Source organism: Sunxiuqinia sp. sy24 (genome assembly GCF_052677165.1).
Map to the genome: position 1 here is coordinate 1 of NZ_JBQYLH010000020.1, position 105,135 is coordinate 105,135.

Sequence of the window (105,135 nt, forward strand, 5' to 3'; positions counted from 1 at the left end):
TGAAATGCGATGTAGCAGCTCAATTCATCACCGGAAAAAGTAGCAGGCACCGTGACTACCTGACTTCCGCTAGTGCGAGTATTACCACCATTAATAGTTACGGCTTGGTTTTTAGCACTGTTGTAAATAACCAACATTGCCTTGTCTGTTGCCAGTGCTGTTCCTGTGCCGGAATTATCTACCCAAGAGAAATCGATTTGCCCGGGGATAGTTGCCTGAATAGACGGATTGAGTGCTCCTGTTAAACTGCCTCTGGAGACTAATGCGTCCGCGTAAGCAATTCCATACTCTGGATAAGTACCACTAACGGCATTTTGAATGGTGTAGGACATTGCTGCATTAAATGCGCTCATTTTAACGGCATAGTCTTTAAACCCGGTTCGAAGAAACGAAGTGAGCGGTTGTAAAAAGTTTAATACCGTTACGAACTTGGTTCGCTGATCTACCTGAGCAGGAGTTCTGGGATTTGCCACACTTACAGGCTTGCTACGCATGTAGTCGATACCTTTCCAACTGCCACCAATGACTGTTCCGACCTTACCGGAGAAGCCACCTAAGATACCTTGATTAATTACTGCCATAAGAATACTGTTTAAATTGGTTTACAAATTGTTTTCATGGACTTGGTAATGAGATGGTACGGCTTAATACTTTTCTCAAATCCACTAATACAAAATTAATCATAAAAAATAACTTTGATTCCTGCCCTGCTTTGCTACAAACTGAGGATGAAAGTGTTTGGTCTTGTATTGCCTGAGTCGGCTTAATTGAACGCTTAGGCACCAGAATTTTGAGGGGATGAAATGGACAAAAGGAATCGAAATAAATGGGTTTAGCGTGGGGATGTGGGTTTATGTCGAAGTCTTTTGGGTGATTTCAGACCCGAGGCATAGCTTTCCTAAGCGGGCCATTAAGCCAAGGTGAAAGACGTCGGGGGTTCTTAGACGGGGTGGACAATAGGCAGGGCAAACCGCTGCTTGGGTTTGGGAAGGCAAGGTTGGAGCCGGAACGCAGTGGAGGCTTCAATCTTGTGTGGGATGCTGAGGTGGCTGAGCTGAGAGCAAGGTAGTGGCACGAAGGTGAGTTATACGTTAGTGTGGTGCCGCAGTAGCCCGAAGTGGAGGGAAGCGAAGCTACCGCAGGCATAGGCCGATAAACAATGATGCCCTGCACCGCTTCACCCTGTGAAATAAGATTTGAGCCTACTCCGGATAAACATTTTCCCATAATGGGTTTTGAAATACTTCTCTCGCTTCAGTGCGTCTGCCTGACTTAGACAGGCTTCAAAATAGATCAATTTCAGTGGTCGGCGATTTTTGGTGGATTCGACTTGCCCCTTGCAGTGGGCTTCAAATCTTTCCTCCAAATTTTGGGTATAGCCAGCATAGAACTGGCCATCTAATTCGCTTTGTAAAATATAGGTATAATACATATTGGTAAGTTACAGAATTTGGAGGAATTTCAGAGGGTAAAAGGGAGGTGGGGTCAATGAGGTCTTCAGGACGTGACGGATAGCGGATAAGCAAGCTGGTTGGGTGTGCGGGGTGAGGCAATTTTTACATAATTGACTTATGGGACGGCTTTGGTCTGGCAGGGGTTTGTGCGGCTGTTCCTATAAGAAGCCATTATGTAACTATTGCTTTGGGTTGTTTGTTTTTGGCGCAAGGGCACTTGGGCGCATTGGCCCCGATGGAATACCTCCGGTATTTGTTTGAAATAATTCCATGGGGTAAAGAGACCGTCTTTTTGTTTTGTGTGCAGGGAATAGCTTTTGGGCTTTGAGGGACGAAAAGACCAAGTGCTGTTGGTGGGTTGGCCTTACAAAAAGTGTGACGAAAACAAACAACAGAAGGGCTGGGAAGCGCAAGGAAGTTGTCAGTTATCAGTCCTATGAAATACTCACTCCGTGAATTTCACAGGATAAATTGTCGGTTAACGGTTATCAGTTTGGGAAGGGTGTTCTATGGAAACTTGCTGTAAATTGTAACCCAATTATCCTCAATGTTTCCCTGTAAATATAGGATGGCATCGATATCCTTATTGGGTCTTAGCTTCATGATGATTGGAGCAAACCAAGCTCCTCCTTCCAGCAGTTTATCTGAGCAGATCACATCAACACAATAGTCATGGGGTTCGGGAACTTCTTTAAGTTCTATCTTGTTTTCGAACCAATACCAGTCGTTTGGGGTTTGCCTATTGTTCCAGTAAAGTGGTTTTAGCTGTAGAGCGACCCTTCGACGATTTGAAATGTTTGGAATCTTCTCCTTATACTTGATTCGATAGGTGTGCATGGAAAATAGTTTTTCAGATCAAAGGTAAAAATGTTCAGGAATAATCAGGAACATTAGTTTGTTCATGTCGGGTATGATTTACACTGGCTTTTGAGCCTCCCCATTTGAGAAATTAAGCATTTTCTTTATTGACAGGTTGTATTTGCCTGACCAAGTGTTAAACATTCCTATTTCGGTTAATGGGGGCTTAAAACAGGGGCTTTGGGAAAGTTAGGGTGTAAGAAAATTCGTAGGGAAGGCTGACTGCAACGTGTTGTCAGGTGGAGTGATAGAGCGCTTGTTTTATTCTAGTGGATGAGATGGTCGCCTAGAGGGAGATCGTTGATTTACGGGAGGCTAAGGGGGCTTATTTAACGGAAATTATATTTGTTATTTGCAGAAGAATCCATAAATTTATATCACACTAAAATGAATCTTTCTGCTGGATGCAAAATGGATGTTGCTTGACCCAAAGTACCATAAAGGGTTTGACCAAATCCAAAATCCTTTGGATAAACTTGACTTTTGAAACAAAAAATTCCTATTTTTAAACAAGCTAATCAAACAATTTGTAAACCTAAAAAAACCAATGACAGTATCATCCTACACGCATCAACCACCCCTAAGCAGCATTTCAACCAACAAAAACACATCCATCTAAAGCGAATATATCCACAAGACTGTGGATATACAAGTGTTAGCTTTCATGTTAGAAAAAAAACTACAATGATGATAATTGAGAACTTTATAAAGAATCCAGACTTAGCAGCAAGTATTACAGAGTGTGAAAAACAAATCACACCGGTTTTACAAAAATATATTTCTCATTTTCCTGATTATACTGACCATTCAATAAATCATTCAAAAATTGTATTGAATTATGCTATAGAAATACTTGATGATTCCATTAAGCATTTAAATGAAGATGAACTTTATATTTTAATTATGTCTGCCTACTTGCATGATATTGGGATGAGTCCTTCTATTCAAATGCAAGAAGAGCTTAAACTGCAGAATGATGATTTAGCAGAGGAAATACGAAAAGTTCATCATGAATTAAGTTTTAAGTATATTCTTGAAAATTGGAAAATCTTAAAGATTCCAAACAAAAAATACGCTACTGCTATTGGTTTAGTTTGCATGGGACATAGAAAAGTTAATCTTTTTGATACAGAAGTTTACAAGCACGAATACATTGTTAAAGGAGGAAAAGAATTTGTTTGCCTTCCTTTTCTCGCTGGTTTGTTGAGATTAGCAGATGAACTTGATATTACAAATGATAGAACCCCTGAGTTATTGTTTAACAACTACTACCCAACTGAGAAAACAAGTATTGAAGAATGGGAGAAACATAAATCAAATTACTTCATTAGCTATAATGATAATAAAATAATTATAACTGCTGAATGTTCTTTACGTAACGTATACTACGGTCTACTTGAACAAAAAATAAAGATTCAAAATGTATTAAATGAATTTCATAAGTTAATTCACTTATTTCCCAAAAATAAAAACCATTTAAATATTAGGTACACTCAAATAGTGCAAGAAATTGAAACTATTGGATTCCTTCCAAAGGAAATAGGGTTTAGTTTTGATTTTCAAAATACTTTTAATGCTTTTATCGGTAAAAATTTATATGATGATAATTTTGTTGCAATTAGAGAAGTAATTCAGAATTCAATAGATACATGCCTGTATAAAACGAGTATTTCAAAAAACTACAATCCATCAATTTCTATAAAGCTAGTTGATTCCAAGCTTATTATTGAAGATAACGGTATGGGAATGGATTTCTTCATAATTGAAACTTATTTTGCCAAACTAAACAGTAGTTTTTATTTACAAGAGAATATATCTAAGAATTATGAATCTATCAGTCAATTTGGTGTTGGTGTTTTCTCATATTTTCTTTTATGCGACAGCTTTGATGTTGAAACAAAATCAGAAAATAGTGAAGCAATAAAATATAGAGTCACAAGGAATGCAGAAAGCTCATTTTACTTTTTTGATAATGCATCAAAAGATACTACAGGCACAAAAATAACAATCTACTTAAATCAAAAATTAGACTTCAGTTATTTAGTTGAAAAAATCGAACACTATTTTAGGTTCATAGATTTAAACCTAATACTAAAAGATGATTCGGATGGCGTTTATGAAATTTCAAATAAAGGTTTTGCAATTGACAAAACAAAGCTAATATCTGAAAATGTAAAAATATTATCACAAGACAAAATATCTGAATTAGATATTATTGAATCTTACTTGAATACAGAATATTATGAAGGACAAATTAATTTATTTGTAATTAAAAAAGAGCAAATAATTGACCCTATAAGTCTCTATGATATTTTAGGTAATTCTTATCACACTAGTTATAAATTATATCAAAAGGGAATTTACGTTACTTCAATTGGCAACTCTATACTTCGAAATACAATTGGAGAAATAAATACCAAGTCAAAACTAAACCTGAATATTTCTAGAAATAGATTTAATAATTCAGAAACCCTCAAAGCAATTGTTGCAAATTTTGAAAACAACCTAATTGATAAAGTATTTAGTAGCTGGAAAAATCTTCCAAAAGAGGTAAAGTATTTGAAATCGAATATGTTTATTTCAAATTATTTAAGCCTTTATAATATAGATGAAAAGACTATTGAACTATTAAAAAATAATTGGTTCTTAAAAACATATAGCTCTAGTGGTGAAGATATTTCTAGCTTTTCTGAAATCCTTAATTTAGAAAATTTCTAATTCTAAATAACTATAAAGCTATTGACAGGCATGAAAATCCGGAGCACAATCAAGAAAAAACCAAATTACTATATGAACAGTTAAACATCCCTATAATATTAGCTTTTGATGAAGATATTTCAAAAAGTATTTTAAAATTGGCAGAACTTCTCAAGTTGAAAGTTGAATTATTAACTACAGATGATAATGATTACTTTTTTATTGATACGACAAATATCAAATTAAATCAGAAAAATAAAGTACTTAGAAAAGAATGCTATCCATGTTCTTCGCATGAAACTATTATTGTCTACCCAAATATTGGAATTGAAAGATATTTAAACTCAAAACATAAAATTATCAAATATATAATAGAGAATGAAATGCACATTGAACGAAATTCTCAACACAAAGATTTATGGGAATCATTCATTGAACTACTTCGTGAATTCATTTTTTATTATAGGATACATGGTGAATATTCGAAATATAAGTTTGTTGAAACAATGTCAAGGCTTAATGCTATATTGATAAAAATTAATGAAACTTTAGAAACAGAATTTGAAATTAAAAATACTGACTTTCCAAAATGGATGTTAGAAATTAAAGAAAAAGAAACACGAAAGCTAACAATTAAGTGTTCGGCCAGTGCGCAGCACAGTGGCTGAACGCGGTGTTGACGTAAACCGGGATTGATAGCCGAAACAAGTCTTATGGGTTTTCCAATCGGATATAAGCTATTTTGCCTGACCACGATGGTCGGGCTTTTTATTTTTGGCGGTTTTTTCTCCTTGTTTTTATGGCTTAAACGAAGAAGTTACTTCCCGTTTTTGTGTTCGGGAAACTTGCTAACGGTTCGAGGCGTTACCCCCGCCCGTAAGGGACTTACTCCCTATGGAATGAAAACTCAGATTCCACAGGGTAAACCCTATGGAATGAAAACTCAGATTCCACAAGGTAAACCCTATGGAATGAAAACGTAGATTCCACAGGGTAAACCCTATGGAATAATTTCATGCATCACACTACGATTTAATACTAAAAATTTGTATTTTAAACATTTTTCCAGAGCTTTCGTGTAATTTGACAGGAAAGTGCCACGCAGTCGGCTACTATTCTTATACTCACCTTTGTGAGGCAGCTGAAAAAAGACAACTAAAGAGCATTAGAAGAAATAAAATGAAATCAGAAAACAAACTAGCAGGACTTGGGCTTTTGACAGCCATTTCGGCTTCCCTGTGTTGTATTACACCTGTTTTGGCTATGCTTTCTGGGACAAGAGGACTTGCTTCGACTTTTTCTTGGCTTGACCCTTTGCGACCGTATTTAATCGGGCTGACAGTTTTGGTGCTTGGATTTGCTTGGTATCAAAAGCTGAAACCGAAAAAACAAATGGACTGCGACTGCGATACGACTGAAAAAAAACCTTTCACTCAGACAAAGAACTTTTTGGCTATCGCGACAGTTTTTTCAGGACTAATGCTTGTAATTCCAACTTATGCTCACGATTTCTTTTCAAAGTCAGAAAATAAAACAGTCGTCACCGACCAGTCCAAAATTCAGACAGCAGAGTTCAAAATAGGCGGAATGACTTGTTCTGGTTGTGAAGAACAGGTAAAACAGGAAGTAAATAAACTGACAGGAATAAACGAGAGGACTGTATCTTACGAAATCGGAGACGCAATCATTGAAATTGCCCAAGCCCAAGCAGCCATTGAAGAAATTGAAAAAGCCATTGAAAAGACAGGCTACTCAGTAACAGACAAAAAATAAAATGAATATAGAATTCCAATCAATAATTACTTGCACACACTGCGGACATCAAAAGGAAGAAACTATGCCGACAGACGCTTGCCAATACTTTTACGAGTGTGAAAACTGCAAGAAAGTATTAAAGCCAAAACAAGGTGACTGTTGCGTTTATTGTAGTTACGGGACAGTAAAATGTCCGCCAGTACAACAAGGGACTAGTTGCTGTTAAAGGATGAAATTCAAAAAATAAAAAAGCCGACCGCACAACGATGGCTATCCGTAATGCGGGGTTTGGTGCTACTTTTTGAAAGTAAAAACGTAAAATAAGCTTTTCGGTAAACGGACTGTGAAGTTCCTTGAGATCCTGCACTACGCATAGCCGAGCCGTTCTCTGCAAGCTAAATAGACGACTGTGCCAAAAATGAAATATTAGGAGAAAAATATGACAACACTCTTTATTAAAAATATGGTTTGCAATCGCTGTATTATGGTAGTGCAAAACGAATTGGATAAATTAGGTTTGAATGTAAAGAACATAAAACTAGGGGAGGTTGTGTTAAATAATGGGCTCACGGATAAAGAAAAGAATAAATTACATGAAGTACTGATGCCGTTGGGTTTTGAACTTATTGACGACAAAAAAAGCCGTATCATTGAAAAAATGAAGAATATAATTATAGACCTTGTGCATTATCAGGACAATGAAATAAGAACCAACCTTTCAGATGTATTAAGCAGCAAACTGCATCACGATTATAATTATTTGTCCAACCTGTTTTCAGAGGTAGAGGGTACTACTATTGAAAAATACTTTATTGCTCAAAAAATAGAAAAGGTAAAAGAATTGTTGGTATATGATGAGCTGTCTTTGAGCGAAATTGCATTTCGTCTGAACTATTCGAGTGTAGGCTATTTAAGCAACCAATTCAAAAAAGTAACAGGACTTTCCCCCAGCCATTTTAAAAAGATACGTAAAGAGAGAAGAAAACCTTTGGACGAGGTATAAGTAAATCTTACAAACCATTTCCAAAATTCCACAATAACAGCCTCTCATATTATTGCCAATTTTGTATTGTAATCAAAAAACAACGAGATATGGCAACAAGAGATAAAAATAGAATTACCCAGACTTTCCCTGTATTAGGAATGACTTGCGCATCGTGTGCAAGCAGTGCCGAAAGCATTGTGCAACATCAGGAGGGCGTAGTTAATGCTTCCGTCAACTTCGCAACGGGAAATCTTAGTGTTGAGTACTTGCCCAATATGATCGATGCTCCCAAACTACAAAAAGCAGTACAAGGTATTGGTTATGACTTATTGATTGAAGATGAAACCAAACAGCAGGATACTTTAGAAGCTATCCACGAAAAGAAATTTAATCAACTAAAAGCCAGAACCATCTTGGCAGTTGTTCTGTCTTTGCCTGTTGTAGTTATAGGAATGTTTTTTATGAATATGCCTTATGCCAACCCGATTATGTGGGCATTCTCTACCCCTGTTGTATTATGGTTGGGCAGGGATTTCTTTGTAAATGCGTGGAAACAGGCCAAACACGGTTCTGCCAATATGGATACGCTTGTAGCATTGAGTACGGGAATTGCCTACATGTTTAGTGTATTCAATATGCTTTTTGCCGAGTTTTGGCATCAGAGAGGTTTACACGCTCACGTTTACTTTGAAGCAGCATCAGTCATTATCGCATTCATTCTGTTAGGTAAATTATTGGAGGAGAAAGCAAAAGGCAATACATCTTCTGCTATAAAAAAACTAATGGGCTTACAACCTAAAACCATTATCGTAATACAAAATGACGGAACGGAGAAACAAACGGCAATTGAAGACGTAATAGCGGGCGATATTATCCTTGTAAAGCCGGGCGAAAAGATTGCGGTGGATGGTTTGGTTACTTTGGGCAGTTCCTACGTAGACGAAAGTATGTTAAGTGGAGAGCCTGTACCTGTTTTGAAAAAGGAAAACGAAAAGGTTTTTGCAGGGACGATTAACCAAAAAGGAAGTTTCCAATTCAAAGCGGTAAAAGTTGGTAAGGAAACAATGCTTGCCCAAATCATCAAAATGGTACAGGACGCACAGGGAAGCAAAGCACCTGTACAAAAGTTGGTAGATAAGATTGCAGGTATTTTTGTTCCCATAGTGATAGTTATTGCTATTCTCACATTTATTTTATGGTTCATTTTGGGTGGCGACACTGGCGTAGTACAGGGATTATTGGCTGCCATTACCGTATTGATTATTGCCTGTCCTTGTGCTTTGGGTTTGGCTACACCTACGGCAATTATGGTGGGCGTAGGTAAAGGTGCAGAACAAGGTATTTTGATTAAAGACGCAGAAAGTTTAGAGTTGACTAAAAAAGTCAATGCCATCATATTTGACAAAACAGGAACGATTACAGAGGGCAGACCACAGGTAACAGGTATTCAATGGCACCATAATGATGATGTAACCAAAGCCATTCTATTAAGTATAGAAAATCAGTCCGAGCACCCGTTGGCAGAAGCAGTTGTAAAACACTTGGACGGAGTTGCAACCAAATCTTTGTCTAATTTCGACAGTATTACAGGTAAAGGAGCAAAAGCCGACTACAATAATGAAACCTATTTTGTGGGTAACAAGACACTATTGGCAGAAAACAATATCAGTATTCCTGAGCCATTACAAGAGCAAGCTGATGAATGGAGTAAATTATCCAAAACCGTTATTTGGTTTTCGGACAGTAAACAAGCCCTTTCCGTAGTTGCTATTTCCGACAAAATAAAAGAAACATCAGTAGATGCAATCAAAGAAATGCAGGAAATGGGAATTGATTTGTATATGCTTACAGGCGATAACGAAGTAACTGCCAAAGCCATTGCAGAGCAGACAGGAATTAAGCATTATAAAGCAGAAGTGTTGCCACAAAACAAAGCTGATTTTGTTAAAGAACTGCAACAGCAAGGAAAAGTAGTCGCTATGGTAGGCGATGGTATTAACGACAGTGCGGCTTTAGCAACAGCCAATGTAAGCATAGCAATGGGCAAAGGTTCAGACATTGCAATGGACGTTGCAAAAATGACAATCATTTCATCAGATCTTTCCAAAATACCACAGGCAATTAGACTTTCAAGACATACCGTAGCCACCATTAAGCAAAATCTATTTTGGTCATTTATTTATAACCTTATCGGTATTCCGATTGCAGCAGGCATTCTTTACCCGATTAACGGTTTCTTGCTTAACCCAATGATTGCCGGTGCAGCTATGGCATTAAGTAGTGTAAGCGTGGTCAGTAATAGTTTGCGATTGAAATGGAAAAAGTAAAACAGCAGATATCAGAAATCAAGCTATAGATTGTAGACAATTCAGAGCGTTATTATATCAAATAATAATTAAATTTTTAAACAATGGAAAATAAAGAATTTCAGTTCAAAACAAACCTTAATTGCGGAGGTTGTGTATCAAAAGTTCAGTCTGACTTAGATAACGTAGAGGGAATCTGCCACTGGAACGTGGATACGGACCATGTGGACAAAATCCTTACAGTAAAATCGGACGGTATTACCGAAAAAGAAGTAGTTGCTATAGTTAAAAGTAAAGGCTTCAAAGCTGAGATTTTAAAGGGATAAATCGTTTTTTTAATCATTACAAATTAAAGATTGTGGATTAAGAAAGCCAGCAGAGAGTCGAGTAGCCCGCCCCACTAGCCAAGGCTAGCAGGGAGAGGCTTTCACACCACCTAGCGTACGCGAGCTCGGCTCCTCTCTTTCGTTTTAAATGTCCACCGGGCATTTAAATCTCAGGCATATATAGGGCGGCTCGTTAAGTCATCGAAAACAAAACCGTACTTGGTTTAATTTGATTGTAGCGTTCCTGTAAGGGAATGTAAGTACGCTTTTCAATCGATCAATTTCCTTTTCATATACCAGACTTACTGTATTGCGACCTTAGAGGCGTTATTATGCTTGAGTGGGCATCTATATCACCTGTCGGAAGATCGTCGGTCTGGGGCGAGCTACACGTGTTATTTGGGGAGGAATTGAGTGGCTTTTGTGATTGGCTTAAAGTAAGCTGCGATGATTGACATTTAACTCAGGATCGCTGACTTTTGAAATCACTTCCGGTACATTTCCTACAGCTTTTTTCCTTGTCAAAGTGGCAACTAGATATTCCGGGCAAAGTGAACACCTGATTTATCTCTGGTAGCATAGGGATTCTACAGGTTTGCTAAACTATCTTCCATCATTCCTTAAATAATCGATAAATACACTGGATGCAAAAATATTCATTCATTCAAGGTATATGATATTTTGAATGAATATTATAATTATTCCTTTACAGGAATTTTAATGTATATAAAAAGAAAAAGTGTAACGGTAAGTTACACTTTAGTTTCTTTATATAATACTTTTTTCCTGTAGAAGTAAGTATTATTCATTATTCAGATATACGGTAATGCATGCATGAATAAACAGACACCACCCTCACGGGAGAGGTGCCTGTTTGTTATTAAGCGTGCGAGACACCGAGCTTTGTGAGATGTTTAGCTTTGTTGCAATTTGCGATTGCGTGAAGCCTTGGGCAGATAAGCTAAATATTTGTTCGTTATTGTGTTTTTTGCCTTCCTCGAGTGCCAAATTTTCGATTAAATCTCTGTCGCCGGAGAAGGAGAAAAGCATGTTTTCATCGAATTGCAAGGTAAAGGATTCATTCTTAAAAGAATCCTTCATGTAGTTTCCCTTGACAAAGCAGAGGTGTCTTAGGTTAGGAGTTTTCTTGTCTTTTAGGAGAATAGCTACAGTGCGCATTTTAGCTTCAATTCCTTGACTCCCTAAAAGGTTATTTTTATTAGGCATCTTAAATTCGGAACTTTTGCCCGTATGGTGAACGAAAGCAATAAGACAGTCGTGTTTTTCGGCAAGTTGGCTATATTCGTTGAGAAAGCCGCGAACTTGATTCGATTGATTCATGTCTTTTCCGTATATATCGGCTAACGCGTCTACAACTATTAGCGAGTTTTTCGACTTGGCAAGTAATTTCCCTAACTCGGTGGTTAAGTCTTCAAAACTGAATATGTATTTGATATTTTTGAACACTTCTTCGTCTAATCTCAGTTTTTTGTTTTGCCTGTTTAACTGTGACGATACTGCAAACTTGCCATCTTCGGTTGAAACATAGATTGTGTTGCGAATGCTCGAATTTAGCTTGAAGCCCAAGAACTCGCTCTCCCCATTAGAGATTGCAATACATAGTTGGCGCATTAGGGTAGATTTCCCGGTGTCGGAGCTACCTGCGATTGCAACCAAGCCTGTTTTTGGAAATACTGGCTCCAGTAACCACGGTATGTCTTCGGTTGCTAACTGGAGTAGTTCTTTGCCTGTGTATGTTGTAGGACTATTATTAATTGTTGTCATAGTTTACTGATTTTTGAGATTAACTGAGCTATTTCTTGCCGACCGCTATCGGTGAAAATGTTGAAGTGAAATGTTAGAAGATAAAGTACAGCCAAGCAGATGATAATCTTTAAAATAAATATTGCTTTGCCTTTGCATGTACGTTCCCGATACTTTCTAATTATACTATTGTTCTTTCTCATCTTTTAAAGTATTATGTAGTGATACAAATCGTTGCCTAGCGTTCCTGATATCCCTATAGGTCCACGCCCATATACCAAAGGCTTTGGATGTAGGGTAACTGACTCTCCCGAAACGGGTGTTTTCGCGTTTTTTGAATACTTCGTAGTGTAACTTACCCATTGACTCTACTTGGTACAAATAAGCCATACCGGTAGCCTTCAATTGGGTGAATGCAAACCCCTTGACTTCACCACGCCCGATGAATTGTTTTGGTAGTGGTGTCATGCTCTGTAGGATTTAGAGGTGATGAAATCGGTTATCTTTGCATCTAGTTCATCGTTAGAGGACTGTTTGTTTGAGAAAATCCATTCCTCCAATTCGGATCTTTTGAAATAGACTTTGCCCATCGGTTTGTAGAAGCTGATCCGGTGTTCACTTGTCAGCTTATACAATGTGGGTTTGGATATACCGAGGTATTTCGCTGCTTCGGAAAGCGTTAATACTTCCTTCTGGAGAAGGTTTTGCTGTAATATCAGGTTTTTGAGTTCCTGCAACTGAGTTTCAATATTCCCCATTTTTTATCTTTTTTGAGGTTGAAAAATGGGTAGGTGCACCTACCGTTTTGTAAATCTACATGAGCAAAACTAGCTAATAGATAGATGCCAAAACAGTTGCAGGGGGTTGTGCAATCCTAGCTGAATGTGCAGTATATCAGTTGTTTACTTGGATGTTTTTTCTTTGTATTTGGTTAGGTGCGTTTGTATTGGCTGCTTTTTTTCTAGCCAAAATTCGATTGCACTGGGAGTAGGTGCGTCGAAATGGTTTTTGAGGGTGTTAGGTGATATGATTTCAGCTTTCTTCGTAGAAAATAAGTTTGATATAGCTCTTGTCAGATTTTTGACCTCTGTGTTCTTGGCTATTATGTTCTCGTCTTTAAGGATGCGGAATAGGAGGGCCAATTGCTCGACAGATATATTTGTTTGGATTTTTTTAAAATTATTGTCAATATTTAGAGTTGAACTATTTTGCTGATTTGTAATTGCAGTTTTGAAAGTCTGGAGATACTCAATAGCCCTTGATGGTAAGGTGTTGGTTTCTATTGTTGGGTCAAAGGTTGTTATAATCAATTCTTTGCAGGTGGACATTTCCCTTGAAATGAAATTGATTTTGCTGTTGGGATTATTTTGATCTTCTAGTTGAGTAGAGATCTGTTTCTGATAATTCGCAAAACAATTATCAATGAAACCAATGTTATTTAGCATGCTTTCCTGTGGGGGATTTTCTACAAGATTATGGTGCTGTATGAATAGCAGGTTTTCAAGCTTCTGTGCTATGGATTTGTAGAGTATTTCTTGGGTATTAACAGAGCCATCAACTGGTGAAGAATCAATGGTTTGTTTCAATGAAACAAGATATTGAGTGGTTTGGTAAGGATTTAGTTTCGATTGAGAGGTGACAAGCTCTTGAAATTCTTCAAGGCAATTTGATAGAGGTACAATTATCATTTTAATTTGAAGATGAAAATGATTGATAAGTGCATCGTAGTCGATTCCTTTAATTTGATAGGGTATTCTGTTGTGTATTTCGTATGCTTTTCTCAACAATGACTTGAAGAATGTTTCATCCTCGACTTTTTCTGATTTGAGGATTAATTTTTCGAGGCCTGCCTGTGAGAGAATTACTTTGTCTATGAGAACATTTTCTAAATCATTCAAAGCAGAAAACTCAGTGATCTTGAGGTGGATGAATTTTTTGATACAATCATTGTAGGATTCAAGTGATGAAAAGGTCTTAATCACATCCTCCGGGCGTAATATATGAAAGTTTAAAACAAAGAGTAGGTCTTCGAGTGTTTTTATCCACTGTAGTTGTTCCTCGCTTGGGAAGCTGCTTGAAAAGTTTGTGTCGAGCTTAGTGAATTCATCATTCAGTAGCTCTTTTACCTGATATATATCGAGGATTATTTCACCGCTTTCGTGTTGTTTAATCAGGTCTTGGAGGTCGGGATGTACAGGGATTGAGGTCATTGCTTTAGTTTTTCTTAAAACTAAAACTTTGTCAAGTTTTTTGCAATTTCTTTTTGTTGTTCTTTTTCGAAGCTGGCCAAATAGTTTTCGGTAGTGGCAATATTGGAATGTCCCAGAGCTTGAGAAATGAAGGCAATACTTGTTCCCGATCGCATTAAAATAGTGGCGTAACTGTGACGAGCTACATAGGTAGTCACATTGGCCTGAATGCCCACCAGTTTTGCAATGCGTTTAATGTACTTGTTGATTTGTTTGATCAGTTGTTTGGTGGTTTTCTGTTGTTGTTCAGCATTCATTCCTTTTGAAAGGACTGGAAAGATATAGGCACTGGGCTTAGCTGGCTTATTACCCCATGTTTTGATGATTTTCTGCGCTTCGGGTAATATTGGGATAGAGATAGGAGGGGAGTTTCTTTTTGTATTAGCTGTTTTTGCACGGTCGTATTCAATGGTGTCGCCTTTAATGTTGCTGTATTTAAGCAGGCAGAGGTCTTTGACGTTAATTCCGTTGCAGAGATACAGGAATAGCCATAAATCGCGGTAATAGTGTTCGGGTGTGCCTTTTAAAGGTTTGTAGTTGAATAGTTTTGCAATGTCTTGAATGGTTAGTGCTTTCTTGATATTTCTGGGTGCCGGGATTATGTATTTGTCTTTACCAAAAGGATATGCTGCACTGCTTATGCTTCCAGTTCTGATTTGGTCGTTGAAAGCTTTCCTGATACATCGCATGTACATAGAAATGGTTGTTTTGGAATATTCCTTTTCAAGCATCCAGTTTTCACAATTGCGGAGAAAGTCAGGGGTTAGTTGGTTGAATGGAAGCTTTTGTTTTTTTGTGTACTTTTTCAGGAGGTTGGCTGTAAGTCGGTACACGTCAGCAGTTCCAAGCTGATTGTTTTTCTTGAGTTGGTCTGTTAGATCTTCAAGGGAAGAAAGGATGTCGTTTCGTTCTGTGGACCTGCGGAGGAAGTGTTTTTTGAATAACTCGAAAGAGAATTCATCCATGTGGCAAATAGTATCATTGGCCTTTTTAAGTAACTGGTGGATAATACGCTTCTTTTCCAATAAGTCGCCACGTACACCATTGGCTGCAATTTTGAGGTATTGGTCTGTGCTCAAATTGATATTGGTAGAATAGTATTTCGGAATACGATCGAAAACCAACTGAAGACGCACGGTGAAGGTATTGTCTTTGCGTGGTCGGACTGTGTCGAGAAAAGCAACTAACGATACTCCTTTGCTTTTTAATGTATCGAAGTTTTGTTCTGGGTGGGTGATACGTGGCAAACTGGACTTTTCCATGTTGTTAGTATTTCTATTTACTAACAAATTTACTAACAATTAAGCAGATAAATGCAATTATTGAGGGTTTATTTTATAATAGGTGTGTCGCTAAGGTGTTCATTGATAGATAAATATAAAAATCAACTAACTATAGATAGAAGATGAGTTACGCCTTCTAAGCAGTAGGTCATGGGTTCGAATCCCGTCCGGGGTACAGATTGATAGAGAAGGAGTTAGATTTATTTCTAGCTCCTTTTTTTTATTGTTGCTAATTTGTTGTGCCTGGTAATGTCGGAAAGCATTATTCTGCATGTTTGCAATATAAGTTGATGTAGTGGCTTCAGTAGGATCTCTCTAGTTTCTTTGAAAGGCATATGATTTGATATTTATTGGCTTAATTTGTACAACGTCTCAAATAAGAACTACTTCAATGTCCTTCCCGTTATCTTGCAGAAAGGCGGTTTTTATTTAATACTAGTAGTTTGCTATGAAAAAACTAGCCATTATAGAAATCACTTGAATTCGATAATGAGAACATTTCCTCTTGTTGCAAATCTTGAGATAGATAAATAACTTTAAAGCGGTTTGTATATATTCTGAAAAGTTGTAAGTCATGAATTTTAGCTTCTCCTATAGTCTGAAAGTGTTCAGTGTAATTATGGTCCTGTTTTCTTCTTTAAGTCCTGTAAAGCCTGTCTTTTCGCAAGCGATTAAGTCGGAAGACCAAAAGCAGAGTGAAAAACTGTTTTCATTCGGACTAATTGCAGATCCGCAGTATGCTGATGCGGAGGCAGCGGGAAGCAGGCATTACCGCCACTCATTGAAGAAGATGGAAAGCTGTGTAAGCGAATTAAATCGCTATGATCTTTCGTTTTCCGTGACGTTGGGCGACATGATTGACCACGATTATACAAGTTTTGACAATATTTTACCTATTCTAGAGAAATCTAAAGCACCGGTTTATAAGGTTATTGGAAACCATGATTTTGATGTTGAAGAGAAGTACAAGACAAAAGTAAGGTCGCGTTTGAATAATAAGAAGGGGTATTTCGCTTACCAGCAAGGTGACTTTATGTTTATTGTTTTAGATGGGACAGATCTGAGTACTTTTGGAACGATTAAGGGGAAGAAAGACCATAAGCTGGCAATAGAAAAACTGAATGGGCTAAAAGAAAGTGGTGAGAACAACGCCTACAATTGGAATGGAGGCCTCGGCTCCAGGCAATTTCAATGGTTAGCAACAAGGCTAAAAAAAGCCAGTCGTTCCAACAAGAAGGTTGTTCTTTTTTGTCATTGGCCCTTATTGCCCGAAAACGGAACCCAGCTATGGGATAACAAAAAAGTATTGGAGCTCATAAGCAAGTATGAGAATGTTGTTGCCTGGATTTCCGGTCACCATCATGCTGGCGGATATCATAAAATTGGAGGGATACACCATTTAACGATGAAAGGGATGGTGGAATCAGAATTGAATAATTCGTATGGGATTGTAGAGGTGTATGACAATAAGTTAGTGCTGATGGGGTTTGGCCAACAATCCGGGCAGCTAATGGACTTTACAGTGTCTGGTCAGTGAAATTAAGCTGCTATTGAGTTGGCCTATTCTCTTCGAAAATACATGTGTTGCGGAAGCTGCACGGCTGTGACAAAAGTCTGTTTTTCTTTCGTTTCGACTCAATAGAATTAAAACTTTAGTCATCCGAATTTCTCAGATCTAATCCTTCTGTTCTTCCAGTTCTTTTTGATATTGTTGAGGTGTTTTTCCCATAAACTTTTTGAAGGCTCTAAAGAAAGTCGACTCTGAATAAAAGCCGCATTGGTAGGCCAGAGCGCTGTTTTTTATGTGTTTAAGATTGCTGTTCTTTAGTTGCTTTATAAATTCGCTTACTCTAAATTCATTTATAAAATCGTTAAAATTAAGTTCATAGTAGTCTTTTAAAATTCGCGAAATATGATAATGAGGAATATCAATCTTTTCGGCCAGTGATTTTAGGTTGAACTTGGGATCGAGGTATAGTTCTTCATTGAGCACAGTTTCTTTTATTAAGCTTGCTTTTTTTGCCAGCTCATCAGGGCTAATCCAATCCTGGTTGGTTTCCTTTGTTGGTAGTTGTTCCTTCTTTATTTTATCTAACGCCTTGTATGAAATAAATCGGTACCTTTTTATTCCAATATACAGCAGTATAAGTAGACCCGCCAACAGAATAATCTGGATGTATATCTGCTGAAAGAACATTGGTTTTATTTCCATGCGTAGGTTTGTTGTTAACGGGGTATTGTTTATGGTTGAACCCCATTTTACATGAATTGCATATTTCCCGGGCTTCAGGTTAAACAAAGATAATTCAGAATTTTGCTTAAATTCTGTCTCGTAAGATTTTGATGGGCCAATAATGATAATTTTCCCCGAATTAATATTTTCCGGTATTTGGTTAGATAACTTCAGTTCAAATTGAATATCCTTTGTCCGGCTTGGGAATCCGATAAAGTCAGATGTTAAGATGTTGTAATCCATAAGCTTGTGCTGTGTATTGTTCTTGTTGTCTTCGGCTATGGATTTTATCATTACGGAAAGAGCGGTTTCAAATTCTGTAATCTCTTGTTTATCAGAATAGGCCGTGTATCCAAACTCTTGGCAGTATCCTTTAATGCGTACGTAAATTTTGCTGCCGCCCAGTAAGTTGTCAATCGTGTATTGTTTATTCGATGACCTTACGGATTTTAGGATGCGATCGAAGCTTTCTGTGTTTGATAATTCAACAATGTAATGGTCGAATGTAAATGTACTCTCAGCAATTTCCCATTCAGTAGTGAACGATGAAGGCGAATTAATTTCAATTGTCTTGATTTTGGGAGCAATCATTGATGCGGATGGGATAAAGCAATGCTCTTTGGTTGGGATATTCAGTTTCCCATTTAAGCTATTCGGAGAATGATCTTTAATGAAGGTATTGTTGTCTGTATCAAAATTGTAATAAGCAATCAAACCTTCTTCTTTCCCGTTTAGGTGCTGATTTCTAAACTCGTTAATTTCGCTTGATGATCGGGCTGTATTCCATATCCGGACTTCGTCAATCTCTCCATCAAAAACAAATCGCTCATTAAAATCTTTAAAGGCACCAATATGCAAACTCGATGGCTTAAAGGTCCAATCAATCTTTCCGGAGGTTGTTTTACTTTCAATTAGTTCACCATTTTTATAAATCTTAATCGATTCTCCGTCATAGGTTCCGGCTATGTGAACCCATTGATCGGCTTCAATCTTTACCCCAGGGTTGTAGTTCCATTCATCGCCTCTCATGTTCACTGTTTTGAGCATGAAATGCAGCTTCCCATCTTTGAGTGTTAGGCCAAATCCCGATTCATCGTGATAATTATCAGTTAAGTAACTGACAGGTGCAGCCCAGTTTTCAAAGCTCTTTGCTTTAATCCAGCATTCGGTGGTTATTTGAGAAGCCGGAGGCGTGAAATTCTGGGTATTTACCCGAATGTAATTGGGAGAAGCCTTAAAACATTTGTTTTCTGCCATTAGCCATGAAGACTGTAACAATAGTGGAATGATCAATGCGATTAATTTAACAGCGACTCTTTTTACGTTTACTTTCACAATTAACGAACGGATTAAGTTTAAAAATTTAAATATAATCATTATTGGTAGATAATAGTTTTTGGGAATAGCTCTTTCAAAGAATCGGGGGACATGTCCAATGATTTGCATGGATGCTTTATTTTTATGTTAGGAATAGAGAAGAGTACTCTCAAATAAATATTTGACAAGGATGGAGAGTCTGCTTCATGCGTGTTTAAGTTGCGTATAATCAAATGGAAAGGAGTGTCAAATAAATAGAATCTTGGTCTGTGTTTTATTGAGTTGACTAAATTGTTGAGCAATTCAATAATTAGGACATGAGTCTTATTTTTGTGAATAAGAGCCTTGATTTGGCAAGGAATATTGGAGTAAGTGCAAATGTACATTACGGTGATAGGCATCATGAAGAAGAAGAGATAAACACATTTCCAAGATCAACTCTAAAAGAGTAGAAGGTTCTTAAAAGTGATCGTGCTTCAGTTGAACTAACATCATTTTATTGACAAAGAATTTGACTAAACTAATTTATATGATGGAGTATTACTTAAAACGTTTAATTGTTTTTTTTATTGCGAGTTTTCCGGCTGTTATGCTGGCTCAGTCAGTTTCAGGGATTGTTATTAGCGAAGATGAGGGAAAGGTGATTGGAGAGGCCAATGTAGTTGTTAGTCCGGGGAATTATGGAACGGCTACCAATGCCAATGGCGAGTTTAAGTTTAATACTCTTTCAAACGGGAACTACAAGTTAACTGTTTCGATGGTTGGTTTTATTAGCGAATCAGTTAATCTTCAAATTAAAGAAAACAAAAACACGGAGCTTACCATCCGTTTACAACCCGATAATAGAAAGATTGATGAGGTTACCATTCGTGGGAATTATAGCCAAACAGAACTTATCGAAAACCCGGGACGTGAACTAACTTCACTCATGCCAGCCGTTTCAAAAGTAACGGCAACTGAAATCGAGCAGCAGGGAGCAGTAAGCTTAATTGATGCGCTAAAGTTTGTGCCAGGCGGTTGGACTGAAACTCGTGGGCGTAAGGTGAAGCAGTTTTTTTCTGTCAGGGGCCAGAAATATCCTTACCCTTCCTATTCAATCAATGGAATATGGCAGAACGAATTTCACGAAATGCCTTACTTTTTTAATAGTTCTAATATCAGCGAGATTAAAATAATCCGTTCGAGCTCGGCCTTGTTAAAAGGTTTGTCGGCGCTAACTGGGGTAATTGATGTAAAAACGAAACAACCCAGGAAGAATGAAGTGGATTTGTATGCAAAATATGGTTCGCTGAATACCTATAATACAGGAGCTTCTTATGGGAATTCTACCGATAAGCTCTCCTATCGGATAGGGATGAATGGCTCCGGGACAGAAGGTCCCGACAATAGAAATGGTAAAGAAAATATTTACAATGCGCATGGTTTTTTCGAGTGGAAAATGAACGATAAGCTCAGTTGGTCTTCCAATATTTTTTATCTCGATGGCATGAGGCAGTTGACACAACCGATTGAACCTGCAGCTGACAAATTCAGAACCAGAAAAGAATCATACGAGCCCTTAAAGTCGTTCCTGGTATCATCAAAATTGCAATACCGGGCTAGTGCTAATTTTAGCAGCGAGTTATATGTAAATTACGCACATCGAAAACCGAAATATCACAATGAAAACCTGGCAACGGGGAAGCTCACCGAATACAATGAAAAGGATTGGGAAGTAACCATTAATCAGATTAATGCAATGGCATTAAGTGAACAGAACACCTTGCGTTTTGGTGCTTTGTACAATTACTGGATTGCTCCCGAAGGTAAACGGTATTATTACGGGAAGAAGGCTGGAGTTCAAACTGTTTCGGGAGTTGTGACCGACCAGCACAATTTCGGACGCCTGGTAATTGATGCCGGGTTTCGCTTAACCCAAGAGTATTATGCCGAGTGGGGAGGTTTTAGTATTGAAGGAAGTGGAGGAAAGTTTTCGAAGGTTGAACCGATTGTTGACCAGTGGCAATCTCCGGTTTGGCAGGCTACTTCAGGCTTGTCCTATTCATTGCCTGCTAATGCTTCGCTTCATTTTTCATTTGCTGGCGGAAGTGTGAATCCGAGAAAAGGGGCTTTGAATGAAATGGGTGAAACTCCGGATAATGAAACTCGAACGAATTATGATTTGGGCTACGTGAAAAATTTTCAGAATTCAGGAAGATTTTCGGCTACCGCTTTTTTCGTAAACCGTAAAAAGGCCATTGAATACAGTGGAGGAACAGTTGATATTGGAGACAATGAAATCATGGAATTGTACCGAAATACGGATAAACGTAATTACGGATTTGAGCTGGAAATAAAATCGTTGGTTGTTGCAGAAAACATATCTTTATTTTCGAATATCACTTTAATGAGGGGCGAAGTTGAAGATGATGGTGATTGGGCGAAAGATGATGAAATGCCCGATTTTATAGCAAATGCAGGGATTAACTTCCAGAAAAAAAGAATGGATATCAATGGATTCCTGAACTATACCGGAAAATATAAAAACGACCGATTTGTTGAAAAAGCTTATCTTGAAGAGTTTGGTAAAGCGGCCCTTGGCGATTTTATTGCGGTTGACCTCACAGCGGGGTATCGACTAGGGGAAAATCAACGGATACGAGTTTTTGCAGATGGCAAAAATCTGCTGGATACAAAGTATCAGACAGTGCCTGGATACCCGGATTACGGACGGATTATTTCCCTAGGATTTCAAGTAAAACTGTAAATCAAAAAAATGCTTTTTCTACAAGAAATTAAATACAGAAGAACAAACTTCTTGCTAGGCTTAGTTGGTATGGTTGCAGCAGTAACTATCGTTGTTCTATTTTTTATGATGACGGCTGCCTCGCAAAACGAAACCAGGCGTCTTACACGCGATATGGGCTTTAACCTGAAAATTATTCCGGATAATACCAATATGAATGATTTCTGGGTCGCAGGTTATTCTAATCAAACAATGCCTGAGGAGTTTGTCGATAAGCTGGTTGATGCAAAATCGTTCTACTATGCGCACTTAACGGCCACTTTACACAGGAAAATTGAGTGGAGAAATACCGAGGTGGTGTTAACAGGGATTTCGCCTGATGAATTGGAACCCAATGGTAGCACTAAATCGAAAATGATTTTTGCTGTAGAGCCCGATAAAATTTATGTTGGTTACGAAATCGCAGACAAGCACAATATCGAGGAAGGTGATCTTCTTACGGTTTTAGGAAACGAATACGAAGTAGAACGGACATTGGCAGAAACCGGTTCGGAAGATGATATCCGTGTTTATTTTGATTTGAAAGAGTTGCAGAGCTTGTTGAGAATGGAAGGACGCATTAATGAGATTATGGCTCTGAACTGTCTTTGTTCAACCGAAGGAGACGACCCACTGGAACAACTTCGAATACAGCTAGGACAGGTTTTGCCCAATACAAAAGTTATCATGAACCGGACAGTGGCTGTAGCCCGCGAACGCCAGCGCAAAATGATGGATAACTACTTTGCCGTTTTGTTACCGATCATTTTAATCGCTTGTATTTTATGGGTAGGTACTTTTTCAATGCTAAATGTATTTCAGCGTAAAACAGAAATTGGAATTATGCGTGCTACCGGGTTTGGTAACTGGAAAATAGCTCGTTTGTTCTTTGCCCGTGCGTTGTTAACCGGCTTGGGAGGGGCTTTTATTGGCTTTTTTCTGGCTACATGGCTGGGAATGAAATATGGCCCGGAAATATTTAAAGTAACAGCACATGCCGTATCGCCTGTTTATGCTCTGCTATATAAAGCGTTGATTTTTGCGCCAATATTTGCAGCTCTTGCAGCATTTATTCCTGTTGTGTTTGCTATAAAACAAGACCCGGCAGAGGTCTTAAAAGAGGCTTGATTAAGATTTTAAGGAAATAGTATGATTAACATTCAAGATGTAACAAAAATATTCAGTTCGAAAATGGGAGATGTTGTAGCTCTCCATGAGCTGAACATGCAGATTCCGGATAATAAGTTTGTGTTGATTAAAGGCCCAAGTGGCTGCGGAAAATCAACCCTGCTGTTTACCCTTGGAGGATTGCTGAAACCTTCTTCGGGTCAGGTTAAGGTATTGGGAAAAGAACCGTTCAACATGGAGGAAAAGGAACGCACAGCGTTTCTTTCATCTCAAGTCGGTTTTGTATTTCAATCCTATCATTTAATTCCTTATCTAACGGTTCTTGAGAACATCCTCTTCTCAAAAAATGCAGGGAACAAAGACGTTTCCGAGGAACAGGCACAAACATTGGCCGAGGAGTTAAATATTACCGATCGATTGAAACACTATCCGTCAGAACTTTCGATTGGCGAAAAGCAGCGGGTTGCTTTAGCGCGGGCGTTAATTGTAAAACCAGAACTTATATTAGCGGATGAACCTACCGGAAACCTCGATCCTGAAAATACACAAGTGGTATTAGATCACCTTCGTAAATTTCAACAGTCGGGTGGCTCCGTTGTCATGGTTTCGCATGGAAATGAAGCCGATCATCTTGCCGATTGTATAATCTCAATGAAAAAAGGAAAAATCACCAATATCAGAACCAACTAGCTATGACAAACCAACTAGCAAAAAAACGGACAAGCTTGAGAAACCTTATTGTAATTTTGGCTTCAGTCATGCTTTTTCAGGCATGTGAGTTAAAAGCACCCGAGCTTACTGAAAACGATTGGCCACAATTCAAAAAAGATAATTATAGAAGTGCCAATTCGCCGCTTGAGTTGGACCTAAAAACACAAGGCGAGGCCTGGGTTTACCAAGCATCGCAAAAACCTGTTCCAGCGTGGTATGGCCCTGCAAAAGAAGATGCATACGCTGTTAGTGGCCCACTTCCGTCAATGCGCGATTATGATTTGTCGTATTACCCGATAATTGTTGGCTCAAAGTTATATTACGGCTCTTCATCCGATGATGCGGTGCATTGCATAAACGCGGATACGGGTAAAGAAAAATGGCATTTTACTACTGACGGTCCCATTCGCATTGCGCCGACTTACGACAATGGAAATCTCTATTTTGGATCGGATGATGGTTATGTTTATTGTGTTGATGCGCGAAAAGGAAAATTAATTTGGAAGTATTCTCCATCGCCAGCAAATCATCAGAAAGTTTTGAACAACGGACGTTTAATCTCGTTTTGGCCTATCCGCACAGGCGTATTGATTGAAGGAGGAATTGCCTATTTTGGTGCATCGATGTTACCCTGGAAGAAATCGTTTGTGTGTGCCGTAAATGTTGAAACGGGACAACCCGACATTGCGGGCACCTATGTGAAAGAACACAACGATATGAACATGACTTTGGAAGGAGCAATGGCTTCAACCGGATCGATGCTTATTCAACCACAAGGCAGAATATCTCCGGCATTTTTGAATAAAACAACCGGTGAAAAGAAAGGCCAGCTAGCTGGAACCGGCGGATGTTTTGTGTTGGTTACCCCCGATCAAAATGTCGTACACGGCCACTCTTCAAGGTTCAAAAGTATTGTAGAATCACCCATTGAAAAGAACCCTGAATTTATGACGTTTAAAGAGGGTAAAGAAATGGTTGTAAAGGGCGATACCAGCTATGTTTTAAATGAGAGTAGTATTGCTGCTTACCATCGCGAAACAAAGAAGATGTTGTGGCTCAGAAGAAATTATCAGGCACACCGGATTATTATCGCCGGCGATGTGTTATTTGCCGGTGGTACGGATAAAGTATACGGAATAAGCACTAAAAATGGACTACCGGTTTGGGAGGCCGATGTGGAAGGGACAGTGTATGCGCTTTCGGTGGCCAATAAGGGGCTTTATGCTTCGACGAATACAGGACGTATTTATTGTTTCAAAAAAGGGTTTGGAGAAAATTCGCTATTTGACACCAATTCAGAAAAAGAAGCCGGAATTGATGAATCCATTAAGAAGGAGGAAACAGCTCCCGATTATGAAATTCTGCAGTTAAAAGCAGGTCCGTTTGTTCATGCACTTTCTACTGATTCTATTTTGCTTCAGTTTGAAACCTTCGAACCTTCGAAGATTAATGTGGAGTGGAAAACGGAGGGAAGTAAGCTGACGATCACCAGCGATGTCTCAATACGAAAATATCAGCTTTCACTGCCAGTGCGCCAGGGTTTTACGTATTCGTACGAATTAGTTTCTGAAACTGGCGAAAAGGCCGAATTTGAGTACGATAATTTTTTCAATTTTGCACCAGAAGTGTTAAGTGCCGGAGATCTGCCTCGCGCCACGAAATCACATCAACAACAAATTGCCACTTTTCTGAAATCGTATCCACGAGGTAAAGGTTTTGGTCTTGTATTAGGAGAAGAATCAGCTCAGTCAGCCATAGAACTTGCTGCACAATCAGAATTGAATGTGGTAAATATTGAAGATTCTTCTGATGAAATTGAGGCCTTTCGAAAGAAGCTCCAGAAGGAGGGCGTGTATGGAAGGAAAATTTCAGCACTGAAAGTTGAACGTTTAGCAAACCTACCCATTATTTCTGAAGTGGCAGATCTGGTTTGGGTGAATAAAGGTTCTGTCATTAGTCCGGATGAAGTTATTCGATTGATTGCTCCAAATCAGTATGCTGTGGTGAATGGAGTTAAGGATATTGATGAATGGCTTGACGAGTCCATGCTGAGTTGGCAGGTTGAAGTGAAAAAATACAAGGAGGATGCCTTCTTATTGATTAAGAATCCGATTGAAGATACAGGCTCGTGGACGCATCAATATGGCAAAGCAGATAACAGTTCTTTTGGCGGAGAGAGTTTGTGGGGAGCATCATCAACCAACGATTTCGAAGTACAATGGATGGGGCGCCCCGGCCCACGTTTTCAGACGGACAGAAGCGGCAGAAAGCCCTCTCCTTTAGCCGTTAATGGCAAACTATTTGTACAGGGGAATGAGCGCATCATAGCTGTAAATGTGTACAACGGGACGGTGTATTGGGCGAAAGATTTTCCGGGATTAAAGCGTATGAATGTTTTACGCGACTGTTCTAACTGGGCGGCCGACAACGAATATTTGTACCTGGCAATCGACGATCAGTTGCATCAGGTCAATCAGCAAAATGGAGAAGTCTTAGCCGTATTGCCCATTTCAAAATACCACGATGGGACTTCCAACTGGAGTTATATTGGTTTGGTTGAAGATCAGCTGATTGGGAGCGCGTCAAAAGAAGATGCAAACTTCTCTCGTTACCATGGTGGACGTGGATGGTACGATGCAAAAGATGGCATGATGTCGTTTAAAGTGTTAAGCAATAGGCTATTTTCTCTTTCAAAAAATGGATTTCAAAAGAACTGGGAATACCAACCCCAGGGAGCCGTGATCAATCCTACCATCCTTATTTCGAATGGCAAAATTAGTTTTGTTGAAACACGCTCGCCCAACGAAGAAAGTATGCTTAGCGGCAGGGGGGGAGACGAGATTTATAAAAATGCCTGGCTCGTTTCGTTGGACGTAACCAACGGCGAGAAAATATGGGAACGACGTGTGAAAACCATAGCAGGAAAAACAAGCTATTTTATGGTTGCCGGGAATCAAAAATATGTAATTGCTTCATCGCAAGACGGGAAATATGATGTGCAGGTTTACGATGAAAAGGATGGTTCTCTGCGTTGGAAAAAAATTCAAAAGTGGTTTCATGGTGATCATGGAGCGCATATGTCGAAACCGGCAATTGTGGGAACCCGGCTGATGATAAAACCCGTACTTTATAATTTGGAAAGTGGAGAAGAAATCAATTACAATGTACCGAAAGTAGGGCACGGTTGTGCACACTATGCTTTAACCGAGCAATCGGTGTTTTACCGGGGCGGCAGTGTTACGCAGTTTAATTTCGACAACCGTAATTTCTCAAAGTGGGAACGACTACGTCCTGATTGCTGGTTGAGTACAATTCCTGCCGAAGGAATGATTCTGTCGCCCGAAGCAGGTGGCGGTTGCAGTTGTGGTAACTGGTTGGAAACATCGATGGTGATGGCGCCCATTTCAAGAGCTCCAATAACGATCAAGAGTCTGGGCGAAACTTCAACAAGAGATTATAAAGATGAAAGTTGGGGCGATTATATTCATACCTGTGCCTTTAACGAATTCGTCAACTCAGTAGAAATCGAGCTGCTTGTAAAACCGGGAGTAGAGGGTAACCTATACTACACAACCGACGGAAGCGAGCCAAACAAGAATTCAACAAAATATACCGAACCTTTTTCGATTGATCATTCGCTTGAAGTGAGAGCGGCCATATTTTTGGTTAAAGGAGGTAAAGAACGAAAATTTGTTCGAGGTCAGCAGTTTGTAAAGGTTAAGCCTTCTGACCTCGTTGCGGATAACAAGTAAAAAAATGAAAGCATTCGGAATATTCATCCTTCTTTTTATGGTCTCTGTCTTTCAGGTAGATGCTTGCCGTTTTACCGTTCGCGAAATTGGTTTTTCCATTTTGTCGCAGGACATTTACACTATAGCCGTAATTGACGAAAATGCGAATGCCGGAAAGGCTTTGTGGAAGACGTTTCATGAAAAAAACAGGGATTGCAATTTACGTTTAGAGGTTTTAAGTCCCCGTTCCGATTTACAGCATCCAATAGTGAAAAGTGTCCAGCAAAAAGGAATTAAGTTTCCTTGTACTGTTTTAGTTGCTCCCGATGGTAGAATATTTCAGTTCGATGAAAAGGATATCTCAACGGTGTATGATGAAGTTCTGGAATCTGCTTTGGGGCAAAAATTAAGGAGGGATTTTCCTGATGTTTTTGCTGTTGTAGTTTGGATTGAGGGTGAAAATGAAGCAGAAAATCGGGTAATCGCCGACCAAGTTCAGCACGAATGTGAAGCCATTGAAAACATCATGCCAGGCATGCCCAAAATTGTTGAAAAAGGACCTTTGACAATTGCAGTTACTAAGGATGATTTTCAGAATGAAAGCGTTTTGCTTTGGAGCCTGGGCCTTGAAACGATTCCGGTAAGCCCTGTGGCTTTCGTTCTTTATGGACGTGGTCGAATGATCGGAAAGGCTCTCGACTTCAAAGAAATTCAAGAGGGAGTCTTGTATAACCATATGTCGATGATTGGAGCCGATTGCGAATGTGGATTGGATAAAAAGTGGATGCTGGGAAATCAGGTGCCGCTTTTATGGGACCAGGGTTCCAGACAATACCTGGCAAAGCTTGTTGGCTTCGATGTAGACAACCCCATGATTCTGGCCGAGATGAGTCGAATTTTGGCTAAAGAGACTTTATCGGACGAAACCGGAAGTGTGGCTTTTGCTCCTGAAACCATCAACTTGGATGAGGTTTTTGGTGCTGAAGACAAATCCGTCGATCAAATTCAGGAAGAACAAATTCCTGTTGAAAATTCGAAAAAAGTACTGTTGGTCACCATTGTTTCTATTCTTTTGGGAGTGCTTATCGTTGCCGGATTTCTTTACTATAAAAAATAACTTCTAATCAAATATCTAACACATGAAAACAGTAATACGTTATACTTTAATGCTGGCAGGAATACTTCTGATCAGATGCTCCAGTAATAATACTGTGCAATTTGAAGTTGTCGATGCCCTCCAAAAAGTATTTCCCGAAAGCAACTATTTTGCACCTTTCGATGCGCATATTGACGTTGCACGCGGAGAACATGCTTCACTTCAATTTGTGGTTCGTGCAAATTCCGATATTCAAAACTTAAAGATCAAGATTGATTCTCCCGAAAGCGGAGATTCTGAATTAGCAGATATTAAAACGGGTTTTGTGGGATTCGTAAAAGTTGGAAGGGCAAATCCGGAGCCTTCAAAAGATTCATACAAACCCATGTCTGGCTATTTCCCTGATCCGATTACTTATGAAGACAGCCGTGATGTCCCATTCGGAACAACACAGCCAATATGGGTGTCGGTTAAAATACCAAAGGACTGCCCAACCGGATTATATACTGGAACAGCTGAGATAACATGTCAGGTAGCCGGGGAAACTATTTCAAAAACAAAATCGTTCGAAATAGAAGTGTTTAAACCGGTGATTGAAAGCACATCACTTTGGGTGACAAACTGGTTCTTTCTCGACAGACTGCACTATTTGAACAATAATCAACCAGTGGAGAAACATGGCGATTTATATTGGGAACTTTCACGGGTAATGGCAAAAACACTGGCGGATTACAGACAGAATGTAGCTATGATTTCTCTCTTCGACCACACTGATTTTTCGTTTGAAAATGATAAGTGGGATTTTGATTTCAGTAATTTCAATAAAATGGTAGATCTTTTTGCAGAAGAAGGAGTAATTGGACGATTGGAAGGAGGACATTTGGGAAGTCGAATTGATGGTGGCTGGTCTAGTCCGTTTGGATTATATGTTCCCGTGTTTGAAAACGATAGTATTGATAAAGAATTATTACCTCTGAATAGCCAAAAAGCAAAAGATTTTTACGCAGCTTTTTTACCGGCTTTTGTTGAAAATATTAAGGCAAATGGCTGGGATGGGCAATACATTCAACACATTGCCGATGAGCCAATTGAAGATAATGTGGAATCGTATATCGAAATTTCAAAGTTCTTAAAAACATTGGTCCCCGACTTAAAGGTGATTGAGGCTTGCCATACTCACCAGCTGGAAAATATGGTAGATATTTGGGTTCCTCAGATGAATTTCCTGAAAAGTGGCATGGATTTTTACAACGAGCGTCAGGCTAAAGGAGATGAAGCCTGGTATTACACCTGTTTGTCTCCCAAAGGCGAATGGGCTAACCGTTTTGTAGAACAGCCTCTGATCAAAACCAGGTTGTTACATTGGGTGAATTTTAAATACAATATTCCGGGGTATTTACATTGGGGATTTAACTTCTGGGGCTCAAACTCAGGAATTGTAACTGCCGAAAATCCGTTTGATGATGTTTCAGGGATGATTGTTTCATCTGGAAATATTCTTCCAGGGGGAGACTGTTGGATTTCATATCCGGGCTATAAAACCATTTATCCGTCTATTCGACTGGAGGCTATGCGTGATGGAATTGTGGATTACGAACTATTAAAAATGCTCAGAGATAAATTCCCGAAGAAAGCAGATGAATTAGTTGGAACTACAGTTTATGGGTTTGAGCATTACGATATTAATATTGGTGAATTCAGAAAAAAGCGAAGAGAGATTCTAATGAAACTTTCTGAATAAATTATAATTACCTAGACTTTAAATTTTTGAAATGAATATTATCAATAAACTCATAGGCTTTGCGCTCTTCTTGTTTACTTTCAATCAATCAATAGCAAGTTCAAGTTATAACAAATTGATCTACATTGGGATGCCAGTTGGAGGAATTGGTTCTGGGCAGGTTTATTTGGGGGGTGATGGACAGCTATGGTATTGGGATGTTTTTAATATACAGCGAATTAACCCAGGAGGGCCCGGTGATAAATTTTATATCAATCCAATGGTTCAGGACAGACAATTCGATCAGGGATTTGCCATTCGTATTAAAAATCAAATTACACCTTTTGTAAAACCATTGCGAATTGGAGGATTTTCTGATATTCAATTTGACGGGCAATATCCAATCGGAAATGTTTCGTTTCGCGAAGATGGATTCCCCCTTGATGTTCATTTAGAGGCTTTTACTCCATTTATTCCAACAAACAGCGAGGAGTCGGGTTTCCCGGCGGTAACTATGGAGTATACGGTTAAAAACACGAGTAAGAAGGAAGTAGAAGTTGAGCTTTTTGGATGGCTGCAAAATACAGCAAATCTTTTTACTGCAAATAGAAATACGGGGCAACATATTAATTTAATAGAAAAGAAAAGTGGTACTCTCCAGTTGATTTGTAAATCTGAAGGAGAAAATATTGAAGGCATGCCTGATTATGGGAATATGACACTAAGCTTGCTCGATGATGAAAATAGCTGGTCAACACCCCTGACTTCAACAAATATTGATTACAATCTACCTGAAGTTACCGCTTCCGAGATAACAGTAGCCAAAAGCACTTTGGGTGAAAATCTAACCGGAGCTTTGGGTAAAACCCTTATGTTGGCGCCAGACGAAAAAAAAATAGTCCGATTTATTCTTTCGTGGTATTTCCCAAATGTACATCGAGAAGAAAGTGGTTTTCATAACCTGAAAAACAGGGAGAATCTGAGATATTATTATAGTGATAGATTTGAATCATCAGCCGATGTTGCAAATTATATTTCTAAAAACAGGGATGTGTTAATTGGAAGTACAAAATCCTGGGTCGAAACTTGGTATAACTCAAGCCTCCCAAAATGGTTTCTCGACCGGACTTTTGTAAACACAAGTACACTTGCGACAACTTCATGTTATCGTCTTGATGATTTAACGGACGATCCTGATAATGAAGGACGTTTTTATACACAGGAGGGTGTTTATCTCGGCCATGGAACTTGTACGCATGTTTTTCATTACGAACAGGCACTGGGGCGTGTATTCCCACGTTTAGCAAAACAATTAAGAGAACAGGTTGATTATGGCTTGGCATTTCACGATGATGGATTGATTGGTTACAGAGCAGAATTCTCAAATGAGGGACATCACGATGGACGTGGTTATGCTGTTGATGGACATGCCGGAACGATTCTACGAACCTACCGTGAACACACGATGTCGGTAAATAATGCATTTTTGAAAAGGAATTGGCCGAAAATAAAGAAGAGCATCGAATACATGATTGCTCACGATAAGGAAAAAGATGGGAAAGCCGATGGTATTTTAGAAGGTGCACAATATAACACGCTGGATCGAATGTGGTATGGGAAAAATACGTGGATAAGTAGCATGTACAATGCTGCATTAAAAGCAGGGGAAGCAATGGCAACTGAAGTGGGCGATAAAAAATTCGCAAAAGAGTGTAGCAAAATTGCCCGAAAAGGATATGAGAATATGACTTCGCAGCTTTTCAACGGTGAATACTTTATAAATATTCTTGACCCTGAAAATCCTAAAAATCCAAACTCAAACGTTGGTTGTCATATCGACCAGGTTCTCGGTCAATCGTGGGCAATGCAAGCTGGATTGCCCCGGGTATTGCCTGAAAAGGAAACAAAAAGTGCTCTGACATCCATTTATAAATACAATTTTTGTGAAGATATCGGTTCATATATCGACACTTCATATATTCAAAATGTAAGGTTTTATGCTTTACCAGGCGAAGCCGGCACAATGATGTGTACTTTCCCAAAAGGAGGTGCAGAGAAAGCACCGGGCAAAATAAAAGATGAATGGGAAAAATTGGTAGTTGGCTATTTTAGCGAATGTATGACTGGTTTTACATACCAGGCAGCGGCACACATGATCAACGAAGGTATGGTCGACAAAGGCTTGGAGATGATTAAAGCAATTCACGAACGTTATGCCCCTTCAAAACGAAATCCATATAACGAGGTCGAATACGGAAACCATTATACACGTGCTATGTCAAGCTACGGGGCATTTGTTGCAGCATCGGGTTTTACTTATCACGGACCGAAAGGAATTATTGGTTTTAATCCAAAAATCAATCCCGAGAATTTTAAATCGGCATTCATTACGGCTGAAGGTTGGGGAAGTTTTTCACAAAAACGAAGTAATAACAAACAGACCAATACCATTCAATTGGCCTATGGTCAATTGAATATTCATCAAATAGAGATTGCGTTAGAAAAGGAAACGCAAATTAATGCTGTTTTTGTTAAAATTGGAGATCAGAATGTGGAGGTTAACTACCTACAAAAAGGAGAAATAGTAACTGTTGATTTTGGAGAAATTGTATTAAAAAAGAATCAGTTAGTGAGCATTGTGCTGCAATGAGATTCTGTTCTACCCTGGAAAATAGATGGACTGTAATAAAGGATACTTATTCCCCAATTTAAGCGCAACCCTGAAGAAGGCAGGCTTTTTTTCGATTACTTTAGTGGCACTGATGACACTGTTTAGCAGAAATACAACTGCCCAGGAAATAGAATCAGGAATTAGCGAACTTTGGCAAGAGCTGTATGTATATCATCGGCTTAATGGAAAGTGGAGTGGCGAAGTTCTTTTCAATAATTTATATAGTTCAGAACTTGGCAATTACGATTGGTTTTTAGAAGGGAAAGTAACTTTTCATGCAAAAAAATGGCTCGATGTTGAAGCAATGTATCGTCACGAGTTTTATGATTTTAACGGCTCAAAAGTTCACGAGTACCGACCGATGATGCGATTGTCAGGAAAAACAACGATTGGCAACTGGTGTTTTCGTAACCGTCATCGGCTTGAACTGAGAATGTTTGAGATTGCAGACACTCGTTTCAGGTATAGGACTGATTTAAAGGTGAAACCCAATTGGAAGTGGACATCTCTTAAAATAAATCCATACTTTCAGGAAGAAATTTTCATCGATCGAAGAAAGTTGTCAAGAAACAGAATTTACGGAGGGGTGGAAGCCAAATGGGGGAGGGTTGAGCCTGCAATTTATATGCTCGTTCAATCGGACTATTTAGGGAATAGTTGGATTAATCGGCTTGTGGGTGGTGTCGTTTTGGGCATTGAGTTGTGACCGGGTGAGCATTCAAAAGTTTAGTTATAAATTAAATCATATCATACCATGAAATTAATCGGAAGTATAGCTGTTCTTATTTTGTCGGCATTGTTTGTAAATGCACAACAGTGGCCCACTTTAAAGCACTACGATCAAAATCACGTTTCGAAAATAGCCTTACCTATCGGTGGAATTGGCACAGGAACTGTTTCTATTAGCGGGTGTGGAAGCTTGGTGGACTGGGAAATTATGAACCGTCCCGGGAAAGGATTTAGCACCGTCACGCCGGGGAACGATGCTCCTTTTTTTGCTATTCATATTGAGCAGGGAAATGAGAAGTACACTAAAGGTTTAATGGGGCCACTTCTTGATTATGAGTATGAACACATGGAAGGCCGCCCGGTTGATCACCATGGTATTCCGCGCTTCGAAAAGGCTTCGTTCGATGCTGCCTATCCTTTTGGTACGGTAAATTTGACGGATAGAAAGCTTCCGGTAGATGTTAAAATAAAGGCATTCAATCCACTTATTCCGGGCGATGCCGATGCCAGTGGAATACCCATTGCCGTTTTGCGCTACGAAGTTTCCAACAATAGCAATGAGCCGCTACGTGTTTCCGTTTGTGGGTCTATTCGTAATTTTATTGGTAAAGATGGTAGTAAGTATCACGTCGACTGGAAAGGTGACCGAATTTATGACGGAGCAGTAAAGAATAAGAATGAATATTTTGCAGATGGCAATTTAAGAGGGATTAAATTCTTGCCGGGCGAAGTGGCGGAAGACGATCCTGCCTGGGGAACACTTGTTTTGTCGACAAATGCTCCAACAGGCGTTAGCTATCGAACGTCTTCGATCAGTAACGCGTGGGGAAATGGGGTTCTTGATTTCTGGGACGATTTTAGCGATGATGGAGAGTTGACTGAAAAGGAGGAGCAAGTTGATCATGATCCAATGGCTTCGCTATCGGTTCAGCAAGAAATTCCTGCAAACAGTACCCGCGAATTCGAATTTTATTTGACCTGGCATTTCCCAAACCGAAAAGCCTGGGCAAGTGAGGTTGTTGGCAACTACTATACGACCCAGTATAAAGATGCTTTAGATGTCATTCAAGAGACTCAGCCAAAATTGAAACAATTGGAGGCTCAGACGTTACAATTTGTAAATGCTTTTCTGAATACGGATCTACCGGAAGTAGTAAAAGAATCGGCGCTTTTTAATTTAAGCACTCTTCGTTCGCAAACGGTTTTTCGAATTAAAAGCGGACACATGATGGGATGGGAGGGATGTATGGACCGTTTTGGTTCATGTGCCGGCTCCTGTACTCATGTTTGGAATTACGAACAGGCCACGGCCTTTTTGTTTGGTAATTTGGCGCTTACGATGCGCGATGTTGAGTTTAATTATGCCACCCGTGACAACGGAAGTATGTCGTTTCGAGCCGGGTTGCCTCTAATTAGTGCTCAATCAGGAGGCGTTGCAGCCGATGGACAAATGGGTACCATCATGAAGATGTATCGCGATTGGCAACTTTCGGGAAATACCGAATTCGTTCGGAAAAGCTGGACGAATGTGAAAAGTGCGCTGGCCTTTGCCTGGGAAGAAAACAGTTGGGACGCTGATGCCAATGGCGTGATGGAAGGCAGCCAGCACAATACGATGGATGTCAATTATTCAGGTCCCAATCCACAAATGCAGTTCTGGTACTTGGGAGCATTAAAAGCAGCGGAACAAATGGCTTTGGCTATGGACGATAAAACGTTTGCTAAAAAATGCGCTGCTATCTACAAGACTGGAAGTGAATGGACCGATAAAAATTTATTCAATGGCGAATACTATGTGCATCAGGTTCTTGATCCTGAAACGAAGGAGGAAATTACGGACTATTCAGCCCCTAATATGCCTAAATATCAGCTGGCAAAAGGCTGCTTGGTCGATCAGCTTGTGGGTCAATATATGGCACATATTTGTGGCCTTGGATACCTCGCTCCAAAGGAGCACATTAAAACGACGTTTGAAAGTATCTTGAAATATAACAGAAGGGAAAGCATGACGGAGCACTTTAACAATATGCGTTCTTATGCCCTGGGCAATGAATCGGCCTTGTTAATGGCAAGCTGGCCAAATGGACGCCCCAAAATTCCATTCCCTTATTTTTCTGAAGTAATGACAGGTTTTGAATATGCTGCACTTGTAGGGATGATATACGAAGGGATGGAAGACGAAGGCGTGAACGGGATTAAAAATATTCGCGACCGTTACGATGGAGCCAAGCGCAGTCCCTTTGATGAAGCAGAATGTGGACATCACTACGCGCGGGCTATGGCTTCGTGGGCAAGTGTGTTGGCTTTAAACGGCTTTGAGTATTCTGCAGTTGATAAAACCATGAAAATGGCGGCGCGCCCAGGCAAATGGTTTTGGTCAAATGGCTACAGCTGGGGAACTGCGGATATTAGTGAAAAAGGTTCAACGATTCAGGTCGAACTTGTTGTTTTGCATGGCAATATCGAACTTAAATATTTTGAATTAAAAGAGACTGGAATTTTTAAAGTCGAGACTCAATCGAATTTAAAAGAAGGGGATAAATTTCAGTTTGAAATCTAGAACTTGTTATATTTAACGACGACAAAAAATTTGAAAAGTAGAATCATCGCATTTCAAAATAAACAAAGGGAATGAAAAGGAAAACTGCTGTTGCTATAATTTTTATTGTTGTGATATTTCACGAGGGGTTTACACAAGATCGGACCAAAAATGATCAGGTAGAATCTTATTTTTCTTCAAAAGAGTTTCAGTTTGAGGAGATTGAAGGAGTTGGTTTTGAAAATGGTGTTACTCGTCGCGATAACAGTGATATTATTAAAGTTGGGAATAAATACTACGTGTATTACACCAAAGTACTAGGACAAAGTCCCGGATATTGGGGAACCATATGGGCTGCTATTTCCGAAGATGAAGGGCACAGTTGGACAGAGTTGGGTGAAGTACTTGGGAAGGGTGAGCATGGACAGTGGGACAGTCAGGCTGTTTTTACTCCTAATATTATGGAAGAAGTGGGTGTTTACTATTTGTATTATACCGGCGTGCAGCCAACTCTCGGAAATGACAATGGCGAGTTTGAAAATAACTCCATAAACGATTACACGGCTATTGGAGTGGCAAAGTCTGACAGCCCAACAGGCCCATTTGTGAGGTGCGTTGATAATCCAATTATTTCGGCGAGCAGCAATCATGATTTATTCGACAGTTATCGGGTTGATGATGCTGTCTTGCTAAAAAGAAATGGCAATTTCTGGCTTTACTATAAAGGCCGCAAATATGCCGATGGACAAGCCGGCCCATTACACACTCACATGGGACTTGCCATTGCTGAAAACCCAGAAGGGCCATTTGTGAAGTATGAAAATAATCCAATTTTGTCCGGGAGTCATGAAGTATTTTTGTGGAAGCAGGATAAGGGAGTAGCTTGCTTGGCTTCAATTCGTAGCACGTTTGAATATGCAGCCGATGGATTAGACTTTTCATCCAATCCAGTTGCTGTGCCAATTAACAGAGCACAGCGCCCGAATGCACCGGGAGCCTTTCGGCCCGATCTTACTGATGAGAAAGGAAAAAATGAATTAACTTGGGGAATTTCAATGATTCACAATGGAGCCAATTGTTATTTGGTTCGCTGGGAATTTATAGATAAAAAGAAAGAAAACAATTAAACTAAAATTGAATGAGAAGGACCACATTTTTAATGTCTGTTTTATTTGTTCTGACTAGCTTCACAGGCTTGCTTGCTCAGGACATCATCCCCAAACCCAAGAGTTACACCACAAATGGAGAAGTTTTTAAGTTAACTTCCGATGTGCAGATTCTCTATTCCGGCAATTTGAAAGAAATGGCTGAGTATTTGGGAGCAAGCTTGTCGCCAGCAACTGGCTGGGATTTTGAAATCAATAAATCAAAATCGGCTAAAGAGAAATCAATTGTTCTTTCAATTGATAATTCGAAAAATATAGCGAAAGAAGGTTATCAACTTTCAGTCACAAAAAATAGGGTAGAGATTGTTGGAGCCGATCCTGCCGGAGTTTTTAACGGTATTCAGACAATGTTGCAAATGCTTCCGGTCGAAATCTACAACCTGCAACGTCAGAAAAATGTAGACTGGGAAATTGAAGGAGCTGAGATTGCAGATGCCCCTTTGTATCCTTGGCGGGGTGTGATGCTCGATGTTTCGCGTTATTGGTATGGTAAAGACTATGTTTTGCATTTGATTGACATGATGGGAATGTATAAAATGAATGTGCTGCATTTGCACTTGATTGATGACGCCGGCTGGCGATTGGAGATCAAAAAATATCCTAAACTCACATCAATTGGAGCTTGGCGTGGCGAAGGTCACGAACGCACCGGAGGCTACTATACGCAGGAAGACATTAAAGAGATTGTGGCGTATGCCTCACTTCGAAACGTTGATGTAATTCCTGAGATTGAGATTCCCGCGCATACCTTGGCTGCCATTTCAGCCTACCCTTGGTTGTCGTGTACCGAAGAACAACATGTTGTTCCCTTGCAGCACTTTATAAGTCGCGATTTATATTGCGTTGGAAAAGAATCAACTTTTGAGTTTCTGGAAGATGTATTTAAAGAAACATTCGAATTATTTCCGTCGAGATATTTGCATGTTGGAGGCGATGAGGCACGTTACGATCGTTGGATCAAATGCGAGCATTGCCAGGCACGTAAGAAAGAACTGGGACTGGAGAGTGAAAAAGAGCTGCAGGTTTACTTCACAAACCGAATTCAGGAAATGGCTGCAAAATATGGTAAAACCATTGTTGGCTGGGACGAAATTATTGAACGTGGATTAGATGATAAAGCGGTTGGAATGGTTTGGCATGCAAAGGAAAAGGCGATTTCGGGCACAAAAGAGGGACACGATGTGGTTATGGCATTAACTGGCCATTGTTACTTCGATGTAGCGGAAAGTAAAATACCAGGAGAGGTAAAAGCGGCTACCTGGTTAAAACCCATTTCATTGGAAAAGGTTTATGCCTTGAATCCGATGATTGATGGATTGGATGAAAAGTATCGTCCACAGGTTTTAGGAGCTCACGCTACTTTGTGGTCTGACCAGTTTATTCATGGCACCATTTTGCAGGAGATTGCCCCAATCAATGAGAATCGTTCAGAAAAGTATATGGATTATCTTACGTTTCCGCGCATGGCTGCCTTAGCTGAGGTTTGCTGGACTCCCCGGGAACTGCAGAGTTGGAGCGATTTTGAGAATCGGATGAAAACCCATTATAATCGGTTGGATGAGGCCAATTACGGTTATCGTGTTCCACAGCCTAAATTGCTAGGTAAGAGTAAGGTGGGTGATGGATTCGAAATTGTGTTGGAAAATGTGGTAGCGGGAGCTGAAATTCGCTTTACAAGCGATGGGATTGCACCTAACGTGTACTCAGGAGTCTATTCTGAACCGGTGGTTGTTCAACAGCTTTCACAATTTCAGGCTATTACAGTGGTTAACCGAAATCAATATTCGTTACCCCTTTATTTTCCGGCAAAATACGATCAGTTTAAAAAGTATGGCGAGTTAGTTGCCGAATGGGCTCCCAGTAAAATTCAAGCTAAAGAGTTCGGTGTTTTTGAAATGAATGCAACGGGTAAAATCAATGAGAACGGAACTTATGAATTGGCTTTTTGGTATACCAGCGGCGACCATCGTTTGGAAATTGAGTTGGTTGAAGTATTCAAAAACGGCCAAAAAATTACAGAAGACCATCACCCTGCATTTACAGGGGGAACTTCAAAAAATAACGTTTACACCTTCGATATTGACGACTATGAAACCGGTGCAGCCTTTACCATAAAAGCAACGGTTCGTGGCGATATTGGCAATGATTCATACGGCGCCGTATTTATTAAGAAGAAATAGTTTTTGTGTAGGATAAACCATGGAGGAATGTTTAGTTGTTCCATGTAATTTATTGATTCAATACCCTTACGTATTATCTTCTACAGAAGAATAACCAACTATAAAATTTTCAGCTATTTTGCTGAATGGGACCACTGCTTGATGCGGTGGTCTTTTGGTTTTATAGTTCGCCTAATCATGAATGATAAAGAAGAATTCGAGTTTTTTTTTGATCGCTTTTTGCTCAATATCCTTGGAGCATTGGTGTATTATTTGTTCTGGCCTAAGAAATAGGTCGTAAGTGTTGAGCTCGAATTGAGTCAGTCAAACCAGCTGATTTCTTTTGCGGCTTAGCCCCAGATGCAGCTTACGCATTTTTTACTTTATGAGATCGTGACCAAGGCTTAATGGCAATTGGCATTATTTTTCTAGATTTGCTGTACGACTATTCAACTAACATGACTACAACAAATCTAAAACTTCTTGAAGGTTTAAAGAATGATGATGAGGCTGCATTCAAGGTCTTGTATGATAAGTATTTTTCACGCCTTTATTATTTTATCTTGGAATTTGTTCCGTTTGAAGATTTGGCCGAAAATATTGTACAAGATACTTTCTTCACGTTATGGGACAAGCGTCATCAGCTGCGAGACGATAGTCAACTAGATGCTTACCTGTTTACCATTGCTAAAAATAATTGTCTTTATAGGCTTCGAAGCCAGCGTTACCGACAGAAATTATTTGTTAATTCATACAGTATTCAGGAATTAGAAATGAATGTAGAGGTGTTAAGTTCGTTAGAATCTTCCGATTATACCTTTAATGAGATCGAACGGATTATTCAACAAACGCTCGAAGATCTTCCTCCCCAATGTCGAAATGTGTTTACCCTTAGCCGATTTAAAAGTTTGAAAAATAGAGAGATTGCTGAAGAGCTTAATATCTCGGAGAAGGTGGTCGAAAAACATATCTCCAAAGGATTGAAACGATTCCGACTGGCATTGAAGGATTATTTACCATTGGTAGCCTACTTGTTTGTCGGTTAATTTTTCATTTTGAAATTATTTTTTCGTCAGGAGGGAGGGGAAGTTTGAATTCATGCATTCTTTAGAATAGAAACAATCATGGAAAAAACGGAAAAAATAATCAAGCTTGTAACAGGCTCCGAAGTAGAGCAGAAAGAGCAATTGCTGGAAGAGCTGAAGCAGTCAGATCAAGATATGGCTACTTATAGAAGTGCCAAGATTGCCTGGTCTTTTCTTGCTGCTTCGAGACAGGCTCCGGCCGATAAGGTGGAGCAATCCTATAAAAAACTAGCCAACAGAATAAAATTAGCTGAGTCTGGAAAGAAACGATTCATGTTCTTTAAGTATGCAGCTGTTCTTGTTCTTTTAATAGGGGTAGCGTCAATGATGTTTTGGCTTGGTCGAACTACTCAGAGGAATAATGGCGGCGAACAATTTCAGACATCGGTAGTAGCCGCATATGGACAAATAGCCCAAGTTGTTTTGCCCGATAGCTCGGTTGTTTGGTTAAACTCAGGCACAAAACTTACCTATTCGAATGGTTTTGCAATTAATAGTCGTCATCTAGAACTTGAAGGGCAAGCCTTGTTTCAGGTTTCAAGAAATGAAACTCTTCCTTTAACAGTCTATACAAGTTCGGGTGTCAATGTGAAGGTATTGGGAACTCAGTTTGATGTTAGTGCTTATCCTGGCGATGAAGCTGTTCGTGTTATTTTGCAGGAAGGAAGTGTCGAATTGGATAATCCAGGGATTACCGATTTCAAAAGAAAATTAAGTCCCGGAGAAATGATGACCTACAATACCAGAGAGCGATCAATGGATGTAAGTACCATTGAGATGGAGAATTATGCTTCATGGAAAGATGGAGAACTGATTTTTAAAGATGAACCGATGCTGGAAGTCATTAAGAAGCTGGAACGCAGGTTTGACGTTGAAATAGTGGTTGCTGACTTGAAAGTGTATAAATCGATTTTCAATGCCAATTTTAGGAATGAAAGTTTGAAAGAAATCCTGGATTTTATCCAGTTTTCATGCCCAATAACCTACCAGTTTGTTGAAGAGGAAGCCGGTAAGGCTAAAATTATATTTAAGTAATCCGATACGATTAATTTAAAGGAGTGCCAATGAAAAACTAATTAACCAAAAGAAAAGGAGATGCTGTAACATCCCCTTTACAATGATTACGTGCTGGAAGGCTACCAAACAACAGCACTAACTTATTTGAATTGTATAAATCAAATCGAAACAAATTTATGAAAAAAAAATGTTATTCATTGATTTTCATGGGCTCGTTGCTATGGAAATCAAAACTGATTAGAACGATGCGGACAACCTTATTTTTAATGGTGCTTAGCGTTATGCAGCTTTATGCTGTTGGTTCCTACTCTCAAAGCACCAGAATGAGTCTAAACTTGAGAAATGTGCCGATAAAGCAGGTGTTGAAGGAAATCGAAGATCAATCTGAATTTTACTTCATTTATGATGCCACCGTTGTCGATGTGGAAAAAGTGGTAAGTGTTAATGCAAAAAATCGCTTGGTGCCAGAGATTCTGGATGACGTTTTTGAAAATGCTGATGTGGAGTATAAAATAGCAAATCGTCAGATTGCCATTAGTGCGTCAAATCCAGATAGAAGCTCTCAAAAGCATGCCGTTTCGGGGAAAGTAACCGACTCGTCTGCCGAACCTCTGCCCGGAGTTACTGTTTTGGTGAAGGGAACAACACAGGGGACAATTACTGATTTTGATGGAAACTATTCTATTTCGGATGTGCCGACAGATGCAACTTTGGTATTTTCTTTCGTGGGAATGAAAGCACAGGAAATTACCGTGGGTAATCAAACATCTATAAATATTACAATGAGTGCTGATGCGATTGGGCTGGAAGAGGTTGTTGCAGTCGGATATGGATCCTTTTCTAAATCAGACTTAACAGGTTCGGTAACGTCAGTAAATAGTGAGGATTTCTTTGTTGGTAATACGGCTTCTCCTGAACAGCTTATACAAGGGAAGGTTGCTGGAGTGCAAATTTCTCAAGCGAGTGGGGAACCTGGAGCAGGAGTTAATATCCGCATTAGAGGGGTCAACTCAATTGGAGCAGGAAGTCAACCATTATATGTTGTTGACGGAATACCTATTGATGCTGGTTCAACAGCCGCATCTTCAGTGGGAGTAGGAAGTGAGATAGGAGGATTAGGTAGCCAAAACCCCTTAGCTTTTTTAAGTACATCTGATATCGAGTCGATAAATGTTTTGAAGGATGCTTCTGCTACAGCAATTTATGGCTCGCGTGCAGCAAATGGTGTTGTCGTAATTACCACTAAAGGTGGGAAAAAAGGGCGATCATCAGTTACTTATAATCCATATGTGAGTATTGATTGGATTGGAAGAAAAATGAACATGTTTTCTCCAGAGGAATATGTCGCCATTAGAGAAAAAGAAGGAGTAGCTACAATCACCGAAGGAAACCCTATTAATTGGCAGGATGAAGTGTATCGAACAGCTATTACGCAAAATCATGATATTTCATTTACTGGTACAACCAGTGGGATGACCTACAGGGCTTCTATCAATTATATGGATCAATCGGGGGTTGTGCAAAATAGTGACATGGAGCGTTTTACAGCAAGAGTAAATGCTTCGGGCAAATATTTTGATGATCGTTTGACGTTAGAGAGTCAAATAACCAATTCAAGAATCCTAGATAGTCGTCCGCTAGTGTCAACAACTGCGGGGGGGAGTGGAGCAGGCGACCTTATTGCTGCCACATTATATAATTCGCCTTATTCGAATCCGGTTTTAGCCGATGGGTCTTATAATCAGATTTCAAAGGCATATCTTAACCCTCTGGCTGTATTGGACTATTATAGCGACAAACAAGAGCTCCAACGTTTTTTAGGAAGTTTCTCTGCTTCATTAGATCTTTTAGACTGGGTGTCTTTTAAGTCTTCTGTCGGAATTGATTACTTTTCAACAGAAAGACAAGTCTCGTTTCAAAATGATTTTGTACTGACTGATTTGGGGAAGGCTTCTTCTGCAAATACTTCAGGGTTTAATAAAACATGGGAGAACTACTTTACCTTCACGCCGGCATTGGGAGCAATGAATAAGCTTAATGTGGTGGCCGGATATTCTTATCAATCTTTCAGTAAAAAGTGGTTTAATGCTACAGGCGAAGGGTTTGATGTGAACATGAGTGATTACAACAACAACTTGGGATTGGCATTGAGCCCTACTATTAGCTCTAATGCAGGTTTTAATGAGTTGCAGTCGTTTTTCGGAAGAGTAAATTACACCTATAATAATCGCTACTTGTTGACGGCCTCTTTGAGAGCGGATGGCTCTTCTAAATTTGGAGAAAATAATAAATATGGATACTTCCCTTCTGTCGCCGCTGCATGGCGTATGAGTGAAGAGGGCTTTATGGAAGATGTGAAAAGCGTTGTGGATAATCTGAAGTTGAGAGCAAGTTACGGTATAACCGGTAATCAGGATTTTCCGAGCTACGCATCACAAAAAACATACAGTGTCTTTAAAACAGCAGATGGTTACACGGGGTATAAGTTGGCTCGTGTTGCTAACCCTGATCTTAAATGGGAGCAGACAGCACAGTATAATGTCGGAGTTGACTTTTCCTTGTTTGGTCAAGCTCTTTCAGGGAGTGTTGATTATTTCTACAAAAACACTTATGATTTCTTAATATCGGTTGCGGCACCGCCACCAGCAGCGTCTTCTTCTCAATGGGTTAACATGGACGGAGATATAATAAATAAAGGATTCGAGTTTGTTTTGAATTCAGTTCCGGTGCGCAGAGAGAACTTCGTATTCAATGTTGATTTTAACTTCTCTACATTAGAAAATGAAGTGAAAAATATGGCAGAAGATTATAAAGCGATTGTTGGAGGTATTAGTGGTCCAGGATTGACAGGGTCATCCGTTCAGGTTATTGAAAATGGACATGCTTTCAGAACGTTTTATTTGAAAGAATTTCAGGGATTTGAAGAGAATGGAGATATCATCCTTTCAGAAGATAAGCAGTACCTGGGATCTTCTATCCCTAAATATATAGGAGGGCTAAATCTTTCCGTAGAACTGGCCAAGAGATGGAATGTCAGTTTGTTTATGGAAGGAATGTTTGGGCATAAAGTATTTAATAATACTGCAGCAGCAATGTTCTACAAAGCAAACTTAATGTCTTCGGGCATCGGACGTAATATTAGTAAAGATTACTACGATGAAAATGAGGGGCTGGGTGGAGATCCGGGAAGTAATTCTTCACGTTATCTTGAAGATGGTGATTTTCTTAGATTTAGTAATCTTAATGTGTCCTATAATTTTGATATTAAGTCCAAGTCAATTCATGGCATAAGAGCTTATGCTGCTCTTAATAATTTTGCAGTATTAACAAAATATAAGGGATATGATCCTGACATTAGCTCTGATTTGGGGATTGACTATACAAGTTATCCAAAGCCGATGTCTGTATTGCTCGGAGTATCAGTAGAATTTTAAAATATTTGAAAAATGAGAACGATATTGAAATATATATTAGTATTGTCATTAGGTGTGCTACTTAGTTATAGTTGTACAGACCTAAATGAAGTTTTGACTGGAAACGAAGATGTTATTGCAACGGATGCAGATGTGTTAGCAGGAATAACCAATGGAATGTACGGTGATTTAATTGACTTGTCCAATGTGTGGTATGGATATATGTTTACCAGCGAAATAACGGCGGGCTCTTCAATGATTCCGGTTAGAGGATCGGCCAATGATTGGTATGACGGAGGGAAATATATCAAGTTAACCAAACATACATGGACTCGTGATGATGGTTTTACCGGAGGCAACTGGGGCGGATTCTCAAGTAGATATGCAAACGCTCAGAATTTGCTTGAAAAGATAGCGCAAGTGGAGGAAGATCCCGAAAACTTGAGCGATGCACTTAAGATAACTTATGGTGAAGGGATGTTTTTTAAGGCTTTCTATGCTTATCTTATGCTGGATGTATATGGACAGGTTGCAACTGAGGATAAGGATGAAAATGGAAATAATATAGTGCTTGTTGGAGCTAAAGCTGCTGATACTATACTTGGGTGGCTGGAGACTGCTTATACGTATTTACCTGCAAAAGGCGGCGAAAGATACGCTTATGGTAAGGTCTCAAAATCTACCGCTGATCTCTTATCAGCGAAGATATACCTCAACAGGGTAGCATATGACAACAGTCCGTTTGAAGGAAATTCAACCTTTACTGATGCCGACTTTAAAAGGGAGCATATGGAAGAATGTATAAGGCTGTGCGATAGGGTTATGGCAACAGGGCAATATAGTGTTGTAGATAAGTATTTTGATATCTTTGGTAAGAATAATGATAAACCGGGGAAAAACGATGAAGCTTTGCTGGTTATCAAATATACTAACACCGTCGATTTGGGATGGCCTAAGGGACGTACCGAAATGTTTCGACTTGTAGCTCACTGGAATACAGTAGGGCCTGAAGATGTAGAGGTTACTAAAAGTGGTGATGATTGGCGATTAAAAAATATTAGAACCGGGCTTGTTGGATATGGAGGGATGTGTTTTCTCCCGGGATATGTTGATAACTTCGGAACAACAGACGAAGAGCGTGCTAACGACAGGCGCTTTAAAGATGAGAACTATAAGTCGAGTGCACTATACCAAAGAAGTGGAATGTACAGTGGTATAAATGTTGGCCCGGTTGTATATCCGAATTACCGTTTTCCTGCAGGGCATCCTAATGCAGGAGAACGAATTCCTGTATATGAGAGGGATGGAGTGACCCCATTGGTATATACCCAAGAAGTATCGACATTAGGAGACCAGGGGGTTGGTGCCGGAGAAGGTGATGGAGCTCGTGGAGTGAAGTATGAAATTGATTTCGATGGAGTGCCCTTTGTGTTTAATGCCGATTATGTTGTTTTTAGGTATTCCGATATTATACTTATGAAAGCAGAGGCCGAATTCAGATTAGGTATGGATGGGTCATCAACTGTAGATGAGCTTCTCGATAAGCGCTTGTTCGATAATCCTGGTTATAATGGTGGGTTGGATGGTATATTAAAAGAGAGAGCTTGTGAGTTCTGGCTGGAGAATCATAGACGTCAGGATATGATTCGGTTTGGACAATACAGTGAACCAAATCAATTTAGAACAGAAAAGAGTAGTGTAAATAGAAGAGTTATGTGTTTGACAAACCAAATTTTGGCAACAAACCCAAATCTTTACCAAATAGAATATTAAAAAGATAAAATACAATAGTTCGCTTAGTATGTTGATTTAGGGAGGTTACCTTGGAGAATTCCAGGGTAGCCTTTTGGGTATGCTACGCTAATAGTAAAACAGGTGTGTAATGAGTTGGCTATGATAAATGGATTTTATTTGCAGAATATGAGGAGGGAGCATTTATTCTGTTGGTTATTAGTCAATATAGCTATCTTGTTAATGGTACGAAACTGCTGATGACAGTTAATCTCTATTTTTGATCCTGTTGAGTAAAAGAAAGTATCAAATAATTTTTTTAAAACAAATACATGAAACAGAGTGAAATAAGGTATTTATCGAAAAAAGCACATTCGTATTTACATCGTAAATTACACATAGTGGAAATTATTCTTTTGTTTTTTATCTGCTTATTATCCAGTAGTGTCGATGTTGCTGCCAATTTTCCCGGCACAACACAAGATGCGGTAATAGACTCTGTCGTTATTCAGAAACAATCAACTAGTAATTGGTGGATGGGGGTGATTGGACAAGGCCACATGATGCCATTAAATGAAGATTTGAAAATAGATACCTATGGAAACGGATTTGGTAACCAGGTCCAACCATTGATACTTTCGGATAACGGAGATGTTATATGGAGTGAAGAACCCCTGCGAATTCAAAATTCTGAAAAACAACTAATTGTTTGGAGTCGTGATAAAATTAATGTTCTAAAAGCTGGCAATACGCTGAAAGAAGCTTATTTGTTTGCAAGTAATAATTATTTTCCGCCATCTGGAAGAATGCCCGATGAATTGTTGTTTTCTAGTCCACAGTATAATACCTGGATTGAATTGATGTATGATCAAAACCAAAAGGATATTTTAAAATATGCTCATGCGATTAAGGATAACAATTATCCGGCAGGTGTGTTGATGATTGATGACAATTGGCAGGAGGATTATGGAAAATGGAGCTTCCATGAAGGACGTTTTGATGATCCAAAGGCCATGATGGATGAACTTCATGAAATGGGATTCAAAGTGATGTTGTGGGTGTGCCCGTTTGTTAGCCCGGACTGTGATGTTTACCGTGAGTTGAATAGCAAAGGTTACTTCCTGAAATCAAAGTCAGGCGAAACGGCCATGGTGAAATGGTGGAATGGCTATAGTGCTTTGCTTGATTTGTCGATTCCTGAGGCCCGGAGATGGTTTAAAGATGAACTTCATCGCCTGATTGAGGTGTATGGTGTTGATGGTTTTAAACTGGATGCAGGTGACGCTCGCTTTTATACGGGAGATATTGAACTTAAGGGATTAACTCCCAATGAACACTCTCTGCTTTGGGGCAAGATTGGCCTTGAATTTCCATTGAATGAATATCGTGCGATGTGGAAAATGGGAGGACAGCCTTTAGCAGAACGATTACATGATAAAGACCATAGCTGGGAACACCTGAATATGCTTATCCCGCAAATGCTGGTTGAAGGAATCATGGGCTATCCTTTTGCGTGCCCGGATATGATTGGCGGAGGGCAGTTCGTTTCTTTCCTCGATGGTGCTGTGATTGATCAGGAGCTGATTGTGCGTTCGGCGCAATGTCATGCGTTAATGCCTATGATGCAATTCTCTGTTGCTCCATGGCGGATATTGGATGAAGAACATTTACGTGCCGTAGGGCAGGCCATTCAGGTGCGGCAGCAGCATAGGGATAATATTTTGAAGTTAGCTCAGGAAGCAGCGCAGACAGGAGAACCAATTATGCGCCCAATGGAGTATGATTTTCCAAAACAGGGATTTGCCAAAGTGGTTGATCAGTTTATGTTGGGCGAGAAAATACTTGTTGCGCCTGTTCTTGAAAAAGGCGCTCATTCTCGCAAGGTGGTGTTACCTTCAGGTAAGTGGCAAACTCCTTCAGGCAAAATCGTAAAAGGTGGGAAAAGCATGGAATTTAAGGTTGAATTGAATGATTTGCTTTATTTCGAGCAAGTTCAATAGCACAATCTCCACCAAGTGTAAATAGCGTAATTTATATTCGCATTTATTGAGAGAATTAATTGCCAGATTTTAGGCCTTTCTCAAACCGGGATGGGCCTTTTCTTTGTCTTGGGGCTCCTGCTCATAGCACTTCCAGTAATTTACAATGATGTTTTTTGAAAAATTGGCATGAACTTATTTCAACAAAGCTGGGAATATGTTTATCGGAAATTGTTCATTTTTATATAGCTTTAGGCGCGAATTAAATAGTTCATTGCATTTAGAATTTATTTCTAAATGCAATGAATATTTAGTAGGTGGTAGTCACTGGGACCTCAAAAATGGAAACTTTATTAACTTACGATATCGTTGAATTAAAAAGTGGAAGCTCATCGGAGTTTGAAAAAGTGTATCTGGATTTTTATGATGTACTGTATGCTATGGGAAAACAATATCTTATGGATGCCTGTGAAGCCGAAGAGATAGTACAGGAGGCTTTTCTGAAACTGTGGGAAGTTCGTGTCGATTTGAATGATGAGTCGAACATCCGGAATTTTCTTTACACGATGGTTAAGAATAACTGTCTGAACCAAATCAGGAACAAGCAAAATGCCTCCCGCTTATTGAATAATCATCATTATCAGGAATTGCAATACAACTACGAAGCATTGGAGAAATCCAGCGACAGTTTTATGCAGTTTCAGGAATTAAAAGAAAAAATAGATCAGGCGATTGCTGAGTTGCCCGATGATTTGCGGATGGTGTTTGAAATGAACCGATTTCATGATTTGCGCTACAAAGACATTGCCTTGCAATTGGGCATTAGTGAAAAAACCGTTGAGGCACGGATGTCGAAAGCCTTAAAAGTATTACGTACCGAACTGAAAGATTACCTCCCCGTTGTTTGCTTGATTACCAAAATGTTTTCATAATACTTCATTCCATCTGGTCAATTGTTTTCTCATGTATTATAACTACCCTTGCATTTGAGTTTTAGCTTGATCGTGTAGCCGATTACTTTAATGTGTCGATTGCTCTTTAGTGGAACTGCTACATTTGACTGGACGGTAGGATAAATGTAATTTATTTACCTACATTATGAGTGCTATGAGAAAGAAGTTTGACAAAGAATTTAAGCTAAAGGCAGTGTAATTATCCTATGCAAGAGGGAACGCCAGTGAGATTGCAGATGAACTGGGGATCGACCGAGCATTACGTTATCGGTGGCGCAAAGAATTTAGTCATTATAAGGACAATAGTTTCCCAGGTTACGGGAACCCGAAGATGACGGATTTGGAGCGGGAAAATGCTCGCTTGCAAAAAGAGCTTCGAGAAGCCAAAATGGAACGCGATATCCTAAAAAAGGCAATCAGCATCTTCTCCGCTGGGATGTGAGAAGTTGGTTATCCGAAGCATGAGCAGAAAAGGCAACTGTAGGGACAATGCTGTGGCCGAGAGCTCTTTTTAAAACCATTAAAGTTGAGCTGGTTTATCACCAAAGATTCTTTGACCAGAAACACGCAAATTAACCTTGTTCTGCTGGATCGAGACCTGGTATAACAAACGAAGAAGGCATTCGGCTTTAGGTTACAAAACAATAAACGAATTTGAACAACTAAATAGTAATCAAAGAATAGCAGCGTAACTCTTAACTAGCCGGACAGTTTTTTGTTGCATATCCAGTCCCTTTTTATAAAGACTCCACAACTGTTTATATGGCTTTATTGCTTGCTGTAAGCATCAGTAAAACTACGCTGTAATTTATTTTTTTTACTTTTTCGATAGGGTCTGCCTCTTTTCAGGTGTTAAGTATGTAAACAAGCCGAAAATTCTAATTGCGATATTCAGCTTAATACTTGAAAAATGGATAATCAAATCATCGCAAAAATACTAAGTGGGCAGGCCAGCGAACAGGAGACGTCTTCTTTCTTTTCCTATTGCGAGCTTCATCCGGAATGGAAAGACGAATACATTCGCTTAAAAAACCTCTGGGTATTATCAATCAGTGAGGTGTCGCCCAACAAGAAAAAGTCATTTGAAAACTTCTGGAGGCAAACCCGTAAGTCACGCTCAATCCCGATGCGCCGAATCTTCTTTGAGTTAAGTAAGTATGCAGCAGTAATTGTTTTCACATTGGGATTAGCTTATCTGGTTAATTCGGAGCTCAATACAGGAAAAGGCGATTTGGTACAAGTATTCGCAAGTGAAATCGGCAGTGTTTCATCGATTAAACTAAGTGACGGTTCGAAAATATGGCTCAACTCCGGTTCTGAATTGACGTTTACTGAGAAAAGCAAAAATCGAATTGTAGCCAGATTATCAGGAGAAGCCTTTTTCGAAATTGAGCATAACCCGAATCGAGAGTTTTTAATTGATGCCGGAGAAATCCGTATTCGCGATTTGGGAACGAAGTTCAATGTTAAGGCATATGAACAGGACAATGAAATTACGGCGACTTTGATTGAAGGGGAAATTGACATTCAAAGTAGGAAAGGCATAACGATGCAGGAAATGTCTCCAAACGACCATTTCTCGATGAATAAATCAAGCCGGAAGTATTTGCTGAAGAAAATTGATTCGTCACTCGTTGCAGGATGGAAAGACGGGAAGTTTGTATTTATAGATATGAACCTTCGGCAAATTTGCGACGAACTGGAGAAATGGTATGATGTGGAGATTGTTTTTGAAAATAAGAAACTCGAAGCAGATCAATATTCAAGTGTGCTGAAACGTACTACAACGATTCAGCAAATGATGGAGATGCTGAAACTATCAGCAAACATAAATTATGAAATAAGAACAAATAAGAACGGAACGGATGAAGTAAGAATCAAATAAGTACAATAGAAAAGAAGCGCACCTGGCGGGGCACACTTCTTTATAAAAAACAAAGGAAACTGAAATAAATCAGTTTCAATGTCTAATTAAATCAATGTAAAAGTATGAAAAAAAAACTGCATTTACTATGCCGGAAAAGGCATGGGATTGGTAAAACATTAATGATTATGAAGCTAACTCTGAGCTTGATGTTACTGGCAGTTGTTACTTTCGCTACCGAGAGTTACAGCCAGACAACAAAGCTGAACCTTAAAATGAAGGATGCTACTTTGGTAGAAATCTTTCAGGAGATTGAACGCACCAGCGATTATGGCTTTCTGTTTAAGAACGAACAGCTGGATTTAGACAAGAAACATTCCGTTAGTCTGGAAGGTGTGGCAATTGACGAAGTGCTAAAACAGGTTTTGGATGAAGGATGTACCTATCGGATTTTGGGAAGGAACATCGTGATTTCAAGGGAAAGTATTACAAACGGAGTAAGCCAACAAGCTAAAGCAGTTTCCGGAAAAGTAACCGATTCCTCAGGGGAGCCCCTTCCCGGAGTTGCTGTTGTGGTCAAAGGAACCATGCAGGGAACGGTTACGGATTTTGATGGAGACTACACGATTGATGATGTTCCAGCTGATGGTGTATTGGTTTTTTCTTTTGTGGGAATGAGAACACAGGAAATAACGGTAGGTCGTCAGTTTTCTATCAATCTGGTTTTAGAGGAGGATGCTATTGGAATTGAGGAGGTTGTTGCCGTAGGATATGGAACTCAGAAGAAAGTGAACCTGACAGGAGCTGTATCTGCTGTAAAAATGGAAGAAGTTTTAGGAGACCGCCCGGTTACAGGTCTGGGGGCTATTTTACAAGGCTCTATCTCTGGTTTTACGTCTTCATCGTCCGCCATTCCTGGAGGTGGAAGTAACTTTAACATCAGAGGATTGGAATCAATTAATGGAGGTGCTCCTCTGGTATTGGTCGATAATGTTGTATATAATGATTTATACCTGATTAATCCGGATGATATTGAGAGTATTTCTGTCTTAAAGGATGCTTCTTCGGCAGCTATTTACGGGGCTCGTGCATCGTTTGGCGTTATTCTAATTACCACTAAAAAGGCGAAGCGAAATGAGAAACTCTCAATTAGCTACAATAGTAATTTTGCGATATCAACTGTGAACAGCCTTCCGGAATTGGCTGCGCCTTCCGATATGATTCAAACACTGAAAGATGGCGAGTATTCATCTATTTGGTCGGGACAAAACATCGATACTTACGTCGATTTACTTCAAGATTATCAAAATAATCCGGCAGCGTATCCACAAGGATGGATAGAAGCAAACGGAACGAAGTACTTCCTGAAGCAGACCGATGTGATGGGGGATATGTTTGAACCGTCCTGGAAGCAAACGCACAACATTTCAGTGCATGGAGGAAGTGAAAAAATCAATTATCGGATTTCTCTTGGTTATTCAGATGAAGATGGTATTCTAGTTACTGGGAAAGATGCATTCAAGAGAACGAATATATCGACCTATGTGAGTGGAGATATTACATCCTGGTTAACAACATCTCTGGATGTTAAATACAATAGTGGGAATAAGCAATATCCTCATTTAGATGGAAGTAGTGAGTTAAGGTTGTGGCGAGCCAACCTTCCTTCTTATCATCCGGATGGTTCCTTACCATATGGAACAGATGGAGAAGAGTATCTGGTTATGACCCCATCTAACATTATTAAGGAAGTCGATGTCTCTGAAAGAGTGAGTGATAATACACGAATTTTTTCAAGAACAGAGATCAAACCACTCAAGGGCTTAAAAGCTATTTTTGAATATTCCTATCAAATGGGGTTGACGGATTACCAGGATTATGCCAATTATTTTCAGGTTCACCAAGGATTAGCGGAGAGTATAAAACCATCAACTAAGACTAATCCGTTTTCAACATCGCGGGCTACAACAAAATATACAACAATCAATGCCTTTGCCAATTACGAAACAACACTTGGAGAGTCGCATAACCTATCAGGTGTAATTGGATATAATCAGGAATATAATGATTATAGATATTTAAGATCCAAGGCCTTCAATATGATTAATAATGAGCTTCCTTCTCTGAGTGGAACCAATGGATTGACGCCGCCTGAGACCAGTGATGCTTACAATGAGTATGCACTTAGAGGTGGTTTTTTCAGGGTCAACTATAATTATGCACAGAAGTACTTTGTCGAGTTTAATGGTCGCTATGACCTGTCTTCTAAGTTTCCGACAGATTATCGCTCCGGCTTCTTTCCATCCGTATCAGCCGCATGGAATCTGGCAAAAGAATCTTTTATGGAGTCAACCCAAAGGACTATTTCCTTATTAAAGTTAAGAGGCTCTTATGGTACCCTGGGAAACCAGAATATTGGAAACTACGGCTTCCTGCCAACATTTCCGGTTGTTAATGGCAACTGGATCTACAATGGACTTATCCCTCAAACCATGGGTGGTCTGCCAATGGTTCGCGCTAATTATTCCTGGGAAGAGGTGAATACGATTAATGGGGGGATTGATTTTGGGTTTCTGAAGAGCAGACTTAGTGGTTCTTTCGACATTTATCAGCGTAACACCCTTGGAATGTTGGGACCGGCTGAAGAATTTCCTGCTGTGGCCGGTGCAACTGCACCGAAGCAAAATGCAGCTGATATGAAAACTAACGGTTGGGAGTTTTCTCTTAAATGGAAAGGTAATGTTGGTGAAGTAAAGTATGACCTTGGATTCAACATCTATGATTCACGTTCGGAAATTACCCGGTATAAAAATGAGACCAAGCTATTATCGGCCTCCTATTATGAAGGACAAGAAATTGGAGAGATATGGGGATACGTTACCGATGGCTTTTATACAGAAAGTGACTTTGATACCAACGGAGCTTTAAATAGTGGTGTTGTTAGTATCAACGGGGTAACATCCCATGAAGGAGACATTAAGTATAAAAACTTAATGGATGATGAAACCAGCGACAACAGAATTGATACCGGAGATAATACGGTGGAAAATCCTGGCGACCGGGAAATTATAGGGAATAGTCGTCCTCGCTACCAATATGGCGTAAATGGTTCAATGAACTGGAAAAACATTGGATTATCATTTATTCTGCAAGGGGTTGGTCAGCGAGATGCTTGGATTGGAGGGAATATCATTTTTCCTATGGCTAGCCAATATGGTACCGTTTACGCCGACCAGGTTGGGAAAATCTGGACACCTGAAAATAAGGAAAATGCCTATTATGGCCGTATCTATGAAAATGGAGGAAGTTCGCAGGGGGCTAATCAAAGAGTGTCTGATAAATTCTTGAGTAATGCAGCTTATTTGCGTGTTAAGAATATCACGCTTAGTTACAGTCTGCCCAAAAGTATTCTGAATAGAATTCATTTGAAAAATGCTAAAGTATTTTTTAGTGGAGAGAACCTGTTTACATTCGATCATCTTCCACAAGGGATTGATCCCGCAAATTTAGGATGGACATATCCACAATACAGAACGATCTCGTTTGGTGTAAATTTAAATCTATAGAATTATGAAATTCATTAAATATCTATTTTTATTATTAATTGTGAGCTCAGTTGGGTGCAACGATGATTTTTTGGAGTACTCGCCTAAAACATCGCTGACTGAAAATACTGCTTTTGTTTCGTATGACAACTTTAAAACATACTCTTGGGGCTTATACGGTATTTTTTCAAACTCTCAGATGAGACAATACCTTGGAACCGGCGCTCAGGTTTATACGCATGCATTGGGAGATGTTTATGCAAACTACCTGTATATGAGTAGCGGCACCAATGTTCAGAATAACCATTGGCAGTGGAATAATATTACTTCTACTACCAATATGGATAACGCTTGGGATTTTAGTTATATGCGTAAAGTCAATATCATGCTCCGCAATATTGATGGTTCGCAAATGAGTGAGACAGACAAGAAACACTGGCGTGCAGTAGGTTTGTTCTTCCGTTCACATCGTTATTACGACTTATTAGCTCGCTATGGCGATGTGCCATGGTTAGAGGATGTCGTGGAAGATACCGATGTGGATATTCTCTATGGAAAAAGAACGGATCGTAACACCGTAGCAAATAATATCCTACGAGATCTTAAATATGCTGAGGAGAATATAAAAGAAAAAGGAGAAGGAGGGAATACGATAAACAGAAATGTAGTACGAGCACTCCTGTCACGCTTCTGCCTGTTCGAAGGCACTTGGCGGAAATATCATTCACTTTCGGATGCAGACACTTATCTGAAAGAGTGTGAGCGTGCTTCAAAGCTCTTGATTGATACGTATCCTTCAATTGCTGTCAATTTTGTCGACCTTTGGTCCTCAGATGACTTATCTACCGTTCCGGGTGTTATCTTATACAAGGAATTGGCACAGGATCTTGAAATGTCAAGTCTTCCACGTTTTGAAAGAGGTGGAGGACAAAAAGCCTCGTTGCATACACGCACTGTTGGGCGATACCTTTGTCAGGATGGTAAACCCATTGCAACAAGTGAGCTTTACGAGGGAGCCGGTGCCAATGCGACAGTCAATGATGAATTTAAAAACCGCGATCATCGGTTGTACTGGCGCTGTGTTCCTCCCTATAAAACCAATAAAGGAAATGGTGTTGCGGTAACCGATGCAAACCGTGATTCGTGGTGGACTGAAGGAATGGACCCGAAAGATCGTTACTACATCGACTATATGAACAGTATTAACGATGCCAACCACCAATTTCCTTTACACACCTGGCAGCCGCAGTTTTTATCAAGAGTTCCGATGATTCAAACCTCTTCTAATTCCTGGGGACCGATGCGTAATTATGGTGGTTACTACTTCTACATGTACTACAATACATACAATGAACCCAATATTCAGGCCGGTGGAAGATTTGCTGTAACAGATTGTCCAATCTTTCATATCGAGGAAATTATGCTGAACTATGCCGAGGTTACTTACGAGTTGGGTAAATTTGATCAGTCGGTTGCTGATTTAACCATTAATAAGCTTCGGGCACGTGCCAATGTAGCAGCCATGAATGTGAGTGAAATAAACGCCTCTTTTGATCCGGACAGAGACCCGGAAGTTGAGGCAATAGCCTGGGAAATTCGTCGCGAACGAATGGTGGAGTTACTGGGTGAAGGATTCGGTTTTTATGATATCAGACGGTGGAATAGAGGTGAGTACTATATGAATCAAAGACCTCTTGGAGTGCGGGTAGCAGCATCTGAAAAAGATGATTACTTTGGGAATGCATCTATTTTTGTAACAACTGATGATGTTAATCCTAATGCCTCTGTAACAACTGAGGATGTTGGGCGTGTGGTTTGCGTTGGCGATTTTGTCCAACAAGGGAAAGGTTGGCAAGACTATTATAATCTTAACCCGATACCTAAAACACAGTTGATATTGAATGAAGAACTAGAGCAAAATCCAGGATGGGATAATTAATTGTTTTTGAGACCAAGTGGCTTTTATTTCCTATAAAAGCCACTTGGTTTAAATACTTTTTACATATGAATAAATTGTTTATAGCTCTCGCAGGCGCTGCTGGTTTGGCCGGCTGTCAGGCAATCGATAAGCCTGAAGATAAGTTGCCCAATGTTGTTTTCATTTACGCCGATGATTTGGGGCGTGGCCTATTATCGCATGAAGGACAGCAAATCGTAAAAACACCGAATATTGACCGGATTGCAGCAGAAGGAATCCGGTTTAGTAATGTTCGTGGCTGCATGTTTTGTGCTCCGGCCAGGGCAAGCCTTTTAACCGGCTACCATGATTGCCATGCTGATAAGTGGCAGATCACGAGTGGTGGTGCTTACAAAAGGGTGTTTAAAGGCGACGTTACGGCTGATGAAGTTTCGCATGCTTTAGAAGAGCAAGTTGGTGATTCAAATACGTCGACAATAACACTGGCTGAGGTTTTTAAGAAGGCAGGTTACACCACTGGTCAGGTTGGAAAATTGGAATGGGGCTTTTCAGTTTCGTTTGAAGAGATGAAACAACATGGCTGGGATTATTATTATGGCTACCTCGATCATGTGATGGCTCATGGGTTTTATCCTCCTTATATGTTTGAGGATGGACAGAAAGTTGATATCCCTGGAAATACAAGACGTGATTGCGGAAAATCCCGGGAACGTGAAACACCGGCAACATTTAAGGAAAGATGGAACATGGAAGGCAAGAGTTTGTACTCTCAAAACTTGTTCCTGGATAAAATGCTTTCCTTCATTCGTAAAAATAGAGACCGCCCGTTTTTTCTGTACCACCCAACGCAGTTGCCCCATGGGCCGGTTGCTATCCCTGAAGTGCATGCCGATTTTATAAATGATGATCGCTTAACTCAAATTGAGAAGGAATATGCTTCCATGGTGAAAATGCTGGATGACCATGTTGGGGTGATCATCCAGGAACTGGAAAAGTTAGGTTTGGAAGAAAACACCATGATCATTTTTAGTTCAGATAACGGGCATGAGATCTACTATTCTCAGGAAGGACGAATTCTTAAGCCGGTTCGAAATATGCAAACAGGAGAACGGTTTGACAATATCACAACGAAATTTTATTCTGAATTGGGGGGCGATGTGTTTGATGGCAATGATGGCATGGCCGGATTAAAGTACGATAATTGGGAAGGTGGATTCCGAATTCCACTACTTGTAAAATGGCCGGGGCAAATTGAAGGAGGGCAGGAGGTCAATAACCTGGTGGCTAACTACGATTTGGTGCCCACATTTGCTGATTTATTGGGAGTCGAATTAGAGGAAGCCAAAGATGGGATTTCGATCATGCCAATTTTGACCGGAGAGGATAAAACGACAGCCCATGATTACACGATTAATTCGTCCATGTACGGAGGAGCGATCGTGACAAAAGAAGGGTGGAAGCTTCGGAATTATTATTCTAAAGAGATCTTCCAATTGTATTATTTGCCCGATGATTACCGGGAAGAAAACAATCTGGCTGATCAGTTTCCTGAAAAGGTGGAAGAGCTAAAAAAGATCTTAACCAAAGAATGCAACGGCGATTTAGCCAATGGACAATTTTCGTATCAGAAGTTTGTGCTGCCAATGGTGAAATTGGATGCGAACTAATCAGACTTTTATATTTTAAAATCGACAGTACTTTGTTGAATCTCTATAATCGTCAGATGTTTAATGCTTTGAGATCCTGCGGTGTATTTGTTGAGCTGTTTTAAATCCTATGTTCTAGTTATCTATTATCTGAAAATCTAATGTCTAATAATCTAACGATCTACTAACTACTTAATTGAATAAATATGAAATCTACCTTGATTGTCTTGTTCTTTGCTCTCTTGGTCTCGTGTGTGGTCAAAGAGGAGCCGGAACAAAATCCGAAGAATAACTTAGTATTTAATGATCTGGCGGCTACCTGGGATGAAGCGATGCCTTTTGGGAATGCCATGGTCGGTGCACTCGTCTGGCAAAAAGAAGGCAAGCTGCGTTTTTCTCTTGATCGTGCTGATCTTTGGGATTTACGCCCTATGGGAAATATCGACTTCGATAAATGGAAATTTCAAAATGTTTACGAGCATAGGAAAGAACAAAAGCTTGCCAGTGCCCAATGGGGAGCTCTATATGTCAGTGCATTAGCATACTTTTAGAGTAGGATGTTTTTCTGAAAGGTGCAGTTGACGGGGCAAGTGGGTTGTGGAATGAAAAATGCCGGAGAGAAAGGATTTGCGCTTGGTTAAACAACCTAGTGAAATGCGTGATAAACTGAAACGAACAGCCCCCTTATTTTAGCCAAGCGGTAAGGAGGAGCAAGCTGGGGTAAATCTAAAATCCGGTGGTTAATATGTTATCCAAAAATCAAGGATACCGAGCTATATTTTCTATATTTAGTGATCTATTCAATAAGCCCAAAGACATGGTAGATAGATGATAAATGGATGATCTGATAAACTAGTTAGCTTAATTTTAAAAAACAGAAATTGAAACGAACAATATTTTATTCTTGGCAATCTGACCTTCCAAACAATTTTAACCGAGGGTTTATTGAATCATGTTTGACTAAAGCTATTAGACAGGTTAATGATATTGTACAATTTCAATTAGAATTCAATATTGATAGGGATACCCGGTCTGAGATCGGGACACCAAATATTTTAGATTCAATATTCAGAAAAATAGAGCGTTCAAAAGTATTTATAGCTGATATTTCGATTATTAACCCCGATAGCGAATACAGGAAGTGCCCAAATCCTAATGTACTTATTGAATTAGGTTATGCAGCTCGTGTATTAGGCTGGGAGAGAGTTTTTTGTTTTTATAATACCGATTATGGAAAAATCGAAGAATTGCCTTTTGATTTAAGGCAAAGACGTCCGATTCTGTATAGTTTAAAAGGAAAAAATAAGTCTGAAGTACGAAACGCAATATCCAAAATTCTTGCAGAATCAATAGTAGAATTACATAAGAATGGTGGGCTATTTGATAAAATCGACGACTACATAAAAGAAAAAATTGATACAGAATTATTAACTATTGCAGGTCATTTAGGTAAAATGCTGTTTGGTTATAACGGTAAATCAGCACCTGAGTTATTACAGTTAGTAATGAATCTTTCAGATGAAGAAATTGAAACGTCACTAAAATCACAAGAATTCATCGGGTTTCAATTATTCAAGAATTTGAATGTGCATGAAAGGAATCTTCGAGCAATTGCTGATGGCTTAATCTCTTCTGTGCACCATAATAGAGAAATGACACGCCCTATTATTGAATTGGTAAGCTGGGTAGGTAGATTTGATGCATTTAATTCTCCTAGAAATGAATTTCAATGGTTTAAGAAACTTGATTCGAAAACTCATGAATATCGAGTTGCTTCACCTTCACAATTTGCAAAAAATGACAAACTCCCTAATCGTTTTGTATTATTGAAGAATTTAAATGAAAAAGAAGGAATTGTAGTTGATTTTGGAGATTTCATTTATAAACCAAGAGTTCAAAACTTAATGACTAGGTTCAAATTTGATGACAAAAGCATTAAAATTTTTGTTTCCATCATTAGACATTTTATTAAAGCTACAGAAGATTGGCTGGATTTGACAAATGGAGAAATCATAATTGATTTTCAGCACAACTTTGAAATAAAACAAACTAAGCACAACAACGAGTCATAAAGCATGCCGCGATTTGGCTCGGCTGGATGCTGAATTGAAAAATTGAGCGACAAAATTATAAACAACAACCTGCGGAGAAAGCGGCACGATGCCGTACTCTCGGAACATTACTAATAAGTTTGAATAGATACCATGAAAAAAAAAACTAATACCGGATTAATTATTGAGAGTTGTTTAAAAGCAATTGGAACACAAATACCGATAATATCTGGAGTGGCAAGCCTTTATGGAGATTGGAGGAATAACATAGAGCTTGAAAATATTCACTATCTCATTGAACAGCACGCAAGATCGCTTCAGGGTATTGAAGAACAATTAGATATAGGTTATCTCCAAAGTGAAGATTATGTCTTTACCCTTCATAAAACTTTACTAAAAGCAAAAAATGAGATTCGAGAAAGCAAGAAGAGACTATTTGCTGATTTTCTTACCAAAAGTTGCTTAGCGAAAAATTCTATAAATTCCGATAAAATGATTTTTCTGGAGCTTCTGGATAAAATTGATGTTGAGCACATTCAATTGCTTCAATACTTATCTCAGAAAATGGACAGTTCTAAAGACGGCTGGGCACTTGATTCTGCAATTTCACAAGATACAGGTTTGAGCGAGCAAAGGATTAGATTCTTAATGCATTATTTTATTTCTATTGGTTTAGTTTTTGATTTCGATCATCTTGAAATACAAGATACTGGTCACTTAGTTTCTGAAAATAGATATTATATCTCTGATCTTGGAGTTGAGTTATTAGAATTTTTAAAAGAAGAAAATTGAAAAAATTATTGCTAACAACAAAACGTTCGAGCCGCGCGCTTTATATTTGAGCAGTTCTTACAGTTCGTTGCTCCAGAAGGGGCATTGCATGGGCAGACAAATGCCAGGTAATTGAATCAAAACCCATACACGATAAATGTCTAAAATCTGAAAATCAAACAATCGATTATTATTACTACTACTTATGAAAAACTCAATGAACGTTTTTACACTACTCGTTTTAGTGCTCTGTGTTTCATGTACGAAGCCGCCGAAAGAGCCTGTTAAAATTTGGTACGATCAGCCGGCAGATGCCACCGTTGCTGATGATCCTAATGGATGGAAAGATGATCCTCAGTGGTTAAGTGCTTTGCCTTTGGGAAATGGCTCTCTGGGCGCTATGGTTTTTGGTGATGTCCACCAGGAGCGCATTCAGCTAAGCGAAGAGAGCATGTGGTCGGGAAGTGTGGATGAAAATGACAACCCCGAAGCCCATAAACACCTGGGTGAAATTCGTGACCTCTTGAATGATGGAAAGTATCAGAAAGCAACAGCGCTGACCAATCAAACCCAAATCTGTCAAGGTAAAGGAACCGGGCATGGCAATGGCGCAGAAGTCCCGTTTGGTTGTTTCCAAACACTGGGCGATTTACGCATCGACTTTGACAAAAAGATGCCCTACGATAGCTATTATCGTGAGTTGGATTTAACGGATGCGATCGCACGCGTGACTTACGTTCAGGATGGGGTGACTTTCAAAAGAGAAGTTTTTGTCAGTCAGCCTGATCAGGTGATGGTTGTTCGTTTAACGGCAGACAAACCCGGACAGCTTTCTTTTAGTTGTGAACTGGATCGTCCGGAGCGTTTTAAAACCTACGCTAAAGGCGATGAGTTGATCATGAGCGGAGCACTTAGTGATGGCAAAGGAGGCGAAAACTTGCACTACATGGCTCGCTTAAAAGCGATCACTAACGGAGGAACAGTTAGCTCTGGCGATGCAGGCTTGACGGTTAAGGATGCCGACGAAGTAACGCTTTTGTTGACAGCATCGACAGATTATGTATTGGATTACCCCATCTTCAAAGGGCGCGACTATGCTGCTCTAACGAGTAAACGACTTCAAGCGGCTTCTGAAAAAAGTTACACCGATTTGAAACAAGCCCACCTGAATGAATATCAAAGCTATTTTAACCGGGTGAGTTTGGATATTACACCAGAAGAACTGACGGCTATCCCAACAGATGAGCGATTGGCGATCTTCAAGGAAACAAAAAAGGATCCACATCTGGCTGAGTTGTTGTTTCAATATGGTCGTTACCTAATGATTGCGTCCTCTCGACCCGGAACTTTGCCGGCCAACTTGCAAGGTCTTTGGGCTAACAAAATCCAAACGCCCTGGAATGGCGATTACCATACCGATGTGAATGTGCAAATGAATTACTGGCCGGTAGAGGTGACTAACCTTTCGGAAATGCACCTGCCCTTGTTTGATTTTATTGAGATGATGGCGGAGCCGGGAGAAAAAACAGCCCAAGTTCAATACCAGATGAATGGCTGGGTGGTTCATCCGGTTTCAAACGTTTGGGGCTATACCTCGCCGGGCGAAATGGCTAGCTGGGGCTTACACTCTGGTGGTGGTGCCTGGATCAGCACCCATATTTTTGAGCATTATGCCTTTACCCACGACAAGGAATTTTTAAAACGAATGTATCCCGTTCTTGAAGGTTCGGTTGAGTTTTACATGGATTGGCTGGTTGAAGATCCCGAAACCGGGAAGCAGTTGTCTGGTCCGGCTGTGTCGCCCGAGAATACGTTTATTGCTCCGGATGGAAGCCGCAGCCAAATTAGCATGGGGCCAACGCACGACCAGCAAGTGATCTGGCAGCTGTTTGCCGATTATGTTCATGCTTCGCAGATTTTAGGCATTGAGAAGGAACTCGTCGGTAAAGTAGCCAAAGCACAAGCGAAACTGGCTGGATCCAAAGTTGGTTCGGATGGTCGACTGATGGAGTGGGCCGAGGAGTTTCCGGAGGTGGAGCCTGGGCATCGTCATATTTCTCATTTGTTTGCCATGCATCCGGGGGCTCAAATTAATTTTGAAAGCGCTCCCGAGTTGATGGAAGCCGCCCGTAAGTCCCTGGATCATCGCATTGCCAATGGAGGCGGCCACACGGGCTGGAGTGCAGCCTGGCTGATTAATCAATATGCGCGTCTGCATGATGGCGATAAAGCCAAGGAGAGTCTGAACACGGTATTGGCCAAAAGTACTTCTCCAAACTTATTCGGGCAACATCCTCCGTTCCAAATGGATGCCAATTTTGGTTCAACGGCCGGTATTGCCGAAATGCTACTTCAAAGTCACGCGGGATATATCGACTTGCTGCCAGCCTTACCTTCTGCCTGGGCAACGGGTAAAGTGGAAGGATTAAAAGCGCGGGGTGGCTTCATCGTGGCTATTGACTGGCAAAACGGTCAATTGACTCAGGCAACAATAACATCGCTGAATGGCTTGCCGGTAACACTGAAATATGGAGATCAAATGATTGAGCTGAAGCAAACGGAGAAAGGCCAAAGCTATCAGTTCGGTTCAAACATGCAATTAATAAATTAATCTACCTGACGATGAAACGAATTTTGTTTACACTTTGTATTGTTCTGGTTGTTGCAACGACCAGCATGGGGCAGAAATCTCAGAAATGCTTATGGCCTGTTCCTTCTGAAAAACCCAACAAACACCAACTTGAGCAAATTGAACGGAAGTATGGTATGTTCATCCATTTCGGAATCAATACCTTTCATGACATGGAATGGACCGATGGATCGAAGCCCGTTGAATCGTATCAACCAACAGCGATTGATGCGGATCAGTGGATCAAAACCGCCAAGGATGCCGGAATGAAATATGTGATCCTGATAACGAAGCACCATGATGGCTTTTGCCTTTGGGATAGCAAATATACCGAGTATGATGTGGCGAATTCGGGGAACACCACCAATGTTGTTGAAGCCGTAGCCAAAGCGTGTCAGAAATACGATATTGGTCTGGGCTTGTACTATTCACTGTGGGATCGGAACCGGAATGGCGATGTGAAAGATGCCATGCTGGACGAAGCCTACAATAACTACATGATTGATCAGCTAAACGAGTTGATGGACATTACCAAGCCGATCACGGAGATTGTTGAGTTTTGGTTTGATGGTGGTTGGCTGAAAGAAAATGACCGCTGGCCCGTTGCCCGGATTTATGAAACCATCAAATCACGCGAGCCACAATGCCAGGTAGGGATCAACTGGACAATTGGGCTGCCTGAAAATCCGGATCATCACCCCGTATATCCAAAGGATCAAAAAGAAGGATACCCCATTCGCTATTTTCCCAGCGATTTCCGCCTGGGCGATCCGTACTTGCCGGTAGCCAATGATCCGAAGGTATTTACGCACGATGGTAAAAGGTATTACATGCCTTGGGAATCTACGGTATGCATTAGCCAGCGCTGGTTTTACAACACAACAGATACCACGTTTAAATCGATTGATGAGTTGGTGAAACTGTACGAACAAGCAACAGCGCAGGATAACATTCTGATCTTAAATTGTCCGCCCAACCGGGAGGGGAGGCTGAGAGATCAAGATGTGGAGTTATTGCTGGAACTAAAAAAACACATTAAGCTGTAAGACGGAAAAGGGAGCATTAGTCAAGATTAAACTAATGCTCCCTTTTTTATTATAGATCAATCGTAAAAGTCGGCTTTATTGCCTGTTGGTTGATTGACATCGCTTGTGGCTCTCTCACTTGCCGGTGTTTACCGGTAGCCTTCCCCTTGTTTTACGGTTTCCAGAATGGCCTCAAATTCTTTCACCTTTTGGGGGTACTGATCGCTTAAATTGGTGGTCTCAGCAACATCTTCTTTTAAGTTGAAAAGCATCGGTTGGGATGTTCCTTTTAGCTGAGGAATAAACTTCCAATCGCCTTTTCGGACCGCATTGGTTCCAAAATTGTTTTGCGTGAGTACTTCGTTGTGGCGTGTTTTACTGCGTTTTCCCAAAATAACATCCATTGCTGTCCGGCTATCCGGAGCTTCTCCTTTTTCGAGCTTGTAGTTGGTCAGCTCTGCAAATGATGCAAAGAGATCAATGTACCCTAAGATGGCATCGGATGTTCCGGGCTTGATGGTTCCTTTCCATCGTGAGATCAATGGCATTCGCGTTCCGCCTTCAAATAAGGTATACTTTCCGCCACGCAACCCGCCGGCCGGATCATGGTCGTTCAAATTAGCTAAACCGCCGTCTCGGTAGCCTTCTTCTACACGGGGGCCGTTATCGCTGGAGAAGATGACCAGCGTATTTTCGTCAAGCCCGTTTTCTTTAAGGGCTTGCATGATTTGACCAACTGACCAGTCCATCTCCTGCAACACATCGCCATAAACCCCGCATTCGCTGGAGCCTTTAAATTGAGCATTGGGTACGCGTGGTTCGTGAATGGTGTGTGGTGCAAAGTAAAGGAAGAAGGCTTGATCTTTATTCTTTTGAATAAACTCAACGGCTTTGCTGGTTATGTCTTCCGACATGTGCTCATCCACCCAAAGGGCATTTTTTCCTCCGGTCATATAGCCAATCCGGCTGATGCCATTTACAATGGTTTGGTCGTGCCCGTGCAGGTACATGAGCTTAAGTAGTTCCGGATGCTCTTTTCCGGTAGGCCAGTTTCCAACGGGGCCTTTAAAACTCACCTGAATCGGATCATTGGCCTCAAGACCAACCACCTGATCATTCTCCAGGTAAACGCAAGGCACCCGATCGTTGGTTGCCGGAATGATGAAGGAATAGTCAAAGCCAATGGTTTGAAGCCCCGGCTTGATTTGCTGGTTAAAATCCGGATTTCCTTCACCTAAGCCCAGATGCCATTTGCCCACACAAGCCGTGGTGTAACCTTGCTTTTGCATAAGAGCTGGCAGAGTCAGTTCATCCGGCTTGATTAACATGGGAGCATCGCCAGGTAAAATTCCTGCATTTTTACGCCAGGCATATTGCCCGGTGATCAACGAAAATCGGCTAGGCGTGCAGGTTGAAGCCGGTGCATAAGCACTGGTAAAACGAATACCTTCGCTTGCCAGTTGGTCGATGTTCGGTGTTTTTACTTTGGTAGCACCATAGCAGCCCAGATCACCGTAGCCAACATCATCGGTCAGAATGACAATAACATTGGGTTGTTCTTTTCCTTTTTCTGCTGAAATTCCTTGCTGTGGCATTATGCCTAGCGCAGCAAGCCCCCCAAAGAGAAGTCTCTTTGGAAGGTTTCCTTTTGATTGTATGAGGTTGCTTATCATGCGAACAGTCCTTTTTCGATTAATTGTAAACTGGTTATTGCTCCGATGTGCATGGGGTCGAATTGCAGGATGAGGTCAAAAGCCTGTTGTGCTTTTTCGATATTGCCCAGTCCCAAATTACCCAGTCCCATCAGGTAATGGCAGTGCAACTCGTGCCTTTTTTGAAGGTCATCTTCAAAGATGAGCAAGTCGGGAAGCGAAACGGCAAAGTAGTCCATTTTAAAAGGGACGAACAGTTGTTTTTCGCCGTACTTCAGCAATTTGTTGAAACGCCCGTTGGCTTCGTCCATCCGGCCCAGTTTGCGGAGTGCCAATCCTTGGTAAAAGATTTTGTCAGGCTGCTGGTCGTTGTAGTACATGGCTGCAGATGGCTCAGATAATCCGATGGCTGCCTGTTCCCATGCGGTCTGGGCTTTTTCCGTTTCTCCCATGCCGGCATAGGCGCAACCAAGCCAATAGTTGATGTCATTTTCCTGTGCCCCGGCCAGTTTTCCTTCACCCAGATTATGAGGATATTCAAAGCACGCTTCGAGAAGCGGGATAGCCTTTGAAAATGTACCTAGCTTGATGGCTTTTTTGGCCAGTTCAATATGACTGAACAAATATTGCCCAGTGACTTTTCCTTCGCCTCCTTCCCAAGGGTGGAACTTGCGTTTCATGATTGATTCCAGGGCTTTTTCTTCTTGCCCAAGCAGGTTGTACAAGGTGGCTCGCTCCAGGTAAAGGTCATCACGGAAATCAACTAAGGCTGGATATTGCTCCAATAGTGATAAACGCTCGCTTGCGGATACACCTAATTTCTTATAAAGTTGATCCAGTTCCATCAGCACGCGAGGATCGGAATTATCCAGCTCGAACGCTTTCTCCAGGGCTTGTTTGGCGGCTTGCGGATTTTGTTGTTTGTTGTAATAAGCCAATGCCAGGTTTCGGTGGACGGTTGGAAATGAGTCGTCTAAAGTTGTTGATTGCTCCCAGCATTCGATTGCTTCGGCATGTTGACGAACTCCATACCAGAAGTTCCCCATGTAATACCATGCTTTAGCATCTTCTGAACGAATGTTGACAGTTTCCTGCAAAGCCAGCAGTTCTTCCAGTTTATTGGGGAAGCAGTAGTCCGGCTGCATCTGTGAAGCCTTTTCAAAAGCTGCTTTTGCTTCTTTAGCCTGTCCTGATTTGATCAGATAATAACCTTTGAAATACCAGGCCATGGGGTAGGCTGCTTCGTGTTTATCGATGTAAAGCGAGATAAAATCAGTCGCTTCGGAATAGAAACCTGCCATGCCATAGTTCAGCGAAAACTCGATGTAGTTGTGTACATTATTCCGAATCAATGCTTCCATTTCTTCTAAAATCGTACGATCGTTCAAAAGCAGGTATTTTTCGTATAAGATACCAAAGCTGAAACGGTCCATCTCGAGCGATTCTTCTGCAAGTTTTAGTGCTTTCTCGTTTTTCTTGAGCTTTCGGAGCAGAGTAACCTTAAGATGACGGGCTTTTTGATTCAGCCAGTTTCTCCAAAGTGAGCGGTCGCATAGTTCCAGCGCTTTCTCATAATCTCCCCGGAGTGCATCAATCTGTGCTGCCTGAAAGAAGCCGCTGTCCTGCCACGCTCCATTCCATGTGGCTTTGAAAAAAGAATCATAGGCTTCATCTGTTTTGCCCAGCATACGGAGGCAGAAGCCCAGGTTGTATAAGGGTTCTCCGTCATAAGGATTGGGATTGCGTTCGGTCAGGGTTTCAATTGCCCGGCGGAAATAAGGCTCAGCCTGAGCAAATTGTCCCCGGCGCATGAGCCATAAGCCCATTGCATTGTTGTTGCGAACATCTCCCGGTTCTCTTTTTAGTGCTTCGAGGTAATAATCTGTTGGACAGTAGGTGGCATGGCGGTACTGTTCCAGGTGCAAGCCACGAAGGTAGAGTTGTTCTATCGAATGAATGTCTTCTGGGTCTTTGGCAGCTTTGGCCGGATCCGGAGCCGGTTTTAATTCTTCCTTTTCGGTTTTCCAATCAACCAAAATTGAGCCATTGGAATCGGTTACCGACAGGTAAGCATCGTTGGGAGAGATTGTCCCTTCAATGCTTGTATCGAAGCTGGATTCAGGTGAAAGGTCAACGGTTTGTTCGAAGATCACCTCGCCGGAATTCTTTAAGCAGATTGTTGCTCCCGGGTAGCCGGCGGTTGTATAAACCCGGATGCGGGTTTTTCCGTTCTCCGACTCCAGATTGAGCATGGCCTCTTTGGTGGCATTTTTAACCATTCCCAAGTCGCGATAAGGCATAAAATACTGCTTGAAACTTTTCTCTTCGTATGGTTGCAGCCAGCTAAAATCGGGTTGATTATCGGTATAAACACCACACATCAACTCAATGTATGGGCCATCCTCGTCGGTGAGATTACGGTCCCAGGCTTGTCCAAAATCTCCGTTGCCCCAGGTCCATTGTTTTTTACCGGGAGATTGATGGTGATCGGCGACATGAAGAAGTCCTCCTTTGCTGTCGTTTTCGTAACCCCCCACAAAGTTGTATTTCGAAGTGATGGCCATGTAGCTGGTAGGCACCGGAATATTTTTGTAACGCGAAATATCCACTCCGGCCGAGTAGTCAACTTTGTAATAAGTGCCTGTAGCAATTGGGAAGCTGGAAACATCACGCTTGCCATGGTCAAATACCGCGTTCACATCAGGCGGGAAGACGGAATGATAGTCGTCATTCACTTTTACGGCAGGATTGGCCCACCATAAGAAGGTTTGTGGGTGAGGAGTAGGGTTGGAGAGCTTTACTTTAATTTCGAGGTAAGCCTTGTCCGGGTAAAGCGTGAATCCGGCCATGCCCTTGGTGCGGAACATGCGTTCCAGCTCATGACACCAAACGGTTACACTGCCGTCTTCATTCTCTTCAATGTACGAATCAGTAGGATCGTAGGTGGTTGGGCGATGGTGCTGGGGCCAGTTAAACTCAATTCCACCAGAAATCCACGGTCCGGTTAAACCAACCAATGCCGGCTTAATGACTTGATTGTAGTAAACAAAGTGGCGTTGCTTGGTTTTGTCATAAGCCATCTGAATACGTCCTCCCAGTTCGGGGAGAATCATAATCTTAATGTATTGATTTTCCAGATAAATGGCATTCCAGACTTTATCTTCTTTCTCATCCAGTATTTTCTCAATGACAGGATAAGGGTAAACAACGCCGCTACTTCCCTGGTAAACTCTTTTTTCCAGAAACATCGGATTCTTCTCCGGTTTCCCAATACCGTATGTTGGGATGATCACTTGCTCGTGCCAAGCCTTTGCTGTATTGTTCATGTTTTTTATTGTTTTAAAGGTTGCTTCCAAGGCATACTTCGCCCTGTGTGTCCGGCAACATGACGTTGCCGGACAGGGAGCCATATTCAGTAAATGTGTTTTATCTCAGTTTAAGTTTTATTCGGCTATCAATCCAATTTCGCTGATCATCAGGTTTCCTCCTTTTTGAACTTTGGTTTTGAGAACGACTTCTCCATCATTGGTATCTTCTCGCATGACAAAAAGTTTTACCCATTTGCCATCCTGTCCAATGTTATCGATCTTCATTTCGCGCCCTTCAATCCAGATTGTTCCGGCTCGGTTTTGCTTGTTCGGATCGGTAAAACGAACAAACAAGTTGCCAATGATGCCGTTAGGGGTTTTTAGTTTGACGGTCATTTCCCGGCCAGTCCAAGCTGACTCCGTTCCGTCATTCCAGGTGTCTTGAGCGGCTACATCATAATCGCAACCAGCTTTCTGAACCAGGATTTTATCGAAGCTTTTTTTCCATTCCTTTGAACCTGTTGCTGTCCGGTTAGCACCACTTTTTACATACAAGACGGCTTCCTCAAATCCTTCCGGAGCTTGAGATACAGCAGGCTGGACAAAATAGAAAAGGTCTTTGATTTCATTTTCACTTAGTTGATACGATGGATTGAAATTACTCTGGTTCATGTAGTTCAGCAGGCTGTGTTTTAGCTGACGGGCAACAGGCTTGCTGTCATCCGAGATATCATAGCCACATACCATTAGTTTACCATTTCCAACTTTACATTCGAAAATGGATCCCAGCTTATCATTGATATGGAAGTCGCTTATGGGCTGTGCCACCGGAAGCAGGTTCGGGTGATCACTCAGCACGAAAGACCGGCCTTTGCTGATCGTCTGCCATTGGTAATGGCTGAAGTTGTCAGTCGGGAACCCGGCAAGTGCCGGATGAGCTTGGTTGACGTACAAGCCCAAGGTTGAATTGGCCTGTCCCGGGAAAAATACGCTTGACCAGAAAAGTGGGGTGAAATAAATCGGCCGCGATGTTGTGCTGGTTCCCAGCTCGCTGGCATACAAGAGTACTTTGCCGCCATTTTGCAGGACTTCTAGCACCTCAGGAGTAATTTTGTCAACAGTTAATACTTCTTCCTGCTCGGGAGTTACCGGAGGGTAAACCCACAAGTCCCAGCTGTTGAAAAAATCGGTGTCATTTAAGGTAATGCTGAAGGTATATTTCCCGGCTTGCTGAATCTGATCAAGGGAGATTGTTGCTTCTCCAATGGTTTTCAGCGCGCCACGCTCAACGTTAAAATCATCAATTGTTCCTTGCTGAATCAGCTGCCCATAGGCAGATGTTAGTTGCCAGGTAGCCGTTGTTTGAAGTGGGGAAGGGCCGTAGTTGGCTACTTGTAGTTTGGCGGAAAAGTTTTCCTGATTCTCCCAAACAAATTTCTCGAATCGGGCCAAAGGAACAACGGTGTTGGAATAGCGCCGGAAGCTTTCAGGCGTGGTATTGCCTTTGGCATCCCAGAAACAATCGAGCCAGCCAACCAGCGCTTCACCTTGACCCTGATAATCTTGCATGCTTAAAAGTTGAAAGCCGGCGCAGGACTCGGTGCGAAACAGGTTTTCAACGTGCGCTTTGTAAAGCAAGTCCTGAATGGCTCCACTGGCCTCGTGAAACTGCCGGTTCATGCCTAACAGGTGATTCTTTTTCGCCGACTCACGACACTCTTCGAGGTTACGGGCTTTTAAAACGCCGGTGTATTTGTCGATCTCGCTCCAAAGTGGGTAAACCGGAAACTGGCCAACTTCATGCGCAATAATTGGGATATTGGCTTGCGAGTAATGCTTCTCCAAATCAAAATCAGTGGTATAGCCACTTACGCCATAGGTGCGTCCTACGCCTGGAATGTTGTGCGTAGCCATGTATTGGTCAACAGGCATGATTTTTCGGGCCGTTGAAACAGAATACAGGCGACGATTATCTTCGTTTTTAGCTTTTTCAACCCATTGTTGCATGGTGTCGAAATCGGAGTTCCCCAATTCATTGCCGATGCAAAACATGGTAAAGGAAGGGTGGTTTCCATAGGCGTCCAGCATGCGTTGCATTTCGGCCTGTACGTAAGCATCGGCCGATGGGTTTTTGCCCAGACCTTCGGGTAATCCTTTGGTGTACATATCCGGGCGGTCTTCGGGGGCGGAAGTCATCCACCAGTCAATCCACAGAATTTCGGCCTGCAGGTATAGGCCAAGCCGGTCGGCGGCAATAAACGCAGCTTCGGGCGGACACCAGGAGTGAAAGCGGACATGATTCAGTCCGTAAGACTTGTAAATTTTGAAAATACGTTCCCATTCAGTAGGATCGCAAGAGGGGTAGCCCGTTAGCGGGAAATGAACACAATCCAGGTTTCCACGCATAAAAACCGGTTGGTCGTTGATCAGAATTTTCGATTTTGAATGGCTCACTTTTCGGAACCCAAAACGAGTTTGATGTGTTTCGCGGTCTTTTCCAGCTGCAGCAGTAACTGTAAGTTCATACAGGTTCGGCGTGAATTCATCCCATTTCTTAACGGGTTGATCAATTTTGAAATTGAATGAAGCATCACTGCTACCGTTGGCAACTGTGGCTTTTTCTTTTGTGTCGAGAACCACCTCGCCCGAGCTTAAGTCGGTCAGTTTGAAATAGTAGTTTACCTTGGTTGTTTTCCCTTCATTTTCTGTTTCGAAAGTAACGGTCAGTTTATTCTTGTCAACATCAGGCCATGTTTTAAGCCGGTCGATGTGGACTGCTTCTGCTGCACGAAGTTCAATTTTACCAACAATGCCATTCCAGATCGACTGCGTGTATTCACTGTAAGTATGCCCTTTGTCGCCAATGTTGTGAATCATGTCGTTATTGACGCGCACGGTAAGCGTATGTTTCCCGGGGCTAAGTTTTCCCAGTTGGTGCATGTGAGGAACTCCAAGGCCATCTTGTGTGTCGCATTGTTTTCCGTCAATCCACACTTTGGACTCCCAGAGTACCCGTTCCAGAAATAGTTCGATGTTTTTGTTGCGCAGGTTTTTGGGGATTATAATTTCCCGTTGATACCAGGCTGCTCCAATGTACTTGTACGCCCGGGTTAAAATCCCGTAGTCGGAACCTGAGGTCTTTTCTCCCAGTTGGGCTTCGTCGGTTGTCCCCGGAAGTTGGATTGTGCCGCTGAATGAGCTTTCGGCCCATTGTTCTTGTTCTCCCAAATTGTCCGGATCCAGTTTGATCGACCACTCTCCGGCGAGGGAAAGTGGATTTTCCTGAGCTTGAGTTAATGGCCCAAGGAAGAGGGTAGTGAGTAGTAAAATTAGTAGTTTAAAGTTCATGTCAAATTGATTTATTGTAATAGACTTTTGAGTTGTTCAATGCTGCTGTTTTGTTTCGGGTTGAATTGTTCGCTGAGCATGTACTGCTCCAGGCTTACTCGAAGCTGTTGGGCAGCCGGACGTTCTTGCAGGTTGGAGGTCAAATCAGCACCGCTAACTAAGAGCTTCCCTTTTCCGACGGTGACTTCCAAGAGCAGAGCTAGTGGACGATTAGTTACCCAGTCATCGATGATACGGACGATTGGGTCAATTTCCGGATTTAGCTGGCTGATATTGATAGCATCGGCATGCGAAACAGCATCCCACCATTGCCAGTTGCTGTAGTATTCCGTTGGAAATTGGCTTAATGCCGGATGATCTGGATTGCATAGAATACCTAAGGTGTGTGGTTTTTGTCCACGGGTCCATGCAGTATTCCAGAAGATGGATGAAAAGCCGACTCCAACTTCACCTCCATGCCCTTCTTGTACGGTGCCTTTTCCCAGGCTGAGTAAAACTTTTCCGCCTTTGTTAAGTTGGTCAATAGCTTGGCGGTTCAATTTGCGGGTAACCAGAATTTCCGATGGAGTAGCGGTTTTTTGAGCAGGATACACCCAAAGATCCCAGTGGTTGATGGCATTTTCAATGCTGACTTCCAGTCGGAGTTGCTTGGGCGAATCGTTCGTTTTAAAAATGTAATTCAGCTGTCCTAAGGTAAAGCAGTTGCCAATAGGAATGTCTTGCTGTTTGAAAATTCCTTGGGCTACCGTGGAGCCATCGGTTGTTTTTAAGCTCCAGCCAGATTTGGCCTGATGCAGAATATCGGAATTAAAATTGGCTACTTCAATGGAAGCTTGTAAAGTATCGCCAACTGTGAAAATATGTTTTTTCAAGCGGGCCAATGGAACGATGGCATTACAGAATTCGCTGTATTCTTCCGGACTGACATAACCTTTTTCATCCCAAAAAGCGTCTAGAACACCCACAAGGGCAGTTCCCTGTCCCGGAAAATCATGCAGATCGAGTAACTGGAAGCCGGCAAATCCTGGCGTTCTCAGGGCTGCTTCAATGTCTGCTTTGTAGCAAAGGGCTTGCAGTTTTCCCGAAGCCAGTAAAAAGCGATCTGCCAAATGAATCATGCCTTGTTTTTCCAGGCTTTCCTGAAAGATTTCAAAGTTTCTGGCTTTCAGAACGCCATCATATTTTTCAATTTCTTTGAAATTTGGATAGGCACACCACTGGCCAATTTCGTGACTGACAACGGGTTTCCCGTCAGCCGTAAGATCGTTGCGCCAGTCATAGTCGCTGCGAGGAGACTGGCTGTTGATGATACTGTTCAGCCCTTCACCCCAGCCCTGAATTCTTGGCCCCGGGATGTTGTGAAAGCTGTTGGCCTCAATAACCGGCCAGCCGGCGCCCCCGGTGTAAACACGGCGGGAATCATTTTCAGTCCAGAAATTGACGAAATCGGATAAGAATTCTCGTTGGTTTCTTCCCGCAGGTTCATTGCCATAGGCCATCAGGCAAAATGAAGGATGATTGCCATAGGCTTCAACCATTCGCTTGCTTTCATCCCACAGGTAAGTGTCAATTGGTTTCCCATCGCCAATGGTAGTCGTGGTATTTGCCCATGACGAGCATTCCACCTGCAGGTAAACACCTAGTTCATCGGCTGCAGTGAAAGCAGCTTTGGGTGGGCACCACGAATGAAAGCGAATGTGGTTCAAACCATGAGCTTTTACAATTCGCATAATGCGTTTCCACTCGGTGGTATCGCATGGAGGATAGCCTGTTTTTGGGAAGATGGCACATTCCAGAGTCCCTCTCAAAAAGATTGGGCGTCCGTTAATGGCAAACCGGCTTCCTTCAACTTTGAATTCGCGAAGACCGGTGATTATGCTTTTGCTGGACTGAGTTCCTTCTGTTTGCAGTTGAAGGTTCAACTCGTATAGGTTAGGGGTGAATTCGTCCCACAAGGCAGCTGATTCTCCCAATTGGCAGGAAAGCTCTACCTCGTTTTCTCCGGGTAATAGTTCGGCAGTGTAGTTTACCGTTGCAATGTCTTCGTTCGATTTGAAGTTATGAGGCTGTACATTCAATCGAAATTTCCCGTTTTGCTTAACTGAACCCGTGTTAAGCACCGTGGCTCTGACTTTAAATGACTTGGTAGCAAGGTCAGGAAATGCCTGTATGTTTTTGATGTGGATTGGCGCTTGCGCTTTTAGTAACAGCTCTCCAATCATACCATTCCAGTTCGATTGGGTATGATCTGAAATACTGTGCGAATTCAGACCGGGGTCAATTTCTTTCACACGGTTGTCGACACATACGGTCAGGCGATGTTTGCCGGGAGTCAGCAGGCTGGTTAAGTTGTATTGATGGGCGGTTCCAAGCGAGTTTTGCATACCTGCTTCCTGTCCGTCAACCCAAACCTGGCTTTCCCAATGGCAACGTTCCAGGTATAGCTCAATGGCTTGTCCTTTCCAATCTTCAGGAATAGTTACTTCTTTTTGATACCAAGCTGCTCCTTTGTAGTATTTTATGGGTTGGAGCCAGCAGGGGATCTTAATATTTCCCGGCTCCCGGTATTTGGAATATTTGGGGCTTTTGAAATAGGAGCTATCCACGATTTGTCCGGTCCATGGGGTGTTCACCGACACTTCATTACCAATATTGTTGGTGGTTAATGAGCCAGGTAACTCCAGGATACCTTCAAAATTACGGTTGAACCATTCCTCTTGAGTCCCTTTATCACTAGGATCCAGTTTATATTGCCAGCTTCCAGCCAAATCAATTTGATTTTTGTCTGCTTGTGGTTGACAGGCCGTAGCAAAAAAGGTCAGTAAAAGGATTATGATATTAGCGTATTTCATGTTCTGTGTTTTATAAATAAGAAGTTCAATTTTCGGTCTCTAACTTTTCAATTTCTTCCAAACTTTTCCCTTTTGTCTCAGGAAGCTTTTTCAAGATAAACAGAAAGCCAGCCAAACAAATAAATGCGTACAGCCAAAATGTGCCGCTGGCATTCAGTAGTTTGTTTAAAATAGGGAAGGTGTAAGTGAGTACGAAACTTCCAATCCATAGCGACATGGTGGCGATAGCCATAGCGGCACCCCGGATACTGTTTGGGAAAATCTCGGACAAGACCACCCAGGTAACCGGTGCTAATGTCATGGCATACGTAGCGATAGCCAGAAGAACCAGGCTCAATATTGCCAGACCTTGCAGTTCAAAGAAAAAGCAGATTCCCATCGCCAGGTAAATGATAGCCAGGCCCATGGCTCCGAGCAAAAGCAGTTTTCGGCGCCCCCAGCTATCCACCACCCGCATAGCGATTAGGGTAAAGATGAGGTTCACTGTTCCCGTAATCACAATATTGAATAGCATATCATTCAATGAATAGCCAGCAGAAGTAAATACCTCTTCGGCATAATTGAAAATGACATTGATGCCGCACCATTGCTGAAATACGGCCAGGACGATTCCAATAAGAAGTATCGGACGTATTTTTTTTGAGCGGAGCTTACTCCAGTTAATTCGTGAGGAGTGTTCGGTGAAGGATGCGTTGATGGCGGTTTCTTCTTGTTCAGCATACCTGTCGCCTCCGATGCGTGCCAGTGTTTTACGGGCAGATGCATTGGCTCCTTTTTTCATTAAAAAACGTGGACTTTCGGGAATGAAAAAGGCTAGTACGAAAAATAGGGTGGCAGGAACTGTTTCGGCCCAGAACATCCAGCGCCATCCCCATTGGCCATTCCACGAATTCAGGATGGCCAGGTCGGTGGCTTCCGGCTCCACTTTGTCGGCAATTAGTAGGTTGATTATTTGAGCGGATAGAATCCCAATAACAATGGTTAGTTGATTAACTGAAACCAAGCGTCCGCGAATAGAGGCAGGAGCTATTTCAGCAATATAAACCGGCGAGATAGCGGAGGCTAGTCCGATACCGAGTCCGCCTACAAGACGGAAAACAATGAATGGAGTAAATAGTGACACATAGCCGGTACCCAGAGCCGAAATGGTAAATAAGGCCGCAGCGCCAATAAGCGACGGTTTGCGTCCATACCGGTCAGAAATGAATCCGGAAGATAAGGCTCCGAACAAGCAGCCAATCAGGGCACTGCTCATGGCCCATCCCTGCAAGTTGGCGGAGTTGACAATGTCAAAATAACGTTCGTAGAATGGTTTGGCGCCGCCAATGACCACCCAGTCGTAGCCAAAAAGAAGTCCTCCTAATGCGGAGATCAATGTAATGCCGAAAATGAACCTTTTGTTCATGTGTTTAGGTTTATGGGGTTATACTAATTGACAAATCTAGCATCAAATGTGTAAATTTGAAATGAACTATTTCGTGATTTTATGGATAATATTGCTTTTTGTAAGGATGGCTGATGTCTGTGTTCCTGTTTGAAAAACAGTTTTTTGAGTGTTTAAAACTTATTTTTGTGGTTTGGAGTTGTTGATATTTTGATAATTTTGTGAGACTTGCATTTTGGTCTGAAATGAATGCAATGGCCTGTTTTAAATTAATTTTCGCATGAAGAAAGAAGAAGGTTTTCCGGGGCAGCTCAGTTTTGTCTTGCCTGAGAAGGTGATTACGCTGATCAAACAAAACCGATTGATTAATGATTTGTACTTTACTGACATTGGTTATTACCCACAGGCAAAGCATCACTTTAGGCTGCGTGAGCAGGGGAGCGATCAGTATATATTAATCTATTGTTTGCATGGCGAAGGCATTATCCGGATGAAGGAAGTGGACTATCTAATTCATGCAGATCAATATTTCATCATTCCTCCGGGAGTGAATCATGCGTACCACTCGTCGTCACAACGGCCATGGTCTATTCACTGGATTCATTTTACCGGAGAAAAGGCAATGTTGTTTCATCGATTATCGGGCGAGTGCCGGGATATCAAACGAGAGAAAAACTCCCGTATTCACGATCGCCTTAATTTGTTTGCTGAAATCTTCCGAAACCTGGAAAGAGGCTATAGTCAGGAAACGCTGGAGTATGTCAATCTTTGCCTGCACTATCTGCTAGCATCCTTTTCACATTTGCAGCAATTTCGTGAAGTAAAGCTTTCGGATGAGGATGATGTGGTTGCTCAGAGCATTAACTTTATGTTGGAGAATCTGGATCGAAAACTGAAGTTGGAACAAATTGCTTCGGTTGTTGGCCTTTCTTCGTCGCATTACTCGCGTATGTTCCAAAATCGCACGGGCTATTCTCCCATTGAATACTTTATTCAGTTGAAGATTCAGCGAGCTTGCCAGTTGTTGGATAAGCGATCGCTTAGTATAGCCGAAGTGGCTTACCAGCTGGGCTACGATGACCAGTTTTATTTCTCACGACAGTTTCGAAAAGTGATGAATGTAACTCCCCGGGCCTACCGGAAAAGGTAGCTTGAGCCTCCGTTCAATAGTTATTCTCAGCCTTCTCCTTAAGCTTGACACAGATCAATGTATGCTTCCAGTAAATTCTGCTTGTTGTTGGTGGATGCTATGTCTTAGTTGGATTACTCTTAGACTATAGCTGTTTTAGCTTTATTGACGATACCTCTTTGCTAAATTTAGGTCAAAAACAATAGACATTAAACAACAAGAATGATCGCGATTGCTTATAACAAATCTGAAATCATTCTTGTCGTTAGCTAACTCATTGTTGTCAACAGTAATGAGAGGATGTTATATGGTTAATACTCTTCGTCATAATCAGGGGACTCTGGATTAACGATCTGTAAATTTACTTTATAAATTTCCATTTCACTCATAGTCCAGAATTTATGACCTTGGTTTGTTTTATTCACAGCATATCTGAGATATCGAAATGGTTGACTGGATTTATATATTGGAGAACGGAACCAGTCTGTTCGTGTTGTTGGTAATCCGTCTTTCTCTTTGGTTAGATTTATAATTAAAAACCAGTTTTCACCATCTGTACTTCCCATAAGATCAACATCAGTTGGTTTGCTCATATCCTGATTTGTTCTTGGAAACCAGTTTATTTTAAAATCTTTGATCTCTTCCTGAAGGTCAAAATCCAACCATGCAATATCTGGTACTTCGCTACTCCATCTAGCGTGATAAATTGTTCCATCATTTTCGTCGAAAAGATTTATGGGAGGGTTTTTTCCTCCATCCATAATTGAATTACCAGTTATTTGTGCTTCAGTAAAACTTAGTTTTTCCTGAGATAGAAACGTTTCCTGAATTGGGGCATGACCAGATATTCCTGTATATTCCTGCAAATTCCCAGGTGTCCGGGTAAAACTGTAGGGGGTCAGTTTAAATTGATAAGCACCATATTTATGTCTTGTATTATCTACAAGTAGTGAGTCGCCACTTGATAGGTTGATTACGCTTTTCTGCTTGCGGTGATCAAAATAACTCACTTCGATATAGTGAATGCTTTGAGTGTCAGCCGGCATATCCCACCGTAAAACAATTTGTCCGGGCAAGGAGTCTGAACGGATATTACTGATGTCTGGAGGAATAACATTGATAGTTTCATTTTTCTCACAGGCTATAAAGAAAAAAGGCACGATTAAAATATATAATAATTTCTTCATTTGTTTATCGTTTTAATTTGTTAAATACAGCGAAACCTTAATATCCTGGGTTTTGAACAAGATTTGTGTTCACATTAATATCTTTGATTGGTATAGGAAGCAAGTAATTTGCGGGCTTAAATACACGATTAAAAGGTATTTCAGTCACATTCACATAGTTCTCAACGTCGTCGGCTTCTGTATTAAATCCACTCTGTTTTTTATTGAAGGCTTCTTCTGCTAACATCCAGCGTCTCATATCCCAGAAATTGTGATTTTCAAGGTATAATTCAATTTGGCGCTCTTGTCTTACAATTTCTCGAAGTTTATCCTGACTGAGCTCTGCTACAGCACTCCAGGCATTTTCAACAGTTGGGATACCGGCACGCATTCGTACCTTATTAAGATATTTTTTGGCATTAGCTAAATCGTTTACTTCAACACATGCTTCGGCCATAGTAAGATATAGCTCAGCTAGCCTGATAACAGGCCATGGATATTCATTAGGACCTTCACTGCTTAGTTTTGTTCTGTGCGATGGATCACAACCTTTTTTATTTAGAAAACCAGAGGGGTTGTAGTTATTTGTTCTGTTGCCTCTTCCGCAATTCCCTTTTTTTAGCATAGAGGTTACTAGTCGGGAGTAGTTTTTTCCTTCGATGATTGATTCCTGAAAGTCTGGATCATCTTTATAGGCCCCATTGGAGGTAGCAGACATTAGTTCATAGTAGCCTCCATGAAAAGATACCCAGGCATAAAATCGGGGTTCTCTATTCAGGTTGTAAATTGCCGTTTTCTTTCCTGGCTCAGCCACTTTCTCTTCTTCTTGCTCCACTGTAATTACATTAAAACGATTGGAAAAGTCATATTTGGGGTCTTCGTTTATCGGTAATCCATTTTCGGTGTAAAAACGATCTAACATGGCTAAAGTGGGCCCTACTCCATTCCAAGAAGCTTTTGATACAAATGGGCGAGACTTGTTTTGTAAGCCATAGGTCCCTTCTTTACGAGTATCTGCCCAAAGAATTTCCGAATTAGCAGGTTCAATAATATTGTACCTTAATGTACGTATTACCGGATCATCAGGATAACCGTTTTCACCATAATTGCTATTCGTGTATAATGCATGATTTTCTGATTCAGCTGTCGTGATAGCATCCAGGGTTGCATTTTTTACCAATTGCCACTTTTGTGGATCAAAGCTGGCGGGAAAAAGCGGAGTCCCATCATCATTCTTCATTTCATTATACATAGAGTTACCGTTAAATAAGGGAGATGCAGCATACAAAAGCATTCTTGTCTTTAGAGCCTTGGCTGCAATACTTGTAGCCAAACCATATTCCTCTCCAAATCTTTTGGCAGGTAAGTTGGTAGCAGCTTCATCAAATTTATCGACAACAAATTGCACGCACTCGTCCAAACTGCTTCTGGGCGAAAAGTCTTCCGGTGCTATATTTACATCCGGTTCTTCTTTTATTAAGATACTTGGGCCATAGCACTTGATTAATAGAAAATGGTAATACGCAATCAAAAAGTCAGCTTGAGCTATATAATCTTTGATTAGTTTCTCGGAAAGTCCCGGTACATTCGCTACATTATTTTTCATTATATAGCATTGTCTCAGGCCTCCAAATAAGGTGTTCCAGTATGAAATTACTGGTGTGGTCGCTGTGTAGTTACCTTTGGGGAATTTTGCAAATGTTTCGTGTTCAAAGGCCGTAATTACTTCATCCCCCGTCATTAAATCAAGGGATGCTGCACCTTCTCTGGGGTTTGGTAAGTAAGAGTAGCAGGAGTATAGAAATTTCTGCGCAGCTTTTTGATCCTTAAAGGCATCTTTCTCAGTAGGCCTTTCATCGGGAACAATGTCTAGATAGTCGCAGGATGATATTGCCAATAAAATAAAAGCGAATATTATTGAGTATATTGATGTTTTCATATGTTTTGTATTTAGGTTTTATTATAAATTAATTTGCAGTCCAACATTAAACGATCGCTGTGTTGGGTAGCTTAATCCAGAACCTCCACCTTGTTCCGGATCCCAGTGTTTAAATGAAGAAATTGTTAATAGATTCATTCCGCTAATGTAGAAACGCGCTTTTTTATAGGTATAACCAATCTCGGCATTTTTCAACTTTAAGAATGAGGCATCACGTAGCCAAAAGTCAGATCCTGCCGAATTGTTCCCGTGTCCAATCTTCGTGAGACGAGGATAGGCAGCATAAATATTTTGATTGTCAGGACTCCAATGATCATCAGCGATAAACTGAAGTACATTATGGCTATTTTGGGTACCAAATGGATGAAATCCGGACATCATTAGCGAGGTGTTTGCCACTCCTTGGAAAAAACAGGAAAGGTCAAGGTTTTTATACCTTACAGAGGGGCCAAAACCATAAACAATTTCAGGAACAGTAGGATGTCCCATGGTTACTTTATCATCGGAATTTATTATTCCGTCATACTCACCATCTGCATTAGGCTGGTCCAGGTATTTTATGTCTCCGGGAGCAACATTTTCCGAAATTTGCTGGTCGGCACTATTTGCTATATGGTTCCAGTCAATAAAAAGATTATCCGAAACATAGCCTTCTATTCGATTCAAATAGCTTCCAACTTTCCTCAAGTGAGGATATTCCATATACGAAGGTTCATCGTAGGCAACAATTTCGTTACGGGCAAATGTAAATGTTCCCTTAAATTGGATCGTCCAGTCCTGGTTTAGTATTTTCCCATAATCTACGGCAAGATCAAAGCCCTGATTTCGCACTGCCGCAAAGTTGCCGAACACTTTTGTTTCAGATGTTCCGAGATAGTTAGGGATGGTCGCTTTTCGTTGAAAGATATTTTCCCGATCCTCTCTGAAAAAATCAGCAACAATATTGAGGTCTCCAAATAGTTGCAAATCAGCTCCGATATTAATTTTTTTGCCAACTTCCCACGTTATTTCGTTATTGCTGTAACGTATATATTTGGGGCCTGCAATTTCTGTGGTTGTTGAACCATAGCCGGTTTGATATTTACCACTACCACTCAAACTAATATCTGAGAGGTAGACAAAACGGTCGCTGCCAATTTGATCGTTACCAACTAACCCATAGGAAGCTCGGAATTTTAGGTTAGATATTGTATTGTTTAATGATTCAAAGAATTTCTCACGAGAAATGTTATAGCCAATTGCAACTGAAGGGAAAAATCCCCAACGATTATTTTTAGCAAAATTTTCAGACCCATTATAGCCTAAATTTATTTCAAACAAATAGCGGTTATCATATCCATAAGAGGCACGTGCTGCCATCCCCTGTTTACGTTTTGGCAACGATGCCATAAGGCTGACTGCTTTATTGTTGGCTAATTGATCTTGATTGTATAGTAGCATAGCGTTTACATCGTGTAGCCCAATCTTTCGGGTGTAATCAAAGTACGCCTGTAGATAAACCCGGCGGTTTCCGCTAATTTCTCCAGAAGTAGAGAGTACAGGGTCGTTTTCTTCTCCTTGAGCTTCAATTGTGTAAGAATAGGTCCCATCTTCATTGAGAGCATAGTCAGTTACTCGGTAACCGTTATACCCTTGTTGGCGTTTTGTACTTGTTGAAGAGTTATTGCGAAAAGAGGCCAATGCTTTGAAGCGAAGTCCTTTTGTTAGTCTGTCCAGCTTTTGTTCAAACTCAAGGTTAGCTGTTATCCCGCTGCTGAATGAGTCTTCGTAGCCCCTTACTAATTCTGCGAGTGGATTTATAGCCGAAATTCCTTCTGAGGTTCCTCCCCATTTTATCCATGAATCATCCTCAGCGCGTGGGTACATTACTGGGAAAACTACAGGGCTGGTATTGATAACTGATGAAAATAAATTTCCGGTACCTTGGGATGGAGAACGTTTGGTTTGGAGTTGTGTGTTTAGCTTAAGCCCAATTTTTGATGTTTGAGATAGTTTTAGGTTAATATTGTTCTGAAACACATAACGGGATAGGTTAATGTTGTTATTGTATGAAAAAAATTCATTACTTCGTCCTCTCAACATACCTTCCTGATGATTGTATCCTACGTTCATGAAATAATCTAGCTTTTTTCCTCCTCCTCTAACATTGAAATTAACATTTTGAGACATGGAGGATGATTTGAAAATTTCATCATACCAATTAACATTTGGGAAAACATACGGGTTGAGCCCTTGTTCGGTACCTCTTATTTCTTCATTGGTGTAAAGCCTGTCGCCCAATGATTGGTTACGTACAGCCTCGTTAAATAAGCTCATATACTCGGGAGCTGAAACAAACTCAGGAGTTGACGTTGGAGTATTTACTGTATTTTCTATTCGTACATTAATAACAGGATGCTTCATGTCGGCACCGCTTTTGGTTGTTATTATAAGTACCCCATTTGCACCTCTTGTGCCATACATTGCAGTTGCTGTCGCATCTTTCAATATAGAAAAACTTTCAATGGTTTCGGGAGGAAGAGCATCTAAACTGGATTTAGATGACTCAACTCCATCAATTACAATTAATGGGTTTTTGGCACCACTCAGTGTTGATACTCCTCGGATGTAAAAATTAGCTCCATCGGCTCCTGGTTCTCCACTCCGTTGAAAGGCAATTACCCCAGATAATCTTCCTGCAAAAGCACTTGATAGGTTTGTTGCAGGAACAACTAAGTCATCGGGACGGATACTTTGAATAGAACCGACTATGCTCTCTTTTTTTTGAGCAGTGCCAAAGGCAGTAATAACAACTTCATCTAGTCCTTGGGCCTCTGCGATCATTGTAACATTTATGATGGATTGATCGTTGAGTACAACTTCCTGCGTTTTCATGCCAATAAATGAGAATTGAAGAACAATATCGTCTTGTTTTGAAACCTGTAGTGAATAGTTACCGTCGAAATCAGATATTGTTCCTTGTGTCGTTCCTTTTATTGTAACAGTGACTCCAGGAAGAGGCTGTCCCGTAGCGTCTTGCACACTTCCTTTTACTCTTAGTGGTTGTTGCGTATTTGTCAATTGATTGTTGGTTAGAATGATCTGGTTATCAATTACTTGGTAGCTTATTCTGTTGTTTGTAAACAATTCATTTAAGACTTCTTTTATGGTTGTCTCTTCAAAATTGACTTTGACCTTTCGAGTAAGGTCAATTTGACTTTTATTGAAGATAAACCGATATTCTGATTGATTTTCAATTTTATTGAGCGCATTCTCAAGACTTACAATTTCATTCTTTAGAGTGATTTTTGCACTTTGGGAATACCCGGTTGAAGCAATTGACTGAATGATGCTTACCAGTGTTAGGAATAAGGCTAGGCGCATAACTTTTAATGTTTTTGAAAGGACATGACTTTCCCATGTTCTTTCCCCATGTTTTTTTTTCATAAATTTGGAATGTTTAGTTTTAGTTTAATAACCGTCTATATGCTAAATGTAAGAGGAAATGTTACGAGCATTTCCTCTTTTTTAGTTGTCTTTATTTTTTTGAGATAATGAGCTTTTGAGGTTTTTCTTTTCCTGTTATATTTTCTTTTTGATTAATTAATTCGCAGTTGATTGGTAATGCTAAAGACATGTAGTTCAATAATTCGTCAAGCCGACCAATTTTGATATCAGCTCTAAACAACTGGTTTTCCAGTCCCTTTGTTTCTAATTCAACTTCTACATTGTAATAGCGTTCTATTTTTCGACACACTTCTTCTAGTGGGTCATTATTGAAAACCAAGCGACCTTTCTTCCAGGCAGTGTAGCTGCTTGCATTTACATCTGATAGGGCAAATTCATTTTTTTCTGATTGGAATTGTAGTTTCTTATTTTTGCTAAGCTGTTCCTGAAATTGTTTTGCATTGTCGGAAACTTGTACAAGACCTGATAGTACAACCACTTCGGAAATGGGGTCATCATTGTAGTTCAGTACATTGAACTTGGTTCCTAATACACTCACCGTGATATCATTTAGTTTGACGGTGAATTGGTGTTTGGGATCGCGTTTGACATCGAAGAAAGCTTCTCCATTAACAGCAACACTTCTGACTTGGTTGAAATTCAGGTTGTAAGAGATGGATGACCCTCCGGCAAGCCAGCCATTGGATCCATCAGGCAGGGTAAACTTTGTTCGTGTTCCTTCCGGACAATGCAATTCGACTAGGTTGTTAGTGTCCTGATTGAGTATGCCGGTTTGGTCGTTGAATGTGAAAAGTAGAATTAAGGGGAGGATGAGTGATGCAGCAACTGCTGATACTTTTATGAATTGGTTCCTCTGTTTTTGAGTTTTTTCAAATAGAATATCGTATTTGATTTTGTACAACACATGTTTTAAATCGGTGGATGGTATTGAGCCCTCTGACAAAGTCCTATGCCACTGTTTTTGTTGATAATCTTCTGTTTCTTGTTCTTTTTCATATTTCCCAAGGTAATCAGTAACCGAGGAAACACTGGAGAAGGAGCGATTGCCTTCAAACAGATTTTCAAAATCTTTTTTCTTGGATGTCGTCATATTTCCTGTCCTTTTTGCAAGGTGATATATTCTAAAGACAGGTTCAAAAAAAATAGTACTATGTTTTGATGAAATTTTTTAGCGATAAAATAAAACAAGGAATAAAGAATTGGTGAGTCCCTTTTCTTTTACGGCTTTTTTAAGGAAAGCAACAGCCGATGTAATTTGGTTTTTTACAGTTGCTTCTGAAATATTCAGGTAGCTGGCAATTTCCGAGATATCCAGTCCTTCTTTTCGGCTGAGCAGAAATATTTCTTTTCGTTTTGCCGGTAATTGCTCAATAAGTTGGTCTACTTTTCTGATGACTGACTCGTAATCCCGCTCATGCGCATCAGATTCTTTCTCAAACAGGTATTTTTGAGCAATCAATTGTTTGTGCTTTTCCTGAACTAGTTTCTTGTTGAAATAGTTTCGGATGTGGTTTAAGGCAATTTGATAGAGGTAAGATTTGAATGCCTTTTCAGATCTGATTTTTTTTTTGTGCTTCCAGAGGTTAAGAAAAACATCTTGCACAATTTCTTCTGATTCTTCCTTTATGTCGAGGTATTTATTGACAAAGTAGAACAGTTTACCGGCATATTGCTCAAATAAACATCCAAAAGCAGAAGAGTCTCCCGCTTTTAGTTTTTGGATTAATTCGAATTCGCTATTTGATTGCTTGTTAGTCAACTTGTTTTGTTTTAAACAAAAACTGGTGTTTGAGTGGATAAATATAAAGCATCCTAGTGTAAGTAGGAAAAGTGTTTGACATTTTAGGGGTTACTTTTCTTTTTAGCCTATTGTGATGATTGTTTTGTGTTAATTCGCTTTTTACTAAAAGTCTTTTTCAAAAATAAGGTTCTTTTGGGCATCGTAGAGCTCAAAATACTCGACATAGCCGCTACCATGAAAAAGCAAGGATACGCCAACGATATTTCCCAGGGACTCGTTGTAGTTTTCTGCAAAAATTTGCTTCGAATTCACATGAAAGCTTGTTTGCTTGTTCTGATTCAGGATTTCAATTTCGTTCCAGTTTTTTATATCAACCGAGAAATTGGTCAAATCATGATAGGAGCCAAGTGCGGTTTTCTCGCTTAGTTTAAGCTCGCCAAACTGGCTGCACCCTTTATTGGTCAGCTTAAACTGAATGGAGTTGTTTTCTCCATAAATTCGTATGTAAGCTGAATAGCACCGAATGGCGGGCCAGTAGCTCACATTTTTAATTCTCGTTTTTAGTCGGAATGAATCACCACTTGTTGAGGTTTTTCTGAAGTTATCGAGTCTGACGACCAGTATCTTAGTGGTGTCCATCCCAATGGAAGAGAGGTTGCGTCCTGTAGGGTGAAAGACCCCTTCCCAGGTAGCCATATTCAGCGGAATGGGGAAATAGCGTTCGTTTTCGTCTTCTTCATAGTAATACGCCAAAGCTTGCCAATTTTTGGTCGGAATAAAAAGCGAAACCGTATCGCTGATTGTCCTTGTTTTTGTTTTTAGACTGGCATGAAACAATCCGGGGTATCTATAATAGTGTGACTTTTTGTTCTTATTGGCTTCGATTGCCTCATCGGGGGTCCCGTCGCCCAACGATAGATATACCGAATCTTTAAGCTTTGGAATTTGATAGTTGAAATATACGGTTGCCGGATTGGCTCCATCTATTTTCGACAGCTCCAGGTGAGCGCCTTCAGCGAGTTGGTCTGTCGTGGTGTTAAGCCTTAAAACAAGTTGGGCAATAAGGGTAATGAATACCGGAATAAGAGCATAGTAAATGATCTTTCGAAAGCGATTTGAAGTAGAGCCTGGTTTAGGTGTCTTTGGCAAAACTTGAGCATACTCTTCCAGCGCCTCAATGGTTGTTTCTTGTGGATAATATCTGTCGGGTGTTTTGTTTTTCCCAAATATGCGTTTGAGGGTTGCCGGGCTGATTCGAATTCTGGTCTTTAGATGGATGGCAAAACTCAAATCTTCAAAGTCTTTATTGCGCCATGAAATTGGATTTCCTCTTCCAAAGCTTTTAACGACTTCCTTTTTTACGGCAGATAGCCGTGCGTTATGTTTGTTTTTTACATAAATCATGCTTGTTCAACATTCAGTATATCAGTGGTGTAGGGTGTTCAGAGTTCTGTTTTTATCTGAATAGCCGAATATCGCAAATTTTCTTCGAATTTCTATAGATTTATCCTGTACAAATCATTTTGAGCATAGGGAGACGTCGGGTTATATATAAGTAAACCATTCAAAAATCGCCGACGAAAAGGAATATAAATAAGGCTGTATTGCGGGAGCAGTTTAATTTTTATCGATGATTAGTGACGTCGATTGAAACAAGTTTCTAGAGCTTCAGTATCTCCTGTTTAAGCCTAAAGATAAAAATCAGATGAAGTCACAAAAAATAATAATTACCTCAAAAACAACTAACATGAAATTACGAAATGTCGTTATTACTCTACTCCTATTGGTGGGATGTAGTAGCGTAGAAGAAACCAGCAGCCTGAAATCTTACAGTGGTATTTATCCTCACTTAGCTTATTATAACAATGAGGGCGAATGTGGAACAGGTGCGGTTGTGCCATGGGCTGATCGCCTGTGGGTAATGACTTATGGGCCACACTTGCCTCAGGGGTCATCGGATAAATTGTATGAGATTACGCCAAATCTGGAACAGATTACTCGCCCGGAAAGCATCGGGGGAACTCCTGCCAATCGGATGATCCATAAAGAGAGCGGACAACTTTTTATGGGGCCTTACGCGATTGGTCAGGATCGGAAAGTAAGGACTATTCCATATGACGCGATGCCTGGTCGTCATACCGGAAATGCCCGGCATTTAACTGATCCGGAGAATAAAATTTATTACGGAACCATGGAAGAGGGATTTTATGAAGTGGATGTTCAGTCTCTCGACGTAAAGCAACTGTACAAAGATATCAATGACAACAAGGGAACGTTTCATTTTAATGATGCGAATGTAAATCCCGAAAGTGCGAATCTGCCTGGCGCCCACGGAAAGGGTTTGTATTCGGGACAAGGCGTGATGGTGTTTTCTAACAATGGTGAAGCTTCAAATTTAGCCTTAAAGCAGTTTGATATTGAAGCGGGTGTTTTGGCCGAGTGGGATGGAACGGATTGGGAAGTTGTTCGCCGAAATCAGTTTGTAGAAGTAACTGGCCCGGGTGGGATCTATGGCAATAAAAATCCCGAAACAGATCCTATCTGGGCTACCGGCTGGGATCATAAATCAGTCTTGCTTGGGGTGCGGAATGCCGAAACCGGATGGGACTTTTATCGTTTACCTAAAGCGAGTCATAGTTATGATGGAGCGCATGGATGGAATACTGAGTGGCCCCGCATTCGTGATGTCGGGACTGATGAAAAGTCGGATTATCTGATGACCATGCATGGTATGTTCTGGCGCTTTCCCGAAACATTTACGGCAGACAATTCATCTGGGATTCGTCCGCGTTCGGCCTATTTGAAGGTAATTGGCGATTTTGCCCGATGGAATAATCAACTTGTTTTTGGTTGCGATGATTCCGCACAAAAAGAATTTCTCAATAAGCGTAAGGTCAAAGGTGAAATTGAAGGACCGGGGCAATCAAATTCAAACCTCTGGTTTACTTCAATAGAAAAACCTGATGAGCTTGGCCCAAATACGGCAGAAGGGGCGGTTTGGATTTCAGAAGAAATTGAGGCTGAAGAGCTGTCTGAACCATTCCTCTTTGCTGGTTGGGACTATCGATCAGCTTGGATTAAAAACGAAGGAGCAAAGGTGGTGAATTTTGTTTTTGAAGTTGATGAAAAAGGCGACGGCAATTGGCAAAAACTAAAATCAGTGTCGGTTAATGCTGGCGAATCGGTTGAACTAACATTTGCTTCGGGTGAAAAAGGGGAGTGGGTGCGTGTTTCTCCGGACAAGGCAACGCAAGCTACGGTTCATTTTACCTATACACAAAAAGATCAGCGAAGCCATACGCCTGACCCGATGTTCGATGGTTTAGCTACAATTACAGACTCGAAAGTCAGCGCCGGATTGCTTTATGGATTAGGAGACAACCGTCGTCAATTGGGTGTTTTGGCCGGTACTGCTTCGGATACTAATTTTACTGAAAGTGGGTATTACGAATTGGATTCGTTGATGAATCTGGTGAAAAAGGATGATCAGGAAACAGCTGCATTTATCCGGGAGAAGTTTGCCATTCCAAGTCAGGTTGTCACTATTGACGAAGCTTCAGTGCTTATTATTGATGACTTAAACCGTCGCTGGCGATTGCCCAAAGGAAATGCAAACTATACGGAGTTAACGGACAATAGCCTACTGCGCATCTGTCGTGAAGTAGCAACCGAACGCGATTTGCTAAACTGTTCAGGAACGTTCTATGAACTTCCGGCCGAAAATGCTGATGGGTTTGCAAAAATACGCCCTATTGCGTCGCACAATTTCCGAATTTACGATTACGCATCGTATCGCGGATTATTGGTCATGACCGGACTTGATGCAAAAGCCTCGAAAGGAAATCCGCATGTTATCGCTTCGGAAGATGGAAAAGCGGCAGTTTGGGCGGGTACCATTGACGATTTGTGGAAAACAGGTAAGCCGGTTGGTGAAGGTGGTCCGTGGAAAAATACAACCGTAAGTGCAGGTGAACCTTCGGATGCCTATTTGATTGGTTTTTACGATAAGCGGAGTCTGAAACTCTCGCACCAGGCCAATCAGCCGGTTACGTTTATAATTGAAGTAGAGCCTATCGGGCATGGTCCGTGGATGACCTATAAAGAGGTGACAGTAAGTCCGGGAGAAACTTTTGAATATGCTTTTCCTGAAGCTTTTCAGTCACGCTGGATTCGATTTGTGGCGAATAAAAGCTGCCAGGCAACAGCTTGGCTGAAATATGAATAAAGCACGATATTGACTATTTTAAGCTCCTTCTTCGTAAACAAGGAGGAGCTTTTACCATCACCAACGAATAGCAATCGAAACAAAATGATTATGAAAAAAATACTAACAACACTTTTTCTAATTGGCTGCGCTTTTTGGGCTGGCCTGGCACAATCCATTTTGGTAGAGGCCGAGAGTTTTTCTAATAGCGGTGGCTGGGTGGTCGACCCCCAGTTTGTTGAGCAAATGGGCTCGCCTTATTTGCTGGCACATGGCTTGGGCGAACCGGTAGAAGATGCCCGAACAAGCATCTTTATTAAAAAGAAGGCGCAATACCATGTATGGGTGCGAACCAAAAATTGGGTTCCGGGCGCTTGGGAAGCACCAGGGCGTTTTCAAATTCTGATCGACAATCAGCAATTACCCAATGAGCTGGGTAAGAATCCGGGTTGGAATTGGGAATATGCCGGGGAGGTCGAACTGGAAAAAGGTCAAAAGACACTGAGCTTGCATGATCTTACGGGGTTCGATGGCCGCTGTGATGCGGTTTATCTGACTCAGGGCAACCATGAAAAATTGCCTAATGACTTAAGTCAATTGGCTGCATGGCGCATCAAACAAGGTACCTTGCAGGCAAGTCCGGATCTGGTTGAGCATTACGACTTGGTGGTCGTAGGAGGAGGAATTGCCGGTTGCGCAGCTTCAATTGCAGCTGCAGAGCAAGGCTTGCGTGTGGCGCTGATTCATGATCGTCCGGTTTTAGGGGGCAATGCAAGTGGCGAAATTCGGGTGCATACCTTAGGGATTTATGGCAACTTCGAGCGGATTTTGAAGATGATTGATACCGAACACTATCCCAATGGCTCGGCTAGAGCCTTGGAAGAAGATGAAAGGCGGCATGAAAACATGGCCAGGTACGATGCGATTGATATTTATTTCAACTTTCGTGCATTTGCAACAAACTCAGAAAACGACCGAATTACATCGGTTGATGCCCGCAACACGGAAACAGGAGAGTTTATCCGATACGAAGCGCCGTTGTTTGTCGATTGCACTGGCGATGGTTGGATTGGCTACTGGGCGGGCGCTGAATACATGTACGGGCGTGAGGCGGCATCGAAATATGACGAAAGCTGGGACAAGCATGGTACACTGTGGAGTCCGGAAAAGGCTGACAATTTTGTGATGGGATCTTCTGTTTTATGGGGGTCGGAGAATGCTGGCAAGCCGGCTGATTTCCCTGAGGTTCCCTGGGCGATGGATGTTGCAAAAAGCTATGCCGAAGCCAATGGCGAGTGGCAATGGGAGTTTTCGAGGAATGACTTGAGCCAGATTGATGATGCGGAAGCCATTCGTGACCACATGTTTCGTGCCATTTATGGGTCATTTTATAACTACAAAAATCCGGTCATGGAAAAACCAAACAACGATCAGGCTGAATATGGAACGATTGATATAAGAAAGCATCAGCAACGAGTGGATAGTTTGCAATTAAAATGGGTTTCCTATTTAGTGGGGAAAAGAGAGTCGCGCCGTTTGGTGGGCGATTATATTTTTACGTTTAATGATGTTCGCAATCAGAAAAAATTTGAAGACGGCGTGGTGTTTGAAAAGCGGGAAGTGGATGTCCATTATCAACAAAACCTGCAGGATCCGAATAAGCCGGACTTTCTTTCAGAAGCTTTATTTTTTGATACGCCCACCTACTACATTCCCTACCGAAGCTTGTATTCGAAAAATATTGAGAATCTGTTTATGGCTGGACGCGATTTTAGCTGTTCGCATATTGGGCTGGGTGGTCCGCGTGTGATGCGCACAACCGGACAGATGGGCGCTGCTGTGGGATTGGCGGCGTCAATCTGTAAAAAGTATGACGTTAATCCACGTGCAGTTTATAAGTCTCATTTGGAGGAGTACCTTGAACTGATTGAAACACAAAAATAGGGTATGCTATTCATGGTAATATTTTTTAAAAATCAGGTCAGGTAAAGAAATAAAGGGAATCCGTTGGGATAACGACAGCCAGGAGGTAGATTTGTTAGCGGAATTATAGAAGAAGAATTCATTCTGATTTTTTATTTTTAACCACTACCTATTACGACGACTAACGATGGAATTACACAAAAATGTAAGTTTTATTTTAGGCGGAGGAGTTTTTCTTTCGCTGTTTTCATTTGTTGGCTGCACGACAGCAAAAGAACGAGTTCAAAACAAAGAATACTCAAAGCCCAATATTGTCTTGATTAATATTGACGATATGGGCTGGCGCGATGTTGGTTTCATGGGCTCCGAATACTATGAAACACCAAATCTGGATCAACTGGCAGGGCAGGGGATGGTGTTTACCAATGCTTATGCGGCGGCAGCCAACTGTGCTCCAAGTCGGGCTTGCCTGATGAGTGGACAATGGACACCGAGGCATGAGATTTACACCGTTGGCAGTTCCGAACGGGGAAAAAGTAAAAACCGGAAGTTGATTCCAACGCCGAACAATGAATACCTGGGAAACGAATTTCGGCTGATTCCTGAAGTCCTGAAAAAGGCGGGCTACACCACCTGTCATGCCGGAAAATGGCATTTGTCGGATGATCCTTTGGAGAAGGGATTCGATGTCAATATTGGTGGTAGTCATGCCGGAAATCCGGGGAGTTACTACCCGCCATATAGAAATGTCCCATCGCTTAAAGCCCCGTCCGATGATTATTACCTGACGAACCTGGTAATGGATAAAACCCTCGATTTTCTTCGCTCTGTTGAAGACGAACCCTTTTTCCTTTATTATTCGCCTTATGCGGTGCACACGCCCATTCATCCGGTGAAGGATTTACTGCCAAAGTATAAAAACAAAGCCGCGTGGAATGGACAGAATAATGCGGAGTATGCCACAATGGTTGAAAATATGGATGCTCAAATCGGGCGATTAATTGAATTGTTGGAAAGCTCTGGTGAATTGGATAAGACTTTCATTCTTTTTACTTCGGACAATGGTGGACTTTACCAGGTTTCCAAACAATGGCCACTTCGGGCAGGCAAAGGAGCCTATTACGAAGGCGGTATTCGCGAGCCCATGTTTGCCGTTTGGAAAGGACAAATTCCGGCGGGCGAGCAGTCCGAGGTGCCTGTCACAAACCTTGATTTTTTCCCAACAATATTGGAGGTGGCTGGAATTGAAAAGCCTGAAATAATGAATTTGGATGGCGAGAGCCTTTTACCGGTATTAACTGATGAAGGGACTATCGGGGAGCGGGCGCTTTTTTGGCATTTTCCGGTTTACTTGGAAGGTGGCAATCAGGAAACACAAGACCCTATCTTCAGAACCCGACCGGGCTCAGCAATCCGATTGGGCGACTGGAAACTCATTGAGTATTTTGAAAACGGTGAGTTGGAATTGTACAATCTAAAGGAAGATATTGGTGAAAAAAACAATTTGGCAGCTTCGAATGCTGGCAAGCTTGATGAGTTGCAGCAGCTGCTAATTCATTGGCGGGCTGAAACTCATGCGCCAGTACCTTCAACACTCAACCCCGATTACATCGAATAGCGCATTTTCAGGAGACCGATCAAACCAGTAACCCGTTGAAGTCGAAAGGGAAAATTGTTTCCAATCATCATCAACGGGTTACTGCCGCTTTCAAGACTACCTTTTTTAGGTCTAACTTGGATGAGTGCTTGAAAAAGTGCAATCGATTGTATTTCTTGAGATATTTTCTTTAGTTTTACCCATCGCAAAAGTAAGTTTTGAACTTATTGATGAGTTATTTTGATGCATTGATTATTAGATGATCAATATTGATGTTGTGAAAATCATCATGCGAAGATCTTTATGCGAATTATAGTATCCAAAGTTGATAATACAACCCGATGAAAAACCGTATCATTACATATTTCTTGTTGGCTGTTTTGTTCTCGTCTTGTGCTAAGATGCAAAATGAAAATGAGCGAAGAGCTTCACCTAATTTACTATTTATCTTTGCCGATCAGTACCGGCGTGCATCACTTGGTTTTTTAGAGGAAGATCCGGTCAAGACGCCAAACTTGGATAACTTAGCCTTTAGGGGGGTGTTTTTTAGCAGGGCTGTATCCAATCATCCCTTGTGCAGCCCATATCGGGGGATGCTTTTAACCGGCCAATATCCGCTCTCCAATGGTGTAATTTCCAATTGTAATTCGGCAAGAACCCAATACGGGAATTACCTGAAAAAGGATGATACCTGCTTTTCTGATGTTTTGGTCGAACAGGGATACAGTGCTGGTTATGTAGGGAAATGGCATTTGGATGGGCCCACATCAACAGCGAAAGGAGAACCGGTAATTTGGGATAGCTGGTGTCCTCCGGATCATCGGCATGGCTTTAGTTTTTGGTACGCTTACGGAACACATAATCGTCATAATCAGCCCTATTATTGGGCAACTAATTCAGCGGAAGATGAGCCAATAATGGTGAATCAATGGTCGCCGGAACATGAGGCTGATGTTTTGATAAATTACCTGCAGAATAATGAACAACAGCGCGATTGGGATAAGCCTTTTGCGATGTTCTGGTCTATTAATCCACCGCACACGCCGTTTGATCAGGTGCCCGATAAATACAAGAAGCAATATGGTGCCCGCGATTATCGGGAGGTGCTTGGCCGGGAGAATGTTCAGTTTACCTCTAATATAGATGTAAAAGGTGGCGATCGGGGCGTAGAACGGCAAATACATTTGGCTCCGGATTACTTCGCAATGGTAGAAGGTGTTGATGATCAAATTGGAAGAGTTATTGCTGAACTAAAACGGTTGGGATTGTATGAAAATACGGTGATTGTTTTTTCTTCCGATCATGGTGAAATGCTTGGTAGCCATGGTTTGATGCATAAAAATGTGTGGTTTAAAGAAGCGTATGAAATTCCACTGATAGTACATTATCCGCAAGAGATAGCACCCAAAAAAGAAGATTTGTTGATTAGTGTTCCGGATTATATGCCTACGGTGTTGGGATTGTTAGGTTTAGCAGACTACATCCCGAGGGCGGTAGAAGGAAAGGACTATTCAGGAATGTTTAAAGGAGAAGAAGTTGTGAGGCCGGACAAACAACTTTATTTTGGCGCGAATCCCGATGATCCTTCTGGCGGCAAACGCGGATTTCGGAATGAGGAATATACGTTTGCTGTAGTCAAAGGAAAGGAAGGGGCAAAATATCACTACCTGTATCACGATAAGCAAGATCCTTATCAATTGAGCAACATTTGGGGGGAGAATCCGGAATTGGATCAGAAAATGGAACAGGAACTGGAAGCTCTGTTACGCCAAATGAACGATCCTTGGCTCTAGTCCAACATCAGAGCCAGAACGTTTCCGTTTTAATGCAGGAAGAATTTCCAACTAATGGAAATACAACTTTCGATTAATTCGCTATTTTTGCTGCACTATGACTCCGCTAAACGATAAAACACTATTCCTAAAAATTAGAGAAGGGGATGAGGCTGCCTTTAATGAAGCGTTTGAATCCTATTACTCCCGATTGTGTTTTTTTGCGGATAACATAATTCATGATTACGACCAATCCAGTTCAATTGTACAACAGGTTTTTGTCGATCTTTGGCTAAAACGGGCTCGCTTGGATGTGATTTATTCGCTGAAAGGATTCCTGTTTCGGTCGGTTAAAAATCAGGCTTTAGATTGGTTAAGGCATAGGAAAGTGGAGTCGGAATACATGCAGGAACAGAGCTTTAAGCAGGAAGAAGCCGTCTTTCTGGATGAGTTGGAGCTTGCTGAGCTGAATGAAAAAATCAATACCGCTATTCAGGCACTTCCGGAACGGTGCCGGGAAATTTTTGTTTTGTGTCGTTTTGAAGGATTAAAATATGCAGAAATAGCTTCGCGCCTCGAAATTTCGGTGAAAACGGTAGAAACACAAATGAGCATTGCCTTAAAAAAAATAAAAACAAAAGTTTCAGATTCCCAGTATCTTAATCTTCTTGCCTTTATTTTCCCGAAAAAAAAGTGATTTTCTTTTCAGGGGATTTGCTTTGGAATACGTCTCAGGGGTAAAGTGTTCATTTAATCAAGCAATATTCTCAACGAATGGATGATCAACACATCGAATTTTTGATTACCCGAAAGCTTAGTGGTGAGGCTACCCCCAAAGAGTTGGCTCAGCTTGAAGCGTGGATTTGTTCCAACGAACAAAACCAAAGAAACTTTGAGCAGATTCGTCGTATTTGGAAAAACAGCAAGCGACCGATAAGTAGCCAGGACGTACAGAGGGCCTTGTCAAACGTTAAAGCAACAATTCATAAAGAAGAACAGCGTATTCCGCAGAGACGCTTGGTGCAACGATGGATGCAGGCTGCTGCAGTTATTGCCATGCCTTTACTTCTGGCGCTTGGCTGGTACTTGGGAAACCAATCAATTGGTTCTGAAAAACTCTATAGTGAATTGATTGCGCCGGAAGGGCAGGTGGCTGAGTGCATTTTGGCCGATGGTACGCATGTGTGGTTGAATGCTGGCTCAAAGCTGCAGTATGATCCGGCATTCTCCGGGAAAAATCGGCAGGTGAAATTGACAGGAGAAGCGTATTTTGAGGTAAGTCACAACCCGCAAAAGCCATTTCTGGTTTCCACCAAACAATTGCAGGTAAAAGTATTGGGAACTTCGTTCAATGTTCGGGCCTATTCTGATGAAAATAAGGTGGAGACGGTGCTCGAAGAAGGAAGTGTTGAAATGATGCTGATCGGTTACCCAAATCAGAATCCAGTGAAAATAAAACCAGGGGAGCGAGCTGTTTATAGTTCAGAGAAAAGGAATATCCAGATTCAGGAAGCAGATACCTATCTGCACACCGCATGGCGCGACCGTAAGTTTGTCTTTAAAGATGCTGACCTGAAAACTATTCTGTATCATCTGGAACGATTTTATAAGGTGCGGTTTCACTTGAAAAATGAGGCAATGGGCGAAACGCGCTTCCGCGGAACTTTTGAATATGACCAGAATATTTTGGATGCTTTGGAAGCTATTGAGCAAACGACATCCATTCGTTTCCGGGTGGATGGACGCGATATTTGGATGGAATAACGAATAAATCAGGAATAACTAAATCTTCAAAATTTTGTGATATGAAAAGAAGAGACTAACGATTCGAATACAAAAAAAACAACAGGACTAGCGCCAACTAATCCTGCTGTTAAAAATGAAAATCATTTTTATAATAATTAACAATCAAATTTATGAAAAAAATTCCATGTTGGAGTGGAGGTGGTATGCCTGCGCTCAAAAAACTGCGATTAATTATGAAGCTAAACTTATTTTTGTTGCTCATATCGGTTTTCCCTGTGGCTGCCGGAGTGAATGCTCAAAATGCCAAACTAAACCTCAAAATGACTAAGGCTACCATTGCTGAGGTGTTCGATGCGATTGAGCAAAAATCGGATGTTTATTTTTTTTACAACAAGCAGGAGATCGATGATACGCAATTGGTCGATGTTGCATTTGAAAACAAAACAATTGAAGAAGTTCTAGACTATTTTGAGAAAAACTTATTTATCAGTTCTCAGTTTGTTGGTAAAAATGTCATTATAAAATCACAAACAAGTGAATTCTCGGTACAGCAGAAACGCAGGATCATAGGAAAAGTGACGGACGCTAGTGGCCAACCACTGCCTGGGGTGACGGTGCTCATCAAAGGAACAACAGATGGAACCATTACGGACTTTGATGGAAATTATGCAATTGCAGATGTTCCTGGAAATGGAATTTTGGTTTTTTCGTTTGTGGGGATGCAAGCCCAGCAAATTGTAGTCGGGAATCAAGGTACAATTAATGTGGTGCTGGAAGAAGATGCCATTGGTATTGAAGAAGTGGTAGCTTTAGGTTTTGCTACGGAAAAGAAATCGAATGTAACCGGAGCTACCACTACTGTTGATATGGAAAATGTATTGGGTAACCGACCTGTGACCAACGCAATTCAAGCAATTCAAGGCACTGTTCCAGGCATGCAGGTTACTGTTCCTTCAGGCGAACCAGGAGCTACCACATCAATAAATCTCCGTGGAATCGCTTCTATCAATGGTGGAAGTGCTTTAATTCTGATGGATAATGTACCCGTACAGGCTGAAGATATTAACCCTCAGGATATCGAGTCAATCACCGTACTTAAGGATGCAGCTGCTTCATCCATCTATGGGGCCAGGGCAGCCTTTGGTGTTGTTTTAATCACCACAAAAAAAGCAGGAAAAGACCAGCCGGTTAAGTTTAATTATTCTAACACCTTTAGTTTTGGTATGGCCACTGATATTTCCGAAAAGGAGTCGACCTATAATTTCGTAAATGCTTTAAATGACTGGAATCAGTCTACGCATTACTCCGGAAAAGATATACAGAAGTGGGTGGGTTATGTTGAAGCCTACAAAGAAAATCCAGATCTATATCCTGAAGGGCTTGTTGTGGATGCAGAAGATGGTCTAACATACGAGTTAGCCGATACTGATGTTATTGATGCGCTTTTAAATGATAAAGCTTTTTCTCAGATACATAACTTTAACTTTAGTGGAGGAGGAGAAAAAACACAATACCGTGTATCATTGGGATACAGTGATGAAGATGGTGTTATGGTCTCGAAAAATGATCGTTATACCAAATATAACCTCAATACTTATTTGAGTACTGCCTTGACGGATAAATTAAACGCGTCTTTTTCTGTCAACTATCGAAACAGTGAAAGGTTAACGCCTCGGGTGGATTATTATTGGGCCGTTACAGCTTTACCTTATGATGTTGAAGATGGTTATCGAACATTTGAAGATGACATCGAAATGCCTTATGATACACCAGCTAACCGAGCTAGTTTGCAGAAGCCAAATGAAGAATCGCAAGGCAATTTACGTTTATTAGGTAAACTGGAGTACGAGTTAATTAAAGATTTATTTGTAACCGGTGAGTATACCTATGAATCAAAAAACAGAAATAATTACAGCATTGATGAACAGATGACCTTTGCTCTGGTTGGCGACAATGCATTCAGACCAGGAAATCCTGATGATACTTATTATCAAAAAGAGAATACTCAAAAAGTTTATAAAGCAGCTAATTTTTATGTCAATTACAAAAAGCAGCTTGGAGGACATTCGATTAAAGCATTGGCAGGTATCAATAAGGAGGAGTATCATCAGGAATATTTCTATGCAAGAAAAACAAATTTATTAAGCCCTGAATTACCTTCTCTATCAACAGCTACAGGCATCATTACTGCCGACGATAGTTTTGGCGAATGGGCCGTCCTGGGTTATTTTGGTCGGATCAATTACAATTATAAAGAAAAGTACTTTGTTGAAGCCAATGGACGATACGATGGCTCCTCAAAGTTTGCTGCACGTGAAAAGTATGGATTTTTCCCTTCATTCTCTTTGGGGTGGAACATTGCAAGAGAGGGATTTATGTCTGATATTGAGGCCCTATCACATCTTAAGCTGAGAGCATCATGGGGAGAAATTGGTAACCAAAATGTAGGAGGCGATTACTTGTCTATTCCAGGTATGACAATTACGAATGCCAGCTGGATAAATCCTGACTCCGGTTTACGCTATAACACGATAAATTCTCCAAGTTTGGTTAGTCAGGGCTTTACCTGGGAAACGGTTCAAACACTTAACTTTGGTGTAGATGTTAAAGTACTGAATAATCGCTTGAGTACCTCCTTTGATGTATATAAAAGAAAAACACTGGGCATGATAACCGCGGCCGTAAAAGTGCCGGATGTGCTGGGTACAATTGCTCCACCAGCTAATGCCGCAGACCTGGAGTCTCATGGTTGGGAATTGGAAATGTCATGGAAAGACAAGATACAGAATTTTAACTATAACATTGGTTTTACGCTGTTTGATAATCAAAGCGAGATTACACATTTTAATAATCCAGCCGGACTTATTAATACTTATTACGAAGGACAGATTTTAGGTGACATTTGGGGGTATGTAACTGAGCGTTACTATACAGTAGATGACTTTGTGGAAGGTACCTTAGATGAAAACTTAACGGGAGGTACCTTGAAAGAAGGTATAGAAGCATTTATTGGACGTAACCCTAATCCTGGTGATATAAAGTACAAAAATTTAAATGGAGATGAAGAAATCAGTCCGGGAAGCAGTACCCTTAGTGATGCGGGAGATCGTAAAATCATTGGAAATAACAAGCGTCGCTACCAATATGGAATTTTTGGTAATGCATCGTATGAAAATTTCGATTTTTCATTCGTTTTAAATGGCGTTGGAAAACGAGACTTGTATATCAACAACAATATTCGATTCCCTTATATTGGCCAATTTGCTACGATGCATGCGGGACAGATGGATTACTGGACATCTGAAAATACCGATGCGTACTTTCCACGCAATTACGAAGATGGCGGTGAAAACTATGGCAATAACCGATTGACACAAACGAAGTATTTGATTGATGGGACTTATTTACGCATTAAAAACATAACATTTGGCTATACATTACCAAAGTTATTATTGAGTAAGATAAATATTGAAAAATTTAGAGTGTATGTATCCGGTGAAAATCTGCATAGCTTTGACGATATGCCTGATGGTATTGATACTGAGCTAGAGGCGAAGAATCAGGGGATTTATTACCCTTTAATAAAGAGCTTTAACGTAGGTGTGAATGTTACTTTTTAATAAATAAAAGACTAGGAAATGAAAGAAATATATAAAATATGGTTGTTTTGTTTAATCCTGCTTTGTGCAGGATGTAACGACGAATTTTTAGATAAATATCCTTTAGATCAGCTCTCTGAGCCATCCACTTTTACAACTAATGCTAATTTTGAAGCCTATTGTTGGGGATTTTACAATACATTCAAGGGTTTTGGGCTAACACCAACTAATAATGAGTGGAATGGTGACTTGATGTGCAAAAGTGATGGTAGTCTGGGACAAGACTGGTTATGGAATAATGTTGTAGAGCCTAATAATGCCAGTAGCTGGAGCGAGCCTTATGAAAATATTCGCCGAATCAACTTGATGTTAAGTAATCTTGAAAATGGCGAACTAACCGAAGACGAGCAAAAGCATTGGCGCAGTGTTGGTTACTTTTTTAGAGCCTATGAGCACTTCCAACTCTTAATTAAATATGGAGAATTTATTTACGTTGACGAGTTGGTGAATGAAACGGATTTAGATATTTTATACGGTCCTAAAACACCGCGCGATGAGATTAGTGCCAAAATCTTAGTAGATTTAAAGTATGCTGAAGAGAACATTCATAAGGTGGCGGAAAATGAGATTGATCAGGATGTGGTTCGTGCGCTTATCTCGCGTTTTGGCCTGTTTGAAGGTACATGGCGCAAGTACCATTCTCTTGGTGATGAAGAAACATACCTGCGTGCCAGTGTTGCTGCCGGCACAGCACTTTCTCAATCATATCCTGATTTGCATCCCAATTATGATCACGTGTTTAATAGTACGGATCTTAGCAATGTCAATGGAATTCTATTGTATAAAGCCTATGAATTTAATGTATTGACACATTATCATACATCACGTTTAAGAAACTCAGCAGGTAACTGGGATTTAACAAAGCGTGGCGCCGACAAATTTCTTTGTAAAGACGGACAAACGATTTGGACAAGTCCGTTGTATGAAGTAGAGGACGTAAATGCGCCTCTTGATCACTATGCAGAGTTCAGAAATCGTGATGAAAGGTTGTATTTTATCACACCTCCTCCTTTTAAGATTAAACGAGATGGTGGGCCTTATGCTTGGTTGTATGATGATGATCCAAAGCACCGTGAATACATTGATTTGATGAATACATTAACTGATGACAAACATAAGGAATTTCCTTTGAAAGCTTTTTGGGGTGGTTATACTTTGGGAGAACCAAACTTTAGAAAGAAGGCTTATCAGGGACATATGGCTACTTATACTGGTTATCGATTCTATAAGTATTACAACACGCAGCAGGACGATAATATACAAAACCAGGAATTTACCGATTTCCCAATTTTCAGAATGGGTGAAATATTGGTTAATCTGGCCGAAGCTAAGTTTGAATTGGGTGAGTTTGATCAAACAACTGCCGATTTAACAATTAATAAATTGCGAGCCCGTGGAAAAGTTGCGCCTTTAGATATTGCTAATATCGTTGATGATCCAACACGTGATGCTGATGTTGATCGTGTATTATGGGAAATTAGACGAGAACGTGCGATAGAACTAATGGGTGAAGGTTTCCGTTTTGATGATATCAGGCGCTGGAGAAAAGCACACGAATACGGAGCGCTTGAAAAACTAGGTCGCTATGTTGATAATTCAGAGTATGCTAATAAGTTACCTATTCAGGGAGGTGCTACAGTAGGTTTTATTTCACCATGGGGTGTGCCTCCAGCTTTCCCTGAGCATTATTACTTATACCCAATTCCACTGGAAGAGCTTGCTTTGAACGATAAACTGGTTCAGAATAGGGGATGGAAAAAGGTAGAATAGCGTACCCTATAGCTATAACGTTAAAAATAATATTTGAGTTTGGATTAGGTTTGCTCATCAATCAGATGAGCAAACCTATCTATATATGTACCCAAAGCTTATATTGCTATTATCGTATAGTTTCAAACCATAAGACTGTTTAAAAGGATGTGGAAAAAATCGCAAGATTCTTGTTTAGTGAATTGCAGATGAGTGTTTTGTCGTGTCGTTTGCTCTGTGATATTAAAAGTGTGAAAAGTACAAGCAATAAGCCATTTTTATTTGTGGCCAACGGGAAAAGTTAATTGGAATACCGGAAGACATGTTGCTAAATACAATGAAAATTGACGAACGGCTAGTTATCTCATAGTCACTAATTCTGGATGATTTAGATGGGGTGCAATTAATTCGTCAGGAACAGGAAAATGATGTTCACATTTTTCCCGCCAAGGAAATTGATACGGAAGAGTACAATGTAAATTTGAAAAGAATTAGTCCCTTGTTAAAAGGATTCTGTTCGTACAAGTTGGCATTTAACGAGAATAAACCTGACGTGTCTTTTAATGAAATTTCTGAAAAAAATATGCATTAACACTAAACTCTGATATTTCGCAACTTAATGACCTCTTTGTAAACATTAATTATGTTGGAGAAAGGGGGGAGGCATTCATTAATGTAAGAATGATTACTGACCATTTTTATCATGAACGAATATGGGAAGTAGGTCTCAAAAGTTTTGCAGAGAAACTCGTTGATAATAAAATGGCATTAATCTTTCACCCGATGCATGACAACGATAGTTATTTGGCCGATTTAAAATCCTTACCGGAATTTGAGAATGGAAAATATTTAAACGTAAAAGGGGTTGAGGTTATTCCGGAATATAAAGTGAAAATTAAATGGTAGTAACATAGCAGTACGGAATCATAGTATTAATCTTGAAAGATATCAGGAAAACGACTTGGTATTCTTGAATGAATTAGAAATGTTTAGCTCGAACAATAACAAAAATAAATCCAGAATAATAAAATCAAGCATCTCGTTATTTGTCTTGATTTTTGTGTATTATCCTAAAGTTTAACTAATGAATTATTCTAAATTATTATCATCATTATTCATTGTATCTCTTCTTTTTTCGTGTAAACATCAGAAAAATGAAATGTCGTCTCAACCAAATATTCTCTTTTTATTAGCCGATGATATGGGCTATGGAGAACTGGGTAGTTATGGGCAGCAACAAATAAAAACCCC

66 protein-coding genes are annotated in these 105,135 nt (G+C 40.7%); 47 read left to right on the forward strand and 19 right to left on the reverse strand.

Going from position 1 to position 105,135, the window contains the following annotated elements; genetic code table 11:
* The 3 genes from ACUNWA_RS16095 to ACUNWA_RS16105 all read right to left on the reverse strand — a co-directional run.
* Positions 1 to 581, reverse strand: a 581-nt coding sequence (locus ACUNWA_RS16095; protein WP_445592951.1) for a DUF6266 family protein, incomplete at its 3' end; no start/stop codon positions are given.
* Positions 582 to 1,177: 596 nt separating this feature from the next.
* On the reverse strand, positions 1,178 to 1,432 hold the full coding sequence (locus ACUNWA_RS16100) for a GIY-YIG nuclease family protein (RefSeq protein WP_445592952.1): 255 nt from the start codon (positions 1,430 to 1,432) through the stop codon (positions 1,178 to 1,180).
* A 529-nt stretch (positions 1,433 to 1,961) separates the two neighbouring features.
* Positions 1,962 to 2,291, reverse strand: a complete 330-nt coding sequence (locus ACUNWA_RS16105; RefSeq protein WP_445592953.1) for a hypothetical protein — start codon at positions 2,289 to 2,291, stop codon at positions 1,962 to 1,964.
* Positions 2,292 to 2,795: 504 nt separating this feature from the next.
* Between ACUNWA_RS16105 and ACUNWA_RS16110 the strand changes: the two genes are divergently transcribed.
* The 8 genes from ACUNWA_RS16110 to ACUNWA_RS16145 all read left to right on the forward strand — a co-directional run bounded on the left by ACUNWA_RS16110 (position 2,796) and on the right by ACUNWA_RS16145 (position 10,381).
* Positions 2,796 to 5,030, forward strand: coding sequence for an HD domain-containing protein (locus ACUNWA_RS16110; RefSeq protein ID WP_445592954.1), 2,235 nt, complete (start codon positions 2,796 to 2,798; stop codon positions 5,028 to 5,030).
* 137 nt (positions 5,031 to 5,167) lie between these two features.
* On the forward strand, positions 5,168 to 5,677 hold the full coding sequence (locus ACUNWA_RS16115; RefSeq protein ID WP_445592955.1) for a hypothetical protein: 510 nt from the start codon (positions 5,168 to 5,170) through the stop codon (positions 5,675 to 5,677).
* A gap of 45 nt (positions 5,678 to 5,722) precedes the next feature.
* Positions 5,723 to 5,992 carry a hypothetical protein gene (locus tag ACUNWA_RS16120; protein WP_445592956.1) on the forward strand — a complete coding sequence of 90 codons (270 nt, stop codon included), beginning with the start codon at positions 5,723 to 5,725 and terminating at the stop codon, positions 5,990 to 5,992.
* Positions 5,993 to 6,188: 196 nt separating this feature from the next.
* Positions 6,189 to 6,782 carry a mercuric transport protein MerTP gene (gene merTP, locus ACUNWA_RS16125; RefSeq protein WP_445592957.1) on the forward strand — a complete coding sequence of 198 codons (594 nt, stop codon included), beginning with the start codon at positions 6,189 to 6,191 and terminating at the stop codon, positions 6,780 to 6,782.
* 1 nt (position 6,783) lies between these two features.
* On the forward strand, positions 6,784 to 6,990 hold the full coding sequence (locus tag ACUNWA_RS16130; RefSeq protein ID WP_445592958.1) for a GDCCVxC domain-containing (seleno)protein: 207 nt from the start codon (positions 6,784 to 6,786) through the stop codon (positions 6,988 to 6,990).
* A 213-nt stretch (positions 6,991 to 7,203) separates the two neighbouring features.
* Positions 7,204 to 7,767, forward strand: coding sequence for a helix-turn-helix domain-containing protein (locus ACUNWA_RS16135; RefSeq protein ID WP_445592959.1), 564 nt, complete (start codon positions 7,204 to 7,206; stop codon positions 7,765 to 7,767).
* Positions 7,768 to 7,856: 89 nt separating this feature from the next.
* Complete coding sequence (locus tag ACUNWA_RS16140; protein ID WP_445592960.1) at positions 7,857 to 10,076, forward strand: heavy metal translocating P-type ATPase; 2,220 nt, start codon at positions 7,857 to 7,859, stop codon at positions 10,074 to 10,076.
* An 83-nt stretch (positions 10,077 to 10,159) separates the two neighbouring features.
* Entirely contained in the window at positions 10,160 to 10,381 is a 222-nt protein-coding gene (locus ACUNWA_RS16145) for a heavy-metal-associated domain-containing protein (protein ID WP_445592961.1), read from the forward strand.
* Positions 10,382 to 11,236: 855 nt separating this feature from the next.
* Here the strand turns inward: ACUNWA_RS16145 and ACUNWA_RS16150 are convergent.
* The 4 genes from ACUNWA_RS16150 to ACUNWA_RS16165 form a co-directional block, all read right to left on the reverse strand.
* Positions 11,237 to 12,166: an AAA family ATPase gene (locus ACUNWA_RS16150; RefSeq protein WP_445592962.1), complete on the reverse strand. Its 930-nt coding sequence runs from the start codon at positions 12,164 to 12,166 to the stop codon at positions 11,237 to 11,239.
* Between the two features lie 443 nt (positions 12,167 to 12,609).
* Positions 12,610 to 12,903: a helix-turn-helix domain-containing protein gene (locus ACUNWA_RS16155; protein WP_445592963.1), complete on the reverse strand. Its 294-nt coding sequence runs from the start codon at positions 12,901 to 12,903 to the stop codon at positions 12,610 to 12,612.
* A 144-nt stretch (positions 12,904 to 13,047) separates the two neighbouring features.
* Positions 13,048 to 14,355, reverse strand: a complete 1,308-nt coding sequence (locus tag ACUNWA_RS16160) for a hypothetical protein (protein ID WP_445592964.1) — start codon at positions 14,353 to 14,355, stop codon at positions 13,048 to 13,050.
* Positions 14,356 to 14,375: 20 nt separating this feature from the next.
* Complete coding sequence (locus tag ACUNWA_RS16165; RefSeq protein ID WP_445592965.1) at positions 14,376 to 15,656, reverse strand: tyrosine-type recombinase/integrase; 1,281 nt, start codon at positions 15,654 to 15,656, stop codon at positions 14,376 to 14,378.
* Positions 15,657 to 16,251: 595 nt separating this feature from the next.
* Between ACUNWA_RS16165 and ACUNWA_RS16170 the strand changes: the two genes are divergently transcribed.
* On the forward strand, positions 16,252 to 17,214 hold the full coding sequence (locus tag ACUNWA_RS16170; protein ID WP_445592966.1) for a metallophosphoesterase: 963 nt from the start codon (positions 16,252 to 16,254) through the stop codon (positions 17,212 to 17,214).
* Between the two features lie 138 nt (positions 17,215 to 17,352).
* Here ACUNWA_RS16170 and ACUNWA_RS16175 read toward each other — a convergent pair whose 3' ends face one another.
* Entirely contained in the window at positions 17,353 to 19,167 is a 1,815-nt protein-coding gene (locus ACUNWA_RS16175; protein ID WP_445592967.1) for a LamG-like jellyroll fold domain-containing protein, read from the reverse strand.
* Positions 19,168 to 19,756: 589 nt separating this feature from the next.
* On the opposite strand from ACUNWA_RS16175, the gene ACUNWA_RS16180 reads away from it, so the two are divergent.
* From ACUNWA_RS16180 to ACUNWA_RS16315, 28 genes are all read left to right on the forward strand, one after another.
* Positions 19,757 to 21,973, forward strand: coding sequence for a TonB-dependent receptor (locus ACUNWA_RS16180; protein WP_445592968.1), 2,217 nt, complete (start codon positions 19,757 to 19,759; stop codon positions 21,971 to 21,973).
* Positions 21,974 to 21,982: 9 nt separating this feature from the next.
* Entirely contained in the window at positions 21,983 to 23,119 is a 1,137-nt protein-coding gene (locus tag ACUNWA_RS16185; protein ID WP_445592969.1) for an ABC transporter permease, read from the forward strand.
* 21 nt (positions 23,120 to 23,140) lie between these two features.
* A complete protein-coding gene (locus ACUNWA_RS16190) occupies positions 23,141 to 23,809 on the forward strand; it encodes an ABC transporter ATP-binding protein (RefSeq protein ID WP_445592970.1) in 669 nt (222 codons plus the stop codon).
* A 2-nt stretch (positions 23,810 to 23,811) separates the two neighbouring features.
* Entirely contained in the window at positions 23,812 to 27,582 is a 3,771-nt protein-coding gene (locus ACUNWA_RS16195; protein WP_445592971.1) for an outer membrane protein assembly factor BamB family protein, read from the forward strand.
* 4 nt (positions 27,583 to 27,586) lie between these two features.
* The gene (locus tag ACUNWA_RS16200) at positions 27,587 to 28,678 is read left to right on the forward strand and encodes a hypothetical protein (protein ID WP_445592972.1); all 1,092 of its coding nucleotides are present in this window, start codon (positions 27,587 to 27,589) and stop codon (positions 28,676 to 28,678) included.
* 22 nt (positions 28,679 to 28,700) lie between these two features.
* Positions 28,701 to 30,398 (forward strand): glycoside hydrolase domain-containing protein, encoded by a 1,698-nt coding sequence (locus tag ACUNWA_RS16205; protein WP_445592973.1) that lies wholly within the window; start codon positions 28,701 to 28,703, stop codon positions 30,396 to 30,398.
* 31 nt (positions 30,399 to 30,429) lie between these two features.
* Positions 30,430 to 33,027 carry a GH116 family glycosyl-hydrolase gene (locus tag ACUNWA_RS16210; RefSeq protein WP_445592974.1) on the forward strand — a complete coding sequence of 866 codons (2,598 nt, stop codon included), beginning with the start codon at positions 30,430 to 30,432 and terminating at the stop codon, positions 33,025 to 33,027.
* Positions 33,028 to 33,052: 25 nt separating this feature from the next.
* Entirely contained in the window at positions 33,053 to 33,754 is a 702-nt protein-coding gene (locus ACUNWA_RS16215; protein WP_445592975.1) for a DUF2490 domain-containing protein, read from the forward strand.
* A gap of 48 nt (positions 33,755 to 33,802) precedes the next feature.
* Positions 33,803 to 36,337 carry a GH116 family glycosyl-hydrolase gene (locus ACUNWA_RS16220; protein WP_445592976.1) on the forward strand — a complete coding sequence of 845 codons (2,535 nt, stop codon included), beginning with the start codon at positions 33,803 to 33,805 and terminating at the stop codon, positions 36,335 to 36,337.
* Between the two features lie 71 nt (positions 36,338 to 36,408).
* Complete coding sequence (locus ACUNWA_RS16225; protein WP_445592977.1) at positions 36,409 to 37,443, forward strand: family 43 glycosylhydrolase; 1,035 nt, start codon at positions 36,409 to 36,411, stop codon at positions 37,441 to 37,443.
* Between the two features lie 11 nt (positions 37,444 to 37,454).
* Entirely contained in the window at positions 37,455 to 39,662 is a 2,208-nt protein-coding gene (locus tag ACUNWA_RS16230) for a beta-N-acetylhexosaminidase (RefSeq protein ID WP_445592978.1), read from the forward strand.
* A gap of 60 nt (positions 39,663 to 39,722) precedes the next feature.
* Positions 39,723 to 39,935 carry a hypothetical protein gene (locus tag ACUNWA_RS16235; RefSeq protein WP_445593015.1) on the forward strand — a complete coding sequence of 71 codons (213 nt, stop codon included), beginning with the start codon at positions 39,723 to 39,725 and terminating at the stop codon, positions 39,933 to 39,935.
* A 164-nt stretch (positions 39,936 to 40,099) separates the two neighbouring features.
* Positions 40,100 to 40,687, forward strand: coding sequence for an RNA polymerase sigma-70 factor (locus tag ACUNWA_RS16240; RefSeq protein WP_445592979.1), 588 nt, complete (start codon positions 40,100 to 40,102; stop codon positions 40,685 to 40,687).
* A gap of 78 nt (positions 40,688 to 40,765) precedes the next feature.
* Positions 40,766 to 41,761 carry a FecR family protein gene (locus ACUNWA_RS16245; protein WP_445592980.1) on the forward strand — a complete coding sequence of 332 codons (996 nt, stop codon included), beginning with the start codon at positions 40,766 to 40,768 and terminating at the stop codon, positions 41,759 to 41,761.
* A gap of 158 nt (positions 41,762 to 41,919) precedes the next feature.
* Positions 41,920 to 45,177, forward strand: a complete 3,258-nt coding sequence (locus ACUNWA_RS16250; protein WP_445592981.1) for a SusC/RagA family TonB-linked outer membrane protein — start codon at positions 41,920 to 41,922, stop codon at positions 45,175 to 45,177.
* A 12-nt stretch (positions 45,178 to 45,189) separates the two neighbouring features.
* A complete protein-coding gene (locus ACUNWA_RS16255) occupies positions 45,190 to 46,929 on the forward strand; it encodes a RagB/SusD family nutrient uptake outer membrane protein (protein WP_445592982.1) in 1,740 nt (579 codons plus the stop codon).
* A gap of 290 nt (positions 46,930 to 47,219) precedes the next feature.
* Positions 47,220 to 48,887: a glycoside hydrolase family 31 protein gene (locus ACUNWA_RS16260; RefSeq protein ID WP_445592983.1), complete on the forward strand. Its 1,668-nt coding sequence runs from the start codon at positions 47,220 to 47,222 to the stop codon at positions 48,885 to 48,887.
* Positions 48,888 to 49,207: 320 nt separating this feature from the next.
* Positions 49,208 to 49,798 carry an RNA polymerase sigma-70 factor gene (locus ACUNWA_RS16265; RefSeq protein WP_445592984.1) on the forward strand — a complete coding sequence of 197 codons (591 nt, stop codon included), beginning with the start codon at positions 49,208 to 49,210 and terminating at the stop codon, positions 49,796 to 49,798.
* Positions 49,799 to 50,048: 250 nt separating this feature from the next.
* Positions 50,049 to 50,261 (forward strand): transposase, encoded by a 213-nt coding sequence (locus ACUNWA_RS16270; RefSeq protein WP_445593016.1) that lies wholly within the window; start codon positions 50,049 to 50,051, stop codon positions 50,259 to 50,261.
* A 468-nt stretch (positions 50,262 to 50,729) separates the two neighbouring features.
* The gene (locus ACUNWA_RS16275; RefSeq protein WP_445592985.1) at positions 50,730 to 51,704 is read left to right on the forward strand and encodes a FecR family protein; all 975 of its coding nucleotides are present in this window, start codon (positions 50,730 to 50,732) and stop codon (positions 51,702 to 51,704) included.
* A 104-nt stretch (positions 51,705 to 51,808) separates the two neighbouring features.
* Positions 51,809 to 55,249 carry a TonB-dependent receptor gene (locus ACUNWA_RS16280; RefSeq protein ID WP_445592986.1) on the forward strand — a complete coding sequence of 1,147 codons (3,441 nt, stop codon included), beginning with the start codon at positions 51,809 to 51,811 and terminating at the stop codon, positions 55,247 to 55,249.
* A 4-nt stretch (positions 55,250 to 55,253) separates the two neighbouring features.
* A complete protein-coding gene (locus ACUNWA_RS16285) occupies positions 55,254 to 57,167 on the forward strand; it encodes a RagB/SusD family nutrient uptake outer membrane protein (protein WP_445592987.1) in 1,914 nt (637 codons plus the stop codon).
* A gap of 65 nt (positions 57,168 to 57,232) precedes the next feature.
* Positions 57,233 to 58,813, forward strand: coding sequence for an arylsulfatase (locus ACUNWA_RS16290; RefSeq protein WP_445592988.1), 1,581 nt, complete (start codon positions 57,233 to 57,235; stop codon positions 58,811 to 58,813).
* A gap of 185 nt (positions 58,814 to 58,998) precedes the next feature.
* Positions 58,999 to 59,343: a hypothetical protein gene (locus tag ACUNWA_RS16295; RefSeq protein WP_445592989.1), complete on the forward strand. Its 345-nt coding sequence runs from the start codon at positions 58,999 to 59,001 to the stop codon at positions 59,341 to 59,343.
* Positions 59,344 to 59,673: 330 nt separating this feature from the next.
* Entirely contained in the window at positions 59,674 to 60,864 is a 1,191-nt protein-coding gene (locus tag ACUNWA_RS16300; protein ID WP_445592990.1) for a hypothetical protein, read from the forward strand.
* Between the two features lie 132 nt (positions 60,865 to 60,996).
* Positions 60,997 to 61,635: a hypothetical protein gene (locus tag ACUNWA_RS16305; RefSeq protein WP_445592991.1), complete on the forward strand. Its 639-nt coding sequence runs from the start codon at positions 60,997 to 60,999 to the stop codon at positions 61,633 to 61,635.
* Between the two features lie 184 nt (positions 61,636 to 61,819).
* A complete protein-coding gene (locus ACUNWA_RS16310; protein WP_445592992.1) occupies positions 61,820 to 64,225 on the forward strand; it encodes a glycoside hydrolase family 95 protein in 2,406 nt (801 codons plus the stop codon).
* 11 nt (positions 64,226 to 64,236) lie between these two features.
* Positions 64,237 to 65,289, forward strand: a complete 1,053-nt coding sequence (locus tag ACUNWA_RS16315; protein WP_445592993.1) for an alpha-L-fucosidase — start codon at positions 64,237 to 64,239, stop codon at positions 65,287 to 65,289.
* 128 nt (positions 65,290 to 65,417) lie between these two features.
* Here ACUNWA_RS16315 and ACUNWA_RS16320 read toward each other — a convergent pair whose 3' ends face one another.
* From ACUNWA_RS16320 to ACUNWA_RS16340, 5 genes are all read right to left on the reverse strand, one after another.
* Positions 65,418 to 66,941 carry a sulfatase family protein gene (locus tag ACUNWA_RS16320; protein ID WP_445592994.1) on the reverse strand — a complete coding sequence of 508 codons (1,524 nt, stop codon included), beginning with the start codon at positions 66,939 to 66,941 and terminating at the stop codon, positions 65,418 to 65,420.
* A complete protein-coding gene (locus ACUNWA_RS16325) occupies positions 66,938 to 70,246 on the reverse strand; it encodes a DUF5107 domain-containing protein (protein ID WP_445592995.1) in 3,309 nt (1,102 codons plus the stop codon). Before ACUNWA_RS16325 ends, ACUNWA_RS16320 begins: the two co-directional genes overlap by 4 nt.
* Positions 70,247 to 70,363: 117 nt before the next feature.
* Positions 70,364 to 73,576 carry a sugar-binding domain-containing protein gene (locus tag ACUNWA_RS16330; RefSeq protein WP_445592996.1) on the reverse strand — a complete coding sequence of 1,071 codons (3,213 nt, stop codon included), beginning with the start codon at positions 73,574 to 73,576 and terminating at the stop codon, positions 70,364 to 70,366.
* Positions 73,577 to 73,587: 11 nt separating this feature from the next.
* On the reverse strand, positions 73,588 to 76,428 hold the full coding sequence (locus ACUNWA_RS16335) for a sugar-binding domain-containing protein (protein ID WP_445592997.1): 2,841 nt from the start codon (positions 76,426 to 76,428) through the stop codon (positions 73,588 to 73,590).
* 25 nt (positions 76,429 to 76,453) lie between these two features.
* A complete protein-coding gene (locus ACUNWA_RS16340) occupies positions 76,454 to 77,833 on the reverse strand; it encodes a sugar porter family MFS transporter (RefSeq protein ID WP_445592998.1) in 1,380 nt (459 codons plus the stop codon).
* A 259-nt stretch (positions 77,834 to 78,092) separates the two neighbouring features.
* Here ACUNWA_RS16340 and ACUNWA_RS16345 point away from each other — a divergent pair, with 259 nt between their 5' ends.
* Positions 78,093 to 78,962 (forward strand): AraC family transcriptional regulator, encoded by an 870-nt coding sequence (locus ACUNWA_RS16345; protein WP_445592999.1) that lies wholly within the window; start codon positions 78,093 to 78,095, stop codon positions 78,960 to 78,962.
* Between the two features lie 290 nt (positions 78,963 to 79,252).
* Here the strand turns inward: ACUNWA_RS16345 and ACUNWA_RS16350 are convergent, their stop codons facing one another.
* The 6 genes from ACUNWA_RS16350 to ACUNWA_RS16375 all read right to left on the reverse strand — a co-directional run bounded on the left by ACUNWA_RS16350 (position 79,253) and on the right by ACUNWA_RS16375 (position 88,638).
* Complete coding sequence (locus ACUNWA_RS16350; protein WP_445593000.1) at positions 79,253 to 80,128, reverse strand: discoidin domain-containing protein; 876 nt, start codon at positions 80,126 to 80,128, stop codon at positions 79,253 to 79,255.
* A 37-nt stretch (positions 80,129 to 80,165) separates the two neighbouring features.
* A complete protein-coding gene (locus tag ACUNWA_RS16355) occupies positions 80,166 to 82,046 on the reverse strand; it encodes a RagB/SusD family nutrient uptake outer membrane protein (RefSeq protein ID WP_445593001.1) in 1,881 nt (626 codons plus the stop codon).
* 21 nt (positions 82,047 to 82,067) lie between these two features.
* On the reverse strand, positions 82,068 to 85,472 hold the full coding sequence (locus ACUNWA_RS16360; RefSeq protein WP_445593002.1) for a TonB-dependent receptor: 3,405 nt from the start codon (positions 85,470 to 85,472) through the stop codon (positions 82,068 to 82,070).
* A gap of 91 nt (positions 85,473 to 85,563) precedes the next feature.
* A complete protein-coding gene (locus ACUNWA_RS16365) occupies positions 85,564 to 86,583 on the reverse strand; it encodes a FecR family protein (protein WP_445593003.1) in 1,020 nt (339 codons plus the stop codon).
* 78 nt (positions 86,584 to 86,661) lie between these two features.
* A complete protein-coding gene (locus ACUNWA_RS16370; RefSeq protein ID WP_445593004.1) occupies positions 86,662 to 87,252 on the reverse strand; it encodes an RNA polymerase sigma factor in 591 nt (196 codons plus the stop codon).
* A gap of 144 nt (positions 87,253 to 87,396) precedes the next feature.
* Positions 87,397 to 88,638 (reverse strand): hypothetical protein, encoded by a 1,242-nt coding sequence (locus tag ACUNWA_RS16375; protein WP_445593005.1) that lies wholly within the window; start codon positions 88,636 to 88,638, stop codon positions 87,397 to 87,399.
* Positions 88,639 to 88,981: 343 nt separating this feature from the next.
* Between ACUNWA_RS16375 and ACUNWA_RS16380 the strand changes: the two genes are divergently transcribed.
* From ACUNWA_RS16380 to ACUNWA_RS16420, 9 genes are all read left to right on the forward strand, one after another.
* Positions 88,982 to 91,459: a hypothetical protein gene (locus ACUNWA_RS16380; protein WP_445593006.1), complete on the forward strand. Its 2,478-nt coding sequence runs from the start codon at positions 88,982 to 88,984 to the stop codon at positions 91,457 to 91,459.
* 90 nt (positions 91,460 to 91,549) lie between these two features.
* Positions 91,550 to 93,382 (forward strand): FAD-dependent oxidoreductase, encoded by a 1,833-nt coding sequence (locus tag ACUNWA_RS16385; protein ID WP_445593007.1) that lies wholly within the window; start codon positions 91,550 to 91,552, stop codon positions 93,380 to 93,382.
* 166 nt (positions 93,383 to 93,548) lie between these two features.
* Entirely contained in the window at positions 93,549 to 94,979 is a 1,431-nt protein-coding gene (locus ACUNWA_RS16390; RefSeq protein ID WP_445593008.1) for a sulfatase, read from the forward strand.
* Positions 94,980 to 95,299: 320 nt separating this feature from the next.
* On the forward strand, positions 95,300 to 96,751 hold the full coding sequence (locus ACUNWA_RS16395; protein ID WP_445593009.1) for a sulfatase family protein: 1,452 nt from the start codon (positions 95,300 to 95,302) through the stop codon (positions 96,749 to 96,751).
* 97 nt (positions 96,752 to 96,848) lie between these two features.
* A complete protein-coding gene (locus tag ACUNWA_RS16400) occupies positions 96,849 to 97,427 on the forward strand; it encodes an RNA polymerase sigma-70 factor (protein ID WP_445593010.1) in 579 nt (192 codons plus the stop codon).
* 77 nt (positions 97,428 to 97,504) lie between these two features.
* Positions 97,505 to 98,494 (forward strand): FecR domain-containing protein, encoded by a 990-nt coding sequence (locus ACUNWA_RS16405; RefSeq protein WP_445593011.1) that lies wholly within the window; start codon positions 97,505 to 97,507, stop codon positions 98,492 to 98,494.
* A gap of 152 nt (positions 98,495 to 98,646) precedes the next feature.
* Positions 98,647 to 102,096, forward strand: coding sequence for a SusC/RagA family TonB-linked outer membrane protein (locus ACUNWA_RS16410; protein WP_445593012.1), 3,450 nt, complete (start codon positions 98,647 to 98,649; stop codon positions 102,094 to 102,096).
* An 18-nt stretch (positions 102,097 to 102,114) separates the two neighbouring features.
* Positions 102,115 to 103,905: a RagB/SusD family nutrient uptake outer membrane protein gene (locus ACUNWA_RS16415; RefSeq protein ID WP_445593013.1), complete on the forward strand. Its 1,791-nt coding sequence runs from the start codon at positions 102,115 to 102,117 to the stop codon at positions 103,903 to 103,905.
* Between the two features lie 660 nt (positions 103,906 to 104,565).
* A complete protein-coding gene (locus tag ACUNWA_RS16420) occupies positions 104,566 to 104,790 on the forward strand; it encodes a hypothetical protein (RefSeq protein ID WP_445593014.1) in 225 nt (74 codons plus the stop codon).
* Positions 104,791 to 105,135: the final 345 nt, after the last annotated feature.

Bases quoted from the DNA above. Each gene is read 5' to 3' on its own strand.
- ACUNWA_RS16100 (WP_445592952.1), bottom strand. From the start codon at position 1,432: ATGTATTATACCTATATTTTACAAAGCGAATTAGATGGCCAGTTCTAT.
- ACUNWA_RS16105 (WP_445592953.1), bottom strand. From the start codon at position 2,291: ATGCACACCTATCGAATCAAGTATAAGGAGAAGATTCCAAACATTTCA.
- ACUNWA_RS16120 (WP_445592956.1), top strand. From the start codon at position 5,723: ATGGGTTTTCCAATCGGATATAAGCTATTTTGCCTGACCACGATGGTC.
- merTP (WP_445592957.1), top strand. From the start codon at position 6,189: ATGAAATCAGAAAACAAACTAGCAGGACTTGGGCTTTTGACAGCCATT.
- ACUNWA_RS16130 (WP_445592958.1), top strand. From the start codon at position 6,784: ATGAATATAGAATTCCAATCAATAATTACTTGCACACACTGCGGACAT.
- ACUNWA_RS16135 (WP_445592959.1), top strand. From the start codon at position 7,204: ATGACAACACTCTTTATTAAAAATATGGTTTGCAATCGCTGTATTATG.
- ACUNWA_RS16140 (WP_445592960.1), top strand. From the start codon at position 7,857: ATGGCAACAAGAGATAAAAATAGAATTACCCAGACTTTCCCTGTATTA.
- ACUNWA_RS16145 (WP_445592961.1), top strand. From the start codon at position 10,160: ATGGAAAATAAAGAATTTCAGTTCAAAACAAACCTTAATTGCGGAGGT.
- ACUNWA_RS16150 (WP_445592962.1), bottom strand. From the start codon at position 12,166: ATGACAACAATTAATAATAGTCCTACAACATACACAGGCAAAGAACTA.
- ACUNWA_RS16155 (WP_445592963.1), bottom strand. From the start codon at position 12,903: ATGGGGAATATTGAAACTCAGTTGCAGGAACTCAAAAACCTGATATTA.
- ACUNWA_RS16160 (WP_445592964.1), bottom strand. From the start codon at position 14,355: ATGACCTCAATCCCTGTACATCCCGACCTCCAAGACCTGATTAAACAA.
- ACUNWA_RS16165 (WP_445592965.1), bottom strand. From the start codon at position 15,656: ATGGAAAAGTCCAGTTTGCCACGTATCACCCACCCAGAACAAAACTTC.
- ACUNWA_RS16170 (WP_445592966.1), top strand. From the start codon at position 16,252: ATGAATTTTAGCTTCTCCTATAGTCTGAAAGTGTTCAGTGTAATTATG.
- ACUNWA_RS16175 (WP_445592967.1), bottom strand. From the start codon at position 19,167: ATGGCAGAAAACAAATGTTTTAAGGCTTCTCCCAATTACATTCGGGTA.
- ACUNWA_RS16180 (WP_445592968.1), top strand. From the start codon at position 19,757: ATGATGGAGTATTACTTAAAACGTTTAATTGTTTTTTTTATTGCGAGT.
- ACUNWA_RS16185 (WP_445592969.1), top strand. From the start codon at position 21,983: ATGCTTTTTCTACAAGAAATTAAATACAGAAGAACAAACTTCTTGCTA.
- ACUNWA_RS16190 (WP_445592970.1), top strand. From the start codon at position 23,141: ATGATTAACATTCAAGATGTAACAAAAATATTCAGTTCGAAAATGGGA.
- ACUNWA_RS16195 (WP_445592971.1), top strand. From the start codon at position 23,812: ATGACAAACCAACTAGCAAAAAAACGGACAAGCTTGAGAAACCTTATT.
- ACUNWA_RS16200 (WP_445592972.1), top strand. From the start codon at position 27,587: ATGAAAGCATTCGGAATATTCATCCTTCTTTTTATGGTCTCTGTCTTT.
- ACUNWA_RS16205 (WP_445592973.1), top strand. From the start codon at position 28,701: ATGAAAACAGTAATACGTTATACTTTAATGCTGGCAGGAATACTTCTG.
- ACUNWA_RS16210 (WP_445592974.1), top strand. From the start codon at position 30,430: ATGAATATTATCAATAAACTCATAGGCTTTGCGCTCTTCTTGTTTACT.
- ACUNWA_RS16215 (WP_445592975.1), top strand. From the start codon at position 33,053: ATGGACTGTAATAAAGGATACTTATTCCCCAATTTAAGCGCAACCCTG.
- ACUNWA_RS16220 (WP_445592976.1), top strand. From the start codon at position 33,803: ATGAAATTAATCGGAAGTATAGCTGTTCTTATTTTGTCGGCATTGTTT.
- ACUNWA_RS16225 (WP_445592977.1), top strand. From the start codon at position 36,409: ATGAAAAGGAAAACTGCTGTTGCTATAATTTTTATTGTTGTGATATTT.
- ACUNWA_RS16230 (WP_445592978.1), top strand. From the start codon at position 37,455: ATGAGAAGGACCACATTTTTAATGTCTGTTTTATTTGTTCTGACTAGC.
- ACUNWA_RS16240 (WP_445592979.1), top strand. From the start codon at position 40,100: ATGACTACAACAAATCTAAAACTTCTTGAAGGTTTAAAGAATGATGAT.
- ACUNWA_RS16245 (WP_445592980.1), top strand. From the start codon at position 40,766: ATGGAAAAAACGGAAAAAATAATCAAGCTTGTAACAGGCTCCGAAGTA.
- ACUNWA_RS16250 (WP_445592981.1), top strand. From the start codon at position 41,920: ATGAAAAAAAAATGTTATTCATTGATTTTCATGGGCTCGTTGCTATGG.
- ACUNWA_RS16255 (WP_445592982.1), top strand. From the start codon at position 45,190: ATGAGAACGATATTGAAATATATATTAGTATTGTCATTAGGTGTGCTA.
- ACUNWA_RS16260 (WP_445592983.1), top strand. From the start codon at position 47,220: ATGAAACAGAGTGAAATAAGGTATTTATCGAAAAAAGCACATTCGTAT.
- ACUNWA_RS16265 (WP_445592984.1), top strand. From the start codon at position 49,208: ATGGAAACTTTATTAACTTACGATATCGTTGAATTAAAAAGTGGAAGC.
- ACUNWA_RS16275 (WP_445592985.1), top strand. From the start codon at position 50,730: ATGGATAATCAAATCATCGCAAAAATACTAAGTGGGCAGGCCAGCGAA.
- ACUNWA_RS16280 (WP_445592986.1), top strand. From the start codon at position 51,809: ATGAAAAAAAAACTGCATTTACTATGCCGGAAAAGGCATGGGATTGGT.
- ACUNWA_RS16285 (WP_445592987.1), top strand. From the start codon at position 55,254: ATGAAATTCATTAAATATCTATTTTTATTATTAATTGTGAGCTCAGTT.
- ACUNWA_RS16290 (WP_445592988.1), top strand. From the start codon at position 57,233: ATGAATAAATTGTTTATAGCTCTCGCAGGCGCTGCTGGTTTGGCCGGC.
- ACUNWA_RS16295 (WP_445592989.1), top strand. From the start codon at position 58,999: ATGAAATCTACCTTGATTGTCTTGTTCTTTGCTCTCTTGGTCTCGTGT.
- ACUNWA_RS16305 (WP_445592991.1), top strand. From the start codon at position 60,997: ATGAAAAAAAAAACTAATACCGGATTAATTATTGAGAGTTGTTTAAAA.
- ACUNWA_RS16310 (WP_445592992.1), top strand. From the start codon at position 61,820: ATGAAAAACTCAATGAACGTTTTTACACTACTCGTTTTAGTGCTCTGT.
- ACUNWA_RS16315 (WP_445592993.1), top strand. From the start codon at position 64,237: ATGAAACGAATTTTGTTTACACTTTGTATTGTTCTGGTTGTTGCAACG.
- ACUNWA_RS16320 (WP_445592994.1), bottom strand. From the start codon at position 66,941: ATGATAAGCAACCTCATACAATCAAAAGGAAACCTTCCAAAGAGACTT.
- ACUNWA_RS16325 (WP_445592995.1), bottom strand. From the start codon at position 70,246: ATGAACAATACAGCAAAGGCTTGGCACGAGCAAGTGATCATCCCAACA.
- ACUNWA_RS16330 (WP_445592996.1), bottom strand. From the start codon at position 73,576: ATGAACTTTAAACTACTAATTTTACTACTCACTACCCTCTTCCTTGGG.
- ACUNWA_RS16335 (WP_445592997.1), bottom strand. From the start codon at position 76,428: ATGAAATACGCTAATATCATAATCCTTTTACTGACCTTTTTTGCTACG.
- ACUNWA_RS16340 (WP_445592998.1), bottom strand. From the start codon at position 77,833: ATGAACAAAAGGTTCATTTTCGGCATTACATTGATCTCCGCATTAGGA.
- ACUNWA_RS16345 (WP_445592999.1), top strand. From the start codon at position 78,093: ATGAAGAAAGAAGAAGGTTTTCCGGGGCAGCTCAGTTTTGTCTTGCCT.
- ACUNWA_RS16350 (WP_445593000.1), bottom strand. From the start codon at position 80,128: ATGAAGAAATTATTATATATTTTAATCGTGCCTTTTTTCTTTATAGCC.
- ACUNWA_RS16355 (WP_445593001.1), bottom strand. From the start codon at position 82,046: ATGAAAACATCAATATACTCAATAATATTCGCTTTTATTTTATTGGCA.
- ACUNWA_RS16360 (WP_445593002.1), bottom strand. From the start codon at position 85,472: ATGAAAAAAAAACATGGGGAAAGAACATGGGAAAGTCATGTCCTTTCA.
- ACUNWA_RS16365 (WP_445593003.1), bottom strand. From the start codon at position 86,583: ATGACGACATCCAAGAAAAAAGATTTTGAAAATCTGTTTGAAGGCAAT.
- ACUNWA_RS16375 (WP_445593005.1), bottom strand. From the start codon at position 88,638: ATGATTTATGTAAAAAACAAACATAACGCACGGCTATCTGCCGTAAAA.
- ACUNWA_RS16380 (WP_445593006.1), top strand. From the start codon at position 88,982: ATGAAATTACGAAATGTCGTTATTACTCTACTCCTATTGGTGGGATGT.
- ACUNWA_RS16385 (WP_445593007.1), top strand. From the start codon at position 91,550: ATGAAAAAAATACTAACAACACTTTTTCTAATTGGCTGCGCTTTTTGG.
- ACUNWA_RS16390 (WP_445593008.1), top strand. From the start codon at position 93,549: ATGGAATTACACAAAAATGTAAGTTTTATTTTAGGCGGAGGAGTTTTT.
- ACUNWA_RS16395 (WP_445593009.1), top strand. From the start codon at position 95,300: ATGAAAAACCGTATCATTACATATTTCTTGTTGGCTGTTTTGTTCTCG.
- ACUNWA_RS16400 (WP_445593010.1), top strand. From the start codon at position 96,849: ATGACTCCGCTAAACGATAAAACACTATTCCTAAAAATTAGAGAAGGG.
- ACUNWA_RS16405 (WP_445593011.1), top strand. From the start codon at position 97,505: ATGGATGATCAACACATCGAATTTTTGATTACCCGAAAGCTTAGTGGT.
- ACUNWA_RS16410 (WP_445593012.1), top strand. From the start codon at position 98,647: ATGAAAAAAATTCCATGTTGGAGTGGAGGTGGTATGCCTGCGCTCAAA.
- ACUNWA_RS16415 (WP_445593013.1), top strand. From the start codon at position 102,115: ATGAAAGAAATATATAAAATATGGTTGTTTTGTTTAATCCTGCTTTGT.
- ACUNWA_RS16420 (WP_445593014.1), top strand. From the start codon at position 104,566: ATGATTACTGACCATTTTTATCATGAACGAATATGGGAAGTAGGTCTC.